The organism is Ideonella sp., from assembly GCF_041918995.1.
Classification (GTDB): domain Bacteria; phylum Pseudomonadota; class Gammaproteobacteria; order Burkholderiales; family Burkholderiaceae_C; genus Ideonella.
Genome location: NZ_JAYRUN010000011.1, coordinates 53,954 through 164,856 on the forward strand (window position 1 = coordinate 53,954; position 110,903 = coordinate 164,856).

At 73.0% G+C, this 110,903-nt stretch carries 99 protein-coding genes and 1 tRNA gene (2 of these 100 running past the window's edge); 39 read left to right on the plus strand and 61 right to left on the minus strand.

What is annotated here, in order from left to right; translation table 11 throughout:
• The 3 genes from ACE3UN_RS11485 to ACE3UN_RS11495 form a co-directional block, all read right to left on the minus strand.
• On the minus strand, positions 1-870 hold the 5' portion of the coding sequence (locus ACE3UN_RS11485) for an SGNH/GDSL hydrolase family protein (RefSeq protein ID WP_374675083.1). The gene continues 471 nt to the left of window position 1, outside the view; only the first 870 of its 1,341 coding nucleotides appear in the window; the start codon lies at positions 868-870; its stop codon lies off the left edge, out of view.
• 90 nt (positions 871-960) lie between these two features.
• Positions 961-2,649, minus strand: a complete 1,689-nt coding sequence (locus ACE3UN_RS11490; RefSeq protein ID WP_374675182.1) for an ABC transporter ATP-binding protein/permease — start codon at positions 2,647-2,649, stop codon at positions 961-963.
• A gap of 161 nt (positions 2,650-2,810) precedes the next feature.
• Positions 2,811-3,305, minus strand: coding sequence for a VOC family protein (locus tag ACE3UN_RS11495; protein ID WP_374675084.1), 495 nt, complete (start codon positions 3,303-3,305; stop codon positions 2,811-2,813).
• Positions 3,306-3,500: 195 nt separating this feature from the next.
• Here ACE3UN_RS11495 and ACE3UN_RS11500 point away from each other — a divergent pair, with 195 nt between their 5' ends.
• Positions 3,501-4,850 carry an HD domain-containing phosphohydrolase gene (locus tag ACE3UN_RS11500; RefSeq protein ID WP_374675085.1) on the plus strand — a complete coding sequence of 450 codons (1,350 nt, stop codon included), beginning with the start codon at positions 3,501-3,503 and terminating at the stop codon, positions 4,848-4,850.
• A 22-nt stretch (positions 4,851-4,872) separates the two neighbouring features.
• Here the strand turns inward: ACE3UN_RS11500 and ACE3UN_RS11505 are convergent, their stop codons facing one another.
• Genes ACE3UN_RS11505 through ACE3UN_RS11515 form a run of 3 tightly spaced genes read right to left on the minus strand, consistent with a single transcriptional unit; the run spans position 4,873 to position 6,802 of the window.
• On the minus strand, positions 4,873-5,292 hold the full coding sequence (locus ACE3UN_RS11505) for a group II truncated hemoglobin (RefSeq protein WP_374675086.1): 420 nt from the start codon (positions 5,290-5,292) through the stop codon (positions 4,873-4,875).
• Positions 5,292-6,101, minus strand: a complete 810-nt coding sequence (locus tag ACE3UN_RS11510) for a MinD/ParA family protein (protein ID WP_374675087.1) — start codon at positions 6,099-6,101, stop codon at positions 5,292-5,294. Before ACE3UN_RS11510 ends, ACE3UN_RS11505 begins: the two co-directional genes overlap by 1 nt.
• Positions 6,098-6,802, minus strand: coding sequence for a GGDEF domain-containing protein (locus ACE3UN_RS11515; protein ID WP_374675088.1), 705 nt, complete (start codon positions 6,800-6,802; stop codon positions 6,098-6,100). The genes ACE3UN_RS11510 and ACE3UN_RS11515 overlap by 4 nt, the downstream gene beginning before the upstream one ends.
• A gap of 201 nt (positions 6,803-7,003) precedes the next feature.
• Between ACE3UN_RS11515 and ACE3UN_RS11520 the strand changes: the two genes are divergently transcribed.
• From ACE3UN_RS11520 to ACE3UN_RS11530, 3 genes are read left to right on the plus strand one after another with little or no spacing between them, the layout of a single operon-like run.
• On the plus strand, positions 7,004-7,864 hold the full coding sequence (locus ACE3UN_RS11520; RefSeq protein WP_374675089.1) for a CheR family methyltransferase: 861 nt from the start codon (positions 7,004-7,006) through the stop codon (positions 7,862-7,864).
• A 16-nt stretch (positions 7,865-7,880) separates the two neighbouring features.
• Entirely contained in the window at positions 7,881-8,573 is a 693-nt protein-coding gene (gene cheD, locus ACE3UN_RS11525) for a chemoreceptor glutamine deamidase CheD (protein ID WP_374675090.1), read from the plus strand.
• A gap of 32 nt (positions 8,574-8,605) precedes the next feature.
• On the plus strand, positions 8,606-9,715 hold the full coding sequence (locus ACE3UN_RS11530) for a chemotaxis response regulator protein-glutamate methylesterase (protein ID WP_374675091.1): 1,110 nt from the start codon (positions 8,606-8,608) through the stop codon (positions 9,713-9,715).
• A gap of 12 nt (positions 9,716-9,727) precedes the next feature.
• Here the strand turns inward: ACE3UN_RS11530 and ACE3UN_RS11535 are convergent, their stop codons facing one another.
• The 6 genes from ACE3UN_RS11535 to ACE3UN_RS11560 form a co-directional block, all read right to left on the minus strand.
• A complete protein-coding gene (locus ACE3UN_RS11535; RefSeq protein WP_374675092.1) occupies positions 9,728-11,083 on the minus strand; it encodes a hypothetical protein in 1,356 nt (451 codons plus the stop codon).
• Between the two features lie 27 nt (positions 11,084-11,110).
• The gene (hemW, locus tag ACE3UN_RS11540) at positions 11,111-12,358 is read right to left on the minus strand and encodes a radical SAM family heme chaperone HemW (RefSeq protein ID WP_374675183.1); all 1,248 of its coding nucleotides are present in this window, start codon (positions 12,356-12,358) and stop codon (positions 11,111-11,113) included.
• Positions 12,355-12,984: a non-canonical purine NTP pyrophosphatase gene (locus ACE3UN_RS11545; protein ID WP_374675093.1), complete on the minus strand. Its 630-nt coding sequence runs from the start codon at positions 12,982-12,984 to the stop codon at positions 12,355-12,357. Before ACE3UN_RS11545 ends, hemW begins: the two co-directional genes overlap by 4 nt.
• A gap of 21 nt (positions 12,985-13,005) precedes the next feature.
• Positions 13,006-13,743 carry a ribonuclease PH gene (gene rph / locus ACE3UN_RS11550; RefSeq protein ID WP_374675094.1) on the minus strand — a complete coding sequence of 246 codons (738 nt, stop codon included), beginning with the start codon at positions 13,741-13,743 and terminating at the stop codon, positions 13,006-13,008.
• Between the two features lie 142 nt (positions 13,744-13,885).
• On the minus strand, positions 13,886-14,797 hold the full coding sequence (locus ACE3UN_RS11555; RefSeq protein ID WP_374675095.1) for a PP2C family serine/threonine-protein phosphatase: 912 nt from the start codon (positions 14,795-14,797) through the stop codon (positions 13,886-13,888).
• Entirely contained in the window at positions 14,794-15,759 is a 966-nt protein-coding gene (locus tag ACE3UN_RS11560; protein ID WP_374675096.1) for a serine/threonine protein kinase, read from the minus strand. Before ACE3UN_RS11560 ends, ACE3UN_RS11555 begins: the two co-directional genes overlap by 4 nt.
• A gap of 33 nt (positions 15,760-15,792) precedes the next feature.
• Between ACE3UN_RS11560 and ACE3UN_RS11565 the strand changes: the two genes are divergently transcribed.
• The 5 genes from ACE3UN_RS11565 to ACE3UN_RS11585 all read left to right on the plus strand — a co-directional run bounded on the left by ACE3UN_RS11565 (position 15,793) and on the right by ACE3UN_RS11585 (position 22,695).
• Entirely contained in the window at positions 15,793-16,704 is a 912-nt protein-coding gene (locus ACE3UN_RS11565; protein ID WP_374675097.1) for a YicC/YloC family endoribonuclease, read from the plus strand.
• A gap of 8 nt (positions 16,705-16,712) precedes the next feature.
• Positions 16,713-17,333, plus strand: coding sequence for a guanylate kinase (gmk, locus tag ACE3UN_RS11570; RefSeq protein WP_374675098.1), 621 nt, complete (start codon positions 16,713-16,715; stop codon positions 17,331-17,333).
• A gap of 86 nt (positions 17,334-17,419) precedes the next feature.
• The gene (gene rpoZ / locus ACE3UN_RS11575) at positions 17,420-17,623 is read left to right on the plus strand and encodes a DNA-directed RNA polymerase subunit omega (RefSeq protein WP_374675099.1); all 204 of its coding nucleotides are present in this window, start codon (positions 17,420-17,422) and stop codon (positions 17,621-17,623) included.
• 148 nt (positions 17,624-17,771) lie between these two features.
• Positions 17,772-20,333 (plus strand): EAL domain-containing protein, encoded by a 2,562-nt coding sequence (locus tag ACE3UN_RS11580; protein ID WP_374675100.1) that lies wholly within the window; start codon positions 17,772-17,774, stop codon positions 20,331-20,333.
• Positions 20,334-20,418: 85 nt separating this feature from the next.
• Positions 20,419-22,695 (plus strand): bifunctional (p)ppGpp synthetase/guanosine-3',5'-bis(diphosphate) 3'-pyrophosphohydrolase, encoded by a 2,277-nt coding sequence (locus ACE3UN_RS11585; RefSeq protein ID WP_374675101.1) that lies wholly within the window; start codon positions 20,419-20,421, stop codon positions 22,693-22,695.
• 110 nt (positions 22,696-22,805) lie between these two features.
• Here ACE3UN_RS11585 and greB read toward each other — a convergent pair whose 3' ends face one another.
• The 10 genes from greB to ACE3UN_RS11635 all read right to left on the minus strand — a co-directional run bounded on the left by greB (position 22,806) and on the right by ACE3UN_RS11635 (position 34,051).
• The gene (greB, locus tag ACE3UN_RS11590; protein WP_374675102.1) at positions 22,806-23,372 is read right to left on the minus strand and encodes a transcription elongation factor GreB; all 567 of its coding nucleotides are present in this window, start codon (positions 23,370-23,372) and stop codon (positions 22,806-22,808) included.
• A 63-nt stretch (positions 23,373-23,435) separates the two neighbouring features.
• Positions 23,436-23,957: a MarR family winged helix-turn-helix transcriptional regulator gene (locus tag ACE3UN_RS11595; RefSeq protein WP_374675103.1), complete on the minus strand. Its 522-nt coding sequence runs from the start codon at positions 23,955-23,957 to the stop codon at positions 23,436-23,438.
• Positions 23,957-25,732, minus strand: coding sequence for an acyl-CoA dehydrogenase (locus ACE3UN_RS11600; protein ID WP_374675104.1), 1,776 nt, complete (start codon positions 25,730-25,732; stop codon positions 23,957-23,959). The genes ACE3UN_RS11595 and ACE3UN_RS11600 overlap by 1 nt, the downstream gene beginning before the upstream one ends.
• Position 25,733: 1 nt before the next feature.
• Positions 25,734-26,462 carry an ABC transporter ATP-binding protein gene (locus ACE3UN_RS11605; RefSeq protein ID WP_374675105.1) on the minus strand — a complete coding sequence of 243 codons (729 nt, stop codon included), beginning with the start codon at positions 26,460-26,462 and terminating at the stop codon, positions 25,734-25,736.
• A gap of 4 nt (positions 26,463-26,466) precedes the next feature.
• The gene (locus tag ACE3UN_RS11610; RefSeq protein WP_374675106.1) at positions 26,467-28,233 is read right to left on the minus strand and encodes an ATP-binding cassette domain-containing protein; all 1,767 of its coding nucleotides are present in this window, start codon (positions 28,231-28,233) and stop codon (positions 26,467-26,469) included.
• Position 28,234: 1 nt separating this feature from the next.
• Positions 28,235-29,272, minus strand: a complete 1,038-nt coding sequence (locus ACE3UN_RS11615) for a branched-chain amino acid ABC transporter permease (RefSeq protein WP_374675107.1) — start codon at positions 29,270-29,272, stop codon at positions 28,235-28,237.
• 63 nt (positions 29,273-29,335) lie between these two features.
• Positions 29,336-30,487 (minus strand): ABC transporter substrate-binding protein, encoded by a 1,152-nt coding sequence (locus ACE3UN_RS11620; protein ID WP_374675108.1) that lies wholly within the window; start codon positions 30,485-30,487, stop codon positions 29,336-29,338.
• A gap of 80 nt (positions 30,488-30,567) precedes the next feature.
• On the minus strand, positions 30,568-31,338 hold the full coding sequence (locus ACE3UN_RS11625) for an SDR family NAD(P)-dependent oxidoreductase (protein WP_374675109.1): 771 nt from the start codon (positions 31,336-31,338) through the stop codon (positions 30,568-30,570).
• A gap of 14 nt (positions 31,339-31,352) precedes the next feature.
• Positions 31,353-33,233, minus strand: coding sequence for a feruloyl-CoA synthase (locus tag ACE3UN_RS11630; RefSeq protein ID WP_374675110.1), 1,881 nt, complete (start codon positions 33,231-33,233; stop codon positions 31,353-31,355).
• Complete coding sequence (locus ACE3UN_RS11635) at positions 33,230-34,051, minus strand: crotonase/enoyl-CoA hydratase family protein (protein ID WP_374675111.1); 822 nt, start codon at positions 34,049-34,051, stop codon at positions 33,230-33,232. Before ACE3UN_RS11635 ends, ACE3UN_RS11630 begins: the two co-directional genes overlap by 4 nt.
• 136 nt (positions 34,052-34,187) lie before the next feature.
• Here ACE3UN_RS11635 and ACE3UN_RS11640 point away from each other — a divergent pair, with 136 nt between their 5' ends.
• Positions 34,188-35,060, plus strand: a complete 873-nt coding sequence (locus ACE3UN_RS11640) for an amidohydrolase family protein (RefSeq protein ID WP_374675112.1) — start codon at positions 34,188-34,190, stop codon at positions 35,058-35,060.
• A 6-nt stretch (positions 35,061-35,066) separates the two neighbouring features.
• On the opposite strand, the gene ACE3UN_RS11645 is transcribed toward ACE3UN_RS11640, so the two are convergent.
• On the minus strand, positions 35,067-35,771 hold the full coding sequence (locus ACE3UN_RS11645; protein WP_374675113.1) for a GntR family transcriptional regulator: 705 nt from the start codon (positions 35,769-35,771) through the stop codon (positions 35,067-35,069).
• Between the two features lie 81 nt (positions 35,772-35,852).
• Between ACE3UN_RS11645 and ACE3UN_RS11650 the strand changes: the two genes are divergently transcribed.
• Both ACE3UN_RS11650 and ACE3UN_RS11655 read left to right on the plus strand, forming a co-directional pair.
• On the plus strand, positions 35,853-36,926 hold the full coding sequence (locus ACE3UN_RS11650; RefSeq protein WP_374675114.1) for a Rieske 2Fe-2S domain-containing protein: 1,074 nt from the start codon (positions 35,853-35,855) through the stop codon (positions 36,924-36,926).
• Positions 36,923-37,888 carry a 2Fe-2S iron-sulfur cluster-binding protein gene (locus ACE3UN_RS11655; RefSeq protein ID WP_374675115.1) on the plus strand — a complete coding sequence of 322 codons (966 nt, stop codon included), beginning with the start codon at positions 36,923-36,925 and terminating at the stop codon, positions 37,886-37,888. The genes ACE3UN_RS11650 and ACE3UN_RS11655 overlap by 4 nt, the downstream gene beginning before the upstream one ends.
• Before the next feature lie 31 nt (positions 37,889-37,919).
• On the opposite strand, the gene ACE3UN_RS11660 is transcribed toward ACE3UN_RS11655, so the two are convergent.
• From ACE3UN_RS11660 to ACE3UN_RS11670, 3 genes are all read right to left on the minus strand, one after another.
• The gene (locus ACE3UN_RS11660) at positions 37,920-39,074 is read right to left on the minus strand and encodes an FG-GAP repeat domain-containing protein (RefSeq protein WP_374675116.1); all 1,155 of its coding nucleotides are present in this window, start codon (positions 39,072-39,074) and stop codon (positions 37,920-37,922) included.
• A 150-nt stretch (positions 39,075-39,224) separates the two neighbouring features.
• Positions 39,225-40,379, minus strand: a complete 1,155-nt coding sequence (locus ACE3UN_RS11665) for an FG-GAP repeat domain-containing protein (RefSeq protein WP_374675117.1) — start codon at positions 40,377-40,379, stop codon at positions 39,225-39,227.
• Positions 40,380-40,504: 125 nt separating this feature from the next.
• A complete protein-coding gene (locus ACE3UN_RS11670) occupies positions 40,505-41,509 on the minus strand; it encodes a helix-turn-helix transcriptional regulator (RefSeq protein ID WP_374675118.1) in 1,005 nt (334 codons plus the stop codon).
• Between the two features lie 99 nt (positions 41,510-41,608).
• Here ACE3UN_RS11670 and ACE3UN_RS11675 point away from each other — a divergent pair, with 99 nt between their 5' ends.
• The gene (locus tag ACE3UN_RS11675; protein WP_374675119.1) at positions 41,609-42,742 is read left to right on the plus strand and encodes a hypothetical protein; all 1,134 of its coding nucleotides are present in this window, start codon (positions 41,609-41,611) and stop codon (positions 42,740-42,742) included.
• Positions 42,743-42,773: 31 nt separating this feature from the next.
• Here the strand turns inward: ACE3UN_RS11675 and ACE3UN_RS11680 are convergent, their stop codons facing one another.
• The 6 genes from ACE3UN_RS11680 to ACE3UN_RS11705 form a co-directional block, all read right to left on the minus strand.
• Positions 42,774-43,439, minus strand: coding sequence for a histidine phosphatase family protein (locus ACE3UN_RS11680; RefSeq protein ID WP_374675120.1), 666 nt, complete (start codon positions 43,437-43,439; stop codon positions 42,774-42,776).
• A 96-nt stretch (positions 43,440-43,535) separates the two neighbouring features.
• A complete protein-coding gene (locus ACE3UN_RS11685; protein ID WP_374675121.1) occupies positions 43,536-44,540 on the minus strand; it encodes a 2-dehydropantoate 2-reductase in 1,005 nt (334 codons plus the stop codon).
• Positions 44,537-45,604 (minus strand): alpha/beta hydrolase family protein, encoded by a 1,068-nt coding sequence (locus ACE3UN_RS11690; protein ID WP_374675122.1) that lies wholly within the window; start codon positions 45,602-45,604, stop codon positions 44,537-44,539. Before ACE3UN_RS11690 ends, ACE3UN_RS11685 begins: the two co-directional genes overlap by 4 nt.
• Before the next feature lie 159 nt (positions 45,605-45,763).
• Positions 45,764-46,015, minus strand: coding sequence for a DUF2783 domain-containing protein (locus tag ACE3UN_RS11695; RefSeq protein ID WP_374675123.1), 252 nt, complete (start codon positions 46,013-46,015; stop codon positions 45,764-45,766).
• Positions 46,012-47,802, minus strand: coding sequence for an FAD-dependent oxidoreductase (locus ACE3UN_RS11700; protein WP_374675124.1), 1,791 nt, complete (start codon positions 47,800-47,802; stop codon positions 46,012-46,014). Before ACE3UN_RS11700 ends, ACE3UN_RS11695 begins: the two co-directional genes overlap by 4 nt.
• Positions 47,803-47,820: 18 nt before the next feature.
• Complete coding sequence (locus ACE3UN_RS11705) at positions 47,821-48,783, minus strand: MBL fold metallo-hydrolase (protein WP_374675125.1); 963 nt, start codon at positions 48,781-48,783, stop codon at positions 47,821-47,823.
• 83 nt (positions 48,784-48,866) lie between these two features.
• On the opposite strand from ACE3UN_RS11705, the gene ACE3UN_RS11710 reads away from it, so the two are divergent.
• Both ACE3UN_RS11710 and ACE3UN_RS11715 read left to right on the plus strand, forming a co-directional pair.
• Positions 48,867-49,673 carry an IclR family transcriptional regulator gene (locus ACE3UN_RS11710; RefSeq protein ID WP_374675126.1) on the plus strand — a complete coding sequence of 269 codons (807 nt, stop codon included), beginning with the start codon at positions 48,867-48,869 and terminating at the stop codon, positions 49,671-49,673.
• Positions 49,674-49,737: 64 nt separating this feature from the next.
• A complete protein-coding gene (locus tag ACE3UN_RS11715) occupies positions 49,738-50,310 on the plus strand; it encodes a dihydrofolate reductase family protein (RefSeq protein ID WP_374675127.1) in 573 nt (190 codons plus the stop codon).
• 5 nt (positions 50,311-50,315) lie between these two features.
• On the opposite strand, the gene ACE3UN_RS11720 is transcribed toward ACE3UN_RS11715, so the two are convergent.
• Entirely contained in the window at positions 50,316-50,498 is a 183-nt protein-coding gene (locus tag ACE3UN_RS11720) for a hypothetical protein (protein ID WP_374675128.1), read from the minus strand.
• A gap of 103 nt (positions 50,499-50,601) precedes the next feature.
• Here ACE3UN_RS11720 and ACE3UN_RS11725 point away from each other — a divergent pair, with 103 nt between their 5' ends.
• A complete protein-coding gene (locus ACE3UN_RS11725) occupies positions 50,602-53,277 on the plus strand; it encodes an ATP-dependent DNA helicase (RefSeq protein WP_374675129.1) in 2,676 nt (891 codons plus the stop codon).
• Between the two features lie 258 nt (positions 53,278-53,535).
• On the opposite strand, the gene ACE3UN_RS11730 is transcribed toward ACE3UN_RS11725, so the two are convergent.
• The 4 genes from ACE3UN_RS11730 to ACE3UN_RS11745 are packed head-to-tail and all read right to left on the minus strand — an operon-like array spanning position 53,536 to position 56,662.
• Positions 53,536-54,876 carry a cytochrome P450 gene (locus ACE3UN_RS11730; protein ID WP_374675130.1) on the minus strand — a complete coding sequence of 447 codons (1,341 nt, stop codon included), beginning with the start codon at positions 54,874-54,876 and terminating at the stop codon, positions 53,536-53,538.
• 50 nt (positions 54,877-54,926) lie between these two features.
• Positions 54,927-55,715 (minus strand): cytochrome b/b6 domain-containing protein, encoded by a 789-nt coding sequence (locus ACE3UN_RS11735; protein ID WP_374675131.1) that lies wholly within the window; start codon positions 55,713-55,715, stop codon positions 54,927-54,929.
• Positions 55,716-55,722: 7 nt separating this feature from the next.
• Positions 55,723-56,247, minus strand: a complete 525-nt coding sequence (locus ACE3UN_RS11740) for a cytochrome C (protein ID WP_374675132.1) — start codon at positions 56,245-56,247, stop codon at positions 55,723-55,725.
• Positions 56,248-56,257: 10 nt separating this feature from the next.
• Entirely contained in the window at positions 56,258-56,662 is a 405-nt protein-coding gene (locus tag ACE3UN_RS11745) for a DUF1924 domain-containing protein (RefSeq protein WP_374675133.1), read from the minus strand.
• A 119-nt stretch (positions 56,663-56,781) separates the two neighbouring features.
• On the opposite strand from ACE3UN_RS11745, the gene ACE3UN_RS11750 reads away from it, so the two are divergent.
• The 4 genes from ACE3UN_RS11750 to ACE3UN_RS11765 all read left to right on the plus strand — a co-directional run bounded on the left by ACE3UN_RS11750 (position 56,782) and on the right by ACE3UN_RS11765 (position 60,014).
• Positions 56,782-57,105: a PepSY domain-containing protein gene (locus tag ACE3UN_RS11750; protein WP_374675134.1), complete on the plus strand. Its 324-nt coding sequence runs from the start codon at positions 56,782-56,784 to the stop codon at positions 57,103-57,105.
• Positions 57,102-57,764, plus strand: coding sequence for a response regulator (locus ACE3UN_RS11755; protein WP_374675135.1), 663 nt, complete (start codon positions 57,102-57,104; stop codon positions 57,762-57,764). The genes ACE3UN_RS11750 and ACE3UN_RS11755 overlap by 4 nt, the downstream gene beginning before the upstream one ends.
• Complete coding sequence (locus ACE3UN_RS11760; RefSeq protein WP_374675136.1) at positions 57,761-59,266, plus strand: sensor histidine kinase; 1,506 nt, start codon at positions 57,761-57,763, stop codon at positions 59,264-59,266. Before ACE3UN_RS11755 ends, ACE3UN_RS11760 begins: the two co-directional genes overlap by 4 nt.
• 79 nt (positions 59,267-59,345) lie before the next feature.
• Positions 59,346-60,014, plus strand: a complete 669-nt coding sequence (locus tag ACE3UN_RS11765; RefSeq protein ID WP_374675137.1) for a two pore domain potassium channel family protein — start codon at positions 59,346-59,348, stop codon at positions 60,012-60,014.
• Between the two features lie 7 nt (positions 60,015-60,021).
• Here ACE3UN_RS11765 and ACE3UN_RS11770 read toward each other — a convergent pair whose 3' ends face one another.
• On the minus strand, positions 60,022-60,603 hold the full coding sequence (locus ACE3UN_RS11770; protein ID WP_374675138.1) for a GAF domain-containing protein: 582 nt from the start codon (positions 60,601-60,603) through the stop codon (positions 60,022-60,024).
• A 202-nt stretch (positions 60,604-60,805) separates the two neighbouring features.
• On the opposite strand from ACE3UN_RS11770, the gene ACE3UN_RS11775 reads away from it, so the two are divergent.
• Positions 60,806-63,517: a hypothetical protein gene (locus ACE3UN_RS11775; RefSeq protein WP_374675139.1), complete on the plus strand. Its 2,712-nt coding sequence runs from the start codon at positions 60,806-60,808 to the stop codon at positions 63,515-63,517.
• Positions 63,518-63,592: 75 nt separating this feature from the next.
• Here the strand turns inward: ACE3UN_RS11775 and ACE3UN_RS11780 are convergent, their stop codons facing one another.
• On the minus strand, positions 63,593-64,489 hold the full coding sequence (locus ACE3UN_RS11780) for a LysR family transcriptional regulator (RefSeq protein WP_374675140.1): 897 nt from the start codon (positions 64,487-64,489) through the stop codon (positions 63,593-63,595).
• Between the two features lie 202 nt (positions 64,490-64,691).
• Between ACE3UN_RS11780 and ACE3UN_RS11785 the strand changes: the two genes are divergently transcribed.
• Positions 64,692-66,005 (plus strand): choice-of-anchor Q domain-containing protein, encoded by a 1,314-nt coding sequence (locus tag ACE3UN_RS11785; protein ID WP_374675141.1) that lies wholly within the window; start codon positions 64,692-64,694, stop codon positions 66,003-66,005.
• 65 nt (positions 66,006-66,070) lie between these two features.
• Here the strand turns inward: ACE3UN_RS11785 and ACE3UN_RS11790 are convergent, their stop codons facing one another.
• From ACE3UN_RS11790 to hemC, 11 genes are all read right to left on the minus strand, one after another.
• On the minus strand, positions 66,071-66,820 hold the full coding sequence (locus ACE3UN_RS11790; RefSeq protein WP_374675142.1) for a helix-turn-helix transcriptional regulator: 750 nt from the start codon (positions 66,818-66,820) through the stop codon (positions 66,071-66,073).
• A 103-nt stretch (positions 66,821-66,923) separates the two neighbouring features.
• The gene (locus ACE3UN_RS11795) at positions 66,924-68,300 is read right to left on the minus strand and encodes a cytochrome-c peroxidase (protein WP_374675143.1); all 1,377 of its coding nucleotides are present in this window, start codon (positions 68,298-68,300) and stop codon (positions 66,924-66,926) included.
• A gap of 38 nt (positions 68,301-68,338) precedes the next feature.
• Positions 68,339-68,773, minus strand: a complete 435-nt coding sequence (locus tag ACE3UN_RS11800; protein ID WP_374675144.1) for a FixH family protein — start codon at positions 68,771-68,773, stop codon at positions 68,339-68,341.
• Between the two features lie 260 nt (positions 68,774-69,033).
• Complete coding sequence (locus tag ACE3UN_RS11805) at positions 69,034-69,840, minus strand: LytR/AlgR family response regulator transcription factor (RefSeq protein WP_374675145.1); 807 nt, start codon at positions 69,838-69,840, stop codon at positions 69,034-69,036.
• Positions 69,830-70,951 (minus strand): sensor histidine kinase, encoded by a 1,122-nt coding sequence (locus ACE3UN_RS11810; protein ID WP_374675146.1) that lies wholly within the window; start codon positions 70,949-70,951, stop codon positions 69,830-69,832. Before ACE3UN_RS11810 ends, ACE3UN_RS11805 begins: the two co-directional genes overlap by 11 nt.
• A 106-nt stretch (positions 70,952-71,057) precedes the next feature.
• Entirely contained in the window at positions 71,058-71,549 is a 492-nt protein-coding gene (locus ACE3UN_RS11815; RefSeq protein WP_374675147.1) for a DUF2938 family protein, read from the minus strand.
• A 620-nt stretch (positions 71,550-72,169) separates the two neighbouring features.
• Positions 72,170-72,246 (minus strand) — tRNA-Arg (locus ACE3UN_RS11820).
• 58 nt (positions 72,247-72,304) lie between these two features.
• Positions 72,305-73,558, minus strand: coding sequence for a heme biosynthesis HemY N-terminal domain-containing protein (locus tag ACE3UN_RS11825; protein WP_374675148.1), 1,254 nt, complete (start codon positions 73,556-73,558; stop codon positions 72,305-72,307).
• Between the two features lie 42 nt (positions 73,559-73,600).
• The gene (locus ACE3UN_RS11830; protein ID WP_374675149.1) at positions 73,601-74,761 is read right to left on the minus strand and encodes a uroporphyrinogen-III C-methyltransferase; all 1,161 of its coding nucleotides are present in this window, start codon (positions 74,759-74,761) and stop codon (positions 73,601-73,603) included.
• 91 nt (positions 74,762-74,852) lie between these two features.
• Positions 74,853-75,632 (minus strand): uroporphyrinogen-III synthase, encoded by a 780-nt coding sequence (locus ACE3UN_RS11835; RefSeq protein ID WP_374675150.1) that lies wholly within the window; start codon positions 75,630-75,632, stop codon positions 74,853-74,855.
• Between the two features lie 47 nt (positions 75,633-75,679).
• Positions 75,680-76,639 (minus strand): hydroxymethylbilane synthase, encoded by a 960-nt coding sequence (hemC, locus tag ACE3UN_RS11840; RefSeq protein ID WP_374675151.1) that lies wholly within the window; start codon positions 76,637-76,639, stop codon positions 75,680-75,682.
• A gap of 88 nt (positions 76,640-76,727) precedes the next feature.
• Between hemC and ppc the strand changes: the two genes are divergently transcribed.
• Positions 76,728-79,568, plus strand: a complete 2,841-nt coding sequence (ppc, locus tag ACE3UN_RS11845) for a phosphoenolpyruvate carboxylase (RefSeq protein WP_374675152.1) — start codon at positions 76,728-76,730, stop codon at positions 79,566-79,568.
• Between the two features lie 126 nt (positions 79,569-79,694).
• A complete protein-coding gene (locus ACE3UN_RS11850; RefSeq protein ID WP_374675153.1) occupies positions 79,695-80,717 on the plus strand; it encodes a PAS domain-containing protein in 1,023 nt (340 codons plus the stop codon).
• Between the two features lie 6 nt (positions 80,718-80,723).
• Here the strand turns inward: ACE3UN_RS11850 and ACE3UN_RS11855 are convergent, their stop codons facing one another.
• From ACE3UN_RS11855 to ACE3UN_RS11865, 3 genes are all read right to left on the minus strand, one after another.
• Positions 80,724-83,588 (minus strand): EAL domain-containing protein, encoded by a 2,865-nt coding sequence (locus tag ACE3UN_RS11855; RefSeq protein WP_374675154.1) that lies wholly within the window; start codon positions 83,586-83,588, stop codon positions 80,724-80,726.
• A 164-nt stretch (positions 83,589-83,752) separates the two neighbouring features.
• A complete protein-coding gene (locus ACE3UN_RS11860) occupies positions 83,753-84,550 on the minus strand; it encodes a LytR/AlgR family response regulator transcription factor (protein ID WP_374675155.1) in 798 nt (265 codons plus the stop codon).
• Between the two features lie 19 nt (positions 84,551-84,569).
• Positions 84,570-85,640: a sensor histidine kinase gene (locus tag ACE3UN_RS11865; protein ID WP_374675156.1), complete on the minus strand. Its 1,071-nt coding sequence runs from the start codon at positions 85,638-85,640 to the stop codon at positions 84,570-84,572.
• Between the two features lie 84 nt (positions 85,641-85,724).
• Between ACE3UN_RS11865 and argH the strand changes: the two genes are divergently transcribed.
• Positions 85,725-87,164 (plus strand): argininosuccinate lyase, encoded by a 1,440-nt coding sequence (gene argH, locus ACE3UN_RS11870; RefSeq protein ID WP_374675157.1) that lies wholly within the window; start codon positions 85,725-85,727, stop codon positions 87,162-87,164.
• Positions 87,165-87,199: 35 nt separating this feature from the next.
• On the opposite strand, the gene ACE3UN_RS11875 is transcribed toward argH, so the two are convergent.
• From ACE3UN_RS11875 to ACE3UN_RS11885, 3 genes are all read right to left on the minus strand, one after another.
• The gene (locus ACE3UN_RS11875) at positions 87,200-88,378 is read right to left on the minus strand and encodes a DUF5666 domain-containing protein (protein ID WP_374675158.1); all 1,179 of its coding nucleotides are present in this window, start codon (positions 88,376-88,378) and stop codon (positions 87,200-87,202) included.
• Positions 88,375-89,250, minus strand: a complete 876-nt coding sequence (locus ACE3UN_RS11880) for a DUF6502 family protein (RefSeq protein ID WP_374675159.1) — start codon at positions 89,248-89,250, stop codon at positions 88,375-88,377. The genes ACE3UN_RS11875 and ACE3UN_RS11880 overlap by 4 nt, the downstream gene beginning before the upstream one ends.
• 89 nt (positions 89,251-89,339) lie before the next feature.
• Positions 89,340-90,581, minus strand: a complete 1,242-nt coding sequence (locus tag ACE3UN_RS11885; protein ID WP_374675160.1) for a DUF5666 domain-containing protein — start codon at positions 90,579-90,581, stop codon at positions 89,340-89,342.
• Positions 90,582-90,817: 236 nt separating this feature from the next.
• Here ACE3UN_RS11885 and ACE3UN_RS11890 point away from each other — a divergent pair, with 236 nt between their 5' ends.
• The 3 genes from ACE3UN_RS11890 (at position 90,818) to ACE3UN_RS11900 (ending at position 93,558) form a co-directional block, all read left to right on the plus strand.
• A complete protein-coding gene (locus ACE3UN_RS11890) occupies positions 90,818-92,092 on the plus strand; it encodes a DNA polymerase IV (RefSeq protein WP_374675184.1) in 1,275 nt (424 codons plus the stop codon).
• A gap of 100 nt (positions 92,093-92,192) precedes the next feature.
• Positions 92,193-93,113 (plus strand): DUF3034 family protein, encoded by a 921-nt coding sequence (locus ACE3UN_RS11895; protein WP_374675161.1) that lies wholly within the window; start codon positions 92,193-92,195, stop codon positions 93,111-93,113.
• Between the two features lies 1 nt (position 93,114).
• Positions 93,115-93,558 (plus strand): group 1 truncated hemoglobin, encoded by a 444-nt coding sequence (locus tag ACE3UN_RS11900; protein WP_374675162.1) that lies wholly within the window; start codon positions 93,115-93,117, stop codon positions 93,556-93,558.
• 47 nt (positions 93,559-93,605) lie between these two features.
• Here ACE3UN_RS11900 and ACE3UN_RS11905 read toward each other — a convergent pair whose 3' ends face one another.
• Positions 93,606-94,016 (minus strand): YbaN family protein, encoded by a 411-nt coding sequence (locus ACE3UN_RS11905; protein WP_374675163.1) that lies wholly within the window; start codon positions 94,014-94,016, stop codon positions 93,606-93,608.
• Positions 94,017-94,180: 164 nt separating this feature from the next.
• Between ACE3UN_RS11905 and ACE3UN_RS11910 the strand changes: the two genes are divergently transcribed.
• From ACE3UN_RS11910 to flhB, 4 genes are all read left to right on the plus strand, one after another.
• Positions 94,181-94,684 carry a hemerythrin domain-containing protein gene (locus tag ACE3UN_RS11910; RefSeq protein ID WP_374675164.1) on the plus strand — a complete coding sequence of 168 codons (504 nt, stop codon included), beginning with the start codon at positions 94,181-94,183 and terminating at the stop codon, positions 94,682-94,684.
• Positions 94,685-95,412: 728 nt separating this feature from the next.
• Positions 95,413-96,375 (plus strand): LysR substrate-binding domain-containing protein, encoded by a 963-nt coding sequence (locus ACE3UN_RS11915; protein WP_374675165.1) that lies wholly within the window; start codon positions 95,413-95,415, stop codon positions 96,373-96,375.
• A 112-nt stretch (positions 96,376-96,487) separates the two neighbouring features.
• Positions 96,488-97,642 (plus strand): L-lactate dehydrogenase, encoded by a 1,155-nt coding sequence (locus ACE3UN_RS11920; protein ID WP_374675166.1) that lies wholly within the window; start codon positions 96,488-96,490, stop codon positions 97,640-97,642.
• A gap of 80 nt (positions 97,643-97,722) precedes the next feature.
• Positions 97,723-98,880, plus strand: coding sequence for a flagellar biosynthesis protein FlhB (flhB, locus tag ACE3UN_RS11925; protein WP_374675167.1), 1,158 nt, complete (start codon positions 97,723-97,725; stop codon positions 98,878-98,880).
• 21 nt (positions 98,881-98,901) lie between these two features.
• On the opposite strand, the gene ACE3UN_RS11930 is transcribed toward flhB, so the two are convergent.
• Positions 98,902-100,611: an alkaline phosphatase gene (locus ACE3UN_RS11930; RefSeq protein ID WP_374675168.1), complete on the minus strand. Its 1,710-nt coding sequence runs from the start codon at positions 100,609-100,611 to the stop codon at positions 98,902-98,904.
• A gap of 301 nt (positions 100,612-100,912) precedes the next feature.
• Here ACE3UN_RS11930 and flhA point away from each other — a divergent pair, with 301 nt between their 5' ends.
• Genes flhA through ACE3UN_RS11950 form a run of 4 tightly spaced genes read left to right on the plus strand, consistent with a single transcriptional unit; the run spans position 100,913 to position 106,056 of the window.
• Entirely contained in the window at positions 100,913-102,952 is a 2,040-nt protein-coding gene (flhA, locus tag ACE3UN_RS11935; protein ID WP_374675185.1) for a flagellar biosynthesis protein FlhA, read from the plus strand.
• A 2-nt stretch (positions 102,953-102,954) separates the two neighbouring features.
• On the plus strand, positions 102,955-104,472 hold the full coding sequence (flhF, locus tag ACE3UN_RS11940) for a flagellar biosynthesis protein FlhF (RefSeq protein WP_374675169.1): 1,518 nt from the start codon (positions 102,955-102,957) through the stop codon (positions 104,470-104,472).
• Positions 104,473-104,503: 31 nt separating this feature from the next.
• Positions 104,504-105,307, plus strand: a complete 804-nt coding sequence (locus ACE3UN_RS11945; protein ID WP_374675170.1) for a MinD/ParA family protein — start codon at positions 104,504-104,506, stop codon at positions 105,305-105,307.
• A gap of 35 nt (positions 105,308-105,342) precedes the next feature.
• Complete coding sequence (locus ACE3UN_RS11950; protein WP_374675171.1) at positions 105,343-106,056, plus strand: RNA polymerase sigma factor FliA; 714 nt, start codon at positions 105,343-105,345, stop codon at positions 106,054-106,056.
• A gap of 17 nt (positions 106,057-106,073) precedes the next feature.
• On the opposite strand, the gene ACE3UN_RS11955 is transcribed toward ACE3UN_RS11950, so the two are convergent.
• Together ACE3UN_RS11955 and ACE3UN_RS11960 are read right to left on the minus strand one after the other, a co-directional pair.
• Positions 106,074-106,511, minus strand: a complete 438-nt coding sequence (locus ACE3UN_RS11955; RefSeq protein WP_374675172.1) for a DUF2214 family protein — start codon at positions 106,509-106,511, stop codon at positions 106,074-106,076.
• A gap of 59 nt (positions 106,512-106,570) precedes the next feature.
• Complete coding sequence (locus tag ACE3UN_RS11960; protein WP_374675173.1) at positions 106,571-107,593, minus strand: zinc-binding alcohol dehydrogenase family protein; 1,023 nt, start codon at positions 107,591-107,593, stop codon at positions 106,571-106,573.
• A gap of 135 nt (positions 107,594-107,728) precedes the next feature.
• Here ACE3UN_RS11960 and ACE3UN_RS11965 point away from each other — a divergent pair, with 135 nt between their 5' ends.
• A complete protein-coding gene (locus ACE3UN_RS11965) occupies positions 107,729-108,766 on the plus strand; it encodes a LysR family transcriptional regulator (protein ID WP_374675174.1) in 1,038 nt (345 codons plus the stop codon).
• Here the strand turns inward: ACE3UN_RS11965 and ACE3UN_RS11970 are convergent.
• A complete protein-coding gene (locus ACE3UN_RS11970; protein WP_374675175.1) occupies positions 108,727-109,284 on the minus strand; it encodes a DUF2478 domain-containing protein in 558 nt (185 codons plus the stop codon). The genes ACE3UN_RS11965 and ACE3UN_RS11970 overlap by 40 nt on opposite strands.
• Before the next feature lie 157 nt (positions 109,285-109,441).
• On the opposite strand from ACE3UN_RS11970, the gene ACE3UN_RS11975 reads away from it, so the two are divergent.
• Positions 109,442-109,690 carry a chaperone NapD gene (locus ACE3UN_RS11975; protein WP_374675176.1) on the plus strand — a complete coding sequence of 83 codons (249 nt, stop codon included), beginning with the start codon at positions 109,442-109,444 and terminating at the stop codon, positions 109,688-109,690.
• A 12-nt stretch (positions 109,691-109,702) separates the two neighbouring features.
• A protein-coding gene (gene napA / locus ACE3UN_RS11980) for a nitrate reductase catalytic subunit NapA (RefSeq protein ID WP_374675186.1) crosses the window boundary here: on the plus strand, positions 109,703-110,903 show its start. 1,337 nt of this gene lie beyond the right edge of the window; 1,201 of the gene's 2,538 nt are visible here — the first part of the coding sequence; its start codon is at positions 109,703-109,705; the stop codon falls past the right edge of the window.

Here is a 110,903-nt window from a genome sequence, read left to right on the forward strand (position 1 = left end):
GGCGGACACCAGAGTGGGCGCGCCGGCACGCACGAGGTTCGCTTGCGGCGCCGGCACGGCGTCGCTCGCCCAGAGCGTGCGGTCGGCCAGCACCACGCCGTCGGCGCGGCCGCGCACCGGGTTGGCCGGCAGCTGCGGCAGCGCCTGGATGGCACGGAACCACTGCTCGGCCATGACCGCGTAGCCCTCGGGGCTGGGGTGGATGCCGTCGGGGTGGGGGTAGGCCAGCATGGGCGTGTACATGTCCACCAGCGCCACCCGGTGGCCGAGCGCCTGGTGCCGCGCCACCAGGGCCGGGATCTCCGCGTTCAGCGCCCGGACGTAGGCCTGGGTGGTCTCGCTGGCGGGGGCGTTGGCCGGCACGATCTGGGCCAGCAGCACCTGGATGTCCGGGTTGTAGGCCACCACCCGGGAGACGAGGTCGTCCAGGCGGGCCACCACACCGGGCCGGCCGGCGCCGGGGTCGCCGCGGAAGCGGTAGTTCTGCTGCGCGTCGTTGGTGCCGGCGTGGACCAGCACGATGGCCGGGTCCCACAGGCGCAGCCGGTCCTCCAGGGGCAGCGCGTTCCAGAACGCACCGCCCTGCGCGATCTGCTCGATGCGGTAGGCCGAGTAGCCGTCGTGGTCGTGCTCCAGGAAGTCGGCCGGGTCGGTGTTGCGCGAGCTGCGCGAGCCGACGAAGTTCGGCCGGCCGAATGCCGCGGTCAGGCGCTCGAACAGCGGCCGCCGGTAGCCGCCCTGGCCGTCGCCACCTTCGGTGATGGAGTCGCCGATGGGCATGATGCGCAGCGGCTCGGACCGCACGGCCGCGGCGCCGGCCAGTCCGGCCAGCAGGATCAGGGCAAGGGCAAGGGGACGGGTGCGTCGCATGGGGTCTCCAGGGCGGGGCGCCGCGGGGCGGCGCCTGAGGGCAAACGGCGGTCCCGGCACGCAAGCGACGTGCCGCGACGGGCGGTGGCATTACACATCGAACTGGAAGCCGTCGGCCGGCTGCAGCTGCCACTGGCCGCCACCCGTGAGGCTCAGCACCTGCGTGTGGAAGCGCAGCACCCCCGGCCGGTGCGCCACGCTCACCAGCGTGGCGCCGCTGTCGCGCAGGCGCTGGTACAGCACCGCCTCGTTGCGCGCGTCCAGGGCGCTGGTGGCTTCGTCCAGGATCACCACCTTGGGCTGCCGTACCAGCACGCGGGCGAAGGCCAGCCGCTGCTGCTCGCCCACCGACAGCAGCTTCTCCCAGTCGTCCTCGGCGTCCAGCCCGCCCACCTGGCCGGCCAGGTCGCCCAGCTGCACCTCGGCCAGGATGGCGAGCAGGCGGTCGTCGTCGAGCTCGGTGTCGGTCGCGGGGTAGATGAGCTGGCTGCGCAGCGAGCCCGGCTGCATGTAGGGCCGCTGCGGCAGGAAGAACAGGTCGGTCAGCGGCGGGTGCTGCACGGTGCCGGTGCCCGAGCGCCACAGCCCCGCGATGGCGCGCAGCAGCGAGCTCTTGCCGCTGCCGCTGACGCCGGTGATGAGCAGCCCGTCGCCGGGGTCGAGGCTGAGGCTGAGGTTCTTCACCAGCAGCCGGTCGGTGCGCGGGGTGTAGAGGGTCAGCCCATCCAGGCGCAGCCGGTCGCCCTTGCGCCAGTCGATGCGCGGGGACGTCGCACCCGCGGGCGCGCCGTCACGCCGGCCCCGCCCGCCGACGCCGCCGGGCAGCACCAGCCGCGACAGCGCGTCGAGCCGCCCGATCCCGGCCACGAAGCGCGACAGGCTCTCGAAGTTCTCGACGATCACGGAGACGGCCGACAGCACCGCCACGAACGCACCACCCGCCTGCACGGCGCGGCCCACCTCCATCTCGCCCGAGAGCACCGCATCGGCCAGGATGATGCTGGGCACCACCACCGTGAGCTGGGTGAAGGCGCGCTGGAACAGGTTGAGCGTGCGCTGCTTGCGGATGAGCTTCCAGTAGTTGTGCCAGGCCGCGTCGAACAGCCGCTCGACGCGCGAGCGCTCCTGCGGCTCGCCGCGGTAGAAGGCAATGGACTCGGCGTTCTCCCGCACGCGCATCAGGCCGAAGCGGAAATCGGCTTCGCGACGCAGCTGCCAGAAATTCAGCCCGATCAGTGGCGCACCGAACACGCCGAGCGCCAGCACCGTGCCCACCGTGGCGTACACGGCGAGAAAGGCCACCAGGGCCTTGGAGATGGACCACAGCACCGCGCTGAAGGCCACCAGCTGCATCACCGAGCCCAGGAAGATCAGCAGGAAGTGGATCGACCGACCGGTGAAGGTGTTGATGTCCTCGCTGATGCGCTGGTCCGGGTTGTCGATGTCGCCGTTCTTCTGCAGGTCGTAATAGCGGCGTTCGCCGAAGTAGCCGTCCAGGAAGCGCCGGGTGAGCCAGCGCCGCCAGTGGTTGGCGAACGCATCGCGCATGTAGTAGTAGAAGGCGTAGATGGGTACCGCGAAGGCGAGCACCACCAGACAGGCGCGCACGGCATCCCAGAAGCGGTCGGCATCCCGGGCGGCCAGCGCGGATGTCAGCTCACCCGTCTGGGTGTTCAGCCGCACCGCGAAATGCGTCTCGGCCAGCATCAGCCCGATCAACACCGCCAGCAGCGTCCAGGCCTTGCGGCGCTCGTCGCCGCGCCAGTACGGCACCGCCATGGCCACGAACTGCCGCCATGCCGCCATCGACAGCTTCGGCGGCTTCAGGCGAGGCGGAGCGGCAAGACGCAGGGCGGGCACGGGTGCGGGGATCAGGGGGGTCGGGCCATGGTAACCGCCACCTGCAGGCCTGCCATGGCGGCGCACGCGCCGCCCGCGTGTCAGCCGCCGCCGCAGCCGCCCTGCCCCGCCATCGCCGCCATCGCCGCCTGGAAACGCTGCTGCAGCGCCTCGCCGGTGACCGTCTCGAGGTGGGACGCGATCATCCACTTGTGGCCGAACGGGTCGGTGACACCCCCCGCGCGGTCGCCCCAGAACTGGTCCATCAGCGGCATCATCACCGTGGCGCCGGCCTCCAGCGCGCGGGCGTACACCGCGTCGCAATCGGGCACGTAGAAAGTGACCATGGTGCCCGAGCCGCCCAGCGCCAGTGGCGACAGGGCGCCCATCTCCGGGCGCTCCTCGGTGAGCATGAAGTGGGCCGCGCCGATGCGCAGCTCGGCGTGCACCACGCTGCCGTCCGGAGCGTCCAGGCGCTCGACCAGGTCGGCGCCGAAGACACGCTGGTAGAAGGCGATGGCATCGGGCGCGCCCCGCACGGTGAGGTAGGGCAAGGCGCCGTAGGGGGCGGGAACGCGGTCGGGCGAGGCGGTCATGCGGATCTCCTGGGGGTGTGGGGGGTGGGGGGGGGACGCCCGCCGCCATCGGATGCGGCGGGCCTGCACCGGGACGACGATCGCCGCGCGCCGATTTCGACACAGGTCAAGTTGTCACAGATCGCTGCAGGCTGCCCCTTCAGGCGCGGGCGCAGCGGCCGAAAGGTACGGCACCCCTGATTGCGCCCCGGCCCCGTGTCCGACCCCTCCACCGTCAACCCCCACTACCTCGACCACGTCGTCGGCACCACCGCCAGCCACGTGGTGGAGGTGACGGAGGACATCGTCAGCGGCAGCGGCATCAAGCTGCTGGCCAAGGGCGCCCGCATCGACCCGGCGGTGCGCGAGCGGCTGCTGGCGCACAAGCTGCGCAAGCCGCTGGAGGACTGCCTGCAGGTGGCCGACGGCGTGCGCGCCGACGAGCTGCCCGCCCTGGCGGAGCAGCTGCAGCAGACCTGGCCGGCGCTGGAGGCGCTGAGCCGCCCCCCGGACGGCACCGCCTCGGTGGCCACCTCGCTGGGGCGTCTGTCGCTGAGCGGTCCGGTGCGGTCGCTGCTCACCGTGTACGCCCGGTCCCGGCCCGGCCGGCTGGAGCACGCGGTGGGTGTGGCCATGCTGGCGCTGTCGCTGGGCCGCCGGCTGGCGCCGGGCGAGTTCGACCGCCACCGCGACCTGGCGCTGGCCGGGCTGCTGCACGACGTCGGCGAGCTGTACCTGGATCCCGCCCACCTGGCCGCTGGGGGGGCGCTGCCGCCGGACCACTGGCGGCAGATCGTCAGCCACCCGCTCATCGGCCACCGGGTGCTGCGCCACATGGACGGCGCCGGCCCCGTGGTCGCCCGGTCGGTGCTGCAGCACCATGAGCGCCTGGACGGGCTGGGCTACCCGCAAGGGCTGGCAGGCGCAGACCTGCCGCTGGACGGGCAGGTGCTGGGCGTGGCGGAGTGGCTGATGGGCCTGCTGTCGGGCGGCATCTCGCCACTGCTGCGCGCCAAGCTGGCCAGCTGCGTGGTGCCGGGAGAATTCAGCACCGAGCTGCTGCAGGCCGTGGCCGCGGCCCGCTTCCAGGCCGACGGCCTGCCACCGCTGGCGCCGCAGGACGGTGCCCTGCAGCAGCAGCGCGCGGTCGCGCGCGCCGAGCGCATCGCGGCCTGCCTGCGCCGGTTCCGCGACCAGCGCCCATGGATCGATGAACGCGTCGCGCAGGCACGCGGGCCGCTGCAGCGCGCCTTGCAGGCCGCCGTGCAGCGGCTGGAGCGGCTGCAGCTGTCGTTCGTCAGTGCCGGCCTGGAGATCGATGCGCCACGCCGCCTGGTGGACGAACTGGTCGCGCTGGGCGACGCGGCCCTGCGCCAGGAGATCAGCCAGCTGCTCGGCGAGATGGAGTTCCGTCTGCGTGCCCTGGAGCGCGAGTGCCTGGCCCGCACCGGGCTGCTGCCGCCGGACGACCACCGGGTGATGCAGGACGTGGTGGCCCGGCTGCGCGACGACGCGCCCGACGACGCGGCCCACGACGCGGCCCAGGACGCACCGGCACCCGCCTGATGGCCGCCCCGCCGCCGGTGCCTCAGCCGGCGCGGTTGCGCATCCAGTCGGCCGTCTGGAAGAACGACGTCTCCAGCCGCTCGCGCAGGGCGGCGGGCACCTCGCGCTCCTGCATCGCCTGGAACATGCACGCCAGCCACTCGTCGCGCTCCTGCTGGCCGATGGAGAACGGCAGGTGCCGGGCGCGCAGCCTCGGGTGGCCGAAGCGCTCGATGTAGTGGCTCGGGCCGCCCAGCCAGCCGCACAGGAACCAGAAGAGCTTGTCGCGCGCGTCGTCCAGGGTGCTGCCATGGGCGGCGCGCAACACGGCGTAGGCCGGCTCCAGGTCCATCAGGTCGTAGAAGCGGTCGACGAGCGCGCGCACCGCGGTTTCGCCGCCCAGCTGCTCGAAGGGCGTGGGGCCGGGCACCACCGCCTGGCCGTCGTCGTCCTGCGCAGCCATCAGCTGTTCAGCCGGGTGGCCGCGGCCACCACGCCCTGCGCGGCCGGGGCGCCGGGGAAGGCGTCGAGCAGCAGCTGGCGCCGCGACACGGCCTCGCGCACGGTCTTGTCGGTGGCCACCTCGCCCAGGAACTCCAGCTTGACGGGCGAATCGAGCCCCGGCGAGACATAGCGGTCGACCACCTGCTGCAGCTGGCCACGGATGATGCGGCCGTCGCCCGGCCGGGTGACCTGGTTGACCAGCAGGCGCAGGTCGCGCCGGCCCTGGGTGGTGGCCAGCACCTTGATGGTGGCGTAGGCGTCGGTGAGCGCGGTGGGCTCGGGGGTGGTGACCACCAGCGCCTCGTCGGCCAGCGACACCGTGTAGAGCACCACGTCGGAGATGCCCGCGCCGGTGTCCAGGATGATGCGGTCGAAGCGCGGCTTGACGCGGTTGACCACGCCGACCAGCAGCTCGCGCACCTCGGGCGTGAGGCGCGAGTACTCGACCATGCCGGAGCCGGCCAGCAGCACGTGGAAACCGCCTGGCGCCGGCACGATGGCTTCTTCCAGGGTGTGGCGGCCGGTGAAGACGTCGTGCAGCGTGATCTTGGGGAACAGGTTCAGCACCACGTCCAGGTTGGCCAGGCCCAGGTCGGCGTCCAGCACCAGCACGCGCTGCCCCTGCCGCGCCAGCGCGGCCGCCAGGTTGGCCGACAGGAAGGTCTTGCCCACCCCGCCCTTGCCGCTGGTGACCGCCGTGATGCGGGCCACCTTGCCGCCCCCGCTGGCGGTGGGCAGGTTCGGCCCGTTCGCCGCGCTCGTGTTCATTCCAGGAACTCCCCGAAGTTCGATGTGCCGAAGAGCAGGCCCTTTTCTTCGGGGCTCACGACCGACACGGGGGTCGGCTCCAGGCAGGTGCGGTTGCGGCCCTCGGCCTTGGCGCGGTAGAGCTGCAGGTCGGCGCGCTCGGTCCAGAGGCTGGCGGTGGAGCGCACCCACTGGGGCGCATAGGCGCCGCCCACGCTGATCGTCACACCCAGCGTCTGCGACGGGCCGATGGGAATGGGCCGCGCCTCGATGCGGCTGCGCAGGCGGTCGGCCACGGTCTGGCCGAAGGCCGGCGAGCAGTTGGGCAGGATCACCGCGAACTCTTCCCCGCCGATGCGGGCGGCCAGGTCCATCGGCCGCACCGTCTCGCGCAGCCCGTCGGCCACCGACTGGATGACCAGGTCGCCCACCGCATGGCCGTGGGTGTCGTTCACGCGCTTGAAGTGGTCGATGTCCAGCAGCAGCAGCAGCGCGGGCTCGCCCGAACGCGCCACACGATCGATCTCCCGGCCCAGCGCGGATTCGAAGCTGCGGCGGTTGGCCAGGCCGGTGAGCGCATCGCGGCTGGACAGCTCGCACAGCCCGTCGATCAGGCCCTGCATCCAGGCGGCACTGCCCGGCGCCCCCGGCGGCATGGCATGGCCCGACTGCGCCAGCAGATGCAGGGCCTGCTCGACGCGCAGGGCGTCGAACTCGGGCATCGGGCGGGGGTCGGGAGCGCTCACGCGGCGTGAAATATCGGACAAGGGGCGGGGTGCCGGGGCAGTCTAGCAGTGTGCCCCTCGGGCGAAGGTGCCGAAAAAGGGCCGGGAAGCCACGTCAACTCGGGCCGACGACCACGGTCGTGCCGGGCAGACTCGTGGCGTGCCTGTTCCTGCCACCTGCCGACGACGCCGCCCACGATGACCTCCTTCCTGGATGCCCCGAGCCACGCCGGCGACGCCGCCCCTGCCGAACAGGAGTTCAGCTTCGACGCGGCCGATTTCGAGCGCGTGCGCAAGCTGATCTACCAGCGCGCGGGCATCAGCCTGCACGACGGCAAGCGCGCCATGGTCTACAGCCGGCTGTCGCGTCGCCTGCGCGAGACCGGCCACCGCAGCTTCCGTGACTACCTGCAGTGGCTGGAGTCCGCCGCCGGACCGGCCGGTGACAAGGAGTGGCAGGAGTTCGTCAACTGCCTGACCACCAACCTCACCTCGTTCTTCCGCGAGGAGCACCATTTCCATGCCCTGGCCGATGTGCTGCGTGGCTTCGGCAACCGTGCGCCGCGCATCTGGTGCAACGCCGCGTCCACCGGCGAGGAACCGTACTCGATCGCCATGGTGCTGGCCGAGGCCCTGGGCGACCATGGCGCGCGCCTGCTGGCCACCGACATCGACACCAAGGTGCTCGCCACCGCGCAGCGCGGCGTGTACCCGGCGGATTCGCGCGGGCTGAGCCCCGAGCGCCTGAAGCGCCACTTCATGCGCGGCACGGGCAGCAATGCGGGCTTCATCCGGGTGAAGCCGGAGCTGGCGCGGATGATCGACTTCCGGCCGTTCAACCTGATGTCGACCGCCTGGTCGCTGGGCGAGCCCTTCGACATGGTGTTCTGCCGCAACGTCATGATCTATTTCGACCACGCCACCCAGCGCCGCGTGCTCGAACGCATCCACGGGGTGATGAAACCGGGCGGGCTGCTGTTCGTCGGCCATTCGGAGAACTTCACCGACGCCCGCGACCTGTTCCTGCTGCAAGGCAAGACGATCTACAAGCGGGTGTGAACCCCGCCGCCGACCCATGACCACCCTGCCCTCCTCTTCCGGCGCCGCCCGACCGCCCTCGCCGCTGGGCGCCCCGGGCGCCGGCACGGTCGGCCGCACGCCGCGGCTGGACAAGCTCAAGGCCATGCCGCGCAAGGCGGGTGAGGCGTCGTTCTTCTACTACGACGCGCATTTCCGCAACGAGGCGGTGAAGGTGCTGCCCGGCGAGTTCTACTGCGACGGGGAGGACATCCTCGTGATGACCACGCTCGGCTCGTGCATCGCGGCGTGCCTGTGGGACCGCCAGGCCCGCATCGGCGGCATGAACCACTTCATGCTGCCCGACGGGGCCGGCGACTCCGGCCGCTACGGCAGCTTCGCCATGGAACTGCTGATCAACGAGATGATGAAGCGCGGCGCCTCGCGGCTGACCATGGAGGCCAAGGTCTTCGGCGGCGGCGCGGTGATCAGCGGCATGAACTCGATCAACGTGGGCGAGCGCAACACCAAGTTCGTGCTCGACTTCCTGAACACCGAGCGCATCCCGGTGGTGTCCAAGGACGTGATGGACGTCTACCCGCGCAAGGTGTGCTTCCTGCCCGCGAGCGGCAAGGCCATGGTCAAGCGCCTGGCGCCCACCAACACCGACGCCCTGGTCGCCCAGGACCGCGCCGCCGCCCAGAAGGCCGCGCCCGTGGTCGCCACCGGCGGCACCATCGACCTGTTCTGACCCCGGCCAACCTGCACAAGAAGGACAAGACCATGGCCAAGACCCGTGTGGTCGTCGTCGACGACTCGGCGCTGGTGCGCAGCCTGCTCGCCGAGATCATCAACCGGCAGCCCGACATGGAATGCGTCGGCGCGGCGGCGGATCCATTCGCCGCGCGCGAGATGATCCGCAACCTCAACCCGGACGTGATCACGCTGGACGTGGAGATGCCGCGCATGGACGGCATCGACTTCCTGTCCAAGCTGATGCGGCTGCGGCCCATGCCGGTGCTGATGGTGTCCACGCTGACGGAGCGCGGCGCGGAGGTCACCCTGCGTGCCCTGGAGCTCGGCGCGATCGATTTCGTGGCCAAGCCCAAGATCGGGGTGGCGGACGGCCTGAAGCAGCTGGCCGAGGAGATCACCGACAAGATCCGCATCGCCACGCGTGCACACGTCAAGCGCGCCCCGGCCGCCCCGGCACCGGCGGCCACGGCACCGGGTGCTGTGGCGGCGGCGGCGGCGCGGCCGGTGCCGGCGGCCGCCAGCCCGCTGGGCCGGCTGTCGACCGAGAAGATCATCTTCATCGGCGCGTCCACCGGCGGCACGGAAGCCACCAAGGAAGTGCTGATGGCCCTGCCGGCGGATTCCCCGGCGGTGGTGATCACGCAGCACATGCCCCCGGGCTTCACGCGCAGCTACGCGGCCCGCCTGGACACGCTGTGCAGGATCCGCGTGAAGGAGGCCAGCGACGGCGAACGCATCCTGCCCGGCCATGCCTACATCGCGCCGGGCGGCCTGCACCTGAGCGTGGAGCGCTCGGGCGCCAACTACGTGGCGCGCGTGCGCGACGGCGAGCCGGTGAACCGGCACAAGCCCTCCGTGGAAGTGCTGTTCGAATCGGCCGCGCGCGTGGTGGGCCCCAACGCCTTCGGCATCATGCTCACGGGCATGGGCGGCGATGGCGCCAAGGCCATGCGGGCCATGCGCGACGCCGGCAGCTACAACTACGCGCAGAACGAGGCCACCTGCGTGGTGTTCGGCATGCCGCGCGAGGCCATTGCCCACGGGGCCGCGAACGAGGTGCTGCCGCTGCAGGACATCGCCCCGCACCTGATGGACAAGCTGCGCGCCATGCACGGCGCGCTGCTGCACCGCGTCTGATGCCCTCGCGGCCTAGTAGGCGGCGGCCCGGGCCAGCTTGATGGCCCGCGCGCGGCGCTCCAGGCCGGCGCCGGGCGGCGCCTGCTCCAGCCACCGCGCCACGGCCTGCGCCCACAGGGTGTCCTCGGGCCCGCCGCCGGGCTTGAGCCGCAGGGCCTCGGCGACCACCGCCGCGGCCTCGGGCGCGCCCCCTTCGATGCGCAGCACCGCCTGGCGCATGCCGGTGGCGGGGTCCTCGGCCCACAGCGTGGCGGCGCCCTCCGGCCAGTAGCCCGGCACCACGAAGCGCGCGAACGCGGCCTGAGGCAGCCCCGGGTGCTGCTCGGCCGTCCACCCCGAGCGCAGGCCCCAGACCACCGGGTGCTCCCCATGGGCATCGGCCAGCACCAGGCGCAGGCCGGCCGGTGCCGCGGCCGCACACACCACCGTGCCGTCCAGCCGCCGTCGCCGCGGCACGGCCGCGCCCGCACCGTGCAGGTGGGCCGCGGCCACCCAGGCCGACGGCGGCTGGGGGTCGGACGTGAGCAGCGCCGCCGCGGACGGCACCGGCCGGAAGCCCCGCCAGCGTGCGAGCGCCACGTCCAGCGCTTCCTGGCCACCGAAGGCCGCGTAGGCGCTGCGGGTGCCCTGGTCACCCTGCCCCACCACCTGCTCCCAGATGTGGGGCAGCCGCCGCGGCGGAAAGCGGAAGCCCAGTTCGTCGAACAGCCGCTGCAGCACATGCTGCGAGCGGGCGGGCGGCGACTGGTACAGGTCCTCGTAGGCGATGGCCAGCGGATGGGCACCCATCTCCACCAGCCCGTCCCACACGCGCTGCAGGGCGCGCATGCCGCGGCGCTCGCGCTCCACCAGCTCGGGCACCGGCAGGGGATGGCGCCGCAGCTCCTCCTCGGTGGGCGGCTGACCGGTCTTCATGCGGTTGCCCCAGATGCCGCTCACGCGCGCGTAGTGCAGCGACAGCAGGCGGCCCTTGGGCTGGCGCCGGTACAGGAACACATGCTGGTAGCCCGCCGCGGCGGTGGCGAGCGCCAGGCCGCCGTTGATCTCGGGCGGCACCATCTCCACGCAGTGCTTGATCACCTGGTGCTCGGCCGCGATCTCCTGCATGGCCGCCCCCATGGCCAGGGCGTCGCGGTCCTTTCGCCACGCGGCGGTCACGTGGCCGTAGGCACGCCCCTCGTTGAAGGGCTCGTGCTCGGTGCGCGGCAGGCCGCTCAGGCGCACCAGCTGGCGCGTGAGGTTGGTGCCACCCGTGCGCTGCAGGGTCCAGATGACGAACGGGCGCACGGGCTGCGCGGGCGCGCCCGCGGCAGCGTCGGCCGAAGGGGCCGCGGCGGTGGCGTCGTTGGGCAGGGTGAGGGACGACATGGTGGGCGAGAGGAGGTGCCGGGACGCTCAGAGGAACAGCGCCTGGAGGTCGCTCAGGAAGTCGAAGCCACGGGCGGTGGGGCGCACCCGCGGGCCGGCGGGGCCGCCGTCATCGCGCGCCAGCAGCCCGCGGGCCAGCGCCTGCTCCAGCGGCGCCGCGATGGCCGAGGGCGGCAGCCCCGTGCGGTCGGTGAACAGCGCGAGCTCGAAGCCGTCGCGCAGGCGCAGTGCATTGAGCATGAACTCGAAGGCCAGCGCCTGCCGGCCCACCTCGTCCTGCTGCGACGCGGCCCGCCCGGCCAGCGCCTCGTCCATGTAGCGCGCCGGCTCCCGCCACTTCACGGTGCGCAGCACGCGGTGCGGGAAGCTCAGCTTGCCGTGCGCGCCGGCACCCAGGCCGAGGTAGTCGCCGAACTGCCAGTAGTTGAGGTTGTGGGCGCAGCGGTGGCCCGGCCGTGCATAGGCGGACACTTCGTAGCGCTGCAGGCCGGCGGCCGCGGTGAGCTCGACCAGGCGGTCCAGCATCTCGGCGCTGGTGTCCTCGTCGGGCAGCACGGGTGGCCGGCGGGCGAAGGCGGTGTTGGGCTCGAGGGTGAGGTGGTACAGGCTGAGATGCGGCGGCGCGAAGGCCAGCGCCGTGGCCAGGTCCTCGTCCAGCTCGGCCGCCGTCTGGCCCGGCAGCGCGTACATCAGGTCGAGGTTGAAGGTGTCGAAGGCCTGGGCCGCCTCTTCGACCGCGGCCAGCGCCTGGGCGCGGTCGTGCACCCGGCCCAGCGCACGCAGCTTGTCGTCCGAGAAGCTCTGCACGCCGATGGACAGGCGCGTGACGCCGGCGCCGCGGTAGGCACGGAAGCGCTCGCGCTCGAAGGTGCCCGGGTTGGCCTCCAGCGTCACCTCGGCGCCCGGTGCCAGCGGCAGCAGGCTGCGGATGTCCGACAGCAGGCGCTCGATGGACTCGGGCGCAAACAGGCTGGGCGTGCCGCCGCCGATGAACACGGTCTGCACCGAACGGCCCCAGACCAGGGGCAGGCTGGATTCCAGGTCGGCGCGCAGCGCGTCGAGGTAGCGTGCCTCCGGCGCCGGAACGCCGGCCCCACCCGGCCCCCGCAGCTCGTGCGAATTGAAGTCGCAGTACGGGCACTTCTTCAGGCACCACGGCAGGTGCACGTACACCGACAGCGGCGGCGGGGCGCCCAGTTGCAGCGTGCCGGGGCGCAGGAAGCGGTCGGCCACCGACGCCAGGTCGGCCGCGGCCGGGGTGGCCGGTGCGTTCACAGCCGCCACGCCTGGCGCATCAGCGCCGTCATCTGCGCCGCCGCCAGCGCGCGGTGGCTGCGCGCGTTCTTCAGCGTGGCCGGCAGCGCCGCCACCGTGTCACCCAGCGACGGGATGTGCATCAGCGGGTCGTAACCGAAGCCACCGCTGCCTGCGGGCGCGCCCAGGATCTCGCCGTCCCAGCGGCCGAAGGCCACGAGAGGCTCCGGGTCGTCCGCCGCGCGCAGCGCCACCAGCGCGCACACGAACGCGGCGCGCCGATCGGCCACGCCGTGCAGGCGCTGCAGCAGCAGCGTGTTGTTGGCGGCATCCTGCGCGGCCCGCCGGGCCTCGCGGTCGGGCCAGGTGCCCGGCGGCGCAGGCGCGAACACGGCCGACTGCACGCCCGGCTGGCCGCCGAGCGCATCCACGCACAGCCCGGAATCGTCGGCGATGGCGGCCAGCCCCGTGGCGGCCGCCGCGTGCCGGGCCTTGGCCAGCGCATTCTCGATGAAGGTGATGTGCGGCTCGTCGGCCTCGGCCACGCCCAGCTGGCCCTGGGCCACCAGCGCCACACCCAGCGGCGCGAACAGCGCCCCCAGCTCAGCGAGCTTCTTCGCGTTGTTCGAGGCCAGCACGATCTGCATCGGGATCTCCAGGCTGCCGCCTCAGGGCGCCAGCGGCACGGCCAGCGCCGCACGCTGCGCCGCCACCAGCTCGGCAATGCCCTTGGCGGCCAGGGCCAGCAGGCGGTCCATCTCGGCGCGGCTGAAGGGCACGCCCTCGGCCGTGCCCTGCACCTCCACGAAGCCGCCGGCGCCGGTCATGACCACGTTCATGTCGGTGTCGCAGCCCGCGTCTTCCACGTACTCCAGGTCGAGCAGCGGCGTGCCCTGTACGATGCCCACGGAGACCGCGGCCACCGCGTCGCGGATGGGCGACGCCGGAATGAGGCCCCGTGCGAGCAGGGTGTTCACCGCGTCCTGCGCCGCGACGAAGGCGCCGGTGATGGCCGCGGTGCGGGTGCCGCCATCGGCCTGCAGCACGTCGCAGTCCAGCGTGATGGTGCGCTCGCCCAGCGCGGCCAGGTCGAACACGGCCCGCATGGAGCGGCCGATCAGGCGCTGGATCTCCTGCGTGCGGCCGCTTTGCTTGCCGCGCGCGGCCTCACGGTCGCTGCGGGTGTGGGTGGCGCGCGGCAGCATGCCGTACTCGGCCGTCACCCAGCCCTCGCCGCTGCCGCGCTTGTGCGGCGGCACGCGCTCCTCCACCGAGGCGGTGCACAGCACGCGCGTCTCGCCGAACTCGATGAGCACGGAGCCTTCGGCATGGCGGGTGAAACCGCGCGTGATGCGCAGCGGTCGCAGGGCGTCCGGCGCGCGGCCGGCGGTACGTTCAAAGCTCATGGGTCACATCCTCGTTCAACCCACGATTGTCCCTCGCCCCAGCGCCTGGAGCGTCACTCCGTCTGGAGCCCCCTCCCGGAGGGGGCTGGGGGGAGCCCACGGACGGCCGAAGGCAAGCCGGAGGGCGAAGCAGAAGAAGAGCTCAGCTCTTCTTCTGCGAAGAACGCCGGATTGCCTCGTTGATCTCGCGGATCGAGCGCTCGATCTCGGCCTCGTCGAGGTCGCCGGGCACGGTTTCGCCGAGGCTGGCCTGGATGGTGGAGGCGAACACGTCCTCGCCGAGGCTGCGGGTGGAGACGCCGGCGACCGAATCGCTGTCCTCCACCGCCTCCCACTCGACCGCCAGCACGGTGACGTTGTCGCCGTGGGCGCCGCCGTTGCGCAGGGCGCGCTCCACCATCTCCGGCACGGCGTCGGACAGGGCGCGGGAGGACAGCAGCTCGACGATCTCCTCCTCCTCCATCTGGCTCCACAGGCCGTCGGAGCACACGATCATGCGGTCACCGCTCTGCAGCGTGACGGGGCCCACGGTGTCAACCACCGGCTTGCCCGGGCTGCCCAGGCAGGTGAAGAGCACCGAGCGGTTGAACTTGGCGTCGATGGGGACCACCTGCGACAGGGTCTGCTGCAGCTCGGTGTAGGAGTGGTCGCGGGTGCGCGCGACGAGCTTGCCGGCACGCACCAGGTACAGCCGCGAATCGCCGCAGTGCGCCCAGAACGCGGCCCGGCCCTGCAGCACGCAGGCCACGACGGTGGTGCGCGGCGTGTCGACCAGGCCCTTTTCCGTGGCGTAGCGCAGCAGATGGTGGTGGCCGGCCAGGATGGCGTCCTGCAGGAAGCGCAAGGGGCTCTTCAGCGACGGCTTGGCCTCGCGCTGGAAGGCGGCCGCCAGTGTCTGCAGCGCGAGCTGGGACGCCACCTCGCCCTCAGGGTGCCCGCCCATGCCGTCGGCCAGGGCAAACAGGCCCGAATCCCGCGTGTAGCAATAGCCCATGCGGTCTTCGTTCTTTTCGCGGCCACCCTTGCGGCTGACCTGGTAGACGGAAAATCTCATCGTGAGCCTGTCTTCAGGTTCTCGATCTGCAGTTTCAACCGTTCGGTGAAGCTGAGAGAGGTGTAGCGTCTTTCGGTCTCGCGCGAGAGTTCCTTCTGCAGCGCAAACACGCTCTGCGGCCGGGACAGCGGATCCAGTGCCATGCACCACTCGGTGACCTCGATGAGGTTGTCCGAGTAGGTGTTGCGCATGCGGGACATGGACAGCGACAGCCGGTCCTTGTCGATGCGCTGGGGGGCGTCGGTGGGCGGGTAGCCCTGCATGCAGGCGTAGATGCATGCGCCGATGGCGTAGATGTCGGTCCAGGGGCCGAGCGAGCCGTCGCGCCGATACATCTCGGGCGCGGCGAAACCGGGCGTGTACATGGGGCGGATGAAGTTGCCTTCCTTGCTCAGCACTTCGCGTGCCGCGCCGAAGTCCAGCAACACCGCCTTGTTGTCGTTGGTGATGAAGATGTTGGCCGGCTTGATGTCCAGGTGCAGCATCTTGTGCTGGTGGACGATGCGCAGGCCCTTGAGGATCTCGTCGAACAGCGACCGGATGGTCGATTCGCGGAACACCTTCTCCTGCTTCAGATCGCGGGCCGTGACGATGAAGTCCTGCAGCGTGTCGCCCTGCAGGTAATTCATCACCATGTAGACGGTCTCGTTCTCGCGGAAGAAATTCAGCACCGAGACGACGCTCGGGTGCGAGATCTGGGCGAGTGAACGGCCTTCCTCGAAGAAGCTCTTGAGGCCCAGGCGGTACAGCGGCTGCTTTTCCGGCTTGACGCGCGGAATGAGTTCGCCGGCCGAGCGCTCGGCGAGTGACGCCGGCAGGTATTCCTTCAGCGCCACGAGGTGGCGCTCCTCGTCTTCTGCGAGGTAGACGACACCAAAGCCGCCGGCCGCCAGTTTCTTGATGATCTGGTAGCCCCCGACCACGGTGCCCGCGGGCAACGGGGAGGGTTTCGGCTTTGACATAATCGACGTTTTGCCGCTCAGGAAACAGGCCTCATGGCAGTCTACAGCATGACCGGGTTCGCGAGCGCCAGCGCCGCCCCGGCGGCCGAGGGGGAGCACCACCCCGTCGGCGTGACCGTGGAAATGCGCACGGTCAACAGCCGCTTCCTGGACATCGCGTTCCGCCTTCCCGACGAACTGCGCCAGGCCGAGCCCGCACTGCGCGAGCTGCTCACCGCCGCCCTGCGCCGCGGCAAGGTGGAAGTGCGCGCCCAGGTGGGGCGGGCCGGCGACGACAGCCTGCCCCATCCCGGCGCAGAGCAGCTCAACCGCCTTGCCCGCCTGCAGGGCACGGTGCAGACCTGGCTGCCCCAGGCGGCCGGCCTGTCGGTGCACGAGGCGCTGCAGTGGTGCCGGGGCGGCGCGTCGGCCGCGCCGGCTCAGGCGCTCGACGAGCTCGCGGTGCAGGCCGCGCGCGACTGCATCGAGGCCCTGCGTGCCGCCAGGGCGCGCGAAGGCGGCCGGCTCGCGCAGGTGCTGCAGGAGCGGCTGGCCACGCTGCGCCAGCTGGCGGAGCAGGCCGAGCCGCTGGTGCCCGCGGTGGTCGGCAAGCAGCAGCAGCGCTTCATGGAACGCTGGGCGGAGGCGCTGGACGCCGCCGGCGGCGCGGGCGCCGTGTCCGCCGAGTCCGCGCGCGACCGGGCGCTCAGCGAGGCCGCGGCCTACGCCATCCGCATCGACGTGGCCGAGGAACTCGCCCGGCTGCGTGCCCACCTGGACGAGATCGAACGCCTGCTCGCCAAGGGCGGCGAGATCGGCAAGCGGCTGGACTTCCTGATCCAGGAACTGCACCGTGAGGCCAACACGCTGGGAGCCAAGTCCAGCGCGCTCGAACTGACCGGCATCTCGGTCGACATGAAAGTCGCCATCGAGCAGATGCGCGAGCAGGTGCAGAACCTCGAATGACCGCCCGCATGGACACCCCTGGCAACCTGTTCGTCGTCGCCGCGCCCAGCGGCGCCGGCAAGTCCAGCCTCGTGAAGGCGCTGCTGGAGCTCGATTCCCACCTGGCGGTCTCCGTGTCGCACACCACCCGGCCGCCGCGCGGCCAGGAGCAGCACGGGCGTGAGTACTGGTTCGTGAGCCCCGAGGACTTCGCCGGCATGGTGGCACGCGGCGAGTTCTTCGAATGGGCCGAGGTGCACGGCAACCGCTACGGCACCTCGCGGGTGGGCATCGAGGCGCGCCTGATGGCTGGCGAGGACGTGGTGCTGGAGATCGACTGGCAAGGCGCCCTGCAGATCAAGCAGCTGTTCCCGCATGCGGTGCTGGTGTTCATCCTGCCGCCCAGCTGGGAGGAGCTCGAGCAGCGCCTGCGGCGCCGCGGCGAGGACGGGGTGGACGTGATCGCCACCCGCCTGGCCAACGCGCGCCACGAGGTGGCCCAGGCGCGGCACTTCGACTACGTTATAATCAACGGCTTGTTCGAGACGGCGCTTTTCGATCTGAAGACCGTCGTGCACTCGCAGCGCCTGAAGTACGCGGCCCAGCGCCGCGCGAAGTCCACGGTCTTCGGCGCCCTGCATCTGGACTGACACCTGGACCGGTGTGCCTGGCCTTTCGGGGCCCTGCTTGCCGGTTCGCCCCTCGTTCCCCGTTCCCTCTACCGCGCAGATTCACCATGGCCCGCATCACCGTCGAAGACTGCCTGAACAGGATCCCGAACCGCTTCCAGCTGGTGCTGGCAGCCACCTACCGGGCCCGCATGCTGAGCCAGGGCCATGCGCCCAAGGTCGAGTCGAAGAACAAGCCGGGTGTCACCGCCCTGCGCGAGATCGCCGCCGGCGAGGTGGGCGTGGAGATGCTGCGCAAGGTGCCGACCTGACCGGCACCGTCCGGCCCGCCGGCCGGTAGGGATGCACGGGCGCCTTCGGGCGCCCGTTGTCTTTTCACGGCACGTCAGCGTGCTGGAGGCAAAAGCCCTGCATAGTTCGGGGTTGTGGCGCCATGGCGTGCGCTGCCTCCTGTCGACCATGCCCCAGCCCTCCCGCCTGCCCGTCCTGGCCACCGTGGTGCTCACCGCGGTGCTGTACACGATGGTCACCGGCGACCGCCCGCTCGACATCCACATCGAGCGGCCGCAGTTCCTGGGGCTGCACGCCCTGATCGAGGTGCTCTCGGCGGTCGTCTGCATCACGGTGGGCATCACCGCCTGGCAGGTGGTGGACGAGCGCGATCGCGGCACCCGCCGCTGGCTGGGCAGCGCCTTCGTGCTGGTGGGCCTGCTGGATGTGCTGCACCTGCTGAGTTATGCCGGCATGCCCGACCTGGGCGCGCCGAGCAGCACGCACAAGGCGATCGTCCTGTGGCTGCTCGCCCGCGCCGTGCCGGCGGTGGCGCTGCTGGTCTGGGCCACGCCGTGGTGGCCGCAGGCCCTGCGTGCCGAGCGCGCCGGCGGGCCGGCCGCGGCGCTGGGCCTGGCCAGCGTGGTGGTCCTGGCCGCCACGGCGATGCTCGTGCCGCAGGCCTTCCCCGCCACCTTCCAGGCCGGCGAGGGCCTCACCCCGTTCAAGCTCTGGCTGGAAGCCGGCCTGGTGCTGGCCTACCTGACCGCCTATGTCCTGGCCCGCGTGCGCCTGGCCCGGCTGCCCGCCGATGTGCAGGCAGACGAGGCGCCCGTGAAGGACGCGCTGCTGCTGATGGCGCTGTCCGAAGGCTTCTTCGTGCTGTATGGCAACGGCGTCACGGACATGGCGAACCTGCTGGGCCATGTCTACAAGGTCGTCGCCTACGGCCTGCTGTTCCACGGCCTGTTCCTCAACCAGATCCGGCGCCCGTTCGTGCGCCTGGCCAACGCCCACAGCGCGCTGGAACGGCGCACCGCCGAGTACCGCGAGCTGTTCGAGCTGGCACCGCTGGGCGTGCTGCGGGTGGACGAGCATGGCCGGGTGCAGATGGCGAACCGGGCGCTGGAACACATGTTCGGCTACGCGCACGAGCAGCTGGTGGGCCAGCCTGTGGGCATGCTGATGCCGGCGCGCTCGCGCCGCCTGCACATGCGCCTGCGCCGCACGCCGGGCGCGTCGTCCCCCACGCGGCGCATCCGGCTGGGCAAGGGCATGCACGGCGTGCGTGCCGACGGCCAGGTGATCGACCTGGAGGTCTCGCTCAGCAGCCAGGCCACCGCGGCCGGCGAACGCCTGACCGCCTACGTGGCGGACGTGTCCTACCGCCGCCAGCATGCGCGCGCCCTGCAGCATCGCAGCACACACGACCCGCTCACCGGCCTGCCCAATCGTTGGCTGCTGGGCGAACGCCTGGCAGACGCCACCACGATCGCCGGCCGCGAGGGCGGCCAGGTGGGGGTGCTGCTGCTGGACCTGGACAGCTTCCACCTGGTGAACGACAGCCATGGCACGGTGGCCGGTGACGCCATGCTGCGCGAGCTGGCGCGTCGCGTGGGCGGCTGCCTGCGCGCCGGCGACACGCTGGCCCGGCTGGGCGGCGACGAGTTCGTCGTGGTGGCCCATGGCCTGCACGAGCGCGGTGAAGTGGAAGCGGTGGCGCGCAAGATCCAGTCGGTGCTGGCCGGCGGCATGGCCATCGGCGGTGCCAGCTGGCCGCTCGTCGTGAGCGTGGGCATGGCGGTGTTCCCGCACGACGGGACACAGGCCGACGCCCTCCTGCAGGCCGCCGAGCAGGCGCTCGCATCCTCCAAGCGGCAGGGGCGTGGGCAGGTGACGCTCTACGACGCCCGGCTGGGCGAGGCGCAGAAGCGGGAGGGCCGGCTGCGCTCGCGCCTGCAGCGGGCGCTGCAGCACCAGGCACTGGGCCTGCATTACCAACCCCAGGTGGACACGGCCACCGGCCACATCCTGGGCTTCGAGGCGCTGCTGCGCTGGAACGACCCGGAGCTCGGCCCGGTGTCGCCCGCGGAGTTCGTGCCGGTGGCCGAGCGCTGCGGACTGGTGCACGCCATGGGGCAGCGCGTGCTGGAGGCCGCATGCCAGCAGCAGCGCAGCTGGCGCGACCAGGGATTGTGCACCCGCGTGTCCATCAACCTGTCTCCGTTGCAGTTCCGGCAGCCCGACCTCGCCCGGCAGATCGCCCAGGCCCTGCAGGCGGCTGCCTTGCCGGCCGACGCGCTGGCGGTGGAGGTGACCGAGTCCGCGATGATGGACGACCCGGCCGCCGCGGCCGAGCAGCTGCAGCGGCTGGTGGCGCTGGGCATCGAGGCGCACCTGGACGACTTCGGCACCGGCCATTCCTCGCTGGCGTGGCTGAAGAGCTTTCCCATCTCCACCATCAAGATCGACCGCACCTTCGTGCGCGACATGATGAACGACGCCTCCGACGACGCCATCGTGCGTGCCGTCATCGGGCTGGCCCACACCATGGACCGTGCCGTGGTGGCCGAAGGCGTGGAGCTCGCGGCGCAGCGCGAGCGGCTGCTCTCGCTGGGCTGCGGGTTGTGCCAGGGCTGGCTGTTCAGCGCCGCCGTGCCGCCCGACCAGGCCGCGGCACTGCTGCGCGCCGGCCGGATCGAGCCCCCGGCGGCGGCGCTGGTGGCCGCGGCCGGCACGGTGCGCTCCTGAGCGCCACGGCGTCGCGCGCGCCACGCCGGTGCATGCGCATGCCCCGGCGCGGGCAGCGCCTCGCCCCGTAGGCTAAATTCCACCCATGGGCATTCGCTCCTTCGCCGCCGAACTGCTGCCGACCGCGCTGCAGGGGCGGCCGCGCGCGCCGGCGGTGCCGATGTCGCCGCCGAGCGCCGAGGTGACCACCTTCGCGGGCCTGCAGTCCAAGCTCACCCACCTGCCAAAGGCCGACCTCAAGGCCGTGCGCGACGCGTACAAGTTCGCCGACGAGGCCCACCTGGGCCAGTTCCGGGCGAGCGGAGAGCCCTACATCACCCACCCCATCGCGGTGGCGGGCCTGGTGGCCGACTGGAAGCTCGACGCGCAGGCGGTGATGGCCGCGCTGATGCACGATGCCATGGAGGACTGCGGCATCACCAAGACCGAGCTGATCGAGCGCTTCGGCGCCACGACGGCCGAGCTGGTCGATGGCCTCACCAAGCTGGACAAGCTGCAGTTCTCCACGCGCGAGGAGGGCCAGGCGGAGAGCTTCCGCAAGATGCTGCTGGCGATGTCGCGCGACGTGCGCGTCATCCTGGTGAAGCTGGCCGACCGCCTGCACAACATGCGCACGCTCAAGGCCATGAAGGCCGAGAAGCGCCAGCGCATCGCCCAGGAAACGCTGGACATCTACGCGCCCATCGCGCACCGGCTGGGCCTGAACCAGATCTACCGCGAGCTGCAGGAACTGTCGTTCACCTACCTGCGGCCCTGGCGGCACGCGGCGCTGGAAAAGGCGGTGCAGCGATCGCGCGGCTACCGGCGCGACATCGTGGCGCGCGTGCAGAACGACGTGTCGCGCGCCTTCGCCGAGGCCAAGATGAAGGTCGAGGTGACCGGCCGCGAGAAGACCGTCTACAGCATCTACCGCAAGATGCGCGAGAAGCATGCCGGCTTCGCGTCGGTGAACGACATCTTCGGCTTCCGCATCGTGGTGTCCAGCCTGCCCGACTGCTACCTGGCGCTGGGTGTGCTGCACCAGCTGTACAAGCCGGTGCCCGGCCGCTTCAAGGACTACATCGCCATCCCCAAGGCCAACGGCTACCAGTCGCTGCACACCACGCTGGTGAGCCCGCTGGGCACGGCGGTGGAGTTCCAGATCCGCACCGAGGCCATGCACGCCGTCGCCGAGGCGGGCATCGCCGCGCACTGGCTGTACAAGGTGGGGGCCAAGGGCAACCCCTCGGACGTGGCCCAGCGCCTGGGCACGCTGTGGCTGAAGTCGCTGATCGACATCCAGGACGAGACGCGCGACGCGGGCGAGTTCCTCGAGCACGTGAAGATCGACCTCGTGCCCGACGCGGTGTACGTGTTCACGCCCATGAGCAAGATCCTGGCGCTGCCACGCGGCGCCACGCCGGTGGACTTCGCCTACGCCATCCACTCCGACGTCGGCGACCATTGCGTGGCCGCCAAGGTGAACGGCGAGCCGGCCACGCTGCGCGCCGAGCTGCGCTCGGGCGACGTGGTGGAGGTGATCACGGCGCCCAATGCCCGCCCCAACCCCGCTTGGCTCAACTTCGTGCGCACCGGCCGCGCGCGCAGCAAGATCCGCCACTACCTGAAGAACCTGGAGCAGGAAGAGTCCCAGGCCCTCGGCGAGAAGATGCTGGCCCAGGCACTGCGCCTGGAGGGCCTGGCCCTGCCCCCGCTGGAGCCCGCCGGGGCCGACACCGTCTGGCCCGCCGTGCTGCGCTGGAGCGGCAACCGCCACCCCGCCGAGCTCATGACCGACGTGGGCCTGGGCCGCAAGATCGCCACCATCGTGGCCAAGCGCATCGCGCAGGACCTGCGCGACATGGGGCACCGGCCGGATGTCGTCACGCTCAGCCTGAACCGCTACGCGGCACCGGACAACGAGTCGCCGCAAGGCCTGGTGGTGATCGACGGCGCCGAAGGCGCGAGCGTCACCATGGCCACCTGCTGCCGGCCGATTCCCGGCGACGCCATCGTGGGCTACCTGGGACGCGGCGAGGGCCTGACCGTGCACACGGCCGACTGCCAGGTGGGCCAGCGCCTGTTCGGCCGCGACCGCGAGCGCTGGATGCGCGTGGAATGGGCCGAGGAGCCGACCCGCCCGTTCGAGACCCAGCTGCAGGTGCTGCTGCACAACGGCAAGGGGGCGCTGGCGCAGGTGGCCCAGGCGGTGAGCCGCGCCGAGGCCGACATCACCCACATCGACATGGGCGACGAGCGCCCCGGCGAGACCGCCGACCTGAAGCTGCTGGTCAGCGTGCGCGACCGCCTGCACCTGGCCGAGGTGCTGCGCACCCTCAAGCGCTCACCCGCCGTGCTGCGCGTGCAGCGCGTAAGACCCTGAGCCCCCACGCCCCCTCCCGGGGCTGCCCCCCGAGGGGGCTCGCGCAGCGGCCCGGCAGAGCCGGATCCGCGCACGCCACCGGCCTGCACGCCGCTGCGCGCGCCGGGCTTTCATGGCGGCCGCGGGTACGCCACCCTCAACACCTCCAGGGTCTCGAGGCCACCGGGGGTCATCAGCTGCACCTCGTCGCCCTCGCGGGCCTTGAGCAGCGCGCGGGCGATGGGCGAGACCCAGCTCACCTCGCCCGCCAGGTGCTCCACCTCGTCGATGCCCTTGATGGTGATCGTGCGTTCCTCGCCGCGCGCATTGGCGTAGGTGACGGTCGCGCCGAAGAAGACCTGGTCGCTGCCGTGGTGCACCGACGGGTCGGCCACCTCCGCGATGTCCAGCCGCTTGGTGAGGAAGCGGATGCGCCGGTCGATCTCGCGCAGGCGCTTCTTGCCGTAGAGGTAGTCGCCGTTCTCCGAGCGGTCGCCGTTCGAGGCCGCCCAGGAAACGATCTCCACCACCTTGGGGCGCTCCTCGTCGATGAGCTGCAGCAGCTCGGCGCGCAGGCGGGCGTAGCCCGCGGGGGTGAGGTAGTTCTTGCTGCCGGCCGGCAGAGGGGGCAGCGACGGGCCGTCGTCGTCCTCGTCGCCGGCGGGCGCATCGTTCTCGCGGGTGAAGGCCTTGCTCATGTCGGCTCGATTGTCGCCAAGCCGCGCGGCCCTGACGGGGCCAGGGCGGCGCGGCGCGGCGGCTCAGCCGCCGCGGGGCCGCTGGCTCGCCACGCGCTGCAGCAGCTCGATCAGCAGGGCCTGCTCCCCGGGGCTCAGCACCGCCAGGGCATCCTGCTCCATGACCAGCGACACCTCGCGCGCCCGCTTCACCAGGGCTTGCCCGGCCGGCGTCAAGCGCACGAGCTGGGCGCGGCGGTCGCGCTCGCTGCGCTCACGGCGCACCCAGCCCTGGGCCACCATGCGGTCCAGGGTGACGGCCAGGTTGGGCGGCGACACGTCGAGTGCCAGCCCGAGCTGCTTCTGGTTGACCTCGGGGTTGCTGTCCACCAGCACCAGGATGGAGAACTCCACGGCCTTGAGCCCCAGCGGCCCGCCCATGTGGCGCTGGAAGCTCTTCTTGAGCTCCAGCGACGCCCGGGTGCTGGCATAGCCCACCAGGTGCATCAGCCCGCCCTGGTCCAGCGGCGCATCGTGCGGCCCGGCCGGCACCGCGCTGTCGTGCGCGACCGGCTCGGGTGCCGGACGCGAGGCAGCGGCGCCCATCACCGGGCTGGCGCGGCCGCCGCCGCCTCCGGCAGGAACGGCAGCTCGGCGCGGGCGCGTTCCACCGCCGCCAGCCGCCGCGGCAGCTCGCCGCCGAGGTAATCGGCCTGGAAGCGGGCGCGTTGCAGCTTGGCCTGGTAGAAGGCCACGTCCGGTGCGCCGCGCGCCAGCGCGTTGCGCGCCGCCACCTCGCTGCGCGCCCAGGCGCAGGCCAGCAGCGCCTCGCCCAGCGCTGCCAGGAAATCGTCGGCCGCGCGGTAGGGCCACTCGACATCGCCGGCCGCGCCCTGCACCAGCGAGTCGGCGCACTCGCGCACCGCCTGCAGGCCCAGCCGCAGCCGCTGCGCCTGCGGCGCGCCCTCGGCCTGGGCGCCGGCCCAGTCCAGCAGCGCGTTCAGGCGCTGGCCGCCGTCGGGCAGCACCTTGCGCAGCAGCAGGTCGATGGCCTGGATCTCGTTGGTGCCCTCGTAGATCATGGCCACGCGGCTGTCGCGCACCACCTGCTCGATGCCGCTCTCGCGGATGTAGCCGTGGCCGCCCCAGATGCCGAGCGCCTGGTCGGCACCGGTGTGCCCCAGCTCGGTGAGCAGCGACTTGACCACGGGCGTCAGCAGGCTGGCTCGGTCGGCCGCCGCCGCACGCCCGCCCGGCTCGGGGTGGGCGGCGGATTCATCCAGCGCCTGCGCCGCCCAGTAGGCCAGCACGCGCGCGCCCTCGGTGCGCGCCTGCAGCGTCCACAGGGTGCGCCGCACGGCCGGGTGCCAGGCGATCGTGTCGGCCGGTGCGGCGGCTGCGCCCTCGGGCCGGCGCGGCGCACGCGACTGGGCGCGCTCGACGGCATACCGCACCGCGTTCTGCGTGGCCACTTCCAGGTGCCCCAGGCCCTGCAGGCCGACATGCAGGCGCGCCGCGTTCATCATGAGGAACATGGCGGCCAGCCCGCGGTGCGGCTCGCCGAGCAGCCAGCCGGTGGCCGCCTCGAAACGCATCGTGCAGGTGGCGCTGCCCTTCAGGCCCATCTTGTGCTCGATGGCGTCGCAGTGCACCGCGTTGCGCTGGCCGTCGGGCAGCCACTTGGGCACGAGCAGCAGCGACAGGCCCTTGGTGCCGGCCGGGGCGCCCGACAGCCGGGCCAGCACCAGGTGGACGATGTTGTCCGTGAGGTCGTGGTCGCCGCCGGAGATGAAGATCTTCTGGCCGGTGACGGTGAAGCTGCCGTCGGCCTGCGGCTCGGCGCGCGTGCGCAGCAGGCCCAGGTCGCTGCCGGCATGCGGCTCGGTCAGGCACATCGTGGACAGCCAGCGGCCGCTGGTCACGGGCTCGAGGTAGCGCTCGCGCAGCTCGGGCGTGGCATGGGCATGCAGCACCTCGTACGCGCCGTGCAGCAGGCCGGGGTACATGGTCCAGCCGTGGTTGGCCGCAGCGAGCATCTCGTACAGCGCGGCGTTGAGCAGCTGCGGCAGCCCCTGGCCACCGCAGGCCGGGTCGCAGGCCAGGGCCGGCCAGCCGCCGTCCACGAAGGCCAGGTAGGCCGCGCGGTAGCCGGGCGGCGTGCGCACCTGGCCGGCGTCGAGGGTGCAGCCGGCCGCGTCCCCGGGCCCGTTCAGCGGGGCCAGCACCTCCGCGGCGAACCGGCCGGCCTGGGCCAGCACCTCGGCGGCAGTGTCGGCATCCAGCGCGTCGAAGGCCGGCATCGCGGCCCAGGCGCGCGGCGCCTCCAGCACCTCGTCGATCACGAAGCGCATGTCGCGCAGCGGGGGGTCGTAGCGCCACATGTCAGTGCTTCTTCGCGCCGAGGTAGGTTTCCACCACGCGCGGGTCGCCCGCCAGCGCCGAGGCCGGGCCTTCCAGCGCGATGGCGCCCGTCTCCAGCACATAGCCGTGGTCGGCCACCTCCAGCGCGGCGCGCGCGTTCTGCTCGATGAGCAGGATGCTCACCCCGGTGGCACGCAGCGCGGTGATGGTGCGGAAGATCTCCCGCACCACCAGCGGCGCCAGGCCCAGGCTGGGCTCGTCGAGCATGAGCACCTTCGGCCGGCTCATCAGCGCGCGGCCCACGGCCAGCATCTGCCGCTCGCCGCCCGACAGCGTGCCGGCCAGCTGCAGGCGGCGCTCCTTCAGGCGGGGAAACAGCGTGTAGACCTCGTCCAGGGTGGAGCGCCAGTTGGCCACCCGCTGCTTCATCGGCCGGAAGCCGCCGAGCACCAGGTTGTCCTCCACCGGCATGGTGCCGAACAGCTCACGCTTCTCGGGCACCAGGGCCAGGCCGGCCATCACACGCTCCTCGAGCGTGGTCTGGGCGATGTCCTGGCCGTCGAAGCGGATCGCGCCGCGCGCGGGCAGCACGCCCATGATGGCATTGAGGGTGGTGGACTTGCCGGCGCCGTTCGGGCCGATGACCGTGACCACCGCGCCACGCGGCAGCGTGATGTCCAGGCCGGAGAGCACCTCGGCCTTGCCGTAGCCGGCATGCAGGCCGGCGATCTCGAGAATCGGTGTGCTCATGGTGTCAATGCTCCGTGCCCAGGTACGCGGCGCGCACCACCGGGCTGGCCTGCACCTCCGCCGGCGTGCCGGCCACCAGCTTGGTGCCGAACTCCATCACCACGATGTGGTCCACCAGGCCCATCACGAAATCCATGTCGTGCTCCACCAGCAGGATGGACAGGCCTTCGGCCTTGAGCTGGCGCAGCACCTCGGCCAGCGCCTGCTTCTCCTTCAGGCGCAGGCCGGCGGCCGGCTCGTCCAGCAGCAGCAGGGACGGGTCGGTGCACAGCGCCCGCGCGATCTCCATCAGCCGCTGGGGCCCGAGTGCCAGGTTGCCCGCGAGCTCGTGCATCTGGGCCGTCATGCCGATGCGGGCCAGCTGCACTTCGGCCTCGGCGAACAGGCGCCGCTCCTCGTCGCGGTCCAGCCGCAGCATGGCCCGCGTGACGCCGGAGGACGTGCGCAGGTAGCCGCCGAGGGCGACGTTCTCCAGCACCGTCATCTCGGAAATCATCTTCACGTGCTGGAAGGTGCGGCTCATGCCGCGCCGCGCGATCTCGCGCGAGGGCAGGCCGGCCACGCTCTGGCCGCGGAAGACCACTTCGCCCGAGGTGAGCGACAGCACGCCGGACACCAGGTTGAAGGTGGTGGACTTGCCCGCGCCGTTGGGGCCGATCAGGCCCATGATCTCGCCGGCGCGGATGGAGAAGCTCACGTCGTTGACCGCCACCAGCCCGCCGAACTGCTTGCGCACGGCCTGCACGTCCAGCAGCATCGAGCCGGGCTCGGGCTTGTCGCGCGTGGGCAGCGGTGCGGCGCCCTCCCAGTCGCGCTCGCGCTGGCGCGCCGGCAGCCAGCGCTGCACGAAGGGCCACAGGCCGTCGGGCGCGTACTTGAGCACCAGCACGAGCACCAGGCCGAACACGATGATCTCGAAGTTACCGCTGGTGCCGATGAGCCGGGGCAGCAGCACCTGGAGCTGGTCTTCCACGAGCTTGACCACCGCCGCGCCGGTGAAGGCGCCCCAGACGTGGCCCACGCCGCCCAGCACCGCCATGAACAGGAACTCGATGCCCTTGGCCAAGCTGAAGGGCGACGGGTTCACGGTGCGCTGGAAGTGCGCGAACAACCAGCCCGACACCGCCGCCAGCAAGGCCGCCAGCACGAAGGCTGTGAGCTTGTAGCGGAAGGTGGAGATGCCCATGGCCTCGGCCATGGTGGAGCCGCTCTTGAGCGCGCGGATGGCGCGGCCAGGGCGCGAATCGAGCAGGTGCGTCACGCCCAGCGCCGCGGCGAGCGCGACGATCCAGATGAGCACGTACATCGCCCGCTCGTCGGCCAGGCTGATGCCGAAGAACTCCAGCGCCGGCACGCCGAGCAGGCCGTCGTACTTGCCCAGGAACTCCATGTTGGACATGGTGTAGTACAGCGCCAGGCCCCAGGCGATGGTGGCCAGCGGCAGGTAGTGGCCGGACATGCGCAGCGTGAGCAGGCCCAGCACGACGGCCACCGTGGCCGCCAGGGCCAGGCCCACGAACAGCGTGAGCCAGGGCGACACGCCCACCGTCAGCGACAGGTAGGCCGAGGTGTAGGCCCCCAGGCCGACGAAGGCCGCCTGGCCGAAGGACGTGAGGCCGGCCACGCCGGTCAGCAGCACCAGGCCCAGCGAGACGAGCGCGTACAGGCCGATGTAGTTGAGCTGGGTGATCCAGAAATCGGGCACCGGCAGCAGCGGCAGCACCAGCATGGCCGCCGCGAACAGGGGGAAGGCGAGGGAACGCAGACGCATGTCAGTGCTCCTCCGTGTGCGGGTCGCGCAGCGACCGCCACAGGAGGACGGGCAGGATGGCGGAGAAGACGATGACTTCCTTGAAGGCGCTGGCCCAGAACGAGCCGAAGCTCTCCAGCAGGCCCACGCCCAGGGCGCCCACCAGGGCCAGCGGGTAGCTGGCCAGGCCGCCGAAGACGGCCGCCACGAAGCCCTTCAGGCCGATGAGGAAGCCCGAGTCGTAGAACACGGTGGTGGTGGGCCCGATGAGCAGGCCCGACAGCGCGCCGATGAAGGCGGCCATGGTGAACGACAGCCGGCCGGCGCTGGTGGACGAGATGCCCATCAGGCGCGCGCCGAGCCGGTTCACCGCCGTGGCGCGCAGCGCCTTGCCCCACAGCGAGCGCTCGAAGAACAGCCACAGCATCACGATGAGCGCGAGCGACACGGCGAAGACGATCAGCGTCTGGCCCGACAGGGTGAGCGGCCCCACGCTGAAGCGCTCGTCCCAGAAGCTGGGGTTGCGGAAGCCCTCGGCGCCGAAGAAGTACAGGCCCAGGCCGGTGAGCGCGAAATGCACGCCGACCGACACGATGAGCAGGACCAGCACGCTCGCATCCGCCAGCGACTCGTAGGCCAGGCGGTAGATCAGCGGGCCGAAGGGCGTGACCAGCGCCAGCGTCAGCGCCGCCTGCACGAGCAGCGGGAACTGCTGCGGCGCCGCCCACCACACCACCGCCGAGATCACCACCGGGTAGGCCACCTGCGCCAGCACGGCCTTGGCCACGCGGGCGGGCGCGTGCCGCGCACGCAGGCCCTCGACCAGCTCGGACGCGCCTGCCAGCCCCGCCAGCACGAGCAGGAACCACACGGTGCCCGGCACCTGGCCCTGCTGCAGCATGGCGAGCGTGAGCGCGCCGAAGGCGACGAACTCGCCCTGGGGGATGAAGATGACGCGGGTCACGGCGAAGAGCAGCACCGTGGCCAGGGCCAGCAAGGCATAGACGGCGCCATTGGTGACGCCGTCGAGCGCGAGGATGCTCGCGATGGTGAGGTCCATGGGAATCCGGTGGAAGATCCGGTGAAGAGGGCACCGCCCGGCCAGGCCGGGCGGTGCCGGGGATCAGGGCTCGACCTTCCAGTCGCCGTTGACGACCTTGATGACCAGGCCGGTCTCGGTGGTGAAGCCCCAGTGGTTGCTCTTGGTGTAGTTCAGCACGCCGTGCGCGACCACGGTGCGGCCCATCGACTCGGTGGCCGTCTTCAGCGCCGCGCGGAACTCGGGCGTGCCAGGCTTGGCGGTCTTCAGGGCCACCGGCACGATCTTCTCGAGCACCACGATGGCGTCGTAGGCGTGGCCGGCGAACTGGTTGCGGTTGCCCACGCCGTAGGCCTTCTCGTACTTGGCCACGAAGTCGGTGGCCAGGGCCTTGGACGGGTGCCCCGCGGGCAGCTGCTCGGGGATCACCGCGGGACCGGAGGCGACATAGGCGCCTTCGACGTCCTTGCCGCCCACGCGCATCAGGTCGCGCGTGGCCGCGGCGTGCGTCTGGTAGATCTTGCCCTTGTAGCCGCGCTCGACCACCGCCTTGTGCGGCATGGCGGCGCCGCTGCCCGAGGCCACCAGCAGCATGGCATCGGGGTTGGCCGACACGAGCTTGAGCGCCTGGGCGGTGACGCTGGTGTCGCTGCGCGCGAAGCGCTCGGTGGCGATGACCTTGGGCCCGCCCAGCACCGTGGACTGGTCCTGGAAGTCCTTCAGCCAGCTTTCACCGTAGGCGTCGGTGTAGCCCAGGAAGCCCACGGTCTTCACGCCGTTCTTCTTCATGTGCTCGATCATGGCGTGGGCCATGACCGCGTTGCCCTGCGGCAGGCGGAACATCCAGGCGTCGCCGCCGGCGGGCGTGACGGCCGGCGAGAACGCGAAGTGCGGCGTCTTGGCCTCGGCCATCACCGGCGCCATGGCCACGGCCACCGGCGTGGCGGCCGAGCCCATGACGATGTCGGCCTTGTCCTCGCTGACAAAGCGGCGGGCGTTGTTGACGCCCTTGGTGGGGTCGGTGGCGTCATCGAGCACGATGACGTTGAGCTTCTCGCCGGCGATCTCCTTGGGCCACAGCTTGATGTAGTTGGCCATGGGGATGCCCAGCCCCGAGGCGGGGCCGGTGAGCGGCAGGCTGACGCCGATGGTGATGTCGGCCTGGGCCGCACCGGCGGCCATCAGGGCCACGGCCGCCGCCGCAAGGCGGGTGAGGGAACCGAAGGCGCGTGTCATCGCTTGTCTCCTGTGCTTCGGGGTTGAGGAACCATATCAGTGGCGACCCCTGGCCGCCGCTGGCGTGAACCCGAGGAATGTCAACGGGGCGCCATTCGCAGCGCACCATCGAGCCGGATCACCTCGCCGTTGAGGTGCCCGTTGGTGACGATGTGCGCCGCCAGCGCCGCGAACTCGGCCGGCTGGCCCAGCCGCTTGGGGAAGGGGATGCTCGCGGCCAGGCCGGCCTGCACCTCGGCGGGCAGCTCGGCCAGCAGCGGCGTGGCGAACAGGCCGGGCGCGATGGTGCACACGCGCACGCCCCACTGCGCCAGGTCGCGCGCCAGCGGCAGCGTCATGCCGACCACGCCGCCCTTGGACGCCGCGTAGGCCTCCTGGCCCACCTGGCCGTCGAAGGCCGCCACCGAGGCGGTGTTGACGATCACGCCGCGCTCGCCGTCGGTGCCCGCCACGGGGGCCTGCGCCACCAGGCGCGCGGCGGCCAGGCGCACCACGTTGTAGGTGCCCACGAGGTTGATGCGCACCACGCGCTCGAAATCCTCCAGCGGGGCAGGCGTGCCGTCCTTGCCCACCACCCGGCGCGCGGTGCCGATGCCGGCGATGTTCATCACGATGCGGGCCGTACCGTGGCGTGCCTGCGCCGCGTCCAGCGCCGCCGTGAGCGAGGGCGTGTCCGTGATGTCGCAGCGGCAGGCCAGGCCGCCGATCTCCGCGGCCACGCGCTCGGCGCCGGCCGCGTTCACGTCCAGCACGGCCACGCGGGCGCCCTGGCGCGCCAGCTCGCGCGCCACCGCCTCGCCAAGGCCGGAGCCACCTCCGGTGACGAGGGCGGCCTGTCCTTCGATGTGCATGATGCGTTCCTCGTTCAGGCGGTGCGGGGCAGGATCACGTAGGGGTCGCTGTCACCGCCTTCGTACAGCGCGTCGACCAGCGCCGCGCGGTGGCTGAGCACCGCGCGCTGGTTGATGGACCCCTTGTCGGTGAGCTCGCCGCGGTCGATGGAGGGCGGCTCCGCCAGCACATGCCAGCGCGCCGGGCGGCTGGCACTGCCGGTGGCGCTGCGCCACAGGCGGTCCGCCAGCGCCTGGAAGAACCCGCGGACCGCCGGGTGGTGCAGCACCTCGGGCAGCGGCGCGTCCTCCGGTGCGCCGGCCAGGCGGCGGCATTCCTCGGCCCGCGGGAACACCAGCAGGCCGATCTCGTCGCGGTTCAGGCCCGCCACCACCACGTCCTGCACGCAGGGGTGGCCCTCGGCCACCACCTTGGCGCGCAGCGGGCCCACGCTCACGAAGGTGCCGGTGGACAGCTTGAAGTCCTCGGCCGTGCGGCCGTCGAACAGCAGGCCGCGCTGCGGGTCGGCCGGGTCGACGAAACGCACCGCGTCGCCGGTGCGGTAGAAGCCTTCGGCGTCGAAGGCCTCGGCGGTCTGCGCCGGCGCTCGCCAGTAGCCGGGCATCACGTTGGGACCGCGGAAGCGGATCTCGGTCTTGCCGTGCACGGGGTCCTGCGGGTCCGGCACCAGCTTCACCTCCACGCCCGGCACCGGCAGGCCGATGTGGCCGGACGCGACGTCGGTGCCCACCGCGAAGGTGCAGGACGGCGCGGTCTCGGTCATGCCCAGGCCGGTGACGATGCGCACCCGCTCGCCCACGGCGGCCTCCGCATGCGCGTCGAGCTTGTCCCACACCGCCTGCGAGAGCCCGGCGCCAGCGAACATGAAGGCCTGGACGCGGGCGAACAGGCGGTCGCGCAGCACGGGGTCGGTGTCCATGGCCGCGGCGATCTGCTCGAAGCCCTTGGGCACGTTGAAGTACACGGTGGGCGAGATCTCGCGCAGGTTGCGCAGCGTCTCGGCGATGCCGCCGGGCGTGGGTTTGCCGCCGTCGATGTACAGCGTGCCGCCGTTGTAGAGCACGATGCCGACGTTGTGGTTGCCGCCGAAGGTGTGGTTCCACGGCAGCCAGTCCACCAGCACCGGCGGCTCGTCGGCCAGGAAGGCCATGCACTGCCGGATCATCTGCTGGTTGGCGCACAGCATGCGGTGCGTGTTCACCACGCCCTTGGGCTGCCGCGTGGAGCCCGAGGTGAACAGGAACTTGGCCACCGTGTCAGGGCCCACCGCCGCGTGCGCGGCGTCCACGGCCGCGCCGGGCGGGGTGGCGAGCAGCTCATCGAAGGCCAGCGTGGGACGGCCCTCCAGCGAGCCCTGCCCCAGCACCACCGGCACGTCGAGCGGGACCACCGCCTCGATGGCACGGCCGTACGCCGGCGTCGCGGCGAACACGAGGCCCGGCGTCACCGTCGCCCAGATGTGGCGCAGCTTGGCATGGTCCTGCGAGACCAGCGAGTACGCGGGCGAGATCGGCACGTACGGCACGCCGGCCCACAGGGCACCGAGCGCGAGCGTGAGGTGCTCGATGTCGTTGTCCGAGAGGATGGCCACCGGCCGCTCGGCCGACAGGCCGCGCTCCAGCAGCGCCTGCCCCACGGCCTGGGCGCGCCGCAGCATCTGCGCGTAGCTCACGTGGCGCCAGGCGCCGCCCTGCGTGGGGTCGCGCTGCGCGACGAAAGGACGGTCCGGCGCCTCGGTCGCCCACTGCTCCAGCGCGTCGGTCAGGCGCGGCGGGAACCAGCGCAGCGGCTCCGGCGAGCGCAGGATGAGCGACCCGTCGTCGCGGCGCTCCACCTGCACCTGCACGCAGCCGCCCACGTGGGCGCTGCGGTAGCGCGGCGCCCCGGCGCTCATGACTTGGTCACCTTGCCGGCCCGGCCTTCGAGGAAGGCACGCAGGCGCTCCTTGGCCTCGGGCGTGCTCTCCGCCACGGCCGCCATGAGCGACTCGGTGAACAGGCCCTGGTCCTGCGACTGGTCGGCGATGCGCGGCAGCGCGTGCATCACCGCGAAGTTCGACATCGGCGCGTTGCCGGCGATGCGGCCGGCCAGCGCCACGGCGTGGGCGAAGCCTGCGCCGTCATCCACCGCGTACTGCGCCAGCCCGGCATGCACGCCCTCGTCGCGGTCGTACACGCGGCCGGTGAGCATCATGTCGGTCATGCGCGCCACGCCCATCAGGCGCGGCACCCGCACCGAGCCGCCGCCGCCCACGAACAGGCCGCGCTGCCCCTCGGGCAGGCCGAAGTAGGTCGACGCCTCGGCCACGCGGATGTGGCAGGACGAGGCGAGCTCCAGGCCGCCGCCCACCACGGCGCCGTGCAGCACGGCGATCACCGGCACGCGGCCGAACTGGATCTGGTCGAAGGCCGCATGCCACATGCGCGAGTGCAGCACGCCCTCGCCCACGTCCCGCTCCATCAGCTCGGACAGGTCGAGCCCGGCGCAGAAGTGCGCACCCTCCCCGGTGAGCACCACGGCACGCGTGGTCTCGGGCAGGTTGACGAAGGCCGTGTGCAGCTGCGTGATCAGCGTGTCGCTCAGCGCATTGCGCTTGGCCGGGCGCATGAGCCGCAGGTGCGTCACCGGCCCCGCGTGTTCGATGCGCAGCAAGTCCAGCGAAGCCAGCAGGCCGTGCGCGGGGGTGAAGTCCAGGGGGGCGGCAGTGCTCATGGTGGGCGAGATGTTTATTTGATTTAACTAAACATCTGCCCACGTCCGCACCCCTCGGTTACCCGTAGGTGGAAGTCCCAGGGCGGTCTATTTGGTTATGACATAGAAATATCAGGCTGCCACGCAGGAGAGCCGGATGAACCCCGACGCGCTGATCGCCATCGACACCCACACACACCTGGAGGTGTCCTGCCGCAACCCCTTCGACGCCTACGGCGAGGAGTACGACCGCGCGGCCGACAAGTACTTCCGCTCCAGCCGCCGGCCGACGATGCAGGAGACGATCGACTACTACCGCGAGAAGAAGATCGGCTTCGTCAACTTCTGCGTGGACGCCGAGGCCCAGCTGGGCCGGCAGCGCATCCCCAACGAGGAGATCGCGGAGGCGGCCGCGGCCAACCCGGACATCATGATCGCCTTCGGCAGCATCGACCCGCACAAGGGGAAGATGGGCGCGCGCGAGGCACGCCGACTGGTTGAACAATGCGGCGTGCGCGGCTTCAAGTTCCACCCCACGGTGCAGGGCTTCGAGCCGGCCGACCGCATGGCCTGGCCGATCTACGAGGTGATCGCCGAGCACAGGCTGCCGGCCATCTTCCACAGCGGGCACTCGGGCATCGGCTCGGGCATGCGCTGCGGCGGCGGGCTGCGGCTGCAGAACTCCAACCCCATGCTGCTGGAGGACGTGGCCATCGCCTTTCCCGACATGCAGATCGTGGTGGCCCACCCCTCGTGGCCGTGGCAGGACGAGGCCATCTCGCTGGCCATGCACAAGCCCAACATCTGGATCGATCTGTCGGGCTGGAGCCCGAAGTACTTCCCGGCCCAGCTCGTGCAGTACGCCAACACGCTGCTGAAGGACCGCATCCTCTTCGGCAGCGACTTCCCGCTCATCACGCCGGAGCGCTGGATGTCCGACTTCGAGGAAGCCGGCTTCAAGGACGCGGTCAAGCCGCTGATCCTGAAGGAGAACGCCTGCCGGCTGCTGGGGCTGCGCGCCGCGGCCTGACCGCCGTCAGGACGGCGACGGGATCAGCCGCGCGTAGCGCAGGCCCACCCACGCGTGCTCGCGCATGAGCGCCTCGGCACGCGCCGACTCGCCCTGCGCCAGGGCGTCGACGATGAGCCGGTGGTGCATCTGGGCCAGGCGGATCTTCTCGAACTCGCGCGCCAGGTCGCCCCGGTCGATCACGATGGAGTCGGCGGAAGCGAACGGCAGGTGGTTGTTGCGCGCGATCGCGTCGGCGATGACCCGGCTGCCGGTGCCCAGCACGATGGCACGGTGGAAGCGCTGGTTGAGCTGCGCCCAGCGGTCGATCTCGGCCTGCCCCAGCGTGCCCACCGCGAGCACGGCATCGCCCTCGGCCAGGCAGGCCTGCAGTTCGTCCCGGGTGGCGGCATCCCACCCGGCCTCCGCCAGACGGCGCGCCGCCAGGCCTTCGAGCACACCGCGCACTTCCACCGCGCAGCGCACGTCGGCCTCGGAGAAAGCCCGCACCACCAGGCCGCGCTTGCCGGCCTTCTGCAGCAGCCCCTCCTGCTCGAGCGTGCGGAAGGCCAGCCGCACCGGCGTGCGCGACACCCCCAGCGCCTCGGCCACCGGGATCTCGGCCAGGCGCTCGCCCGCCGCGAACCGGCCCGCCATGATCATCTGGCGCAGCGCCGCCACCACGCCCAGGGCGCCGGATGCGGGTAAATCCTGAGACTCTATTGGATCCATTTGAAGGCGATTCTATTGATCAAACGACTCTCCACACCAACAATTGGATCCATTCATTGCATCCTACGGATGGAGACCCGCATGTTCCCCCGAAACGCCTGGTACGTGGCCGCCACGCCTGACGAGATCGCCGACAAGCCCCTGGGCCGCACGGTGTGCCAGGAGCGCATGGTGCTCTGGCGCGACGCCGAGGGCCAGGTGCACGCGCTGGAAGACCACTGCCCGCACCGCGGCGCGCCGCTGTCGTTGGGCTTCGTGTGCGATGGCCGCCTGACCTGCGGCTACCACGGGCTGCAGGTGGGCGCCGATGGCCGCACCGTGGCCATGCCCGGCCAGCGCGTGGGCGGCTTTCCGGCCGTGCGCCGCTTCCCGGCCGTGCAGCGCCACGGCTTCGTGTGGGTCTGGCCGGGCGAGCCTGCGCTGGCCGACCCCGCGCGCATCCCGCACCTGGCCTGGGCCGAGAGCCCCGAATGGGCCTACGGCGGCGGGCTGTACCACATCGGCTGCGACTACCGCCTCATGGTGGACAACCTCATGGACCTGACGCACGAGACGTATGTGCATGCGGGCAGCATCGGCCAGAAGGAGATCGACGAAACCCCCTGCACCACCCGCACGGCCGGCGACGAGGTCATCACCAGCCGCTTCATGCAGGGGATCGAGGCGCCCCCCTTCTGGAAGATGGCCCTGCGCGCCAACGGCCTGCCCGACGACCAGCCCGTGGACCGCTGGCAGATCTGCCACTTCCACGCGCCCTCGCATGTGCTCATCGAGGTGGGCGTGGCGCTGGCCGGCCACGGCGGCCACGCCGCGCCCGACGCGGTGAAGGTGTCCAGCATCGTGGTGGACTTCATCACCCCCGAGACCGAGACGACGCACTGGTACTTCTGGGGCATGGCGCGCCATTTCCGGCCGGACGACGCCGCGCTGACCGCCCAGATCCGCGAGGGCCAGGGCCGCATCTTCTCGGAAGACCGCGCCATGCTCGAGCAGCAGCAGGCCAACCTGCTGCGCTGGCCCGACCGGCGCCTGCTGGCGCTGAACATCGACGCCGGCGGCGTGCAATCGCGCAAGGTGATCGACCGGTGGATCGCCGCGGAGCGCGCCGGCATGGCGGCGCCCACCGCGCCGACGCCCACCGCCGCCGCCGCATGAGCGCCACGCCTACCCTGGCCGTGCGCGTGGCCCGCAAAGTGCCCCTGGCCGAGGGCATCTGCGGCCTGGAGCTGGTGGCGGCAGACGGCGGCCCCCTGCCCGCCTTCACCGCCGGCGCGCACATCGACCTGCACCTGCCCGGGGGCCCGGTGCGGCCGTACTCGCTGTGCAATCCGCCTGGCGAAACGCACCGCTACCGCCTGGGCGTGCTGCGCGACGCCGCCTCGCGCGGGGGGTCGCAGGCGGTGCACGAGCAGTTGCAGGAGGGCCAGGTGCTCGCCATCAGTCCGCCGCGCAACCTGTTCGCGCTGGTCGACGACGCGCCCGCCAGCCTGCTCATCGCCGGCGGCATCGGCATCACCCCGTTGCTGGCCATGGCGGCCCGGCTGGCCGCCGCGGATGCGCCGTTCCAGCTGCACTATGCGTCCCGCACGCGCCGGTACGCGGCCTTCGTGGATGAACTCGCGCGTGCCCCTTATGCCAGCCGGGTGCATCTGCACTTCGACGACGAGGCCGCAGGGCCGCTGCCACTCGACCGCGTGCTGGACGGCGCTGCCGAGGGCACCCACCTCTACGTGTGCGGCCCGGCCGGCCTGATCCAGGCGACGTTGGCGGCTGCCCGCGCGCGCGGCTGGCCCGAGGCGCGCCTGCACCATGAGTCGTTCACCCCGGCGCCGGTGCCAGGCGGCCAGGCGGGCAGCTTCGAGGTGGCGCTGGCCTCCACCGGCCAGGTGGTGGCCGTGCCGGCGGGCCAGACCATCGTGCAGGCGCTGGCCGCCGCGGGCGTCGAGGTGATGACGTCCTGCGAACAGGGCGTCTGCGGCACCTGCCTCACCCGCGTGCTCGCGGGGCAGCCCGACCACCGCGACAGCTATTTGACCCCCGAGGAGCGCGCCGCCAACGACCAGATGCTGGTGTGCTGCTCGCGCTCCCGGTCGCCGCGGCTGGTGCTGGACCTGTGAAGGCACGCCGCCCCGGCGTCCGGGGCGGGGCTCACTCGCCCCAGGACAGCACGAAGTTGGACCCGCTGTAGCTCACGCCGCCGTTGAGCAGCAGCACACGGCGGTCGTCCAGCGTGGCCGCCAGGTGGCCGCAGCCGGGGTAGCGGTCCTGCACCTGGGCCACCTTGAGCCACTTCAGTGGCGAACGGCCTTCGAACAGCAGGTCCGGTGCCACGTCCACCAGCGAGTCCTTGCAGTCCAGCCGGGCGACCACGACGTAGATGTCCCGCAGGCCATCGCGGTTGAAGTCACCCACCGTGAGCGCGCGGCCGTTGGCACCGAGCTTCACGTTCAGCGCGGGGCTGTCGAAACGCTCACCCGTGCCGCTGTTGAGCCACACCTGCAGGTAGTTGCCCGAGGAGAGCACCACCAGGTCCTGCCGGCCGTCGCCATTCATGTCCGCCAGCTTGGCCGCCTTCCAGCCCCCGGCGTTGGCCGGCGTGTGCCATTCCAGGAAGTCGCCGGCCTGGTCGTTCACGAAGATGTGCGCCGGCAGCCGGCCGTCGCAGACCACCAGGTCGTCCCAACCGTCGCCGTTCAGGTCTCCGCGCTCCGCGCACTGGAAGCCCTTGCCGCCCGTGGCGCGGGTGATGTGCTCGACGAAGCCCGCGCCCGCCTGGTTGAGGAAAAGGTGGTTGTGGTTCACGTTGCCGTCCGGCCGCACCGTGGCCTCGTTGGTCAGGTAGACGTCCGGCCAGCCATCGTGGTTGAAGTCGAGGAAGACGGGGATGCGACCGCGGCCGAACGGGTCCTCCGCACCATGGTTCAACTGCTTGTTGAACAGCCCCGTGTCGTCCTGGAGCCACAGCTCCTTCGGGCCCTGCCCCACGCCCTTGCCCCCGCCCACGGCGCAGTACAGGTCGAGCCGCCCGTTGCGGTCGACGTCGGCGGCGTCGCAGTCGTGCCGGTCCACCCAGTCGAACACCTGCTCGCCGGGCACATAACCACCGTCGGTGGCATACCAGATCCGGTCGTCGCTGTCGTGTCCGCTGATGAACAGGTCGTCCCTGCCATCGCCGTTGAAGTCCGCGACCACGGCGCCCCAGGCCCTGGAGGTTTCCAGGTAGGTGGCCTGGTACTGCGCCTGCACGTGGAACGCCAGCAGGCTGGCGGCTGCGGCCAGCGCCGCACGCTTGAAGGGTGACATGGGGATCCTCCTGATGTGGGTCTGTGCCGGGCCGGCAGAAGCCGTCGGCAGACACCAACATAACGGGACAGATACACTTTGTCACCAGCAAAAAGGCGCGCACCTGCCTAGTTAGGCGGGTGCCGTGCGGAGAAGCTGATCTGGATCAACTCAGTTGTCCCAGGACAACACGTAGTTCGCACCACGATGGCCCACGCCGCCGTTCATCAGCAGCACCCGGCCGTCGTCCACCGTCTCGGCCAGTGATCCGCATCCGGGGAACTCGGACTGGGGCTGCGGCACCATGGCCCAGCGCTGCCGGGGCCGTCCCTCGAAGACCAGGTCCGGCGATCGGTCCACCCCCAGCGTGCGGCAGTCGGTGCGGCTGAGCACCACGTACACGTCGCGGCGTCCGTCGCCGTTGAAGTCCCCCACCGCCACCGACTGCGCATTCACGGCCAGGGCCACGTCCAGCGCGGGCGCATCGAAATGCATGCCCGTGCCGGTGTTCAGCCACACCTGGAGGCGGTTGCCCGCGACGATCAGCACGAGGTCGTCGAGTCCGTCGTCGTTCATGTCCGCCAGGCGCGCCGAGCGCCACGCCACCGCATTCGCGGGCGTCTGCCACGGCTCGAAGTCGCCGGCCCGATCGTTCACGTACAGGCGGGCCGGCGACACCACGTCGCACACCACCAGGTCGTCCCAGCCGTCGCCGTTCACGTCGCCCCGCTCGGCGCACTGGTGCCCCTGGGGACCGGTGGCACGGGTGGTCTGCGCCAGGAAGCGTGCACCGCCCTGGTTGATGAACAGGTGGTTGTGGTTCACCTGGCCGTCCGGCCGCTGCGTCGCCTCGTTGGTGAGGTAGATGTCGGGCAGGCCATCGCGGTTGGCATCCAGGAACACCGGGATGCGGCCGCGCCCGTACGGGTCCTCGGCGCCGTGGCCGGCGGCGAGCGTGAACACGCCATCGCTGCCCTGCAGCCACAGTTCCTTCGGGCCGGTGCCCACGCCACGGCCGGCACCCACCGCGCAGTACAGGTCGAGCCGGCCATTGCCGTCCACGTCAGCGGCATCGCAGTCGTGGCGATCCACCCAGTCGAAGACCTGGGCCGCCGGCACATAGGCGTCTGCGGACCGGTACCAGATGCGGTCGTCGGCATCGTGCCCGGTGATGAACAGGTCGTCCTGGCCGTCGCCGTTGAAGTCGGCCACCACGACGCCCCAGGCGCGTGAGGTCTCCAGGTAGGTGGCGGCGTACTCCGCGCGACAGCCGAGCGCGGTCATCGCCAGCGCCGCCATCGCGAGCGCGCGAATCGAAAAGTGCATGAGGTTCCTCGGTGGTGGGGGGGTCGGCAGTGACGCCGGACACCGGGCCCCGTCACTGCGGGCGGCATGTTAGGTGCCGGTCGACCCCGGCCGTGTGTCGACCCACCGTCCCGCAGGGCCAGCGATTAGGGATGGGGCGTGGCGTCCCAGTAGTGCAGCGCCGCCTCGCGCAGCGCCTGCGCCACGCGCTGCACCAGCGACGCAGGCGCCAGCACCTTCACGCCCGGTCCGTGCCGCAGGATGTCCATGGCCAGCTCGGTGGCGTCGGCAAAGGGCAGCTCCATGCGCAGCGTGCCGTCCGGCTGCGCCGTCAGCTTCTGGGCCGGGTGCCACTCTTCCTGCGCCACCCACTGGGCGGCCTCGCGGTCGAACGCCAGCGTGGCCCACTGCGCCGCCTTGCCGCTGAAGATGCCGTAGCCGCCGTCGAGCTCGGCCTCCACGGTCTCCAAGGGAATGTCGCGCGCGGCCACGTCGACCGCCTTGGCCGAGCGCACGGCGTCCAGGGCGAACCGGCGCAGCGCCTGCGCCGTGTGGCACCAGGCGTCCAGGTACCAGGTGTTGCGGTAGTGGATCAGCCGCTGCGGTGACACCGTGCGCTGCGTGGTGTCCTGCCGCCGGCGGCTGAAGTACGCCAGCTCGAGCCGCTGGCGTGTGAGCAGCGCGCTGCCCACCACCTCGAAGCCGCGTGGCGGCACGGCGCGGCGCGCGGGGGCCGCGATCTTCACGCGGCGCATGAGCTCACGCGATTCGCTGTCGCTGGCGCCCAGCATGCCGTGCAGCTTGTCCAGCAGCGGCTGCAGGTGACGCCCCAGCACCCCGCCCGCATCCAGCCCGCTGATGAGCTGGTGCAGGGTGAGCAGCGCGTAGATCTCCGCCTCGCTGAACCACACGCCGGGCAGCTGGTGGGCGGGCCCCGCCCCGGGGCCGCCCGGCGTCGGCCCCGCAAAGCGGTACACGTTGTCGTCGCGGTCGTAGACGATGGGGGCGTCCATGCGGTCGCGCAGGTACTGCAGGTCACGCTTGAGCGTGGCCCGTGAGACCTCGAGCTCGCCCTGCAGCGCCTGGAAGCTGACACCCCCGCGCGAGGTGATCAGCCGTTCGATCCGGTAGAAGCGTTCGGTGCGGTCCATGCGCCCCCACCGTACCACAGGCTCACGTGCTGAGCCTGTATGCATCCACAGTGGCGTCCATGGGGTGCATGGTGTGCCCCGCCAGCCAGGAGCTACCGCATGGCCACCGCCCAATCCGCCTTCGCCTTCGACGACCTCCCGCCCCCGGCGGGCCGGGCGCGCGCTCAGCCGCTGCGACGCAGCGTCGCACGGGCCGAGGCACCGGCCATGCCGCCGGGCGACGAACCCGACCCCGCCTTTCTGCTGGGGTGGGACCACGCCCGCCACGGCCTCGTGCCGCCGGTCGATTGCCTGCAGGGCGGGCACGCTGTGGAGCAGGGCTGGCTGGCCGGCCGGGCCGCCTTCGGGCGCCGCACCCTGCGCGGCGGCCGGCACGTGCAGCGCTGGCTGGCGCTGCGCCTGGCCGCCTGGGCGCAGGGGGAAGCCTTCGAGGACCTGCTGGTCACGCCGAACTTCCTGGCGCAGATCGACGCCGCCCGCTGTCCCGTGACACGCCAGCGGCTGGCAGGCGATGCCGACGCGTGCCCCGACGACGTGCAGGGCATGCCCGTGCGCCTGAACCAGCGCGCCGGCCACGCCGCCGGCAACCTGGCCGTCGTCTCGGCCGCGGTGCGGCACGCCGCGCAAGGTCTGCGCTGGGACGAAGCGCGGCTGAACGGCGTGCTCGCCGAGGCGCGCGCCAGGGACGGCCTGGCCGTCCCGGCCGGCCTGGGTGCGTCGGAATGGGCGCGCCTGTCCACGCTGATGTCCTTTGCCACGCCGCTGCCGCACGAGGTGGCCGCGGCCCTGCCGCTGCGGGCGCTGCCGCCCAACCGGGTGCGGCTGATCAACCCCATCCAGGGGCTGCAGGCGTTGGTCACCCTGCAGCTCACGCACGAGGGCTTCGCGGTGCGGGTGGCCCGGCTGGCCAGCCTGCTGCCTGGCCTGGCCCTGCGACGTGACTTCCAGCTGTTCTTCCACACGCTGCTGCCGCGCGCCTGGGCGGGTGGCCGCCCCGCCAGCCCGGCGGTGATGCGCGACCGCCTGGAGGACGCGTGGGCCCACCCTGACGTGCTGCGCCGCTGGCAGCGCCTGGCCAGCCAGCTGGACGCCGAGCAGGCCGATGCGATCGTGCAGCGCGCCGTGGCGCAGGGCCTGGCGGCCGGCCTGCCCGGCGCCACGCGCAGCCAATGGCACCCGGCCGTGCAGGCCACCGACGGCTGGGCGCTGGCCAGCGCCGGGCGCGCCCACTGACGTCCCCCGGCGCCGCCGCGCCGGCACCGCCTCAGGAGTAGGTCACCCAGTCCGCCAGGTCCGGCTTGTGCAGGTGGGGCAGGCCGTTGAAGCTCAGCAGCGACATGCGCCGCGGCCCGGCCACCAGCTCGGTGACCGAGCTGTTGCGGATGCGCAGGTTCAGCTCGACGGTGGCTTCCGGCGCCAGGCCCAGCACCCGGCCCACGGCCACCGAAATGGGGCCGCCGCTGGACACGACCAGCACATGGCCGCCGGGCGCGGCCGCCTCGGCGAGTGCGGCGCCCACGCCATCGGAGAAATCGAGGAAGGCCGGCATGCCGGCGGGCACGCTGCGGCCGTGCATCCAGGCCACCAGGCCGTCACGCAGCAGGCGAAAGTGCTGCCTCACCGCCTCGGGTGTCGTGGGATGGGCCAGCTCACCCGCGTGGACGGCGCGCACGATGGCCTCGGGGTCGTACTCGTTCAGCCCCGGCGCCTCCACGGGCAGGGCCGCCTGGCCCAGCCCCTCGGCGATGCCGGCGTAGGTCTCGCGGTGCCGACGCAGCGTGCCGGTGACGACATGGTCGAAGCGCAGGCCCATGCTGCGGAAGTGCTCGCCCAGGGCGCGGCACTGCCGGTGGCCCAATTCGCTCAGGCGGTCGTAGTCGTGGCTGCCGAACGAGGCCTGGCCGTGGCGGACGAGGTAGAGGGTGCCCATGGCGGCCGATTGTCCCGGGGCCCCCGCCCTGCGCCTGTCACCGCCGCGACGCCGGGCCGGCGCCGCGGGGCGTGACGGAGCGCGCCCGCGCGCCGCTCAGGCCGCGGGCTGGGGATACAGGCCGTGCACGCGGCCGAACAGCCGGGCCAGGCCGAACAGCGCGTCCACGTTCGGCGTGGCCACGCCCAGCCGCCCCGCGATCTCGTGCACCACGCCGACGATGCCGTCCAGCTCGATCGGCCGGCCGGCCTCCACATCCTGCAGCATGGACGTCTTGAAGGCCCCCAGCCGCGCCGTGATGGCGTGGCGGTCCTCCGGGGAGGGCTCGATGGGGCAGCCGATGCGCGCTCCCACCTCCGCCGCCTCCCGCATGGCGGCCGAGCAGAAGGCGCGCACCAGCGGGTCGGCGAGGATGCGGTCGGTGGTGGCGCCGGTGAGCGCGGACACCGGGTTCATGGTGAGGTTGCCCCACAGCTTGAACCAGATGTCGCGCCGCACGTCGGGCGAGTGCGTGACCTCGAAGCCCGCGTGGGCGAACAGGTCCACCACCGCCTGCACCGCGGGGCTGTGGCCGCCGCGCGCTTCGCCCAGGATCAGCCCCTGGCCGAAGCCATGCTGCACCAGCCCCGGTTGCGGGCTGGACGCCGCGATGTGCACCACGCAGCCGATGACGCGCTCATGCGGGATCGCCTCGGCGATGTGGCCGCCAGGGTCCACGCTCTGCAGGGGCTGCTCGCCCACCCCGGGCACGCCCTGGCAGAACCACCACGGCACCCCGTTCATCGCCGGCAGCACCCGCGTGTGCGGCCCCAGCAGCGGCCGGATGCCGGCGGCCACCGCCGCGAGCGCCGGCCCCTTCACGGCGATGACCACCAGGTCCTGCGGGCCGAGCGCCGCGGGGTTGTCGCTCACCTGGCCCACGGGGGCGTGCAGCAGGTCGGCGCCGTCACCGCCCGCCTCGCGCAGGCGCCAGCCGTGCTGGCGCAGGGCCGCCAGCGTTTCGTGCCGGGCCAGCGCGCTCACCTGGGCGCGCCCCGCGCGCGCCAGGCGCGCACCGATGAAACCGCCGATCGCGCCGGCGCCGATGATGCAGATCTTCATGCCGGCGACTGTAGCGGCGCCGGCAGCGGCGACAGCAGCCCCGCCGTGCGGGCGAGCTCGGCCTGCCACTGGCGCGCCCAGCCCGACAACGCATCGGGTTGTGCAGCGAACTGCTGCTGCAGGAACGCCGCGGCCAGGGTCTTGGTGGCCGTCTTCACCTGGCGGTTCATCTCCGCCCCGCCAGACACCTGGCGGTCGGTGAACACGCTGTGGCCCCCGCGCTGGAACACGGCCAGGGCCTTGCGCGGGTCCGCCACCGCCTCGAACACGGCGATGCGGTCTTCCACGCCGGAGTGGTAGCCCGGGATCTGGATCACGTCCTCGTTGCTCGTCACGTGCAGCGTGGGCACGCGCACCGGCGCGAGGATCGCCGACAGGTCGCGCTCCCCATAGAACGGCGGCGCGGAGAGCACGATGCCGGCCCGCCAGCGGGCATCGGCCAGCTCGTGGCGGACCCCGGGCCGCTCCACCCGCGCCCCCACCGACAGCAGCGTCGTGTTGGCGCCGTAGGAATGGCCCGCCACCACCAGCCGGTCGCGGTCCACGCGCTCGGCCATCCCGGCCAGCGGCGACGCGCCGTCCGGCGGCGCCAGCAGCCGGTCGAGCGCGAAGCGCAGGTCCAGCACCCGGTGGACCGCCTCTTCCTCGCGCGCCGCGTGCTGCAGGCGGCTCACCAGGGTGAGCGGGTTGCCCAGCCACAGCGAGCGGTCGCTGCCGGTGTGCTGCACGTGCAGGCAGGCCCAGCCGAGCGCAGCCAGATGGCGGCCAAGGTAGCTGTAGCCCACCCGTGAGCCGCCGATGCCGTGGGAGAACACCACCAGCGGCACCGTGGCCCGCGGCTGCGGCGTCGAGGGCCAGTACAGGCGCGCGGGCACCGGCCGCTGGCGCGCGCCGTCCACCCAGTCCAGGTCCAGCGGCAGCACGCGCGCGGCGCGCTCGTCCACCGACAGCAGCTCGCCGGGTGCGGCCGGCGGCGCGCTGGCGTCCTCCCGCGCCTGCAGGCGCCACGGCGCCAGGGCCAGGCCCAGCCCGAGGGCGGCGCCCAGGACGTCGCGGCGGGACACGGAAGTCGGGGTAGCGGGCAGGTTCGGCATGGTGCCGCGCAGTATGGCGAGCCGGCGCGCCGCCTGCACGCCCGCCGCGACGAAACCCGCCACGGCGCCGACAGCCCGTCGCCCTGTGCGGACGGACCGGCGGCGCGTGCCGCGCGGGCCGCGGCGCGCTCAGGCGCCGGACGAGGCGCCCACCACCCCCGCGCGCGCCGCCGCCAGCGCCTCGCGCAGCACGCCGAGGTCGCCGATGTGGTTGGCCAGCAGCAGCACCAGACGGGCATTGACGAGCTGGCTCTGCGCATCGTCCAGCCCGCGGTGGGTGGCGATCAGGGCCTCGTAGAAATCATCGCCCGGCGTGAAAGCCCGCAGGGGCGGCTCGCCCGGGGTGCCGAAGTTCGGCGTGGTGACCAGGGGGGTGCTCATGCCATCGCCTCCGCATGGCCCAGGGCGCGCCGCAGCGCGCGCCCCACGTCCGCGGCGCCCGGGGCCCGCCATCGGGCCGCCACATGCTGGTCGGGCCGCAGCAGGTACACCGCCCCGTCCTGCGCGCCGTAGCGGCGGGTGGCCGCGCCCTCGCTGTCCTGCAGGACGCGCTCGCCGGCGAGGGGGCCCGCCGCCGCGCCGGCGGGCTGCACCCGCACCACGGCCAGCCCCGCGGGCAGCTCGGCGGGCGCCAGGGCCGCCTCGCCGAAGACGAGCAGCGTGAACGCCGCGCCGCCATGCCCCAGGCTCGCCTGGGCCAGCTCGTCCAGCAGCCAGGCCGGCCGGCCATCGGCCGCCACCACCGGGGCGTCGGCGGCGGGCATGCCGGGCCGCATCCAGCCGGCCCAGCCGTGCGCGTCCGGCGTGTTCAGCGGCGAATCGGCCAGCCAGGTGGGCACGGACAGGCGGCCGGAGTTGACCAGCGTGCGCGCGAATGCATGCTCGCGCGCCAGGCCGAGCACCGCGTCGCGGAACAGGCGCGACACCGGGCTCTTCGGTGTGATGAAGTCGGTGGACCGGGTGGAGTTGAGGATGTTCTCGTCGGCCGCGGCCTGGCGCTCACCCGCGTAGGTGTCGAGCAGCGATTCGGGCGCGCGGCCCTCGACGACGAGCTGGAGTTTCCAGGCGAGGTTGTCCGTGTCCTGGATGCCCGAGTTGGCGCCCCGCGCACCGAAGGGCGACACCTGGTGCGCGGCGTCGCCCACGAAGAGCAGGCGGCCGTGGCGGAACCGGGCCATGCGCCGGCACTGGAAGGTGTAGACGCTCACCCACTCCAGCTCGAACGACGGCGGCGTGCCGCCGCTGCCGGACCAGTGCGCCAGCATGGCCTGGATGCGCGGGATCACCCGCTCGGGCTGCTTCTCGGCCTCGGGGTCGGCGTCCCAGCCCAGCTGGAAATCGATGCGCCACACCCGGTCGGCCTGCTTGTGCAGCAGCACGCTCTGCCCGCGGTGGAAGGGCGGGTCGAACCAGAACCACCTTTCCGCGGGCCAATCGTCAGCCCCACCGCCTGCGGGCGAGGCCGCAGGCTGCCCCCGGAGGGGGCGCTCGGCCGCTTGGGAGCGGCCCGGCGCTGGCCTCGGCGCCTCCATCACCACGTCCGCGATGAGGAAGCGGTCGTGGAAGACCTGGCCCTCGATGTCCAGGCCCAGCTGGCGGCGGATGGGGCTGCGGGCGCCGTCGGCCACCACCAGCCAGTCCGCCTCCAGCGTGAAGCGGCCCTCGGGCGTCTCCACCTGCATGGTGGCGCCCTGGCCGTGCGGCTCCACCTTCAGCACGCGGTGCTTCCAGCGCAGGTCCAGGCCGGGCAGCTCGGCGGCGCGGCGCACCAGCGCCTCTTCCAGGTGGTACTGCTGCAGGTTGATCATGCCGGGGCGGCGGAAGCCCGCCTCGGGCTGCAGGTGGAAACGGAACACTTCCTCGGTGTCGAAGAACGTGCGCCCCACGTTCCAGGTGACCCCGCGTTCCACCAGCGGCTGGGCCACGCCGAGCCGGTCGAGCACCTCCAGCGTGCGCTGCGCGTAGCAGACGCCGCGCGAGCCGATGCTCACGGTGTCGTCCTCGTCGAGCAGCAGCACGGCCAGGCCGCGCTGGGCCAGGTCGATGGCGGCGGCCAGGCCCACCGGGCCGGCGCCCACCACCACCACGGGATGGCGGCGCGGCGCGTCCTCGTCGAGCTCGGGCGCGCGGCGCGCGCTGAAACGCGGGTAGGTGTAGGTGGACAGCATGGCCGGGTCCTGCGCGGGTCAGCCTTCCAGCGCGGCCCACATGGCGCGGTCGCGCTCGGCGGTCCAGATGCGGGGGTCGGCGATGCCGGCGGCCTCGTCCAGGCAGCGGGTCACGTCGAAGGGCATGCAGTGGTCGAAGATCACCCAGTGGCCGTACTTCGGCTTCAGGGCCGCGTAGGTCTCGCGGTAGACCGTGTTCAGGTCCTTGCCCGCCGCCTGGCCGGCCTGCACCTGGGCCCACACGTCGCTCACGAAGGCGCGGGTGCCCGCCAGCCCGGCGTGCACCGCCTCGGGCGTGGTCAGCGCCGCCCCGCGCCCGGGCACCAGCGCCTGCGGCTGCAAGGCGGCGATGCGGTCCAGCGTGTGCGGCCAGTCCTGGAAGTAGGCGTCGCCGGCGTACGGCGTGGCGTCGAACTCGACCAGGTCGCCGGAGAACAGGATCTTCTGCTGCGGCAGCCAGACCACCGTGTCGCCCTTGGTGTGGCCCCGGCCCAGCTGCAGGATCTGCACCTCCAGCTGGCCCAGCCACAGCGACATGCGTCCCTCGAAGGTGATCGTCGGCCAGGTCAGGCCCGGGGGCACCGATTCGACGTTGCGGAACAGGCGCGGAAAGCGGCCGATCTCGCTGGCCTTGTCCTGCTCGCCGCGCTCGACGATGAGGTCGCGGGTGTCGCGGCTGGCGATCACGTGCTCGGGCTGGTAGGCCGACGCGCCGAGCACGCGCACCGCGTGGTAGTGGCTCAGCACCACGTAGCGGATGGGCTTGTCGGTCACCTCGCGGATGCGGCGGATGACGTCCTGCGCCATGGCGGGCGTGGCCTGGGTGTCGATCACCATCACCGCGTCGTCGCCGATCACCACGCCGGTGTTCGGGTCACCCTCGGCGGTGTACGCATAGGCGTTGTCGGACAGGCGGGTGAAGCTGACCTGCTTCTCCTCGAGGTCGGCCTGGCTGGCAAAGGCTTTGGTGGAAGAGGACATGCTGTGACCCGGGCTGGTTTGCGTATGACGAATGCGTTTGTCGATTTAGACACAGGCCGCCGCTTGTGTCAAACTCGTTTGCCATGAGCAAATCACCAGCGGACGATCTGGCCGACCGCGGCCAGCGCGCCATCCAGTCGGTCGAGGTGGGCGGCCGGCTGCTGCTGGCGCTGGCCGACGGCGGCGGCGCGCTCGCGCTCAAGGACCTGGCCGCGCGCGCCGGGCTGCCGGCCTCGCGCGCCCATCCCTACCTGGTCAGCTACGGGCGCCTGGGCCTGGTGGAGCGGCAGGCCGACTCGGGCCACTACGCGCTGGGCCCCGCCGCGCTGCAGATCGGCCTGGCCTGCCTGCGCCAATGGGACCCGCTGCGGGCCGCCGAGGCCGAGGCGCGTGCCCTGGCCGAGGCCACCGGCCATGCGGTGGCGCTGTCGGTGTGGGGCAACTTCGGGCCCACCGTCGTGCGCCTGATCGAGGCCACGCAGCCGCTGCACGTGGCGCTGCGGGTGGGCAGCGTGCTGTCCATCCTCGACACCGCCACCGGCCGCGCCTTCGCCGCCGTGATGCCCGCCACCCGGCTGGCCGAGGCCGTCGCGGGCCCGCTGGGCGGGCTGCAGCCGCGCGACGCACGTCGCGCCCGGCCGGCCGATCTGGAGCCGCTGCGGGCGGAGTTCGCCCGCCACGGCGTCGCGCGGGCGGTCGGCCGCCCCATCCCGGGCGTCAACGCCTTCGCGGCCCCGGCACGCGACCACGAGGGCCAGGTGCCGCTGGTCATCACCGCGCTCGACCACGAGGACCGCCTGCCGGCCGCATGGACCAGCGCCGCGGCCCGCGCGGTGCGCGAGGCGGCGGCCCGCATCAGCCTGCGCCTGGGTGGCGCCACGGGCCCCTGACCGTCACCGCGGTCATGGCGCCGGCGGTAGGCTTGGGGGCCGCAGACCGTGAATGGAGCGCCGCATGCGACCGCTGATCGTCTCTGAGTTCGTCACCCTCGACGGGGTGATGGAAGCCCCCGGCGGCGAGCCGGGCCACCTGCATACCGGCTGGGCCGTGCCCTTCATGGGCGAGGACCAGGTGGCCTGGAAGCTGCGCGAGGCCGAACAGGCGGGCGCGCTGCTGCTGGGCCGCGTCACCTACGAGTCGTTCGCAGGCGCCTGGCCCGGGCGCAGCGGCGCCTTCGCCGACCGCATGAACGCGCTGCCCAAGCACGTGGTGTCCACCACCCTGCAGCCGCCGCTGTGGGCGGGCACCCGGCTCATCCGCGACGACATCGCCGGCCAGGTGGCCGCGCTGAAGCAGGCCGACGGCGGGCCGCTGCTGGTGGCCGGCAGCCGCATGCTCGTGCACTCGCTGCTCGCCCATGACCTGGTGGACGAGATCCACCTGCTCGTGTTCCCGGTGGCGGTGGGCAGCGGACGGCGGCTGTTCCCCGAGACGCCGGTGATGACACGCCTCGCCCTGCGCCATGCCGAGGCCTTTGCCAACGGCGTGATGCTGCACCAGTACGCCGTGCAGCACGGCGCCGGCTGAGCGGCTCAGCCCGACGCTGGCGCAGCATCCGCGTCGTCGCGGGGCGGCGCCTCCGGGTGCGCCCGGTCCACGTCGCCGGGCGCCTCGGGGCCGGTCTGGCCGGTCTCGCCGAGGCGGTGGTCCTCGGCGTCGTGTTCCAGGCCGCCCTCCAGCCCGGGCGGGAAACGGGGCGATGTGTGCGTGGACATGGTGCCTCCAGGGTCGGCCGCATGGCCGGTGGGTGCATGCGGCAAGCCGGGGGCCCGCGGGATGCCCGCCGCTACACTGGATGCCCATCCAGGCCGCTGCCCCGTGTCCGCCCCCGCCACGCCTTCCCACGACACGCCCCCTGCCCGGGCGCCGGGCGCCGCCGCGCCGGCGCCCCGCTGGACCGTGGCCGTGCGCGTACTGTGCGACCTGGCGGCGCGCGAGGGCGACCTCGACCACCGCTTCAATCCCTCCCCCACCGCGGAGCAGGGCCAGGCGGGCCACCTGGCGGCCACGCGGCGGCGGCCGCCGGGTTGGAAGGCCGAGGTGGCGCTGGCGGCCGAGGTGGCGGTGCCGGGTGGCGTGCTGCGGGTGCGCGGCCGGGCCGACGGGGTCGACGACGCCGGCCGCTGCGTCGAGGAGGTGAAGACCTGCCGCGGCGACCCGGCGCGGCTGCCGGCCAACCAGCGCACCCTGCACTGGGCCCAGGCCATGGTCTACGGCGCCCTGTGCTGCGCCGCGGCCACCGCGCCGGACTGGGAGGTGGCCGTCGTCTACGTGGACGCGGTGAGCCACGAGGCCCATCCCCGCGTGGCGCGGCGCGTGCCGGCGGCCGAGCTGCAGGACTTCCTGCACCGCCTGGCCGGGCGCTACGCCGCGTGGGCCGCCCGCGAGGCCGTCCACCGGGTCGAGCGCGACGCCGCCCTGCGCGGCCTGGCCTTCCCGCACGGCCGCTTCCGCGCCGGGCAGCGTGAGCTGGCCGAAGCCGTCTTCCGCAGCGCCCGCCACGGCCGCGTCCTGCTGGCCCAGGCACCCACCGGCATCGGCAAGACGGTGGGCACGCTGTTCCCCGCCCTGCGCGCGGTGCCCGAAGCCGGGCTGGACAAGGTGCTGTTCCTCACGGCCAAGGGATCGGGCCGGCTGGCGGCGCTGGAGGCGCTGCGCCAGGTGCTGGGGGGGCATGACCCGGCCGCCACTGCCCCAGCGCGCGTGCGCGTGCTGGAGCTCACCGCCCGCGACAAGGCCTGCGAGCACCCCGGCAGCGCCTGCCATGGCGACTCCTGTCCGCTGGCGCGCGGCTTCTACGACCGCCTGCCCGCGGCCCGCGAGGCGGCCGCGGCCCACCCGGGCGCGCTCGACCGGCCGGCCCTGCGCACCGTGGCCGCCGCCCACCAGGTGTGCCCGTACTACCTGGCCCAGGAGATGGCCCGCTGGGCCGACGTGGTGGTGGGCGACAGCAACCACTGGCTGGACGTGGCCGCCGGGCTGCACACGCTGACGCTGGAACACGGCTGGCGCGTGGCGGTGCTGATCGACGAGGCGCACCATGTCATCGACCGCGCCCGGGACAACCACAGCGTCACGCTGGACTGGCCGACCCTGGCCGCGGCCCGCCGGGCCGCGCCCGCGCTGCGCCGGCCGCTGGACCGCCTGGCCCGCGCATGGCGGGCCCTGGCCGACGCCCACTGGCCCGCCGGGGCGGCCGCCTACCAGGTGCTGCCCGGCCTGCCCGAGCGCTGGCTCGCGGCGCTGGGCGACGCCATCGGCGCCGTGGGCGACCTGCTGGCCGAGGCGCCCCCGCCCTGGCCGCAGGCCGTGCTGGACCTGCACTTCGCCGCCCTGCACTGGCGCCGCCTTGCCGAACTGTACGACCCCGCCCACTCGATGGTGGACGGGCACGCGGTGGACCCGGCCCGCTCACCCCACGCCCGCGGCGGCACTGGCGGAGGCCGCCGGCCGCCGCCCCCCGCGCTCACGCTGCGCAACGTCACGCCCGCGGACCACCTGCGCCCGCGCTGGGCCGCCGCCCACCATGTGACGCTGTTCTCCGCCACGCTCGCACCCCGCCGCTTCCAGGCCGACAACCTCGGCCTGCCCGACGACTGCGCCTGGCTGGACGTGCCGGCGCCCTTCTCGCCCGACCAGCTCGCCCTGCACGTGGTGCGCAACGTGTCCACCCGCTGGGCGGACCGCGCACGCAGCGCCGGGCCCATCGCCGGCCTGGTGGAACGGCAGTTCCAGGCGCAGCCGGGCAACTACCTCGCGTTCTTCAGCAGCTTCGACTACCTGCACCAGGTGGCCGACGCGCTGGCCGCGCGCCAGCCCGGCTGGCCGCTGTGGCGGCAGACACGCGGCATGGACGCGGCCGCCACCGAGGCCTTTCTCGCGCAGTTCGTGGAAGGCGGGCGCGGCATCGGCTTCGCCGTGCTGGGGGGTGCGTTCGCCGAAGGCGTGGACCTGCCGGGCACGCGCCTCATCGGCGCCTTCGTGGCCACGCTGGGGCTGCCGCCCGTCAGCCCCGTGCAGGACGCCCTGCGCGAGCGGCTGCAGCAGCGCTTCGGCGATGGCTTCGCCTACGCCTGCCTGTACCCCGGCCTGCGCAAGGTGGTGCAGGCCGCCGGCCGCGTGGTGCGCACGCCGCAGGACCAGGGCGTGGTCTACCTCATCGACGACCGCTTCGGCCGCGCCGACGTGCAGCGCCTGCTGCCGGGCTGGTGGCCGGCGCCACGGCTCATGCGTGCCACGGCCCGCCCCGGCGGGGACCTGCCGGCTCAGGACGCCGGCCCGTCGCAGGCCGGGCCCTCGAAGGTCCAGGACACCACGCGGCCGGCCTCGACCATGAAGTGCGTGGTGCAGGTGGACGCCGCGCCTGCGCCCAGCGGCGCGCTGATGCCCACGCCGCCGCCCACCGCCGTGCGCCCGCCGCCGCCGATGCCGAACCCGCCGATGCTGATGCCCACCGTGGCCCCGGAGCCGTCGCGCGGGTGGGTGGCCACATAAGTGAGCCGCTTGGCGCTGCCGAGGTTCTCCTCGGCCTGCGGCGGGCCCCAGCGCGCCCGCAGGGATTCTTCGGTGGCCCCGCGCCACGGGCTGAGCCAGCGCTCGTAGTTGGCCTCGCGGCTGGCCGGCGTGGCGCAGCCGGCCAGCACGACCACCAGCGCCAGCAGCGCCCAGGCTACCATGGGCGGCACGCGGCGCCGGTACGGCCGCAGGCGGTGCATCAGGTACAGCACGGTCATGGCAGTCTCCTGGTTGAGTTCAGGCCAGCAGGGCGCCGGCGGGCCGGCCCACCGGCTCGACGATCAGCCCCCCCAGTGGCAGCGCCGGCAGGCGGTCCATGCGCAGCGCCGGCGGCTCGCCCACCACGTGCCAGCCCAGGCCATCGTCGTCCAGCCACATCTGCAGCACCAGCCCCATCAGGCGGCTGGCAATGCCCTCGCCCGGACAGCGGTGGTGCGTGGCGGCATCGCCGCCGCCCTGCGGGATGAGCGCGAAGGGCGGCGGCCGCTCGTCGTGCTCGAAGCGCTGGGGATGGAAGTCCCAGGGGTCGGCCCAGGCGCGGGCGTCGTGGCAGGTGCCGTACAGGTCCAGCAACGCGCGCTGCCCGCGGCGAAATGCCACGCCCTGCCAGGTGAAGTCGTCCCGCACGCGCGCGGCCACCGCGGGGAAGAACGGGTAGTGCCGGCGCACCTCCTGCACGAACGCGCGGCGCCGTGCCTCGCGCTCGGCGGCGTCGGGCAGCGGCTGCAGCAGCCGCGCGCGCGCGCCACGGTGCACATGCAGCGCCTGGCCCATGAGGCTCAGGTACACGCTGACCGCCACCACCGGCCGCAGCAGGTTCAGCAGCTCCACCGCCGCCACGCGCGCCGGCAGCGGGCGCGCGCCCGTGTCGCCATGCCGCGCGATGCGCTCGGCGGCGCTGCCCGGGCGGAAGCCGGGCCGGCCGGCGCGCGTGGCCTCCACGCCGCGCGTCAGCCAGGCCTCCAGGCGTCGCCGCGCCCAGCGTGCCCGCAGGTGGGCGGCCAGGCCGCCCGCGGCGCCGTCGAACAGCAGCACCAGCTGGCGCGTGCGCAGGGGCAGCTCCGCCGCCGGCAGGGGCACCCCTGCCCAGGCGCACACCGCGTGGGTGAGCACCGGCTGCGCGAAGTCGTACAGCGAGAACGGCGCCGACGCACCGGGCCGCGGCCAGGCCGCCTGCCAGTCCTGCCGCACCTGCGCGACCAGGTCGTCCACGGCCGCGGGCTCGGTGAGGGCCACGAACAGCGCCTTGCGGCGGCGGTGCGCGGCCCCGTCCATGCCCTGCACACCGCCACGGCCGAACAGGGTGGCCTGCAAGGCGCCCGGCGCCGCACCGGCCCGCTCGAAGCGCCCCGGGTCGTAGAACAGCCGGGCGGCCCGAGCGCCCGTCAGGCACAGCGTGGGACGCAGCATCAGCCGGGCCTCGAACACCTCAGTGCCCAGTGCCACGGCATGGCGGCCGATGAAGCGGTAGGGGTCGCGCCGGAAGGCCAGCGTGCTGTCCCAGTCGGTCAGGCGGGGCGGCGCGGCCCCGTCCACGGGGGTGGCCGAGGCGGCAGGTCGGACGGCGAGCGTGCTCATGGCCGGGCCACGCGGCAAGGCCCGTACCCGGGCGCCGTGCGGCACCGGCCTCAGTCGTCATCGTCTTCGTCGTGGTCGTCACCGTCGCCGTGCGCCGGGACGGGCACGCCCTCGGACGTCCACGACGCAGCGCCGCTGGCCGGCCCCTCGCCGCCCGCCGGCCACAGGCCCTGGGGCGACTGCTGCCATTGCCAGGCGACGAAGGCCGCGGCCGCCGCCAGCACCGCGGCGGCCAGGGCCCGGCGCGGACGCACCACGTCGGCCCCCGGCCCCGGCTGGCGGCCGGTGAGCATGGGCAGCGCCTGGTTGCGACCGCGCAGGGCGCTCAGCACCGCCAGCGCCCCCAGGTGGGCCAGCACCAGCAGCAGGCTGAACTCCGCCACCGCCTCGTGCACCTCCTCCAGCCAGGCGCCGCCGTCGAGCTCCAGGCCCCAGCCGCTGAGGCCCACGACGATCAGTGCCAGCGCCAAGCCCAGCACGGTGGCGGCCATGGCCACGTTCTGGGCCGGGCGCCAGGACGCCCCCGGCTCGCGCAGCGAACGCCACCAGGCCGGTGACGCCCTCAGCTTGCGCCACCACACGCCCAGGCGCGCCGGGCGGGGCCCGGCCAGCCCGTAGACCAGCCGGAAGGCCAACAGGCCCAGCACCAGGTAACCCAGCGTGTTGTGCAGCGCGCGCCACTGTTCGGATTCCGCGGTGAGCCAGGCGCCCGCGAAGCTGGCCGCGAGCAGCCAGTGGACCGCGCGCACCGGGGCGTCGATGACGAGCCGGCTCGCGGCGCGGGCATCACGCGGCGAGGTCGAGGCGGCGGCGGGTGAAGAGGGATTGATCGTATTCATGGAGGTCTCAATGCCAGGCGCGGCGCAGCCGCGGGTCGGCGCCTGCGGGCAGGCGCAGCTCGTCGTCGTCGAACCGGCCCTCGGCGGCGCGCGGATGGCACACGGCGCAGTTCGCCGGGGTCTTCACCGACGGCAGGGCCCACACGCTGGCGGGCACCTCGTCGTGCTGGCGCTCGAAGCGGGCCGAGCGGGTCAGGCGGTCCTGCGGCGGCTCCTCGCGCACCCGGCCCGCACGGCGCGACGCCGCGTCGAGCCAGGCCGCCAGCGCGGCCTGCGTGGCCGGCTCGACGGACGCGTCGCTGCCGAAGTGGCGGTCCAGGCCGCCCATCAGGCGCTGCCACGAGCGCGGAGGCAGCCACGCCGGTGAGTAGGCGACATGGCACGCGCCGCACTCCTGCACATAGGCGGGGGCAAGCGGCACGGCGGCGCGGTGGGAGTCGCCGTCGGCGCGCGCGGCGGCGCCGGCGAGCAGCAGCGCGCCCAGGGCCAGCGGCACGGCGCACCACGGCATCACGCGGGGACGGGTTCGCATGGCGTGCCCCTCAGCGCGTCAGGCCCACGAGGTAGGCAAGCACATCCGCCTTCTCGCCGGCGCTGCATTCACGGCCCACCACGTCCTTGCAGTTGCGGCGGAACCACTTGTCCACCCGCGCCTGCTCGGTGAAGGCGCGTGTGTTGGCGGCCGGCGCCAGCGGTTCCAGCGTCTTGCCGGACACGGCATGCTGGCCAGGCTGCGTGGGCACCTCGCGGTGGCACGAGGCACACGACCACTTGCCACCGTGGGTGCGGGTGAAGAACGCGCGCCCCGCGTCGGCCTGGCCGGGCCGCCCCGCCTCGGTGGCGAAGCGGGCCAGCTGGGCACCGGGGCGGGTGTCGGCCGCCCGGGCGGCCCCGGGGCTGGCCCAGGCCGCGACGGCCAGGACCAGGGCAGTGGATCGGGTGTGCATCGAAGGGCTCCTGCGTCGTGCGGGGTGGCGATGGCAGGCATTCTTCGAGGCAGGCCGTGAAGCGAAGCTGAAGCGCGCGTTCATCTGCGGTTCAGACGCGATGCGGAACAATCGGCCGCATGTCCGTCCTTCGCCTCCTGGTGCTGATGGCCGCGTCCTGGGCCCTGGCCGCCCCGCCCGCACGGGCCGGCGAGGGCGACCATGAGCACGCCCGCGAGGCCGTGCGTGCCGGCGAGATCCTGCCGCTGCCCGCCTTGCTGGAGCGCCTGCAGCGCCAGCACCCGGGCCAGGTGCTGGAGCTCGAGCTGGAGCGCGAAGGCGGCCGCTGGGTCTACGAGGTGAAGCTCCTGGGCGGCGATGGCCAGGTGACGCGCCTGCATGTGGACGCGCGCACGGCCGAGGTGCTCCCGCCGCGCCCACGCGGGCCGGGGGAGCGCCGATGAAGCTGCTGCTGGTGGAGGACGAGCCGCTGCTGCGCGCCCCGCTGGCCCGCTCGCTGCAGGCGGCCGGCTACGCGGTCGACACGGCCGACAACGGGCGCGATGCGGAGCACCTCGGCCAGACCGAGCCCTACGACGCCATCGTGCTGGACCTGGGCCTGCCGGTGCTGGACGGCCTGACCGTGCTGCAGCGCTGGCGGGCCGCCGGCGTGGGCACGCCGGTGCTCATCCTCACCGCCCGCGACAGCTGGCACGACAAGGTGGCCGGCATCGACGCCGGTGCCGACGACTACCTCGCCAAGCCCTTCCACACCGAAGAGCTGCTCGCCCGGCTGCGCGCGCTGATCCGCCGTGCCCAGGGCATGGCCTCGCCGCTGCTCACCTGCGGCCCGGTGGCGCTGGACACCCGCAGCGGCCGCGCCAGCGTGGCGGGCATGGCGGTGCCGCTCACCGCCCACGAGTACCGGCTGCTGGCCTACCTGATGCACCGGCCCGGCCAGGTGGTCTCGCGCACGGAACTCAACGCGCACCTCTACGCACAGGACGCCGACCGCGACTCCAACACCATCGAGGTGTTCGTCGCGCGGCTGCGCCGCAAGCTGCCCGCCGGCATGATCGAGACCGTGCGCGGGCTCGGCTACCGCCTGGCGGCCCCGGCATGAGCCCGCCGGCCCGTCCCACCGGCAACGACGGCAGGACGGAGTCCGACGGGACGCCTGTGCGCGGCCCGGCGGTGGCGGCGGCGCGGCGCCGGCCCCGCTCGCTGCGCTGGCGATTGCTGATCGCCACGCTGGCCGCGGCGGCGTTGGCGCTGCTGCTCGCGGGTTGGCTGCTGGCCGGCCTGTTCCGCGAGGCCGTGACGCGCCAGTTCGCCAGCCTGCTCACCGCGCAGCTCGACCAGGTGGTGACGCGGCTGGAGGTGGGCCCCGAGGGCGCCCCCGTGCTGGACGCCGCCCAGCTCAGCGATCCCCGCTGGCTGCGGCCCTATTCCGGCCTGTACTGGCAGGTGGAGGTGCACCCCGCGGCCGGGCGCCCCCGGCCGGCGCTGCGGTCGCGCTCGCTGTGGGACACGGAGCTCGCCGCGCCGCCGGACGAGCCGGCCGACGCCCAGGTGCACGTGCACGAGGTCGCCGGCCCTGGAGGTGCACGGCTGCTGCTGGTGGAGCGACTGGTGCGCCTGGACGGGGCCGCACACGGCCCGTGGCGAGTGCAGGTGGCGGCCGACCTGCGCGACAACGACGCGGCCGTGCAGCGTTTCAACACCGGCCTGGGCGCGTCGCTGGCGGTGCTGCTGCTGGTGCTGGTGGCGGCCGCGGGTGCCCAGGTGCACGTGGGCCTGGCGCCGCTGCGCGCCCTGCAGCGGGCCGTGGCCGCCGTGCGCAGCGGGCGGGCGGCCCGCCTGGAGGGCGGTTTCCCCGCGGAGGTGCAACCGCTGGTGGACGACTTCAACGGCGTGCTGGACCGCAACCTCGCCGTGGTGGACCGGGCACGCACCCAGGCGGGCAACCTGGCGCACGCCATCAAGACGCCGCTGTCGGCGCTGCTGCAGGCGGCCGAGGCAGCCCGCCAGCGCCCGGCCGAGCTGGCGCAGCTGCCCGCGCGGGTGGACGAGCAGGTGGCGCTGGCCCGCCGCCATGTGGACTGGCACCTGGCCCGCGCGCGCGCCGCGGCCGCGCACGGCATGCCCGGCGTGCACACGGACGTGGCGCTGGTGGTGGAAGGCCTGCGGCGCGTGATGTCGCGTGTACATGCCGCGCGCGGGCTGCGGCTGCAGGTGGGCCCGCTGCCGCCGGGCCTGCGCTTTGCGGGCGAAGCGCAGGACATGCACGAGATGCTGGGCAACCTGCTCGACAACGCCTGCCAGTGGGCCCGCGCCGAGGTGCGCGTGTCGGTCGCGCTGGATAGGGACGCGGCCACGCCCCGCTTCACGCTGGTGGTGGAGGACGACGGACCCGGCATCGCCGAGGCCGACCGCGACGCGGCGCTGGCGCGCGGCGGCCGGCTGGACGAGTCCCGGCCCGGCAGCGGCCTGGGCCTGGCCATCGTGCAGGAGCTGGCCACGCTGTACGGCGGCACGCTCACGCTGGACCGCGCGACGCCGCCGCTCGGCGGCCTGCGGGCGCAGATCCGGCTGCCGGCCCTGCCGCCGGCGCCCCCGGCCTGACGCCCCACAGGCACCTGGGGCTTGCCCCGCGCGCGCACCGGCGCAACAGTCACGGCATGCCGACCTGCCCCACCCCGACATGACCGCTGCGCGCCGCTGGATCCGCCTGATCGTCCACCACCCCTCGGCGGTGCTGTTCATCGCCCAGGTGCTGGGCGTGCTGCTGTACCCGCTGCTGGAATCGGCCCGCCACGGCCCGCTGGTGCTGAACGTGTTCGGCCTCGGGGTGCTCATCCTGGCCGTGCGCATGGTGCGCCGCACGCCCGGGCTCACCGGCGTGGCCGTGGCGCTGGCGGCGCCGGCGGTGGTGCTGGCAGGGCTGCAGGTCTTCCTGGGCATGGCCTGGCTGCTGCCGTGGTCCTCGGCGCTGGAAGCGGCGTTCTACTTCCATGCGGCCGCCAGCCTCATCGCCTACATGATGAGCGACGACCGCACCACCGTGGACGAGCTGTTCGCCGCGGCGGCCACCTTCACGCTGCTCGCGTGGGGCTACACCCACCTGTTCGTGCTCACGCAGGCGCTGCAGCCGCAGGCGTTCATCGCCGCCGGCAGCAGCGCGCCGCCGCGCAGCTGGAGCGAACTGAACCACCTCGCCTTCGCGCTGCTGAGCAGCACCGGCATGGGCCCCGTGGTGGCGGAATCGCCCTTCGCCCGCGCGCTGGCCAGCCTGGCCATGCTCACCGGGGTGATGTACCTGGCGACGGTGGTGGCGCGGCTCATCGGCTTCACCGTGCCGCCGCGGCGCTGAGCAGCGGCTAGCTGAAGCGGCGGGTGCCCAGCCGCTGCACCAGCGCGCTGGAGTGGCCCACGAACGCCGCCAGCTCTTCCAGCACGTCGCCGTCCTCGCGGGTGAAGGTCTTGCTCGCATCGCGGCTCGTCACCCACAGGGTGCCCTGCGGTCGGCCGTCGAACGCGAACGGCGCGAGCAGCACCTCCTCGAGCGACACGCCCAGGTCGTCCGCCACGCCGTAATGGCGCGCCGGCTGCACCATCCAGGTCAGGGCGTTGCGGCGCAGCACGTCGCCGCAGGGACTGAAGTGCCGCGGCATGGTCGCCCCCAGCTGCCCCGCCAGGTCGCCCGCGGTGGCGACCCAGCGGAACACCTCGTGCCCATCGGGGCCCGCCGTGACGAGGCTGAGCCCGCTGGCGTGGGCGGCGGTGGCCCGCATCGCCACGTCGATCAGGGCCTGCAAGGCCTGGTCGGGCTGCTCGGCGATGCGCTGGGTGAGCGCCAGCAGGTGCGCCGTGGTGTCCATGGGCGCGGACGCGCGGCGCGCGTGGAGCGCGTCCGAGCGGTCCACGTCGCGGTAGCTGGCACTGAGATGGTCTGGCGACATGCCTTGGGTCCCCCTGGCGACCGCCTTCTCGCCGAGGCGGTCCACGCGGGCTTGTACCTCATCCGCACCGGGACCGACATGGCAGCGCGGCTATTCGCGCCGTGCCCGCGCAGGGGGGCGCCGCCTGGTCCAGCATGGGATGGCCACCCGGCGCGCGGCCCGCCACGCTGCAGGCTTCGTACCGGGTGAGGGAGCAGACACCGTGAACAAGGTGGCCGTCGTCGTGCTGCATGGCGTGGCGGATCAATCGCCGGGCGACACGCTGGAATCCGTGGCGTCGCTGCTGGTGGCGGCCACGCCGGGCGCGCGCTACGAGCGCCGTGCCACGCAGGCGCTCACGCTGGCGGTGCCGCCAGTGCCGCCGGGCGTGGGCGGCGCCGACCCGGGCATCACGCTGACGGACCGGCTGCTGGGCGCGTCCGCCCGGGCCTCCACCGCCTACCGCACCCACCGCGTGCGGCTGCAGCGCAGCGATGCCGGGGGCACGGCCCGGGTCGACCTGTTCGAGATGTACTGGGCCGATCTGTCGCGGCTGTCCGGCTCGGTGCCGCGCATCGTGTCCGAGGTGTTCACCCTGATCTTCCGCCTCTCCCGGCTGGGGGTGGAGGCCGTGGGGGCGCGGGCCGCGGCGCAGCCGGACGCGCGCTGGCGGGCGCTGCATCGCCTGCACGAGCTGCTGGACGCGGCCATGGTCTACCTCATCGCCCCGCTGACGATGGTGCTGGGCCTGTTCGGCCTGCTCATCATGGGCCTGGGTGCCGTGGCGGCGCTGGACGCGGCGGGCCAGCGGCTGCTGGCGCGCAGCGGGCTGCTGCTGGTGGCCGCCGGGGCCGCCTGGTGGGCGCTGTACCGCACGCCCGCGGACGCGCCTGCCTGGCGGCCCCACCGCCACTGGCTGCCCCTGGCCGGCGCCCTGGCCTGGGCGGTGGCCGGCTGGGGCGCTGCCCACCCGGTCCATGTGCCCATGGCCATCATGGCGGCCGCCGCCGGCGCCCTGTACCTGGGCGCGCTCAACGTGGCGGCGCGCCGCTTCCGCTTCGACCTGCGCCTGGCCACCGCCCCGGCCGTGCTCATCGGCGCCACCACCTGCCTGGTGGCCCTGAACGCGGCGCCGGGCGACGCGGCCGGGTGGATGCGTGTGGCCATCGCCGGCCTGGAGCTGGCGCTGCTGGGCATCAAGTACACCTGGTTCCTCATCTGCGGGCTGGCGGTGGGCGTGATGGCCGTGGGCGTGTGGATCTGCTGGCGCGACCGCCACGACTACGGCGCCATCGGCAGCCTGGGCACGGCGCGGCTGGGCAGCATGCTGTCCATCGTCAGCTTCGTGCTGGTCACGTCCATGCTGTGGGCGGCCGTCAGCGCCGGCATCGGCCTGGCCGCGCGCGGCGTGCCGTACCGCCCCATCGCCTTCCCCCTGAGCACCTTGCCCGCGGACCGGCATGCCCAGGTGCCGCCTGCCGCCGGCGCCTGGCCCGGCGCGGTGCCCCCCCATGTGGAGGTGCGCCGCTGCGAGGCCCTGCAGGAGGCGACGCGCGAGGCCGAGCCGGGGCAGCGCGTCACCCGGCGCGAATGCCTGCAGGCCGCCGAGCTGCGTGCGCGCTGGCAACCGTGCACCGCGCCGGCGCCCCCGGACGTGCCGGTGCAGTACCTCACCCGCTGCGCCGTCTGTGCAGGCTGCGACCTGCCGGTGCTGCACGGCAGCCGGGCGGCGCTGCAGGGCTACGTGTACGCCGACGCCTTCCTGCAGGACCGCTACGAGCAGAGCACGCTGGTGTTCGGCCCGGTGGCGGTGCTGGTGCTGCTGCTGTCGGCCTGGGCGATCGCGCTGCTCACGCCGTCGGCGGTGGCCGAGGCGGCGCGCCCGGATGCGGCCACCCCGCATTCGTCGGCGGCGCTGGGCCGCTGGCTCACGCGCGGCTTCCGCTTCGCCGACCGGCTGACCGCCGCGCTGGTCGTGGCCGGCGCAGGGATGAGCGCACTGGTCATGCTGTGGTTCACCGACACGGCCCTGTCCGACCAGTTGCAGGCCGCCCTGCGCGCGTCCGTGGGCGACCCCTCCGACACGATCGGCCAGCTCTCGCGCAGCCTGCTGGGCCCGTTCATCATCAGCGCCGCCAGCGTGGGGGCCGTGCTGGTGCTGTTCGGCGGCGTGCTCTCGCGCGTGCTGCCGGCCATCCGCGGCCCGCTGGACGTGGTGCTGGACGTGGACAACTACCTGCGCGACTTCTCCGCCGATTCGCTGGGTGGCGTGCCGCGCGCCAAGATCTTCGACCGCATGGCCGCCCTGTGGGATCAGGTGGCCGACTACGACCACGTGGTGGTGGTGGCCCACAGCCAGGGCACGGTGATCGCGGCCGACTTCCTGCGCTGGAAGCGGCACCACACGCCCGCCGACGCCGCGTGGCCCCGCATCGAGCTGGTGAGCTTCGGCTCCCCGCTGCGCCAACTCTACGCGGCCCGGTTCCCGGTGTGGTACGGCTGGGTGCTGCAGCCGCACCCGGCGCCGGCCGACAGCGGCACGGCGGCGTCCCCGTGGACCACCGGCCCGGGCCTGGACGGCCTGGGCATCGTGCGCTGGACCAACGCCTACTGCAGCGGCGACTACGTCGGCCGCTGGCTGTGGACCGCGGGCGCGGCCCCCGATCCGCGACGCGGCCACCCCGGCGTGGGGCATCCGCTGGCCGACGCGGTGCTGCCGGCCGCCGCCCCGCGCTGGCCGCGCCCGGACGCCTACGCGCCGTACGACCGCGCCACCTGGCGCGCCGCCGACCCCCGCCGACCCGACTGGCCCAGCCGCCTCGACGTCTGCCTGGGCTACGGCGCCCACACGCGCTACTTCGACGTGGGCAGCCGCTCGGCCGCCTGGCTGATCGACGCCGCCGTGGCGCGCGGGGCGGGGCGCAGGGCCCCCTGAGGCCGCCGCGACGGACGGTGTCGCTGCCCGCGGACGAGCCTCGGGGCCCTGCCCACCTCCGCGGGCCACCTGGCGTCACGCCTGCCGGAACGTCTGCCGAAGGAACGACATGACCTTCTTGATGCGAGGAAGGTACATGTTTTCGTGGTGCACGGTGGCCCACACCTCACGGCCGATGTCGATCTCGTTCTCGAGCAGGGGCACCAGCTCCGTCCTGTGCTGCAGGCAGCACTTCGGCAGCAGGGCCAGCCCGGCACCCGCGACGGCGGCGTTCATCTGGGCCCACGTGCTGTTCGACCGGAAGCTGATGCTCGGCTGATCGACGAGGTTGTCGGGCCAGCGGACCCTGCCGACCTCGGGCACATCGTCGATGTGGCTCACGAAATGGTGGTGCCGGAGGTCGGCTACCGACTCGGGGCGGCCCCGGGCGTCCAGGTAGCGCTGGCCCGCACACAGCACGAACGAGAACCCGCCAATGCGCTCGGACGCCTGGCCCCTGCCCGACAGCTGAACGGGCGACAGGTAGATGTCCACGGCCCGACGCTCCACGTTGACCACCTCGGCGGAGGTGATCAGGTCGAGGTCGATGCCCGGGCACAGCTGCGCGAACGCCTCCATGCGAGGCGCCAGGTAGACCGAGGCGACGCACTCCGTGCTGGCGAGTCGGACCTGACCGTCTGGCGACTTGGTGCCGGCAAGGGCCTGGGTGAACTCCCGCGCACCCAGGCCCATCTTCTCCACGTGGGGCAGGAGCGACTTGCCCAGGGCGTTGACCCGGGTGCCGAGCCGGTGGCGCGTGAACAGGGCACCGCCCACCGTGGCCTCGAGGTGGGCGACCCGCCGGGTGACGGTGGACTGGTTCATGCCGAGCGTGCGAGCCGCCGACATGAAGCTGCGGGCCTCGGCCACGACGTGAAAGACGCGCAGGTCATCCCAGTCGAGGTGGGACAGCGGAATCCTCTTCGTGGGCATGGTGCAAGGGGGGAGGTGAGATGGGGGTGGGCCGCCCGGCGTCCGGCCGGAAGGCGACCCCAGACCCATTGTTCAGGGCGGCCCACCGGGCCGATTGAACGAAACGGCTGACGTGGCCCGGCCCGGGAACGGCACTGTCACGGCAATGTCACTCCCTCTGGTGAAGTGATACCGGGTATCGACTTCACAATCGCCGCCGTCGATGAATACCCCGCGTCCTTTCTGGAATGTGCCGGATGGAAGCGAATGCGGCGTCGATCTGGAAAAACCCTTCACCCGTCCCATGAATCAAGGAAATCAAATGATGAAGAATCGGTTTATTGCCTGCCTGGCCGTGGCGGGCGCGGCCTCGCTGGCGGCACCCGCCACGGCCCTCGCCACCGCCGCGCTGTCTGACGATGTCATGCTCACCGAAATCCGGGCCGATCTCAGCCGCTACGGGGCCACCAACCTCTATCACCTGTACGTCTCGCCGTCCGGCAACGACGCCAACCCCGGCACCGTTGCGCTTCCCCTGCGCACCATTCAACGTGCATCCGAACTGGCCAAGCCGTCGACGACGATCCATGTCGCCCCCGGCATCTACACCGGCAACATCGACTCGCGCGCCTCGGGCACGGCCACGGAGCGCATCGTCTTCATCTCCGACCGTCCCGGCGAGGCCATGGTCATCGGCACCGGCACGGAAACGATGTGGAAGAACAACGGCAGCTATGTGGACATCGTCGGCTTCGACATCAGTGGGCCCGGACGCCTGGGCATCTACAACGCCGGCTCCTACACCAGCATCGTGGGCAACCGCGTGCATGACCTGGCGGTTTCCGGCGGCTGCACCGGCAGCGGGGGCGCCGGGATCCTGAACGGAAACTACAGCGCCATGGGTAACGACATCATTGGAAACACCGTTCGGAATATCGGCAAACGCGGCGGATGCAATGGCGTCCAGGGTATTTACCATTCCAATCTCGGGGGCGTCATCGCGAATAACGTGGTGTCGGGCGCGTCCGCCTGGGGCATTCACCTCTGGCATGCCGCCAACAAGGTGACCATCACCAACAACACCGTGGTGGCCAACGGTTCATCCACCATGGGAGGCGGCATCGTCGTCGGATCCGGCGACAGCCCCGGCGGCATCGTCCTGGACGACACCAAGGTGCACAACAACCTGGTCTTCGACAATCCCCGGTCGGGCATCGAGCAGTACTGCTACACCGGGCAGGCCTGCATCGGTAGCCGCAACACGACCATGAACAACCTGGTGTTCGGCAGCGCCCGCGCCATCACCCTGAAGGTGGGCACCGATGTGGGCACGGTGGCGGCCGACCCGAAGCTGATGAACTACGCGGGTGGCGACTACCGCCTGAAGAAGAAGTCGCCGGCCATCGACGCCGGCACGGCCGATGGGGCGCCGGCCTACGACGTCAACCACGTCAGCCGGCCCGCCGGGGCGGGGTTCGACATCGGCGCCTTCGAGCGTCCGCAGGCGGCCTGCGCGCCGGCCGCCACGTCTCACTGAGCACAGGGGCCGCCCGACCACCGTCCGGTCGCGGCGGCCCGTCCGCCCCGTGCGCGTGTCAGGGGTCATCCCCGCACCAGCATGGCCGGCGCGATGCCGAACATGCGCCGGCAGGTGCGGCTCAGGTGCGCCGAGTCGGCGAACCCGGCCTCGTGCGCCGCCTGGGTCCAGGACAGGCCGGCCATGCCCGCGCCCACCGCCGATTCCACCCTGGCCCAGAGCAGGTAAGCGCGAAACGACAGGCCCGTCTCGTGCACGAACAGGTGGCGGAACCGGCTCGGCGACAGGTGCGCCCGTGCCGCTGCCTGCGCCAGGCACACCGGCTGTGGCAGGCGCGCGCGCAGCCAGGCGATCGACCGCTCGATGCGCGCATCCACGGCACATCGGGCGCACGTCGTGGCCACGAGCCACGACGCAGCCCAGCGGGCCGCAGCGACCAAAGCCTCGTCCGAAGCGCCATCCTCCAGCCCCTGCCTCAATGGCGCCGACAGGGTGCGCACCGCCTCGGCCGGCAACGCGGTGATGGGCTGGGCGCCGTACCGCTGCAGCAAGGCGCGTCCGAGGGGCGTTTCCGGCTCCACGAACACGGTGGCGGTGTCGAGGCCCAGGCCGTCGAAGCTGTGCGCATGATGGGGCATGACCAGGGCGCCGTCGTACGGGCACCAGCGTCCGAACTCGTCGGCCATGGCCAGGCGCCCGCGCAGGGCCAGCGACAGCTGGATGGCGTGGTGCGCGTGGGGTGCGGCCACGCCGGACTGCCGCGCGATCCACAGGCTGCCGCCCGGCCACAGCACCACACGGCCCACGCCGGCCACCGCGGTGGTCCTCGGGCCCCGTGTGCCGTCGCCGGCCTGCGCGGGCGTACCCGCCCGTGCCCTGGCCCGGATGGGCCGGACACACGGGCCCTGGCCAGGTCGCTCAGCGCCCATGGTGCGACCCCGTGACCGGCGAGGCGCCCGAGGGACCGGCCACCGTGGCGGGCGGTGTCCCGACGGCCGGCAGGGCGTCGTCGCTGAGCGCGTGGAGGAAGGCCACCAGCCGGGCGATCTCGACATCGTCCAGATCGATGGGTACCCGGCTGGCGTGGCCGCCGGCCGCGGTGCCGTCACGGCGGTGGGCCAGCTCCGAATGGCCGACGGCGGCCGGTGGCGAGGCCACATAGTGGCGCACCACGTCCTCCAGAGTCGTGAACTGGCCGGCATGCATGTAAGGTGGACGCTGCGCCACGCCACGCAGTCCCGGTGTCTTGAACGCCCCTTCGAGCGCCGGATCGTCCACCACCATGAAGCGCAGCTCCTGGCATTGTTCCGGCCGTGCATCGCTGAAGGGTCCCAGGCAGTTGAACTCGTCGTCGCGCACGGCGGCCGGGGCCGCGGCCCGGCCCCGATCAGGGCGCCCTGCGTCGCGTGGCGGCACACCGGTGTTGTGGAACTGTTGGTCACTGAACAGCGGGCCGTTGTGGCAGCTCACGCACTGCGCCTTGCCGATGAACAGGCGCAGCCCCTGGACCTCATCGGCGCTCATCAGCCCATCGGCGCGGCTGTCCCCACTGGCGACGGCGTCGATGTAGCGGTCCAACCGGGTCGGGGCGTGCTGCAGCGACTTCTCGTAGGCAGCGATCGCCTTGCCGACATTGGCGAACACGCGTGACACCGCCTGGCGTCGCCGTGGTTCAAGGGCCGCCCAGGCTGCCTGATCGGCCAGGCTGCCCCGGGGGCTTGCCTCGCCCGGCAGGCCGTCGAGCGGCGGCAGGGCACCAAACACCACCTGGTAGGCGCCTGCGTGCTGTGCCGCCACGTGATGCGCCACGTGCATCCGGGTGGTCCCGTGCTCCACCGGGTCTTCGAGCGGCCCGAGCGCCTGCGACCACAGGCTGTCCTTGCGCCCGTCCCAGAAAAGCCAGGTGGCGTGGCCCGCACCGACGATCGGCATGGCCCGGCGCGAGCCCGTCCCGAGGCCCTGGCTGACCGCCAGACCGTCCTGGAACTGCCGGGCCGGATCGTGGCAGCTGGTGCATGAGACACGGCCATGGCGGCTGAGCCCTGCATCTGCGAACAGACGCCGTCCGAGCTCGATGGCCGCCGGATCCCCCTCCGCGGCGTTCGACGGGTCCGCCGGGACGGGCGGCAGCTGCCTCAGGCTGAGTGTCGCCAGCACGTGCATCTCGTCGGTGCGCCAGGGCGGGGTGACCCCCGTCAGCCTCTGGCCCGCGTCGGCCACGTTCACCATCAACGCGCCCGACAGCGTGGCCGCGACGGAGCCCAGCAGCCAAGCGATCGAATGGATTCTTCGCATGTTGCTCTCCTTGCAGGCACCGGGGCTCGACACCCGCGTCACCGGCCGACCGCCGGATCCACGACGGTGTGGAAGGTCACGCGGTCCGCTCCGGCGGGACCGTCGATGGCCAGCTTGATCTCCCACCAACCGGTCATGCTGAACTTCACCCCTTCGACCACATAGGCCCCGGGCGCGGGTTCACGCGTCACTTGCGGCTGGGTGGGCAGGCCGTGGCCGTGCTGCGGCATCCCGCCGTCCACATCGATCCGGGCGTGGGACACCGGCAATCCGTCCGGCGTACTCAGGTGGATCTGCCACGCGTGCAGCCGGTTGATGGCCGCCGCGGGAACGGGCGGCACGAGCGTAACGACATATGTGCCGGCGTCGCTGGCGCGCGTCAGCGCGAGGTCCAGCGCCTTGGGCGGCGCCATGCAGGCAGCGTTGATGACCGCGGCGGCCAGCGACGAGGCGAGGATCGAGAGTCGTTGCATGAAGGGGTCTCCGGGGAAGGCGGTGGGTGTGGAAGTCGGTTTCACCCGTCGACCGGTGCGTCGCCAGGCAGGACGCACTGTCGGCCCTGCCCGCCAGGGGTGGAATCACCGCGCGATCAAAGGTCGGCCAACGTCCGGCAACGGTCGATCACGTCGACCGAACGGTGGACTTCCCGGAGGCGGTCGGACGCCAGCCCCCCAGGCGGGCGCGTGGTGGCTTCGGCTGCCGCGGGCAGCCCCGGGGCGCCCGAGAGGCCTGCCTACATCGGGCGGAACAGGTGCGAGAACGCGCGGCTGACCTTCAGCGGCCGCGGCAAGCCGCGCACCGCCAGGCTGTAGTGACCGATGTCGTCGCGCGTCGCGCTCAGGATGGCGTTCGCGTTGACCATCACGCTGCGGTGCACCTGCAGGAAGTCGGTCGAATCGATGCGCGCCATCAACTCGCGCAGGCTCATGCGCACCAGCGCTTCACCGGTCGCCGTCACCACGTTCACGTACTTGTCGGCGGCCTCGAAACACACGACGTCGGCCACCGGGATCATGCGCACGACGTTGCCCACGCCGGCACGGATCACCTTGATGCGCTCGCCGGTGGCGGCTGGCGGCGCGGCAATGGACTGCACGCGCTGCATCAGCGCGGCGCGCTCCCCGGCCGCAGGCCGATCGGCGCGTGCTGCGAGCCGTGCCTTCAGGCGCTCCACCGTCTGCTGCAGCCGCTCGGCCGTGACCGGCTTGAGCAGGTAGTCCACCGCCGCCCGTTCGAAGGCGGTGACGGCAAATTCGTCGAAGGCGGTGACGAACACGAACAGCGGCTCGGCACGCTCGTCGGGCCACTCGTCGGCCACCACCTCGGCCACCTCCAGCCCGCTGCGGCCGGGCATGCGGATGTCCAGGAACAGCACATCGGGCGCCTCGGCCAGGGCCATCTCCGTCGCACGCAAGCCGTCGTCCGCCACGCCTGCCACGCGCAGCTCGGGCCATGCCTGAGCCAGCATGCGCGACAGCGTGCGGGCGAGCACCGGCTCGTCCTCGGCCAGGATGGCCGTGGGTGCGTCTTCATGGGCCATTCAGCGCCTCCGTGGGGGGGGTGGGCAGGAACACGAGAGATCGCGTCCCGCGGGGGGACAGCGGCTGCAGGTCCAGGCGCGCGGCGGGGCCGTACACCACCCGAAGCCGTTCGCGCACGTGCCACAGCCCGTAGCCCGTGCCCCTGCCCTGCCCCGGCGCCGGCGACGCCGGCGGGTCATCGGGCGGCAACGGCTGCGCCGGTGGCAGGCCCAGGCCGTCGTCGTCCACGCGCACTTCGATCCCGGGGCCGGTCAGGCGGGCCACCACCTCGATGCGGCCCGGGCCGACCTTGGGCTCCAGGCCGTGCTTGATCGCGTTCTCCACCAGCGGCTGCAGCAGCATGGGTGGCACCGGGACGTGCTCCAGCGCGGCGGGCAGCTCGAGATGCCAGGTCAGCCGAGGCCCCATGCGCAGCGACATGATCTCCAGGTAGGCGCGCAGCTGGGCGAACTCCCGGCCCAGCGGCACCGCCTCGGTTTGCGAGGCGGCCAACGTGGCGCGCAGGTAGACGATCAGGCGGTCGATCATCGCCTCGGCCCGATCCGCGTCGTCACGGACCAATCCGCGCACGTTGGCCAGGGTGTTGAACAGCATGTGCGGCTCGAGCTGCGCACGCAGCAGGCGCAGCTCGGCTTCCACCGCGAGGTGTTGCGCCTGCGCGCGCGCGGCGGCCTCCCTGGCGAGTCGTTCGCGGGCAGCGAAGTGGCGCAGTCCCAGGCCACCCACCAGCACGGTGAAGAGAACCGGCACCAGGCTGACGTGCTGCAGCCCGAACAGGCGCGTCGGCTCGCCGAGCAGCAGGAAGGCGATCTGGTGTCCGACGAGGTAGCCAGTGGGAATGGCGATGGCGCCGGTCAGTAGCCAGCGGGGCCCGGGGGCGAGGCGCTCGAGACGACGGCGGCGCCGCAGCCACACCACACTCGCGATCATCGTGAGCCCGACACACTCGGAGAACACGAGCAGCCGGGGAAAACTGTCCAGGCCGGGCACGAGGATGAACAGCAGGGCCGCAGCGACGGCCCAGGCCACGACGGAAGCGGCCAGGAACGCCACGGCACCGCCCGGCGTACTGGGCAGCAGGGCGGATCGGGGCGTCGGCGACAGGTACATGGGCGGGGCGGCAGCGTCAGCCCGGCCGCCTGTCGGCTGACCCAGGCGTCGTGAGGCTGACGATGCAATGTACGGTCGGCATCGGCCCGCGCCAAGGCGGTCGAGCCTAGAGGACTTCCCCGAGCGCCATGGCGGCGCCCACGCCGAGCCCGTAGGGCAGGTGCGAGACCATGCTGGCCAGCAGGGCGTTGCTGCCACGCGGGCCGCGCCGCCCGAACCATCCCCAGCCGAACGCCGGCAGCAGCAGCAGCCAGGGCAGCAGCGACGTGAGCGCGCCGAAGGCCAGCCCGCCCCACAGCCGCGCACCGGGTTCCGTCCAGCCGGCGGCCTGCACCCAGGCGGCATAGAGCAAGGCCACGCCGCCGCCGCCGACGAGCAGGTGGAAGACCCAGCCCGCCAGCACCTCTGCGCGCCGGGCCGGGGACAGGCTGATGTCGGCATGCGACCATTGCCCGCGCAGCAGGCCGAGCGCCCAGCGGCCCACGAGCCCCACGCTGACGCCGCTGGTCAGACCGGCGCGCAGCGCGAGTGTCTCGGTGATGTCCATCATGACGGCGCCGACGATCCCGCCGGCATAGGCGAGGACAAAGTGGTTCACGGCGAAGCTCCTTCACGAGCGGCCGGGCCGCCCTGGCGCTGAGGTCAAGGGAACCGGCGGGTGACTCCGTCACTGCCGCCGGTGTCGTGCGGCAGGCCCTCGGGCTCAGGTCGCGGTGCAGGCGCCCGTGGCGCCGCAGCGGCACTGCGCGCCGCACTGGCACTGCGGGCCGCACGGGCACTGCGGGGCGCAGGCGGCCGGCGCGATGGGACCTTGGCAGCCGCAGGTGCAGCTGCGGCCGGGGCAGCTGGCGCATTGGCAAGGGCTCTGGGGCGTGGCGTTCATGGTGGGCTTCCTTCAGGTGGCATCGACGACGGGATGTCTTCGATGCCTGCACTGTCGGCCCCACCGTCGCTGGCTCACAGCCACGTGCGACGAGCGGTCAACCGCCGTGCGCGAAGCGTCCGTGGGATCTACCGGATGGTCCGGGCATCCACACCGCACCACGGCACCACCGCACCACCGCACCCCGCGGCGGACCCGCAGCCCCGCCAAGAAAGGCGCAGCCGATGAAAGCGCGGCCCATAGAGCCTGGCCCATAGAGCCTGGCCCATAGAGCCCGGCCAATGAAAAACGGGCCAGTCCTTGCGGACTGGCCCGTTGATTCTGTTGTTGTTATTTGGCGCGGCTGGCAGGATTCGAACCCACGACCCCTTGGTTCGTAGCCAAGTACTCTATCCAACTGAGCTACAGCCGCGCTGAAGCTAGCAGTATAGCAGCGGTTTTTTCAACGTGTCCAGTCCCCCGCGCGTTTTTCAGTCGATGGCCGCGGCGCGCTGGTCGTAGGTGGCGGCGAGGTCCTCGCGGTTCTCCTCGCGGGCGATGGCCGCGAGGCAGCGCAGGGCCTGGCGGCGCACCGGGGCCGGCAGGCCCGCGGCGGACGCCGTCTGCTCGAGCATGCGGCGCGCCTTGCCCCAGAGCTGGCGGTCGGCGAACGCCATGGCGGCGGCGGCCACCAGCGCAGGCTCGTGCCCGTGCGCGGACAGGGCGGCCTCGATGCGCGGCAGCCAGTCGTTGCCGATGCCGGGTGCGCAGTCGATCAGCGCGAGCGCCAGCTCCTCGCGGTCGTCCGGACCGGCGGCGGCGATGGCGTCCCACGCGGGCTCGAGCCACAGCCGGCCCTGGGCGGCATGGCCCAGCGCGTTCGCGCGCCGCGCCGCGCGCGACACGACGAACGCGTCGCGGCGGTCCTGGGCGTCGAGCTGGGCCCACACACCGCGCAGCTGCTCGATGTCGTAGGCCTGGTCGATGGCCTCCATGGCCAGCGAGCGCAGCAGGGACTGCGCGGCCGGCGCCGAAAAGCCCTGGTGCTTGGCCAGCAGGCGCGCCGTCTGCAGGGCATCCAGCGGGCGGCGCTGCACGCGCGCGGCCTGCAGCTTCAGGCGAAGGGCCTGGGTGCGGCGCGCCACGCCGGGCGGCAGCTCGGCCAGCAGGGCCAGTCCACGTTCGGCGTCACGCTCTTCCAACGCCCATTCGGCGCTCAGCAGTTGAAGGCCGTCGAAGGCCGTGCCGGCGCCCGCACCGGCCTTGCCACGCACCAGTGCCAGTGCGGCCTGCACCCGCTCGTCGCGGGCGCGGCGGTCCTGCAGGCGGTGCAACCCGCTGGCGGCGATCATCTGCGCCAGCACGGTGAACTGGACGTCGCCGCGCAGCGCCTCGCAGCTCGATTGCAGCTCGAGTGCACGCTGGGCCGCCCGCTGCGCCCGCGCGTAGCGGGCCGCGAACAGCTCCGCCAGCGCCTCGCGCAGGGCCTCGCCGGCGCCACGCTCGCGCTTCTGCTCGCGCCACTCGCGCGCCCGGGTGGGCAGGCTGAGCAGCGACTGCATGGCCTGCATGCCCGTGAAGACGATGAAGATGCCCGCCAGCAGCGCCAGCAGGAACAGGTTGAGCGACAGGTCCACCCGCCACTCGCCATAGAACACGGCCACCAGTGCGTCGTTGCGCCCCAGCGCGGTGGCGGCCACCACCGCCGCCGTGAACAGCAGCACCAGCCAGATCACCGAACGCATGCGTGGGCTTGCCCTTGGTCGTGATGGAGCACCGGCGCCCTCTCAGCGCCCGGCGGACGCGGCCGCCAGGGCCGCGAGCGTCTCGTCGGGCCGGGGCAGGTTGGCCTGCCGGGCCTGCGCGGCCACCTGGCGCAGCAGGTCCTGGGTGAGGACGACGCGGCGCGACTTGGCGTCGAAGTAGCGCTCGAGCACCGACTGGGCCAGCGCCAGGTCGGTCTGGGCCTGGTCGAACTGGCGCGACAGCAGCGACAGCCGGGCGTTCAGCACCCGCAGCTTGAGGTTCTCGCGCAGGTAGTAGGCCTGCTCGGGTGCGATGAGCATGGCTTCGGGCCGCTCGATGTGGGTGACGCGCACCAGCGAGCGGATCTCGGCCCAGGTCTCGGCGGCGGCCTGCTGCCACAGGCGCTGGCCCCAGCCCATCCAGGCGTCGACGCCCGACCCGCTGGCGGGCCGCACCGGCCCGGCCGGCGCGGCGCTGGCGGCCGCGGCGGGGGGCGCCGCGCGCGGGGTGGCGCGGCGCTCGGGCGCGGACAGCAGCGGCAACTCGTCGATCTGGCGGACCGCCTCGTCCAGGCGGATGGACAGCGTCGGCACGTCGGCCACGCTCACCGCCCGGGCACGCTCCAGGTCGCGTGCCACGGCACGGCGCACGCGCTCCAGGCGCGGCTGGTTGTAGCGCGCCAGACGTTCGTCCGCCTGGCGCAGCACGGCCACCAGCGGCTCGGCACTGCCGGTGATGGCGGACTGCTGCTGCGCCACGCGCAGGGCGGCTTCGACATCGGCCAGCACGTTCTCGTCGCGCGAGCGCGACAGCGACTGGATGAGCTCCTCCACCTGCGTGCGCTGCAGGGCGGACTCGGCCACACGGGCCTCCACCAGGCCGAGCTTGCTGGCGACCTCGGCCGCCGTCTCGTGGGCCTGCTTGGCCAGCAACCGGGCCTCGGTGGATTGGTCCTGGCTGGTCTGCTGGCGGCGGACGAGCTCCTGCTCGAGCGCCTTCACACGCTGCTGGGTGCTCCAGACGAGGGACAGGCTGACCACCGCGACCAGCACGGCGGCGCCGGCGGCCAGCGGCACGGCGGCCGATCTCCACGGCGGGGCGGGCCGCGCGGGCACGGCGGCCGACGCGGCAGCCGGCGCCGCCGGTGCCGGCGCAGCGGCTTCGGGCGCCGGGGGGGACGGGGGCAGTTCGGAAGCGTTCACGGTCGCGCGGGATTGTATCGACGGCCCTCGGGCGGTCGGGGCGCCGCGGCGTGTGCACCACACAGCCGGAGCGGGGGATGGGCGGCAGCGCTCAGGCGGCCCCGCAGCCGTGGGCCAGGGCCGCGGCCACGGCCTCGGGGGTGGGCCGGATCTCCTGCACCTGGCCGAAGCCGGCGGCGCGAGCGCGCTCGGCAATGCGGGGGTGCGAGGCCAGGGCCAGCGACCCCGACCAGTCGGCCCCCGGCAGCAGCGTGTCCAGGTGGTCCAGCGCTTCCGAGCTGCTGAGCAGCCACGCGTGCCACTCGGGCTCGGCGAGGGCCCGGGCGGCCAGCGCGTGCTCGTCGGCGTTCCACGCCGGCGCCGCGCGCCGGTAGGTCTGCACGAACTCCACCTGGGCGCCGGCCTCACGCAGGCGCTCGGCGAGCCAGCCGCGGCCCCCATCGCCCCGCACGATGGCCACGCGCGCGCCGTGCCAGGCGCGACGTGCGGCCAGCAGCGGCCACAGCGCCTCGGAATCGAACTGCGGGGCGTCGGCGGGCGGGCACACCAGCGACTCGGCAGGCACGCCCGACGCCCGCAGCACGGTGGCCGTGCCCGGGCCGACGGTGGCGGCGAGCGTGCCCGACGGCCAGGCCGGCAGGGCGCTGCCCTCGGCCACCACCGCGAACAGGGCCTGCGCCGCGTTGGGGCTGACGAACATCACCAGGGCCGCCGGCGCAGGCGGACCGGCCCGCAGGCTGTGGAACCAGTCGCGCAGCGCGGCCGCGTCACCGGCCGGGGTGATGTCGATCAGGGGCAGCAGCGCCGCGTCCACCCCCAGCGCCTGCAGCTTGGCCACCCACGGCCCGCCCTGCGCGCGCGGCCGTGTCACCAGGGCCTGTCGCCCACGCGGCGAGGGCGATGGGGGCAAGGGAGACGTCAAGGCGCGGGGGCCGCCAGGTAGGCGTCGGCGCCGGCGGCACGCAGCCGCTCGGCCGCGTCGCGGCCCAGGGCCTCGGCGGCGGCGGTGTCGGGCACGGGGCCGGTCAGCTCGGCGCGCAGCATCGGCTGCAGCGGGTCCTGCCCATGGCCCAGTGCCACGGCCAGGTGCAGCGTGCCATCGGGCGCCACGGTGGCGTGCGCGGCCAGCGGCACGGAACAGCTGCCGCCCAGGGCACGCGAGACAGCACGCTCGGCATGCGTGGCCAGCCAGGTGGGCTCGTGATTCAGCCGCGCCAGCGCGGCGGCCAGCTCGGCGTCATCGGCCCGGATCTCCAGGCCGAGCGCGCCCTGGCCGGCGGCGGGGATCATCTGCGACTCGCTGAACACCGAGCGGATGCGCGCGGCCAGGCCCAGCCGCTTCAGCCCGGCCGCGGCCAGCACGATGGCGTCGTACTGGCCCTCGTCCAGCTTGCGCAGCCGGGTGTCCAGGTTGCCGCGCAGCGGCTCGATGCGCAGGTCGGGCCGCAGGGCCTTGATCTGCACCACCCGGCGCAGGCTGGAGGTGCCCACGCAGGCCCCCTGCGGCAGCGCGGCCAGGTCGGCGTACTGGTTGGACACGAAGGCGTCGCGCGGGTCCTCCCGCTCCAGGATGGCCGCCAGCACGAAGCCGGGCGGCAGGTCCATCGGCACGTCCTTCAGCGAATGCACGGCCAGGCGCGCCTGGCCGCTCTCCAGCGCGGTCTCCAGCTCCTTCACGAACAGGCCCTTGCCGCCCACCTTGGACAGGCTGCGGTCGAGGATCTGGTCGCCGCGGGTCGTCATGCCCAGCAGGTCGGCCGGCAGGCCGAGCTCGGCGCCGAGGCGGTCGCGGACATGCTCGGCTTGCCACAGGGCCAGGCGGCTCTCTCGGGTGGCGATGACGACAGGGGAGGACGAGGGGGATGCAGCTCGGGACATGGCGCGGATTATCCCCTCGCCCGGGCCGGCTGATAGCATCGCGTCCGCCACATCGTTTGGTAACTCGGTTACTTCGCAGGAGCTTTCCATGCCTCGCGCCAACCCCCCCGCCAGCGCCACGCCCCGCCGCCCCGCCGTTCGCCGCACCACCCAGGAGAAGTCGGCCGTGCTGATCGACGCTGCCGAGAAGAACCGGCCCCTGGTGGAGGACATCCGGTTACTTGGAAGAATTCTGGGCGACGTGATCCGCGAGCAGGAGGGGCGCCAGGCCTTCGAGCTGATCGAGCGGGTGCGCCAGCTCAGCGTGGGCTACCGGCTGAAGAAGGACGCCTCCGCGGGGCGCGTGCTGGACCGCCTGCTGAAGAACCTGTCGGCCGACCAGACGGTGAGCGTGATCCGCGCGTTCAGCTACTTCTCCCACCTGGCCAACATCGCCGAGGACCGCCACCACGTGCGGCGCCGCCAGCACCACGAGGCGGCGGGCCACCAGCAGGAGGGCTCCCTGGCCCACTGCTTCGAGCGCCTGGCACGCGCCGACCACCGGGCCGCCGACATCGCCGCGCTGCTGGACCGCGCCTACATCTCGCCCGTGCTCACCGCCCACCCCACCGAGGTGCAGCGGGCCAGCATCCTGGATGCCGAGCGCAGCATCGCCCGGCTCATCGCCGAGCGCGACGAGCTGCGCAGCGAACGCGACCTGCAGGAGAACGAGCAGCTGATCCGCGCCCGCGTCACCCAGCTGTGGCAGACCCGCATGCTGCGCACCGCCAAGCTCACGGTGGCCGACGAGATCGAGAACGCGCTGTCGTACTACCCGGCCACCTTCCTGCGCCAGGTGCCCCGCATGTACCGAGAGATCGAGCGCGCCCTGCCCGGCCACGCCGTGCCGCCGTTCTTCCGCATGGGCCACTGGATCGGCGGCGACCGCGACGGCAACCCCTTCGTCACCGCCGCCACCCTGCGCCTGGCCATGTCGCGCCAGGGCGAGACCATCCTGCGCCACTACCTCACCGAGGTGCACTCGCTCGGCGCGGAGCTGTCCATGTCGGCCATGCTGGCCCCGGTGACGCCGGCCATGCAGGCCCTGGCCGAGCGCTCGCCCGACCGCAACCCCCACCGCGAGGACGAGCCCTACCGCCGCGCGCTCATCGGCGTCTACGCGCGCCTGGCCGCCACGCTGCACGCGCTGACCGGCACCGAGGCGCTGCGCCATGCCGTGGCCCCGCAGGACCCGTACGACAGCGCCGAGGCCTTCGCGGCCGACCTGTCGGTGATCGAGCAATCGCTGCGCTCGCACCATGCCGACTCGCTGGTGGGCCCGCGCCTGGCGCCGCTGCAGCGTGCGGTGCAGGTGTTCGGCTTCCACCTGGCCACGCTGGACCTGCGCCAGAGCAGCGACCAGCACGAGGCCGTCGTGGCCGAGCTGCTGCGCGTGGCGCGCATCGAGCCCGACTACGCCGCCTTGCCCGAGGACGAGCGGCGCGCCCTGCTGCTGCGCCTGCTGGACGACGCCCGCCCCTTGCGCGTGCGCAACGCGGGCTACTCGCCGCTGGCCACCAGCGAGCTGGAGATCTTCGAGACCGCGCGCGAGATGCGGCAACGCTTCGGCGCCGCGGCCATCCGCCACCACATCATCTCGCACACCGAGGACGTGAGCGACCTGCTGGAGGTGCTGCTGCTGCAGAAGGAGGCCGGCCTGGTCCACGGCACGCTGGGCGACGGCGCGCGCGCCGAGCTCATCGTGGTGCCGCTGTTCGAGACCATCGCCGACCTGCGCAACGCCGTGCGCATCATGCGCGAGTTCTACGCGCTGCCCGGCATCACCGCCCTGGTGGCGCGCGGCGGCGGCGAGCAGGACGTGATGCTCGGCTACTCCGACAGCAACAAGGACGGCGGCTTCTTCACCAGCAACTGGGAGCTCTACCGCGCCGAGATCGCGCTGGTCGAGATGTTCGACGCGCTGGAGCCCGAGCATGGCATCCGGCTGCGCCTGTTCCACGGCCGCGGCGGCACCGTGGGCCGCGGCGGCGGCCCCAGCTACCAGGCCATCCTGGCCCAGCCGCCCGGCACCGTGAAGGGCCAGATCCGCCTGACCGAGCAGGGCGAGGTGATCGCCTCCAAGTACGCCCACCCCGAGATCGGCCGGCGCAACCTGGAGACGCTGGTGGCCGCCACGCTGGAGGCCAGCCTGCTGCACCCCACCAAGGCGCCGCCGCGCGCGTTCCTGGAGGCCGCCCAGGCGCTGAGCCAGGCCAGCATGGCCGCATACCGCGAGCTGGTCTACGGCATGCCCGGCTTCACCGACTACTTCTTCGCCGCCACGCCCATCCGCGAGATCGCCGAGCTGAACATCGGCTCACGGCCGGCCTCGCGCAAGGCCACGCGCGCGATCGAGGACCTGCGTGCCATCCCGTGGAGCTTCTCCTGGGGCCAGTGCCGCGTCGCCCTGCCCGGCTGGTGCGGCTTCGGCAGCGCCGTGGCCGCCTTCCTGGACGGCGGCGACCGCGACGCCCGCCTGGAGCTGCTGCAGCGCATGCACCGCCAGTGGCCCTTCTTCCGCACGCTGCTGTCCAACCTCGACATGGTGCTGGCCAAGAGCGACGTGCGCATCGCGGCGCGCTACGTGGAGCTGGTGGAGGACAAGCGCCTGGGCAAGCGCATCTTCACCGCCATCAAGGCGGAGTGGGAGCGCACCCACGAGGCGTTGGCCCTCATCACCGGCGAGGCCGACCGCCTGCAGAGCAACCCCGCGCTGGCCCGCTCCATCGAGCACCGCTTCCCCTACCTGGACCCGCTCAACCACCTGCAGGTGGAGCTGATGCGCCGCTACCGCAAGCGCAAGGACGGCGACCCGGCCAACGAGCGCCTGCAGCGCGGCATCCACCTGTCCATCAACGGCATCGCGGCGGGCCTGCGCAACACGGGGTGAGCGCAGCCCGCGCCGCACCGCGAACGTCGGATTGACATCCGTCAAGCCCGGCGTCACGCTGGCCCCGTTCAATGCGGCACCCGCCCCGCCGCCTCGGGACCGTGCAGCCCTGCCGCAGATCGTGCCATGCCCGGATCGCCTTCCCCCGTCGCCCAGCGCCACGCCCTGACCAGCGCCCTCCAGATCGGCCTGGTCTACCTGGCCGTGGGCGCCCTGTGGATCTGGCTGTCCGACGCCGCCGTGGCGGGCCTGTCCGACGACCCTGCCTGGCGCGAGGCGGCGCAGCGCTACAAGGGCCTGGTCTACATCCTGGTCACCACGCTGGGCCTGATGTACCTGGTGCACCGCAGCCACCGGCAGCTGATCGATGCCCAGGAGCGCGCCGCACGCACGGAGCTGCGCGTGGCCGACCTGTTCGAGCGGCACCCGCAGCCGATGTGGCTGCAGGACGCGGAGACGGCCCGCTTCCTGCGCGTGAACGACGCGGCGGTGAAGGCGTACGGCTACAGCCGCGAGGAGCTGCTCTGCATGGCCACGCGGGACATCTGGCCCGAGGCCGACGTGCCGTCCCATCCCGGCGAGTTCGACACGCCGACGCTGGGCGCCCTGGCGCGCGGTGTCAGCCGGCATCGCACGAAGGATGGGCGCCTCTTGCTCGCCCGGCTCACCGAGCACCCGCTTGACTTCAACGGCCGGGCCGCGCTCCTGGTGATGGCCGAGGACGTCACGCAGGAGGGCCTGCTCGTCCAGGCCCTGCGGCATCAGCTGCAGGCGCAGCAGCAGGTCAAGCAGTGCCTGGGCGTCGTGCTCTGGGTCGGCACCCCGGACCGCAGGCAGCTGAGCCATGTCAGCACGTCCCTGCTGGAGCTCGCGGGGTGCCCGCCGGCTCAGCTGATGGCGGACCCCGCCTCGTGGCGCCGCCTGATCCACCCGGACGACCGGGCCCGCGTGCCCGCCCTGCTGGCCGAGGTCGACCGCCACGCGGACGCGCCGGCAACGGCCCTGCGCTGGGAGTACCGCATCGTGCGCCCCGACGGCGGCGTCCGGTGGGTGGAAGACCGCCGCTGCGAGCGGCACGACGACTCGGGGCGCCTCACCCTGGTGGGCGGGATGTGGCGGGACATCACGGACCGCCGGGGCCCGGGCTGAGGGCGGTCAGGCGTCGACCAGCTGCTCGCCGCGCAGCCGCCGCCCGATGTGCTCGGCCGGCCCGGGGCGTGCGAACAGGTAGCCCTGCAGGGCATCGCAGCCGTAGGCCTCGAGCGCCACCTTCTGCGCCGGGGTCTCCACCCCTTCGGCGATCACGCCCAGCCCCAGGCTGCGCGCCATGCCGATGATCGTTCGGATGATGACCGCATCGCTGCGCTGCGTGTGCATCTGGTGGACGAAGGCCCGATCGATCTTCAGGTAGTCCACGGGCAGCCGGCTCAGGTAGGACAGCGAGGAATGTCCGGTGCCGAAGTCGTCGATCGCCATGCGCACGCCCATCGCGCGCAGCGCCTGCATCTTGCCGATCACCTCGTCCACGCGCGTCAGCAGCGTGCTTTCGGTGAGCTCCAGCACGAGCCCGTGCGCCTGCGCGCCGGCCCGGCGCAGCGCGCCGCACACGCCGTCGACGAAGTCGTCGCGCTGGAACTGGCGGGCGCTCACGTTCACGGCCACGCTGAAGGGCGCGGCGCCGGCGCCCGATTGCCAGGCCGCGAGGTCGCGGCACGCTCGGTCCAGCACCCAGTCGCCGATCTGCACGATCAGGTCCGACTCCTCGGCCACGTGGATGAAGGCCGCCGGAGGCACGAGCCCCTCGCCCTGGTGCGCCCAACGCACCAGCGCCTCGGCCCCCACCATGGCGCCGGACGTGTCGAACTGCGGCTGGTAGTGCAGGCGGAGCTCGTCATGGGCCACGGCGTGCCGCAGGTCCGCGGCCAGCTGCACATGCGCCTCCACCTCCGCCTGCCGGGCCGGGTCGAAGAAGCGGATCGCGTTGCGTCCGGCGCGCTTGGCCTCGTACATGGCCAGGTCGGCGCGCTTGAGCAGGTCGTCCACCGTCTGCGTCGCCTCCCCCGTGAGCAGGCTCACGCCGATGCTCGCCGTGACACGCCATTCGAAGCCCTCGAGCCCGACCGGGACCTCGACCGTGTCGCGGATCTTCTCCGCCACCGTCTCCGCGTCCATGGCGGCGTGGGCGGCGTCGCCGCTCAGGTCGTTGAGCAGCACCACGAACTCGTCGCCCCCCTGGCGCGCCACCGTGTCGGACGCCCGCACGCAGGCCTGCAAGCGGCGGGCGATCTCCTTCAGCAGTCGGTCCCCCATCTCGTGGCCCTTCAGGTCGTTCAGGGCCTTGAACTTGTCGAGGTCGATGAACAGCAGGGCCGCGCACATCCCGTGCCGGCGCCCGGCGTGGATGGACTGTGTCAGGCGGTCCATGAGCAAGCGGCGATTCGGCAGGCCCGTCAGGGCGTCGTAGAAGGCCAGGTTGTGGATGGTCTCGTCGGCACGCTTCTTCTCGGTGATGTCCGAGAACACGGCGACGTAGTTCGTGAGCGTGCCCTGCTCGTCCATCACGGCCGTGATGCTCAGCCACTCGGGGTACACCTCGCCGCCCTTGCGGCGGTTCCAGATCTCGCCCTGCCAGCGCCGCTCCTGCTGCAGGGCGGCCCACATGGCCTGGTAGAACTCCGGCCCGTGGCGGCCCGACTTCAACAGGGCCGCGGTGGTGGACCCCACCGCCTCCTCCTGGGAGAAGCCGGTGATGCGGCAGAAGGCCGGATTGACCTGCAGGATGCGCTGTGTGGCGTCGGTGATGACCACCGCCTCGAGGGAATCGAAGGCGATGGCGGCGATGCGCTGACGGGCATCGGCGCGCCGGCGCTCCGTCACGTCGCGCGCCATCATCACCAGGCCAGCGTCCCGGCCGTCGGGGTCGAGCGTGCGCACGTCGACCTCGACCCAGCGCTCGTGCGCGCCGTTCTGCAGATGCCACAGTGCCTGGGCCCCGTGCGGGTGCCGGCGCGCACGCTCCAGCAGGGCGTCCACCTCGGCGGGCGGAGCCCCGTGGCGCACCAGCGCGCAGGCCAGCGACACGCCCACCGCCGGCGCGTCGTCGGCGCTGATGATGCGCCGGTAGGCGTCGTTGACCCAGTCCACCTGACCCGCGCGGTCGGTGAGCGCCACGGCGCTCTCCGTGCGATTGGCCACCATGGCCAGGCGGGCGAGCTCGCGCGACTGGCCACGCAGCCGGCGGTACTGCTCGCGCAGCGTCTGGGTGGTCGGCTCGATGATGATGAACGCCACCCCGAGCAGCACCAGCATCACGGTGAAGGAGGACAGCTTGATCAGGTGCGCATGCTGCTGCAGCCGTTGCTCGGTCGCCCGGTGCACCAGGGCGGCGAGGCCGTCCGTGGCGGTCAAGGCCGGCCCGGCGGCCTGCAGCACCTGCGTCACGCGCTCGGGCACCGGCGAGTCGCCTCCCATCACGGTGAGGTGGAGCACCTCCTGCGCCGCGATGGACAGGCGCGCCCATTCGTGGCGCCACTGCGCCCGGTGGTCCGCCACCTGCTGCGCGAGCTCCTGGCGGTACCAGACGGTGGAGTCGAGTTCCTTCTGGAGCGCCAGCGAGCGCGCTGCCTCCTCGCGCAGCACGGCGGCCAGCTCGTCGACCGCCTGCCTGTCTGCGCCGCGATGCCCCACCAGGGCCGCCAGCCGCACCAGGTCCTGGCCGGCGCTGCGCTGCAGGCCGAGGGCCTCCGTGATGCGCGACTCGGTGTGCTGTGCGCGTTGCCACTGCACGGCATTCCAGGCCTGGACACCGGCGTAGCAGCCGGCCACGGCGAGGATGATGTACATGGCCGTGCGCACGCGCACATGCACCGGCGGACCGCTCAGGTGGAGCGCACGATCGTGCTGGCTCAGCGCCTGGTTGGCCAGGCGCACGCTGACGTGCAGGACGAGCGAGATGACCGCCGCCGCGAGGATGGCCGACGCCAGCAACTCCTGGCTTCCGGCCCAGGGCGCGAAACTCATGAAGGCCCTTGTCTGTCGTGCCACGCCCTGCGCCGGGCGGGCGTGTCAGGCAGCGCTTGTGCCGCCGCGATGCGCCGATTGTCCCGGGTGTCCGTCACCACCGAAGCGCCGAACAGGTCCGGCGCAGGGCGGCAATTCGTGCCGGCCCGGCGCCGGCCACCCGCTCAGCGGCCGCCCGCCAGCACCTCGCGCACCTGCGCCAGCTGGCGGCGCGACACCGGCAGCCACGCGCCGGCAGGGTCCACCTGCACGGCCCAGGCTTCACCCGCCTCCTCGGCCTCGTCACCGGGCAGCACGCGGCGCTCCAGGGCCCGCACCGCGGACTTGGCCACCACCACGCTGCGGTGGATGCGCAAGGCCGCGTCGCCCAGGCGCTGTTCCAGGTCGGTGAGCGCGTCGTCCAGCACGTAGCGGTGCCGGGTCGTGACCAGCGTCACGTACTTCATCTCGGCCTTCAGGTACACCACCTCGGCCACCGGGATGCGCAGCACCCGCCCCCGGTCGCTCACCACCAGCGTGGGCTGCTCGGCGGGCACCGGCGCGGCCACGGGCGCCACAGGGCGGCCCAGGCGCTGCGCCACGCGGCCCAGCGCCTCCTGCAGGCGCGGCCGGCGGACCGGCTTGGTGAGGTAGTCCACCGCCTCCACCTCGAAGGCCTGCAGCGCGTGCTCGGCGTGCGCGGTCACCAGCACGACGGCGGGCGCCGGCCCGCCGCTGGCGGCCTGCTCCTTCAGCCGCCGCGCCAGCGCCATGCCGTCCATGCCGGGCATGTGGATGTCCAGCAGCACCGCGTCGACGTCGGCATGGCGCGCCAGGGCGTGCAGGGCCTCGGCGGCGCTGCCGGCCTCGTCCACCACCTCGGCGGCCGGCTGCACGCAGTCGGCCAGCAGGCCGCGCAGGCGCAGCCGGGCCAGGGGCTCGTCGTCGACGATGAGCACACGCAGGCGGGGGGAGGTGGGCATGGCCGGAGAGTCGGTCGAGTCAGGCGCCACCGTTGGCCGGGATGCCGATGCTCACGCGGTAGCGCCCGTCCTCCGTGAGTCCACTGCGGAAATCGGCATCCAGGTCGTGCATGAGCCGCAGGCGCTCGCGCACGCTGGCGATGCCGATGCCGTGGCCCGGCCGGCCGGGGCCGCCGGCCACCGTGTTGGTCACCGAGATCAGCACGCGCTCACGGCGGCGCGTGGTGCGGATCTCGATGCGGCCGCCCTGGTCCGCCGGCTCCACGCCGTGGCGCACGGCGTTCTCGATCAGCGGCTGCAGCGCCAGCGGCGGCAGCCGCGCGGCGTTGGCGTTCGGGTCCAGGTCCCATGCCACGTCGAGGCGGCGGCCGAAGCGCAGCTGCTCGATGGCGAGGTATCGGCGCGACAGCTCGATCTCGTCGCCCACGGTGGTGGCCTGGTCCAGGCCCCCGAGCGCGGCGCGGAACAGGTCGGCCAGGTCCTCCAGCACCTCCTCGGCGCGGCGCGGGTCGATCTGCACCAGGGTGATCGCGGTGTTCAGCGTGTTGAAGAGGAAGTGCGGCCGGATGCGGGTCTGGAGGTCGGCCAGGCGTGCCGCGGCGGCGGCCGGCAGCCGCGCCCGCTCGCGCCAGCGTTCGCTCTGGAACACCAGCGCGGCCAGCATGGCGCCCGCCAGCGCCGGGGCCAGCAGCGACGCGCCTTCCGACGGGGCCATGCCCACCGCCGCCATGGGCCACCAGACCGCCAATGCACACACGGCGCCCACGGCACCGGCGGCCAGCGGCTGCACCCCCCGGCCCAGCCGGGCCAGGGCGTGGCGGCCGGCGCAGGCGGCCAGCAGCCACAGCAGGGTGGCCGGCACCGCCACGGTGGTGGCCGCCGACACGCTGGCCAGCCAGGCCCGCCAGGACGCGGCCCCGAACAGCGCCCCGGTGGCCAGCACGGCCACCACCAGCAGCAGCGCGCGCAGCAGCGGCCCCGTGCCGCACAGCGGCAGCGGTTCCGGCCGCGTGGGGTCGGGCGCGGTGACGGCCTCGCGCAGGTCGTCGAACAGGGTGCTGGTGCCGGAGTCGTGGGGCAGGCGCTTCACAGCCTGCCATTCTGTGCGATGCCGGGCAGCGGCCACCTAGAATTCGCGTTTCCCCTGACCTGCCCCCACTGCCCCGAGGCCCGCGTGAGCAACAACCAACTCGACAAGAAATCCCAGGCCTGGTCGGCCCTGTTCTCCGAGCCCATGGGCGAGCTGGTCAAGCGCTACACGGCCAGCGTGTTCTTCGACAAGCGCCTGTGGCGCGCGGACATCGACGGCAGCCTGGCCCACGCCGCCATGCTGGCCCGCCAGGGCATCATCGGCGCGCAGGACCTGGCCGACATCGAGCGCGGCATGGCCCAGATCCGCGGCGAGATCGAGCGCGGCGAGTTCGTCTGGAAGGACGAGCTGGAGGACGTGCACCTGAACATCGAGGCGCGCCTCACGCAGCTGGTGGGCGACGCGGGCAAGCGGCTGCACACCGGCCGCTCGCGCAACGACCAGGTCGCCACCGACGTGCGGCTGTGGCTGCGCAGCGAGATCGACACGCTCGCGCCGCTGCTGGCCGACATGCAGCGCGCGCTGCTGGCGGTGGCGGCCGACCACACCGAGACGGTGATGCCCGGCTTCACCCACATGCAGGTGGCGCAGCCGGTGAGCTTCGCGCACCACCTGCTGGCGTATGTGGAGATGTTCGCGCGCGACGCCGAGCGCCTGGCCGACGTGCGCAAGCGCGTGAACCGCCTGCCGCTGGGATCGGCCGCGCTGGCCGGCACCAGCTACCCGCTGGACCGCGACTGGGTGGCCGAGCGCCTGGGCTTCGACGGCGTGTGCCAGAACAGCCTGGACGCCGTGAGCGACCGCGACTTCGCCATCGAGTTCACCGCCTTCGCCACGCTGGTGATGGTGCACGTCTCGCGCCTGGCCGAGGAGATCGTGCTGTGGATGAGCCAGAACTTCGGCTTCATCGACCTCTCCGACCGCTACTGCACCGGCTCGTCGATCATGCCGCAGAAGCGCAACCCCGACGTGGCCGAGCTGGCCCGCGGCAAGAGCGGGCGCGTGGTGGGCCACCTGATGGGCCTGATCACCCTGATGAAGGGCCAGCCGCTCACCTACAACAAGGACAACCAGGAAGACAAGGAGCCGCTGTTCGACACCGTGGACACGGTGAAGGACACGCTGCGCATCATGGCCGAGATGGTGGGCGGCGAGGTGGACGCCGCCACCGGCGAGCGCAGCGGCGGCCTGAAGGTGAAGGCCGCGGCCATGCGCGCCGCCGCCAGCCGAGGCTACGCCACGGCCACCGACCTGGCCGACTACCTGGTGAAGAAGGGCCTGCCCTTCCGCGACGCGCACGAGGTGGTGGCCCATGCGGTGAAGGCCGCGCTGGGCCTGGGCGTGGACCTGTCCGAGCTGCCGCTGGCCACGCTGCAGGGCTTCCACCCCGCCGTGGCGGAGGACGTGTTCGGCGTGCTCAGCCTGGACGGCTCGCTGAACGCGCGCAACCTGGTGGGCGGCACCGCGCCGGCGCAGGCGCGGGCGCAGATCGAGCGCCACCTGGCGCGGCTCGCCGCGGCCTGACGCGCCCCGGCCCGGGGCCGCAGCCCCGGCCGGCCTCAGTCCTCGAAGTCGATTTCCTCGGCGACCACCACGGTGCCGCTGCCGTCCAGGCGGCCGTGCACCTCCACCTCGACGCCGTTGGCCAGGTCCGCCGCGGTGCCGTCCTTGAAATCGGCCTGGGCGTAGTCCACCGTCAGCCCGCGCAGCACGAAGGTGCGTGCCACCGTGTCCAGGCCGCTGATGGCGCCGTGCAGCTCGACCTCGCGGCCGTCGTCGTCGCCGCCGTCGTCGCCGGAGCCTTTGACCTCCACTTGATCGGCCACGAGCACGCCGCCGCGGTAGTGGCCCTCCACCTCCACCCGCACGCCGGCGGCCACGGTGGCGCCGGCGGGTTCCACCCGGGCCGCCGAGGCATCGACGCGCACGCCGGCCACCGTGAAGCTGGCCAGGGAGGTGTAGCTCGCGACCACGCTCTCGATCTCCACCTCGGCGCCGTCCGGCGGCAGCGCCACGCCGTCGTCGAAGCGGGTCACCACCCAGCGGCCCTGGGCGTCGGTGGCGGTCTGCAGCGTCAGGCGCACGGTCTGGCCATTGGCCAGGCCGGCGGGCTGCACGCCCTGGGCCCAGGTGAAGGTGGCGCCGCCGATGCGCAGCATGCGCGCCGCCAGGTCCAGCCCGGCCACCACCCCGCGCAGCTTGAAGTCGGACGGCGACGGATCGGGCTCCACGCGCTGGGCGGCGTAGGCGCCCGTCACGGGGTCGAGGATGGCGTACACCTCGACCGTGCTGCCCACCGCCACGGCGCCCAGGCCGCCGGCGAGCGCCTCGTCGAACGCGGTGGCCGCGGTCACCCGCACGGTCTGGCCCAGCACGGTGAGCGTGCCCGCCACCGCATCCTTGGCGGCGACGCGGCCGCGCAGGTCACTCGTCACCTGCACATCGGTGGCCACGGCGCTCAGGCTCACCGGGTCGATGGCGCCGCCGTCCACGCGCACCGTCATGCCCAGGCGCAGGTCGGCCGACGTGAGCGTGCCCCCGTCCTCGTCCACGATGCGCGCGCTGCGCTCGTCGTAGCGCACCCCGTTGACGATGATGGAGCCGAAGCCGCCGATGGGACCTTCGCTGTAGCTGACCGAACCGGTGCCCTGGCCTTCCACGCCGCCGCCACAGGCGTGCAGCAGCAAGGCGGTGGCGGCCGCCAGGGCGGCCAGGGCGGGACGAAGACGCAGGCTCATCGGGTGTCTCCCGGGGCAGGCGGCTCGGGGGGAGCCGCCGGGTCCGGCTGGTGGTAGCTGTACAGGCCGATCAGCACCCGCTCGCGCGGCGGCGTGTCGTCGGCCGGGGGGCGGGCATCGCCGGCCTCGATGAGGCGTTCCAGCGCCGGCACGAGGCTGTCGAAGGTCTGGCGCCATTGGGCCGCGATGAGCTGACGCACCGCTGGCAGCGCATCGGCCGGGACGCCGCTGGCGACGATGGCCTGCTCGAAATGCTGCCGGCCGTCGCCCAGCACGTTGGCCACCGCGCCGGCCAGGTGGCCACCGACATTCGCGCCCAGGATGCGCAGCGCGCGCGGCAGGTCGCCCTTGGGCACCAGCGCATCGCGCACGGGCAGCACCTGCTCGCCCTGCGCGTCGAGCGTGGCGTAGCCCAGGCGTTCCATCTCGGCCAGCAGGCTGCGCGGGTGCACGTCGCTGGTCACCTCGCGCGCCAGGGTCTCGAAGCTGGGCCGCGGGCCCTGCCGGGGCAGCGCCGCGGGCAGGCCGGCCACGTCACGGTACAGCGGGTCGGTGAGCCAGTGCGCGTACACCTCCCCCGCCAGCGAACGCCGCGGGCGGGCCTGCTCCAGGTGGGCGTTGACCAGCCGGGTCACCTCGCGCCGGTTGATGCCGGTGGCCGTGCTGATGCGGCTGACCTGCCGGTGCGGCAGGCCGCCGGGGCTGGCCTCGCGGGCGGCCTGCACGAAGGCGGTCTTGAGCCGCTCCTCCACCTCGCCGAAGTGGACACCCCGGCCCACCGCCAGCCGCGCCAGCGGCGCCAGCAAGGCGTTCACCGCTTCCAGCACGGCTTGCTGGTCGGGCGGCAGGGCGGGATCGTCGGTGGGTGGCATGCGGCGAAGATCGAGCAGGGCGGCGCGCAAATGTGCACATCGCCCACGCACATGGTACCTGCTCGGCGCGGCATGCGCCGAGCGCCGGCTCAGTCGTCCTCGGCCGACACGCGCGTCGCTTCCAGCACCGTGCCGTCGGCGGAGAGGTTGCCCTTGACCTCCACCTGCAGGCCGTCGGCCAGCTGCGCTTCACTCAGGTCGCGCCACACCGTGCCGTCGCTGTAGCGCACGGTCAAGCCGCGCAGGCTGAACTGGCGGGCGGCCGTGTCCAGGCCCGTGACGGTGCCGTGCAGCTCGTAGTCCTCGCCGCGCTCGTGTTCGTCCTCGTCGTCCTCGTCCTCCAGGTGCACCTGGGAGGCGATGAGCACGCCGTTCTCGATGCGGCCCTCCACCTCCACCAGGGCACCCAGCACCACGCCGGCCGGGCCCTCGCGGAAGGTGGCGCTGCGGGCGTCCACGTGCAGGCCGTCCACGCTGAAGGCCGTGGCGCTGGTCCAGGCGGTGATCCGGCCCGTGACCTCGGCCTCGGCATGGTCGCCGTCGTCCAGCCCGCTGCGGCCGCCCTGCACGCGGGTGGCCAGCCAGGCGCCGTCCACCGGCGTGGTCTGCAGGCGCAGCTTCACGCGGGCGCCGTTCGCCAGGGCGGTGTCCAGGCGCGTGGCGTCGTCGTAGCGGATCAGCGCCTCGCCGATGCGGAACGTGCGGGCGGCCGTGTCCAGCGCCTGCAGCTCGCCGCGCAGGCGGTAGGCGCTGGTGCTGTCCTCGGCCTCGATGCGGGTGGCCACGACGGCGGCTTGTGCGGCGTCGTACTGGCCGTGCACCTCCACCAGCGCGTCCAACGCCACGCCGGCCAGCCCGCCGGCCAGGCTGTCGTCGAACACCGTGCGCGGGGTGACCATCACCGCCTGCCCGAGCACCGTCAGCCGCCCGGCGGCGACGTCCACGGACTCCACCGGCCCCTTGATCTCGCTGCCGAAGCGGATGAGCGTGGCCACGCCGGTGCCGGCGACACGGTCGATGGACGAGGCGACCACCTCGACCTGAACGCCGAGCCGGAGGTCGTCGGCGCCGTGGCGCACGCCGTCGTCGTCCTCCACCGTGGCGGCGCTGTCGTCGAAGCGCACGCCGTTGACGATGACGGAGCCGAAGCCGGTGATGGCGCCGGCGGTGTAGGAGGTGGTGGCGGCCACCGGCGGGTCGGTGGCGTCGCCGCCGCCGCCGCCGCAGGCGGCCAGGGCGGCCAGCAGGCCGGCCGCGAGCGGCAGGCGCCAGGGGCGCACACGACGCGCGGCCCCGGCGTCCGCGCTGTGAAGAAGAGGCAGGAAGGACATGGGGGTTCCTTGAAAGAGGTGCTGGATGGGAGACAGCTGTCCCTCGACCGTGCCGGGTGTCGGGCAAGCAGGCACCGATGACTCGGCGCGCCGCCAGTATAAATGTGCATTTGGCCCATTCGCAAGCAGCTTCACCGAAGGCGGCGCCCGCGCCCGCGCACCACTGATAATCCATACAGCCTCCTGCCGCGCCTGTTCCCGTGCGCCCACCCCGCCGCCTCATCGCCCACCTCGACATGGACGCCTTCTATGCGTCCGTCGAGCTGCTGCGTTACCCCGAGCTGCGCGGGCTGCCGGTGGTCATCGGGGGCGGGCGTCGCCACCAGCCCGAGCAGCTGCCCGACGGCACGCGGCGCTTCTCGCGCCTGCGCGACTACGCGGGACGGGGCGTGGTCACCACCTCCACCTACGAGGCCCGTGACCTGGGCGTCTTCTCGGCCATGGGCACCATGAAGGCCGCGGCCCTGGCGCCCGACGCGGTGCTGCTGCCCGTGGACTTCGAGCGCTACCGCGCGTACTCGCGCCGGTTCAAGGCCGCCGTGGCGGAGGTGGCGCCCGTCATCGAGGACCGCGGCATCGACGAGATCTACATCGACCTCACCGAGGTGCCCGGCGCGCAGGACGCGGTGGGACACGACCCGCTGGGCGGCGTGCGGGCGCTCGCGCTGGAGATCAAGAACAACGTCCAGCGGGCCACCGGCGGCCTCACCTGCTCGATCGGCGTCACGCCCAACAAGCTGCTGTCCAAGCTCGCCTCTGAGCTCGACAAGCCCGACGGCCTGACGGTGCTCACCATGGACGACCTGCCCACCCGCATCTGGCCGCTGGCCGCGCGCAAGGTCAACGGCATCGGGCCCAAGGCCGCCGCACGGCTGGCGGCGCTGGGCGTGCACACGGTAGGCGACATCGCCCGCTGCGAGCGCGCCTGGCTCATCGAGCACTTCGGCCGCAGCTACGGCGGCTGGCTGAACGACGCCGCCTGGGGCCGCGACGACCGGCCGCTGTCCACCCACAGCGAGCCGGTCTCGGTGAGCAACGAGACCACCTTCGACCGCGACCTGCACGCCGTGCGCGACCGCGCCCAGCTGGGCGGCATCTTCACCGGGCTGTGCGAGCGCCTGGCGGCCGATCTCGCCCGCAAGGGCGTGCTGGGCCAGACCATCGGCATCAAGCTGCGCTTCGACGACTTCAAGACCGCCACGCGCGACCTGACGCTGCCCGAGCCCACCGCCGACGCGGCCGTCATCCGCCGCGCCGCCGGCGAATGCCTCAAGCGCGTGGACCTGAGCCGGCGCCTGCGCCTGCTGGGCGTGCGCGCCAGCAAGCTCATGACGCCTGGCGAGTGGGCGGCGCGCCAGCAGCGCGCGGCGGAGCTGGCCGACCAGCGGGCGTCGCGCCGCCGTGGCGCCTCGCCCGCGGTGCCGCCCGCGGCGCAGGAGCCGCGGGCGTCCTATGACCTGCCGCTGTTCGGCCCCGACACGCCCGAAGCCGACGGAACCCCGTCGTCGTGACACCTGTCACGCCAGGCGGCCGCGCGCGCTGCAGTGGCGTGCCCGCGGCGCCGACATCCCGAGGTCATCCGTCGCCTGCTGGCCACGCCGCCACGCCACCATGCCCCTGTCCTCCCGCGCCGCCCTGGCCACCCTGGTGGCCTGCACCGTGTGTTCATCCGCCGCCGCCCAGGCCACCGCCGGCCTGCGGCCCGGCCAGGGCAAGCTGCGGCTCACGGGCGGCGTGAGCAGCATCGACGGCGCGGCCGGTGGCGGGCTCACCCCCTGGGCGGTGATCGGCAGCCACGCCACCGCCGGCGAGGTGGGTGCCACCACGCACCTCACGCGGGTGGTGACGCCCGACTACGCCCTGAACACCGCCGGCATCACGGTGGGCCTGGACGACCGGGTGGAGCTGTCCCTGGCGCACCAGGATTTCGCCACCGGCCCCACCGGTGCCGCGCTGGGCCTGCCCGGCCTGCGCCTGAAGCAGGACATCCTCGGCCTGAAATGGCGTGTCGCCGGCGAGGCCGTGCTCGACAGCGACACCTGGATGCCCCAGCTCGCCCTGGGCGCGCTGGCCAAGCGCACCGACGCGGGTGGCCTGGCGCCCACCCTGCGCGCGCTGGGCGCCGACACGGGGGGCGTGGACCTGTACCTCAGCGCCACCAAGCTGCTGCTGGCGCAGGGCCTGCTGGCCAATGGCACGCTGCGCCTGACGCGGGCCAACCAGAACGGCCTGCTGGGCTTCGGCGGCACGGCGCACGACGGCTGGCGCCTGCAGCCGGAGGTCTCGCTCGCGTGGCTGCTGCGCAAGGACCTGGCGCTGGGCCTGGAGTACCGCGCCAAGCCCGACAACCTGAACCCTTCCGCGCTGGGCGCCGGCCTGAAGGAGGACGACTGGGCCGACGTCTTCGTGGCCTGGGCGCCCACCAAGCACCTGTCGGTCACCCTGGCCTGGGTCGACCTGGGCGCCATCGTGCCCGCCGTGGTGCCCCGCCGCCAGACCGGCGCCTATCTCTCGCTGCAACTCGGGGTCTGACATGCCGCTGCCCGTCCTGCGCCACCTGGGCGCGAGCGTCCTGCTGGCCCTCCCGCTGTGCGCCGTGGCCGCCCCCGCCCCGGCCGACGACCGCCTCTACCAGCAGCTGGGTGCCCAGCCCGGCGTGGCGGCCCTGGTGGACGACTTCGTGCAGCGGCTGCTGGCCGACACGCGCATGAAGCCGTTCTTCGCCGACGCCGACCTGCCGCAGCTGCGCAAGGGCCTGGCCGCCCAGTTCTGCCAGGTGGCCGGCGGGCCCTGCGTCTACGACGGCCCCGACATGAAGAAGGCCCACAGCGGCCTGGACATCGACCGCGCGGCGTTCAACGCGCTGGTGGAGGTGCTGCAGCAGACGCTGGACGCACGCGGCCTGCCCTTCACCGTGCAGAACCGCCTGCTGGCGACGCTGGCGCCCCTGCACCGCGAGATCGTCAACGTGCCGTGACGGCGCGGTGAACGGGCGCTCGGCGCCCGGCGCCCGGCGCCCGGCGATCAGCGCGAGGGTAGCCGCCACAGCCACGCCGCCACCGCGGCACAACACAGCGCCGGCACCCAGCGCCAGCCGGACGAGATCGTCCACGCGGCCCAGGCGCTGCTGCCGGCCATCATCACCGTGGCCAGGCGCTTGGCGCCCAGCGGCACCGCATGGTGGTCGCGCCAGTTGCGCACCATGGGGCCCCAGCGCGGGTGGTGCAGCAGCCAGTGCTCCCAGCGCCGGCTGCCGCGCGCGAAGCAGAACGCCGCCAGCAGGATGAACGGCGTGGTGGGCAGCAGCGGCAACGCCACGCCCACCAGGCCCAGCACCAGCGCCATGCCGCCGGCCACCAACCAGACGGGGCGCATCCAGCGCGAGCGGGACACGCCGGATTCGGGCTCGTCGTCGGCAGGGGCGGATGGGCGCATCGGGGCCATTGTGCCGATCCTGGCGATCCGGCCGCTCCGGCGGCCGCGCCGGCCGGGCTTGAGCCAGCGCAAGGCGCCCGGCCGCGGGCCGCGCGGCGGCGGCCCGGCGCGGGACAATCGGCGCCATCCCTTGCCAGCCGGCGCCCTGGGGCGCCCCGACCGCCATGCCCAGCCTCACCTGGTCCGCCGAACTCGCGCTCGACCACCCGCAGATGGACACCACCCACCAGGAGTTCGTGGAGCTGCTGGCCGCCACCGAGCACGCCCTGGCGGCCTCGCCCGAGGCCGGCCTGCAGGCCTACGAGGCGCTGGTGGCCCACACCGTGGCGCACTTCGGCCAGGAGGACCGCTGGATGGCCGCCACCGGCTTCGCCAGCGGCAACTGCCACGGCACCCAGCATGCGCAGGTGCTGCAGATCATGCAGGAGGTGGCCCGTCTCGCACGCGAACAGCAGGACTTCGGCCCTCTGGGCCGTGTGATGCCCGAGCTGGCGGCCTGGTTCCGCGTACACGCCCAGACCATGGACGCGGCGCTCGCCACCCACCTGGACCAGCTCGGCTTCGACCCCGCCACGGGCGCATGCCGCCGCACGGTGGCCGCCGAGTCCATCACCGGCTGCGGCGGCGCCAGCTGTTCGCCCGCGGCGCCGGAGCACACGGCCGCCTGAGCCTGTCCAGAGCCCGTGTAGGCCCCGGCCCTTGGACAAGCTCAGAGCGCCCGGCTGAGCGGAGCGCCGTTCGGCCTGAGCCTGTCGAAGGCCCTCATTGCCCCGGCCCTTCGACAAGCTCAGGGCGAACGGATGAGCAGGCCCGTTCGGCCTGAGCCTGTCGAAGGCTCTCTTTGCCGGGCCCTTCGACAAGCTCGGGGCGAACGGATGAGCGGGCCCGTTCGGCCTCAGCCTGTCGAAGGCTCTCTTTGCCGAGCCCTTCGACAAGCTCGGGGCGAACGGATGAGCGGGCCCGTTCGGCCTGAGCCTGTCGAAGGCCCTCCCTCGCCCCGGCCCTTCGACAAGCTCAGGGCGAACGGATGAGCGGGCCCGTTCGGCCCGAGCCTGTCGAAGGCCCTCCCTCGCCCCGGCCCTTCGACAAGCTCAGGGCGAACGGATGAGCAGGCCCGTCCGGCCTGAGCCTGTCGAAGGCTCTCTTTGCCGAGCCCTTCGACAAGCTCGGGGCGAACGGATGAGCGGGCCCGTTCGGCCTGAGCCTGTCGAAGGCTCTCTTTGCCGAGCCCTTCGACAAGCTCGGGGCGAACGGATGAGCGGGCCCGTTCGGCCTGAGCCTGTCGAAGGCCCCACCCGCTCCAGCCCTTCGACAAGCTCAGGGCGAACGGATCGGTGTGCCCCTCGGCCTGCGCCCGTCGAAGACCTCGCGGCGGCAACCCGCTAGAGTGGCCGCCATGCCGCCACCCGCCGACCTGCGCCTGCCCTCGCTCGACGCCCTGCTCGCCTTCGAGGCCGCGGCGCGGCTGGGCACCTTCGAGCGCGCGGCCGACGAGCTGGCCGTGACCGCCAGTGCGGTGGGCAAGCGCATCGGGGCGCTGGAGGAGCGGCTGGGCGTCGCCCTGTTCCAGCGCGGCGCCAAGGCGCTGGCCCTGTCACCGGCCGGCAAGGAATACCTGCCCGCCGTGCGCCAGGCGCTGGACCAGCTGGCGGCCATTCCGCTGCACCAGCGGGCCAGCCAGCGCCGCACGCGGCTGCGCATCACCGCGCCGCCCACCTTCGCGCGCCAGGTGCTGGTGCCGGCCCTGCCCGCCTTCACCCGCGCCCACCCCGGCATCGAGCTGGAGGTGGTGCTGTCCGTGCCCTTCCTCGACCTGGCGGGCGCGGAGGCCGAGATCGCCGTGCGCCACGGGCCGCTCGGCGAGCCGGGCATGGCGCCGCTGTGGTGCGACGACCTCCTGCCGCTGGCCCACCCCGGCCTGCTCGCGCAGGCGCCCCGCCCACCCCGCCACCCGGCCGAGCTGCTGGCGCTGCCGCTGCTGCGCACGCCGGTGGACCCATGGTCGCCCTGGCTGCGGGCCCAGGGCCTGGACGCCGCCGAGCCCGACAGCGGCCCGCGCCTGGTGGACCTGGGCCTGGTGCTGGAGGCCGCACGCACCGCGCAGGGCGTGGCCCTCGCCCGGCCGGCACTGGCGCGGCAGATGCTGTCGACCGGCGAGCTGGTGCCCGCGCTGGGCCCCGGTCGCACGCCGTCGGTGCCCGCCCCCACCGCCTACCACCTGGTGCTGTCGCCCGGGGCCGGCGCCGCCGCCGACGCCTGCGCCGCCTGGCTGCGCGATGCCGGTGCCGCGGCCGCCGCCGAGGGCCGCGCTCTGGCCGGGCTGGTGCCCCCAGCGGACGACCTGTCCGCTGTGGCATGACACCGCCGGACGACACTTCCGCCCTGGCCTGAGTATTTCTCCGCCTGGGCGGCCGTGCCCGCCCCTAGCATCGTCGGCCAGTCCCCAGAAGCCACTCCGCGAAAGACCGCCCATGACCGTCATCACCAGCATCGAGGACCTGCGCCGCCTGGCCCAGGCCCGCGTGCCGCGCATGTTCTACGACTACGCCGATTCCGGCTCGTGGACGGAGAGCACCTACCGCGCGAACGAGAGTGATTTCGCCGCCATCAAGCTGCGCCAGCGCGTGGCGGTGAACATGGAGGGCCGCAGCACGGCCACCACCATGGTGGGCGAGCAGGTGGCCATGCCGGTAGCCATCGCGCCCACCGGGCTGACGGGCATGCAGCACGCCGACGGCGAGATCCTGGCCGCGCGCGCGGCGGAGAAGTTCGGCGTGCCCTTCACCCTGTCCACCATGAGCATCTGCTCCATCGAGGACGTGGCGGCGCACACGGCCAAGCCCTTCTGGTTCCAGCTGTACGTGATGCGCGACCGCGACTTCATCGAGCGCCTGATCGACCGCGCCAAGGCCGCGAAGTGCTCGGCGCTGATGCTCACGCTGGACCTGCAGATCCTGGGCCAGCGCCACAAGGACATCAAGAACGGCCTGTCGGCGCCGCCCAAGCCCACGCTGGCCAACCTCGTCAACCTGGCCACCAAGCCGCGCTGGTGCCTGGGCATGCTGGGCACGAAACGCCGCAGCTTCGGCAACATCGTGGGCCATGCCAAGGGCGTGGGCGACCTGTCCAGCCTGTCGGCCTGGACGCACGAGCAGTTCGACCCGGCCCTGAGCTGGGCCGACGTGGAGTGGATCAAGAAGCGCTGGGGCGGCAAGCTCATCCTCAAGGGCGTGATGGACGCGCAGGACGCCCGCCTCGCGGCCGACAGCGGCGCCGACGCGCTCATCGTCAGCAACCACGGCGGCCGCCAGCTCGACGGCGCGCCCTCGTCCATCGCCGCCCTGCCGGCCATCGCCGAGGCGGTGGGCCAGGACATCGAGGTGTGGATGGACGGCGGCATCCGCTCGGGCCAGGACGTGCTGAAGGCCCGCGCGCTGGGCGCCCGCGGCACGCTGATCGGCCGCGCCTTCCTCTACGGCCTGGGCGCGATGGGCGAGGCGGGCGTGATGACCGCCCTGCAGCTCATCCACAAGGAGCTGGACCTGACCATGGCGTTCTGCGGCCGCACCCGCATCGACGACGTGGACCGCAGCATCCTGCTGCCGGGCACCTACCCCCTGGCCTGACGGCGGGCCGAAGAAGCCGGGCCCCACCCGGCTTTTCCAGGCACCGCCCGGCGGGGTGAGCGGGCAACATGCCCGGCACCATGGCCGATTCCGCCCAGGACCGCAACCTACCCGCCTCAGCGAAGAAGAAGGCGCGTGCCCGCGAGGACGGGCAGGTCCCGCGCTCGCGGGACCTGGGCCACTTCGCCGTGCTGGGCACGGCCGGCGTGCTGCTGATGCTGGGCGCGCGGCCGCTGTCGGGCTGGATGCAGCAGCTGCTGGGCAACGGCCTGCGCTTCGACCACCGCATGGTGGCCGACCCCGCCGCCATGGGCGAGACGCTGTCGCGCCTGGTGGGCCAGGCGCTGCTGGTCATCGTGCCCATGGGGCTGCTGATGGCCGCGGCCGCGCTGATGGCCGCCCTGCTCTCCGGCGGCTGGAACGTGAGCTTCAAGTCCATGCAGCCGGACCTGAACCGCTTCAACCCCATCACCGGCCTGGGCCGCCTGTTCGCCAAGCAGCACCTGATCGACCTGCTGAAGATGTCGGTGCTGGCGCTGCTGGTGGGCGTGGTGGGCGCGGTCTACCTCAAGTCACAGTGGCAGGGCCTCACCCAGCTGCTGGCCATGCCGCTGCCCGAGGGCATCGCCACACTGGCCGCCACCATCGCCTCCGGCTTCGGGCTGATGATGGTCGTGGTGGGCGCCTGGGCCCTGATCGACGTGCCGCTGCAGCGCTGGCTGTGGCTGGAGCGGCTGAAGATGACGGTCGAGGAAGTCAAGCAGGAACACAAGGAGGCCGAGGGCAACGTCGAGGTCAAGGGCAAGATCAAGGCGAAGATGCGCGAGATCGCGCGGCGCCGCATGCTGGCCGCCGTGCCGCAGGCCGACCTGGTGGTGATGAACCCCACCCACTACGCCGTGGCCCTGAAGTACGACGAGGGCAAGATGGGCGCGCCGCGGGTGGTGGCCAAGGGCACCGACCTGCTGGCGCTGAAGATCCGCGACATCGCCCGCGAGGCGCGCGTGCCGGTGCTGCAGGCGCCGCCCCTGGCGCGCGCCCTGCACGCCCACTGCGAGGTGGACCAGGAGGTCCCGGCCGCCTTGTTCGCCGCCGTGGCGCAGGTGCTGGCCTGGGTGTACGCCCTGCGCAAGGCACCGGCCGGCGCGGTGGCCGATCCGCGGGTGCAGGTGCCCGACGAACTCGACCCGCACTCGCCACGCTTCGCCCGCCCGGGCCGGCGGCCGGCCGCGCACTGACCGGCCGCCGTGCCGGGCGCCTCAGGGCGCCAGGCGGGCGCGGCGGCGGCGCGAGGCCGCGCCCGGCGATGGCACCAGGTGCGCCGCGCCGTCGTGCACGGCGAACGCGGCGGCCAGGGTCTGGCGGCCGTCGGGTGCCGCCACCGTCTCCAGCTGCCAGTACTCGCCCACCAGGCGCTCGGGCGTGGCGTCGATGACGAGGTAGCCGCGGCGGTTCAGGTCGATGTACCTGAAGTGCGGGTTCTGGCTGCGCAGGTAGGTGGCCAGGGTGTCGCCCGGGTCGTCCAGGCCCGGCGACGACACCGAGGTGGCGACGAACTCCACCGCCAGCGCGCCCTCGCCCGTGGCGGGGTCGTAGCCGCCGCCGCGCACGTCGGGGTTGTTGGGGTCGCGGGTCAGGTCCGCCGCCCACGCGCTGTGGATGTCGCCCGTGAGCACCACCACGTTGCGCACCGGCCCGCGGCCGTCGCTGCCCTGGATGACGTCGTAGAGCCGATTGCGCGCGGGCTGGTAGCCGTCCCACTGGTCGGGGTTGAGGAACAGGCCCCCACCCTGCGCATTGGGCGCGCCCACCGCCTTGAGCTGCGCGAACATCACGCCCTGGCCCAGCAGCTTCCAGCGCGCGGTCGACTTGCGCAGCTGGCCGGTGATCCACTGCTCGCCGGGTGCCCCCAGGATGCTGCGCGCCGGGTCGAGGTACTCGCCCGCCTGGGCGAAGGCCATGCCGAACGGGGTCGGGATGTCGGCGGTGAGCTGCTCGCTGCGGCCGGTGAGCCGCTCCTCCAGCGTGAACAGGTCCACCAGGTCGCCGAAGGCATAGCGGTGGTTGTCGCGCCGCAGGTCCTTCTTCACCGGGCGCACGGGCATCCACTCGTGGTAGGCCTGCAGGGCGGCCGCCACGCGCGCCGGCCAGGCGCCTTCGCCGTCGGGCTGGTGGTTCTCGGCGCCCGCCACCCAGGCGTTGTTGGCCGTCTCGTGGTCGTCCCAGATGGCGATCAGCGGGTGCTGGCGCAGCATCTCCTGCGAGTCGGGGTCGCCCTTGTACTGGGCATGGCGGCGGCGGTAGTCGTCGAGCGTCACGATCTCGTGCGGCGGCTCGCAGGGCCGGGTGCTGCCGTACTGGCCGTCGGCGTACTCGTAGAGGTAGTCGCCCAGGTGCACCACCGCGTCCAGGTCGGCGCGCTCGGCGATGCGGCGGTAGGCGTTGAAGTAGCCGGCCGCGAAGTTGGAGCAGCTCACCACCGCCAGGCGCAGGTGGTCCAGCGCGCCCACCGGCAGCGTGCGGGTGCGGCCCACCGGCGAGTGCACGCCGCCCACGCTGAAGCGGTAGTAGTACGTGGTACCGGGTTGCAGGCCGGCCGGGTCCACCTTCACCGTCCAGTCCTGCGCGGCATCGGTCACCACGCTGCCGCCCTGCACCGCATCCACCAGTTCGGGATCGCGGGCCACCCGCCAGTCCACGCGCAGCCTGTCCTTGGCCACCTGCGGCGTCACGCGGGTCCAGAGGATCACGCGGTCGGCCAGCGGGTCGCCGCTGGCCACGCCGTGCTGGAACAGCCCGCGCGGCGCGGCGCCGGCGGCCAGCGGGGCCAGCGGGCCGGCGGCCGCCAGGGCCACGGTGGCAGCGCCCGAGCGGGCGAAGAAGCCGCGCCGGCTGGTCAGGCCCGTGGCGCGGCGGGCGGTGGCGTCGGCGGCGGGGCGGGCGGGCGGGGTCTGCTTGGGGCGTCCCATGGGGGCGCCTGCGGGGGTCGTGGAATGGCCGGCAGCGTAGGCCCCGGCCTTGACCGTCTCGTGACCACCCTCCCCTGCCGGACGGCGTGACATCCGCCACGCGCCGGCCCGGCGGCCCACCCGCCCGGCCGCCCGGCGGCGGGATGACGGACGGTTTCCCCCCGCTTTTCCGGCTCAAGTTTTCCGGGCCGGCCGGCAACATCCTGACACCCGCCCCCCGTCCGTCCGCACTCACCTTCCGCCTGCCGTGAACCCCCTCGCCCTGCAGCTCCAGTCCTGGTTCGGTGGCCAGAACGCCGCGATGGTCAAGGCCCTGATGGCCCCGGTGTTCATCGTGCTCATCCTGGCGATGATGGTGCTGCCGCTGCCGGCCTTCGCGCTGGACCTGCTGTTCACCTTCAACATCGCGATGTCGCTGATGGTCATGCTGGTGGCGGCCAACATGATCAAGCCGCTGGACTTCGCGGCCTTCCCCACGGTGCTGCTGGTCACCACGCTGCTGCGCCTGTCGCTGAACGTGGCCTCCACCCGCGTGGTGCTGATCGAGGGCCACACCGGCCCGGGCGCCGCGGGCAAGGTGATCGAGGCCTTCGGCCACTTCCTGATCGGCGGCAACTTCGCCGTCGGCCTGATCGTCTTCGCCATCCTGGTGGTCATCAACTTCATCGTGGTGACCAAGGGCGCCGAGCGCATCGCCGAGGTCGGGGCACGCTTCACGCTGGACGCCATGCCCGGCAAGCAGATGGCCATCGACGCCGACCTGAACGCCGGCCTGATCGACGAGGCCGAGGCCAAGCGCCGCCGCGCCGAGGTGGGCGAGGAGGCCGACTTCTTCGGCTCCATGGACGGTGCGTCCAAGTTCGTGCGCGGCGACGCCATCGCCGCCATCCTCATCCTCATCATCAACGTGGTGGGCGGCTTCATCATCGGCGTGGCCCAGCACGGGCTGTCCGCCAGCGATGCAGCCAGCACCTACGTGCTGCTCGCGGTGGGCGATGCGCTCGTCGCGCAGATTCCCGGCCTGCTCATCTCGGTGGCCGCGGCCATGGTGGTGTCGCGCGTGGGCTCCGAGCACGACATCGGCCACCAGATCCGCAGCCAGATGTTCAGCTCGCCCCGGGCGCTGGGCCTGACGGCCGGCATCATCGGCATGCTGGGCCTGATCCCGGGCATGCCGAACCTGGTCTTCCTGCTCATGGCCGGCGCGATCGGCTACTACGCCTGGTGGCTGACCCAGCGCGCCAGGCGCGAGGCGGCTGCACCCAAGACCGACACCACGCAAGCCGCCCCGGCCGCCAACGCCGAAGCCACCTGGGACGACCTGCAGCCGGTGGACACGCTGGGCCTGGAAGTGGGCTACCGGCTCATCGCGCTGGTCGACAAGGAGCGCAAGGGCGACCTGCTGGCGCGCATCAAGGGCATCCGCAAGAAGTTCGCCCAGGAGGTGGGCTTCCTGCCGCCGTCCGTGCACATCCGCGACAACCTGGACCTCAAGCCCAGCGTCTACCGCGTGACGCTGCGCGGCGCGGTGATCGGCGAGGGCGAGGCGTTCCCCGGCATGCACCTGGCCATCAACCCGGCCGGCACCGTGCCGCAGCTGCCCGGCACCAAGACCACCGACCCGGCCTTCGGCCTGCCTGCCGTGTGGATCGACGAGCGCCACAAGGAGCAGGCCCAAATGAGCGGATTTACGGTGGTTGATTGCTCGACCGTCGTGGCCACCCACCTCTCACACTTGATGCAGGTGAATGCCGCCAGGCTGCTGGGCCGTGTCGAGACCCAGGCGCTGGTCGAGCATGTGACGAAGCTGGCCCCCAAGCTGATCGAAGACGTGGTTCCCAAGATGGTCGGTATCGCGACGCTCCAGAAGGTCCTGCAGCTGCTGCTGGACGAAGGCGTGCACATCCGCGACTACCGCTCGATCATCGAGTGCCTGGCCGAGCATGCCGCGGTGGTCACCGACCCGGCCGAGCTGGCCCGCCGCATCCGCATCCAGCTGGCCCCGGCCATCGTGCAGCAGATCTACGGCCCGGCCAAGGAGCTGGACGTGATCGCGCTGGAGCCCGAGCTGGAGCGCATGGTCAACCAGGCCCTGAACTCGCCGCACGGCGCGGTGCTGGACCCGGGCGTCGCCGAGGCGCTCACCCGCCAGGCCGCCGACAGCGTGCGCAAGCAGGAGAACCTGGGCGTGCCCGCCTGCCTGCTGGTGCCCGACAGCCTGCGCGCCCCGCTGGCGCGCCTGCTCAAGCGCGCCGCCCCCCGCCTGAAGGTGCTCGCCCACAGCGAGATCCCTGAGACCCATTCGATCCGGATCGGCTCGATCATTGGAGCAACGTCGTGAACGTGAAGCGCTTTACCGCCCGGACTTCCCGCGAAGCCTTCGCCCTGGTCCGCCAGGCCTTCGGTGACGACGCCGTGGTGCTGTCCACCAAGCCCGCGCCTGAAGGCGTCGAGGTGCTGGCCATGGCGCCGGACGCGATGGCCCACATCGAACAGGTCGCCACCGACGCCCCGCGCGCGGCGGCCGCCGCGCCCGCCGGCCGCACCGGCCGGGAGAGCCTGTCGGCGCGCGTCGAGCGGCAGAACTCGCAGCCCGCCCCCGCCGGCACGCGCCGCGCGCCGGTGGCCGAGGAGGTGCACCAGGACGTCGAGCAGATGGCCATGAGCACCCTGTCGTTCCAGGACTACGTGCGCGAGCGCATGCTCAAGCGCCGCCAGGCGGCGCTGGGTGGCACCGAGGACCAGATGCCCGCCATGCCGGCGATGGCTGCCCCGGCCGCCGCCCCGCGCGCCGAGCCCGCCCGCCGCCCGATGCCGCGCGCGGCCGACACCGAGCGCGACGCCGCCCCGTCCTTCGCCGGCCTGGGCGCCGCGCCGGTGGCGCTGGACGACATGCCCGCCGCCGCGCGCCGCGAGCAGCAGGACATGATCAACGAACTGCGCTCGATGAAGGGCCTGATCGAGGAGCGCTTCGGTGCCCTGGCCTTCATGGAGAAGCTGCAGCGCCAGCCGCGCCAGGCCCAGCTCGCCCAGAAGCTGCTGGACGCCGGCTTCTCGCCCGGCCTGATCCGCAAGCTGGTCGAGGCCCTGCCGGCCACCGCCGCCGACGAGATGGTGTGGGCGCACAGCGTGCTGGAGCGCAACCTGCAGACCGCCGACCACGAGCCGGCGCTCGAAGAACAAGGTGGCGTGTTCGCGCTGGTGGGCTCCACCGGCGTGGGCAAGACCACCAGCACCGCCAAGCTGGCCGCGGCCTTCGCCACCCAGTACGGCGCGGGCAACCTGGGCCTCATCACGCTGGACGCCTACCGCGTGGGCGCCCAGGAGCAGCTGCGCACCTACGGCCGCATCCTCGGCGTGCCGGTGCACACCGCGCACGACCGCGCCTCGCTGGAGGACCTGCTGGAGCTGCTCTCCGGCAAGAAGATGGTGCTCATCGACACCGCCGGCATGGCCCAGCGCGACAGCCGCACCCGCGAGCTGCTGGAGATGCTGTCACACCGCTCGATCCAGCGCCTGCTGGTCATCGACGCCGCCGCCCAGGGCGAGACCATCGACGAGGTGATCTCCAGCTGGCGCGCCAGCACCTGCCGCGGCGTGATCCTGTCCAAGATCGACGAGGCGGTGAAGCTGGCCCCGGCGCTGGACGCCGTCATCCGCCACAAGCTGAAGATCGTCGGCGTGGCCAACGGCCAGCGCGTGCCGGAGGACTGGCACCGCCTGTCGGCCAACGCCCTGGTGCAGCGCGCCGTGCGTGCCACCACCACGCCCACCTGGCGCCTGGACAACGACGACGTGCAGCTGGTGTTCTCCGCCACGCCGCGCGGCGGCCGCGCCCACGCCGGCTCGCTGCACATCTGACCCGCCCGCACCGCCTGCACCGGACACCGTGATGCGCCCCCTGCCCCCCTTCACCACCGACGCCAGCCCCGCCGCGGCCCCGGTCGACCAGGCCGACGGCCTGCGCCGGCTGTTCGCCGCCGGCCGCCGCCAGCGCCTGGTGCCGGTGGCCTTCAACGCCCACGCCGAGGGCACGCCGGTGCTGCTGGAGCGCCTGGCCGGCGCCTTCATCGAGCTGGGCGCGCGCACGCTGGTGGTGGACGCGGCGGACAGCGCGCCGCGCGCCAACGCGCTGGCGGAAGTGGACCTCGCCGCCGCCATCGAGCCGCTGGGCACCGGCATGTCCTACCTGGCTGCGCGCGGCCTGCCGCTGCGCCACGTGAACAGCCGCGGCTCCTGCGAGGCCTGGCTGGGCGCGGTGGAAGCCGCCGCCACCGAGGCCGACGTGATCCTGCTGCACGCCAATGCGCGTGACCTGGTGCGCCTGCTGGGCCGCCGCGAGGTGCGCCCGGTGCTCGTGACCACGCTGGACCCGGCCAGCCTGACCGACGCCTACGCCTCGATGAAGCTGCTGGCCCAGCGCAGCGGCCTGATGACCTTCGACCTGCTGACCGGCATGACGGGCACGCCCAAGGCGGCCCAGCGCATCGCCGAGCGGCTGGCCAGCTGTGCCGACAGCTTCCTCGGCGCCGTGGTGCGCGAGGCCGTGTGGCTGGACCGCCGCGAGCCGGTGGATGCCCCGGCCACGCCGGCGCTGGCCCGGCTGGCCGCGCACCAGCTGGCCGACATCGACACCCCCGACAGCGGCTTCGGCCTGCCCGCCTTCGGCGCGGGCGCCGAGCTGCACGCCTACTGATTCCTGCCCAGCTGCTCTTGCCCTGGAGACCGCTCATGTACACCGCCACCGGCCGCCTCGACGCCAACGCGATGCTCAAGCAGTACAGCCCGCTGGTGCGCCGCCTGGCCCACCAGATGATCGCCAAGCTGCCGGCCAACGTGGAGCTGGACGACCTGATCCAGGTCGGCATGATCGGCCTGCACGACGCCATGGGCCGCTATGACGCGGAGCAGGGCGTGCAGTTCGAGACCTTCGCCACCCAGCGCATCCGCGGCGCCATGCTCGACGAGCTGCGCGGCAGCGACTGGATGAGCCGGGGCAACCGCCGGCAGCAGCGCGAGATCGAGGCCGCCGTGCACCGCCTGGAGCAGAAGCTCGGCCGCGCCCCGCAGGAAAGCGAGATCGCCAAGGAGCTGGGCGTGTCGCTCACCGAGTACCAGGACACGCTCACCAAGGTGCGTGGCACCCAGCTGGTGTACCTGGAGGACATGTCCGGCGAGGAAGGCAGCGACGACTTCCTCGACCGCCACGTGGCCCAGGAAGACGCCAACCCGCTGGCCCAGCTGCAGGACCACCGCATGCGCTCGGCGCTGGTGGAGGCCATCAAGAAGCTGCCCGAGCGCGAGCAGTACGTGATGAGCATGTACTACGAGCACGACATGAACCTCAAGGAGATCGCCGCCGTGCTCGGCGTGACCGAGTCGCGCGTGTGCCAGCTGCACAGCCAGTCCATCGCCCGGCTGCGGGTGAAGCTGCGCGAGTGGTGAGGCGCTGACGCCGGGGCTCAGTGCCCCAGGCCGCGGGCCATCAGGGCCGCCAGCAGCGGCATGAGCGCCAGCAGGCCCAGCTGCGCCAGCAGCCAGGGCCGCAGCGCATGCACCGCCAGGGCGTCCGGCAGCGTGCTCTGGCGCCGCCAGCGCAGCACCGTGCGCGTGGGCCGCACCGACAGCACGCCCACCAGCGCGAAGGCGCCGAGCTTCATCCAGAAGAACGGGTTGTGCAGGTAGAAGGCCCAGCCCTTGGCGCCGAAGGCCAGGCGCAGCGCGCCGGCCACGATGACGACCAGCGCCAGCGCGCCATAGGTGGCGTCCAGCCGCGCCAGCAGCCGCAGCCGCTGGCCCGTGGGCACGCAGTCCAGCAGCACCAGCTCGGCGATGAGCATGGCCACCAGGCCGAACACGGCCAGGTGGTGCAGCGTGGCAAGCAGGGCATCCAGCAGCATCGTTCCCATTTCCCTCCAGGCGCGGGAATGTAGCGCCGGATGCCGCGGGCGCCCAGCCCTCAGCCGGGGAACCCCCCGAGCACGATCTTGCCCACGGTGCGGCCCGACTCCACCTGCGCGTGCGCCTCGCGCAGCGTGTCCACGCCCAGTGCACCGAGATGGCGCGCGCGCGTGCTGCGCAGCACGCCCGCGTCGGCCAGCGCGGCCACCTCGTCGAGCAGCGCGCCCTGGCGGGCCATGTCGGCGGTGCCGTACAGGCTGCGCGTGAACATCATCTCCCAGTGCAGCGAGAGCGACTTGCGCTTGAGCGCCCGCACGTCCAGGCCCTGCGCCAGGTCGTCGATGAGCGCCAGCCGGCCCTGTGGCGCGAGCGCCTCCACCAGCGCGGCGTAGTGCTGCTCGGTTTGCGTGAGGCTGGCCACGAGGTGCACGGGGCCCAGGCCCGCCTCGGCCAGCGCCTGGTCGAGCGGGCGGCTGTGGTCCACCACGTGGTGGGCGCCCATCTCGCGCACCCAGGCGGCCGATTCGGGCCGCGAGGCGGTGCCGATGACCTCCAGCCGCGTCAGCCGCCGCGCCAGCTGCACCAGCACGGAGCCCACGCCGCCGGCCGCGCCCACCACCAGCAGGCGCTGGCCGGCCCCGCCGTCGCGCGGCACGCCCAGGCGGTCGAACAGCAGCTCCCAGGCGGTGATGGCCGTCAGCGGCAGCGCCGCGGCGTCGTCGAAGCCCCAGCTCGCGGGCATGTGGCCGACCAGGCGGTGGTCCACGAGCTGGCGCTCGGCGTGGCTGCCCGGGCGGTCGATGGCGCCGGCATACCAGACGCGGTCGCCGGCGGCGAAGCCGCTGACGGCATCGCCCACGGCCAGCACGGTCCCGGCGGCGTCCCAGCCCAGCACGCGGGCGTCGGCGCCCTCGGGCAGCGGCATGCCGGCGCGCACCTTCACGTCCACGGGGTTCACCGAGACGGCACGCACGCGCACCAGCAGGTCGTGCGGGCCGGGCACGGGGTCGGGGCGCTCGATGAGCTCGATGGCGTGGGCATCGGACAAGGGGGCGGGTCGGCGGTGGGCGAAGGCCAGCATGGCGGTTCCTTTCGGTGCGAAGGGGTTGTCGATGGCCGGCATGGTGCGGCGCAGCGCCGGCGCAAACCAGACGTGGCAGACTGCGGCATTCACAAACTGGCTTTGTCGATGCGGCGAAGCCCCCGCCTGCCTGCCATGGTGCGACGCTCCGCCCTGCCTGCCCTGCCCCCGCTGGAGCTGCCCAGCCTGCGCCTGGCGCTGCGCGTGGCCGAGCTGGGCAGCGTGGCCGCCGCCGCACGCGAGGTGGATTGGCTGCCGGCCACCGCCACCGCCGCCATCCGCCGCCTGGAGGCGCAGCTGGGCGCCACGCTGTTCACGCGCAGCACGCGCGCGCTCAAGCCCACGCCCGAGGGCCAGCTGTTCCTCGAGCGCACCCGCCATGCGCTCGCGCTGCTGGACCAGGGCACGGCCGAGCTGCATGCGCCGCTCAGCCAGGTGCGTGGCACGCTGCGCCTGGCGGTGTCGGTGGACCTGGGGCTCACGGTGCTGCGCCCGCTGCTCGACGAGTTCCTGGCCGCGCACCCGGCCCTGCAGCTGGACATGCAGGTGAGCGACCGCCTCAGCGACATCGGCCGCGAGCCCGCCGACGCCGCCCTGCGCTACGGCCCGCCGGCCTCGGGCGAGCAGATCGTGCGGCCGATGGCAGACAACACCGCCGTGCTGGTGGCCTCACCCGCCTACCTGGCCCGCGCCGGCACGCCGCGCAGCGTGGCCGAGCTGTCCACCCACTCCGGCATCGCGCTGCGCCTGGCCAGCCGCCCGGGCCAGCGGTGGTCACTGCGCCAGGAGGGGCAGGCCGTGCAGGTGCAGCCGCGCTGGCAGCGTGCCGCCGACAACGGCCTGCTGGCCCGCCTGTGGGCGCTCGATGGCCACGGCATTGCGCTGAAATCGCGCCTGGACGTGGCCGACGACCTGCTGGCCGGGCGGCTGGTGCGCGTGCTGCCCGGTGTGCAGAGCGACGACTACCCGCTGCACCTGGTGTTCGCCCGCGGCACCCACCTGAGTGCGCGCATGCGGGCGCTGGCCGATTTCCTGCGGCCCCGGCTGCAGGCGCGGGCGGCGTCGGTCACCGACGAAGCGCTCTTGCGCTTGGCCGCACCCGGCGCCGCGCCCCCGCGCCGCCGTCGCCCGCCTCAGCCGCGCGCCGCCACCGCGCGCCCGGCCAGCGCCTGATCCACCCACGCGCGCACGGCCGCCGGCTCGGCCGGCAACAGCGGCGCACCGCCCGAGAAGCGCTGCCAGGCGTCCATGCGCCGCGTCGAGACCATGGTCAGCACCGGCACACCCTCGGTGACCAGCGCGAGCATCTCGTCGGCGAAGCCGCTGCCCTCGGCCTCCAGGCCGCCGAAGCGGTTGACGACCACCAGCTCCGGCCGCTCGGCCAGCGCCGCGCGCAGCACCTCGCTGGCGCGGGCGAAGCCCTGCGGGTCGCTGCGACAGGAGCTGGCGCCGCTGCCCAGCGCCTGCGAGACGGGGTAGTGCACACCCGTGTGCAGGTCCACCAGCACCATGTCGCCCGCGCAGCCCGCCTCGGGCTGCGGGTAGGTCATGAGCAGGCCGCGCACCTGGCGGCCCTCGTGGCGCAGCGTGGCCACCAGCTCGGCCAGCAGCGCGTCGCCGTCGACATGGCCTTCGTCGAACACGGCGGCGAGCGCGGGCGCCGAATCGGCCTCGGGTTGATGCGGGTCCATGCGGCGATTGTCTGCCCGGCAGGGCGGGGAAAAACCTAAACCGGATCAAGGTTTTCGGGCGACGAGGGGCCTAGCGTGCACCCGTTGCGTGGCCGAAAGCCGCCCCACCGTCGGGGTGGCGGGCCCGCCACCTACCGTGGGAACTTCAGGAGCCGGCATGCACATCAGCAGCCTCATCGTCGACGCGCGTGCCGATCTGGCCGCCGAGCTCCGGGACACCCTGGCCACCTGGCCCGGCGTGGAAGTCCACGCCCTCACCCCCGAAGGGCGTCTGGTCCTCACCCTCGAGACCGACACCGACGCCCAGACCACCGACCTGTACGCACGCATCGGCACCGCCCGGGGCGTGATGTCGCTCGCGCTGGTCTATCACCACTTCGAACCGGAAACCGAACTGGAGGCCTGAATGGAGTTCCCCCTGGTGTTCACGCGGCGCGAGTTCATCAAGTCCAAGGCGGCCGCGGCCGCCGCGTCCGTGGCGGGCGTGTCGCTGCCCGCGGCCGCCGTGGCCGCCGTCGGCGGCGACGGCATCCGCTGGGACAAGGGCGTGTGCCGCTACTGCGGCACCGGCTGCGGTGTGCTCATCGGCGTCAAGGACGGCAAGATCGTCGCGACGCAGGGTGACCCCGAGGCCCCGGTGAACAAGGGCCTGAACTGCGTCAAGGGCTACTTCCTCGCGAAGATCCCCTACGGGCAGGACCGCCTCACCCAGCCGCTGCTGCGCATGAAGGACGGCCGCTACGACAAGAACGGCGAGTTCCAGCCCGTGAGCTGGAAGCAGGCCTTCGACGTCATGGAGGAGAAGTGCAAGTCGGCGCTCAAGGCCAAGGGGCCCACGTCCGTCGGCATGTTCGGCTCGGGCCAGTGGACCATCTGGGAAGGCTATGCGGCCAACAAGCTGATGAAGGCCGGCCTGCGCAGCAACAACCTCGACCCCAACGCGCGCCACTGCATGGCCAGCGCGGTGTTCGGCTTCATGCGCACCTTCGGCGCCGACGAGCCCATGGGCTGCTACGACGACGCCGAGCATGCCGACGCCTTCGTGCTCTGGGGCTCGAACATGGCCGAGATGCACCCCATCCTGTGGAGCCGCATCACCAACCGGCGGCTCTCGGCGCCGCACGTGCGGGTGCACGTGCTGTCCACCTACACGCACCGCTCCTGCGAGGTGGCCGACGCCGAACTGATCTTCAAGCCGCAGACCGACCTGGCGATCCTCAACTACATCTGCCACCACATCATCGAGTCAGGCGCGGTGAACGAGGCCTTCGTGAAGAAGCACGTGGCCTTCCACAAGGGCGTCACCGACATCGGCTACGGGCTGCGCCCCGGCCACCCGCTGGAGCAGCAGGCGAACAACAACGGCTACCCCGGCCCCGACGGCAAGCCGCGCGGCAACCCCGGTGCCAGCACGCCCATCACCTTCGAGGAATTCAAGCAGTACGTCTCCACCTACACGCTGGAGTACACGGCGCGCCTGTCCGGCGTGCCGCAGGACAAGCTGCTCGCGCTGGCCAAGGCCTACGCCGACCCGAAGACCAAGGTCACCAGCTACTGGACCATGGGCTTCAACCAGCACACCCGCGGCACCTGGGTGAACAACATGATCTACAACGTCC

Bases quoted from the DNA above. Each gene is read 5' to 3' on its own strand.
- ACE3UN_RS11490 (WP_374675182.1), bottom strand. From the start codon at position 2,649: ATGGCGGTGCCGTACTGGCGCGGCGACGAGCGCCGCAAGGCCTGGACG.
- ACE3UN_RS11495 (WP_374675084.1), bottom strand. From the start codon at position 3,305: ATGACCGCCTCGCCCGACCGCGTTCCCGCCCCCTACGGCGCCTTGCCC.
- ACE3UN_RS11505 (WP_374675086.1), bottom strand. From the start codon at position 5,292: ATGGCTGCGCAGGACGACGACGGCCAGGCGGTGGTGCCCGGCCCCACG.
- ACE3UN_RS11510 (WP_374675087.1), bottom strand. From the start codon at position 6,101: ATGAACACGAGCGCGGCGAACGGGCCGAACCTGCCCACCGCCAGCGGG.
- ACE3UN_RS11515 (WP_374675088.1), bottom strand. From the start codon at position 6,802: ATGCCCGAGTTCGACGCCCTGCGCGTCGAGCAGGCCCTGCATCTGCTG.
- ACE3UN_RS11520 (WP_374675089.1), top strand. From the start codon at position 7,004: ATGACCTCCTTCCTGGATGCCCCGAGCCACGCCGGCGACGCCGCCCCT.
- cheD (WP_374675090.1), top strand. From the start codon at position 7,881: ATGACCACCCTGCCCTCCTCTTCCGGCGCCGCCCGACCGCCCTCGCCG.
- ACE3UN_RS11530 (WP_374675091.1), top strand. From the start codon at position 8,606: ATGGCCAAGACCCGTGTGGTCGTCGTCGACGACTCGGCGCTGGTGCGC.
- ACE3UN_RS11535 (WP_374675092.1), bottom strand. From the start codon at position 11,083: ATGTCGTCCCTCACCCTGCCCAACGACGCCACCGCCGCGGCCCCTTCG.
- ACE3UN_RS11545 (WP_374675093.1), bottom strand. From the start codon at position 12,984: ATGCAGATCGTGCTGGCCTCGAACAACGCGAAGAAGCTCGCTGAGCTG.
- rph (WP_374675094.1), bottom strand. From the start codon at position 13,743: ATGAGCTTTGAACGTACCGCCGGCCGCGCGCCGGACGCCCTGCGACCG.
- ACE3UN_RS11555 (WP_374675095.1), bottom strand. From the start codon at position 14,797: ATGAGATTTTCCGTCTACCAGGTCAGCCGCAAGGGTGGCCGCGAAAAG.
- ACE3UN_RS11560 (WP_374675096.1), bottom strand. From the start codon at position 15,759: ATGTCAAAGCCGAAACCCTCCCCGTTGCCCGCGGGCACCGTGGTCGGG.
- ACE3UN_RS11565 (WP_374675097.1), top strand. From the start codon at position 15,793: ATGGCAGTCTACAGCATGACCGGGTTCGCGAGCGCCAGCGCCGCCCCG.
- gmk (WP_374675098.1), top strand. From the start codon at position 16,713: ATGGACACCCCTGGCAACCTGTTCGTCGTCGCCGCGCCCAGCGGCGCC.
- rpoZ (WP_374675099.1), top strand. From the start codon at position 17,420: ATGGCCCGCATCACCGTCGAAGACTGCCTGAACAGGATCCCGAACCGC.
- ACE3UN_RS11580 (WP_374675100.1), top strand. From the start codon at position 17,772: ATGCCCCAGCCCTCCCGCCTGCCCGTCCTGGCCACCGTGGTGCTCACC.
- ACE3UN_RS11585 (WP_374675101.1), top strand. From the start codon at position 20,419: ATGGGCATTCGCTCCTTCGCCGCCGAACTGCTGCCGACCGCGCTGCAG.
- greB (WP_374675102.1), bottom strand. From the start codon at position 23,372: ATGAGCAAGGCCTTCACCCGCGAGAACGATGCGCCCGCCGGCGACGAG.
- ACE3UN_RS11595 (WP_374675103.1), bottom strand. From the start codon at position 23,957: ATGGGCGCCGCTGCCTCGCGTCCGGCACCCGAGCCGGTCGCGCACGAC.
- ACE3UN_RS11600 (WP_374675104.1), bottom strand. From the start codon at position 25,732: ATGTGGCGCTACGACCCCCCGCTGCGCGACATGCGCTTCGTGATCGAC.
- ACE3UN_RS11605 (WP_374675105.1), bottom strand. From the start codon at position 26,462: ATGAGCACACCGATTCTCGAGATCGCCGGCCTGCATGCCGGCTACGGC.
- ACE3UN_RS11610 (WP_374675106.1), bottom strand. From the start codon at position 28,233: ATGCGTCTGCGTTCCCTCGCCTTCCCCCTGTTCGCGGCGGCCATGCTG.
- ACE3UN_RS11615 (WP_374675107.1), bottom strand. From the start codon at position 29,272: ATGGACCTCACCATCGCGAGCATCCTCGCGCTCGACGGCGTCACCAAT.
- ACE3UN_RS11620 (WP_374675108.1), bottom strand. From the start codon at position 30,487: ATGACACGCGCCTTCGGTTCCCTCACCCGCCTTGCGGCGGCGGCCGTG.
- ACE3UN_RS11625 (WP_374675109.1), bottom strand. From the start codon at position 31,338: ATGCACATCGAAGGACAGGCCGCCCTCGTCACCGGAGGTGGCTCCGGC.
- ACE3UN_RS11630 (WP_374675110.1), bottom strand. From the start codon at position 33,233: ATGAGCGCCGGGGCGCCGCGCTACCGCAGCGCCCACGTGGGCGGCTGC.
- ACE3UN_RS11635 (WP_374675111.1), bottom strand. From the start codon at position 34,051: ATGAGCACTGCCGCCCCCCTGGACTTCACCCCCGCGCACGGCCTGCTG.
- ACE3UN_RS11640 (WP_374675112.1), top strand. From the start codon at position 34,188: ATGAACCCCGACGCGCTGATCGCCATCGACACCCACACACACCTGGAG.
- ACE3UN_RS11645 (WP_374675113.1), bottom strand. From the start codon at position 35,771: ATGGATCCAATAGAGTCTCAGGATTTACCCGCATCCGGCGCCCTGGGC.
- ACE3UN_RS11650 (WP_374675114.1), top strand. From the start codon at position 35,853: ATGTTCCCCCGAAACGCCTGGTACGTGGCCGCCACGCCTGACGAGATC.
- ACE3UN_RS11655 (WP_374675115.1), top strand. From the start codon at position 36,923: ATGAGCGCCACGCCTACCCTGGCCGTGCGCGTGGCCCGCAAAGTGCCC.
- ACE3UN_RS11660 (WP_374675116.1), bottom strand. From the start codon at position 39,074: ATGTCACCCTTCAAGCGTGCGGCGCTGGCCGCAGCCGCCAGCCTGCTG.
- ACE3UN_RS11665 (WP_374675117.1), bottom strand. From the start codon at position 40,379: ATGCACTTTTCGATTCGCGCGCTCGCGATGGCGGCGCTGGCGATGACC.
- ACE3UN_RS11670 (WP_374675118.1), bottom strand. From the start codon at position 41,509: ATGGACCGCACCGAACGCTTCTACCGGATCGAACGGCTGATCACCTCG.
- ACE3UN_RS11675 (WP_374675119.1), top strand. From the start codon at position 41,609: ATGGCCACCGCCCAATCCGCCTTCGCCTTCGACGACCTCCCGCCCCCG.
- ACE3UN_RS11680 (WP_374675120.1), bottom strand. From the start codon at position 43,439: ATGGGCACCCTCTACCTCGTCCGCCACGGCCAGGCCTCGTTCGGCAGC.
- ACE3UN_RS11685 (WP_374675121.1), bottom strand. From the start codon at position 44,540: ATGAAGATCTGCATCATCGGCGCCGGCGCGATCGGCGGTTTCATCGGT.
- ACE3UN_RS11695 (WP_374675123.1), bottom strand. From the start codon at position 46,015: ATGAGCACCCCCCTGGTCACCACGCCGAACTTCGGCACCCCGGGCGAG.
- ACE3UN_RS11700 (WP_374675124.1), bottom strand. From the start codon at position 47,802: ATGCTGTCCACCTACACCTACCCGCGTTTCAGCGCGCGCCGCGCGCCC.
- ACE3UN_RS11705 (WP_374675125.1), bottom strand. From the start codon at position 48,783: ATGTCCTCTTCCACCAAAGCCTTTGCCAGCCAGGCCGACCTCGAGGAG.
- ACE3UN_RS11710 (WP_374675126.1), top strand. From the start codon at position 48,867: ATGAGCAAATCACCAGCGGACGATCTGGCCGACCGCGGCCAGCGCGCC.
- ACE3UN_RS11715 (WP_374675127.1), top strand. From the start codon at position 49,738: ATGCGACCGCTGATCGTCTCTGAGTTCGTCACCCTCGACGGGGTGATG.
- ACE3UN_RS11720 (WP_374675128.1), bottom strand. From the start codon at position 50,498: ATGTCCACGCACACATCGCCCCGTTTCCCGCCCGGGCTGGAGGGCGGC.
- ACE3UN_RS11730 (WP_374675130.1), bottom strand. From the start codon at position 54,876: ATGAGCACGCTCGCCGTCCGACCTGCCGCCTCGGCCACCCCCGTGGAC.
- ACE3UN_RS11735 (WP_374675131.1), bottom strand. From the start codon at position 55,715: ATGAATACGATCAATCCCTCTTCACCCGCCGCCGCCTCGACCTCGCCG.
- ACE3UN_RS11740 (WP_374675132.1), bottom strand. From the start codon at position 56,247: ATGCGAACCCGTCCCCGCGTGATGCCGTGGTGCGCCGTGCCGCTGGCC.
- ACE3UN_RS11745 (WP_374675133.1), bottom strand. From the start codon at position 56,662: ATGCACACCCGATCCACTGCCCTGGTCCTGGCCGTCGCGGCCTGGGCC.
- ACE3UN_RS11750 (WP_374675134.1), top strand. From the start codon at position 56,782: ATGTCCGTCCTTCGCCTCCTGGTGCTGATGGCCGCGTCCTGGGCCCTG.
- ACE3UN_RS11755 (WP_374675135.1), top strand. From the start codon at position 57,102: ATGAAGCTGCTGCTGGTGGAGGACGAGCCGCTGCTGCGCGCCCCGCTG.
- ACE3UN_RS11760 (WP_374675136.1), top strand. From the start codon at position 57,761: ATGAGCCCGCCGGCCCGTCCCACCGGCAACGACGGCAGGACGGAGTCC.
- ACE3UN_RS11765 (WP_374675137.1), top strand. From the start codon at position 59,346: ATGACCGCTGCGCGCCGCTGGATCCGCCTGATCGTCCACCACCCCTCG.
- ACE3UN_RS11770 (WP_374675138.1), bottom strand. From the start codon at position 60,603: ATGTCGCCAGACCATCTCAGTGCCAGCTACCGCGACGTGGACCGCTCG.
- ACE3UN_RS11780 (WP_374675140.1), bottom strand. From the start codon at position 64,489: ATGCCCACGAAGAGGATTCCGCTGTCCCACCTCGACTGGGATGACCTG.
- ACE3UN_RS11785 (WP_374675141.1), top strand. From the start codon at position 64,692: ATGAATACCCCGCGTCCTTTCTGGAATGTGCCGGATGGAAGCGAATGC.
- ACE3UN_RS11795 (WP_374675143.1), bottom strand. From the start codon at position 68,300: ATGCGAAGAATCCATTCGATCGCTTGGCTGCTGGGCTCCGTCGCGGCC.
- ACE3UN_RS11800 (WP_374675144.1), bottom strand. From the start codon at position 68,773: ATGCAACGACTCTCGATCCTCGCCTCGTCGCTGGCCGCCGCGGTCATC.
- ACE3UN_RS11805 (WP_374675145.1), bottom strand. From the start codon at position 69,840: ATGGCCCATGAAGACGCACCCACGGCCATCCTGGCCGAGGACGAGCCG.
- ACE3UN_RS11810 (WP_374675146.1), bottom strand. From the start codon at position 70,951: ATGTACCTGTCGCCGACGCCCCGATCCGCCCTGCTGCCCAGTACGCCG.
- ACE3UN_RS11825 (WP_374675148.1), bottom strand. From the start codon at position 73,558: ATGCGTTCGGTGATCTGGCTGGTGCTGCTGTTCACGGCGGCGGTGGTG.
- hemC (WP_374675151.1), bottom strand. From the start codon at position 76,639: ATGTCCCGAGCTGCATCCCCCTCGTCCTCCCCTGTCGTCATCGCCACC.
- ppc (WP_374675152.1), top strand. From the start codon at position 76,728: ATGCCTCGCGCCAACCCCCCCGCCAGCGCCACGCCCCGCCGCCCCGCC.
- ACE3UN_RS11850 (WP_374675153.1), top strand. From the start codon at position 79,695: ATGCCCGGATCGCCTTCCCCCGTCGCCCAGCGCCACGCCCTGACCAGC.
- ACE3UN_RS11855 (WP_374675154.1), bottom strand. From the start codon at position 83,588: ATGAGTTTCGCGCCCTGGGCCGGAAGCCAGGAGTTGCTGGCGTCGGCC.
- ACE3UN_RS11860 (WP_374675155.1), bottom strand. From the start codon at position 84,550: ATGCCCACCTCCCCCCGCCTGCGTGTGCTCATCGTCGACGACGAGCCC.
- ACE3UN_RS11875 (WP_374675158.1), bottom strand. From the start codon at position 88,378: ATGAGCCTGCGTCTTCGTCCCGCCCTGGCCGCCCTGGCGGCCGCCACC.
- ACE3UN_RS11880 (WP_374675159.1), bottom strand. From the start codon at position 89,250: ATGCCACCCACCGACGATCCCGCCCTGCCGCCCGACCAGCAAGCCGTG.
- ACE3UN_RS11885 (WP_374675160.1), bottom strand. From the start codon at position 90,581: ATGTCCTTCCTGCCTCTTCTTCACAGCGCGGACGCCGGGGCCGCGCGT.
- ACE3UN_RS11890 (WP_374675184.1), top strand. From the start codon at position 90,818: ATGGACGCCTTCTATGCGTCCGTCGAGCTGCTGCGTTACCCCGAGCTG.
- ACE3UN_RS11895 (WP_374675161.1), top strand. From the start codon at position 92,193: ATGCCCCTGTCCTCCCGCGCCGCCCTGGCCACCCTGGTGGCCTGCACC.
- ACE3UN_RS11900 (WP_374675162.1), top strand. From the start codon at position 93,115: ATGCCGCTGCCCGTCCTGCGCCACCTGGGCGCGAGCGTCCTGCTGGCC.
- ACE3UN_RS11905 (WP_374675163.1), bottom strand. From the start codon at position 94,016: ATGCGCCCATCCGCCCCTGCCGACGACGAGCCCGAATCCGGCGTGTCC.
- ACE3UN_RS11910 (WP_374675164.1), top strand. From the start codon at position 94,181: ATGCCCAGCCTCACCTGGTCCGCCGAACTCGCGCTCGACCACCCGCAG.
- ACE3UN_RS11915 (WP_374675165.1), top strand. From the start codon at position 95,413: ATGCCGCCACCCGCCGACCTGCGCCTGCCCTCGCTCGACGCCCTGCTC.
- ACE3UN_RS11920 (WP_374675166.1), top strand. From the start codon at position 96,488: ATGACCGTCATCACCAGCATCGAGGACCTGCGCCGCCTGGCCCAGGCC.
- flhB (WP_374675167.1), top strand. From the start codon at position 97,723: ATGGCCGATTCCGCCCAGGACCGCAACCTACCCGCCTCAGCGAAGAAG.
- ACE3UN_RS11930 (WP_374675168.1), bottom strand. From the start codon at position 100,611: ATGGGACGCCCCAAGCAGACCCCGCCCGCCCGCCCCGCCGCCGACGCC.
- flhA (WP_374675185.1), top strand. From the start codon at position 100,913: ATGGTCAAGGCCCTGATGGCCCCGGTGTTCATCGTGCTCATCCTGGCG.
- ACE3UN_RS11945 (WP_374675170.1), top strand. From the start codon at position 104,504: ATGCGCCCCCTGCCCCCCTTCACCACCGACGCCAGCCCCGCCGCGGCC.
- ACE3UN_RS11950 (WP_374675171.1), top strand. From the start codon at position 105,343: ATGTACACCGCCACCGGCCGCCTCGACGCCAACGCGATGCTCAAGCAG.
- ACE3UN_RS11955 (WP_374675172.1), bottom strand. From the start codon at position 106,511: ATGCTGCTGGATGCCCTGCTTGCCACGCTGCACCACCTGGCCGTGTTC.
- ACE3UN_RS11960 (WP_374675173.1), bottom strand. From the start codon at position 107,593: ATGCTGGCCTTCGCCCACCGCCGACCCGCCCCCTTGTCCGATGCCCAC.
- ACE3UN_RS11965 (WP_374675174.1), top strand. From the start codon at position 107,729: ATGGTGCGACGCTCCGCCCTGCCTGCCCTGCCCCCGCTGGAGCTGCCC.
- ACE3UN_RS11970 (WP_374675175.1), bottom strand. From the start codon at position 109,284: ATGGACCCGCATCAACCCGAGGCCGATTCGGCGCCCGCGCTCGCCGCC.
- ACE3UN_RS11975 (WP_374675176.1), top strand. From the start codon at position 109,442: ATGCACATCAGCAGCCTCATCGTCGACGCGCGTGCCGATCTGGCCGCC.